Here is a 110,941-nt window from a genome sequence, read left to right as displayed (position 1 = left end):
GGCCGAAAAGATCACGCTCGAGCGCATTCCCGAACTCGATGGCGATCGCCTGCTGCGTTTCAGCTACGAAACCGGCGATGGCGGCGCGACCAAGGAAGCCGAAACCTGGATGGCCTCGCCGCTCTGGGAGAATCTGAGCGTCGCCAAGGCGGGCCATGTCTATCCCGTATTCGACACCGTCTGGGCGACGGCCGGTGGCGTAATGGCCGCGCATCTGGCGCTCGACGATATCGAAAAAATCTACGGGCTTGCCTCGTCGCGCTGAGCCGCGACTATCCGATCATCTGCAAGAGGTGCCCGCCCAATTGGCGGGCACTGCCCACGACGATATCGCCCTGCAAGACGAGGCTGACGGCAAGGCCCCAAAGACCCAAGGCGATGAGGATGGTCAAGAGCCATCCCTTGGCACGATTCGACATGAGCTCATGATAGGCGGTCAGCGGAACCGGTATAGGGATTGCACGCAAGTGTGAGCCAAAACGGCTGCGCGGTAACCACACCCAGCAAAGTGTAATGCGGGCAGCGCGGCCTTTGCGTAAGCTTGGAAAAACGGCCAATGAAGACCATGCTTACCAAGCTCAAGACTGCAATTTTCGTGGTGTTGATGTCAGCGCTTTTGCTGGTCTGGAGCGTCATGCTGCCGACCACTGGTCTTTTATATCTCTTGGGGTATCTGCACTAGCTTTGGTGACGCGCCCGGGTCAGGCGAGAATGGCCATAGCTAAAAACTGCAAACCTGCCCCAAGGACGAGAACCAACATCCAGGCCTCGACGGCTAGCCCAGTGATGACGGTTAACCTTCCGAAATCCACCGCTTTATCCTCCCCCTCGCAGGTTTTTCTGCTTTTGGGAAAAATGAGAATACACGCGATTCGTTTCCGATGCTCTAAGACTTTTTAGTGACAGACGCTGGGGATACGCCGCCAGAGAAGCCATATTCTGGCGTTTGATAAAAAGATCTGAGCAAATAGAATTGCTTACCGATCTGATAATGAAAATGGCCATGACTGAAAAAGTTCTGCTGCGCGACACCCAAATTCTCTCGGAAGACTGGGGAACGCTCTCGCGCGTGACGCTCGACTACCAGCGCGACGACGGCACGGTGCAGCGCCTGAGCCGCGAAGTCTATGACCATGGGAATGCCGCAGCCATTCTGCTCTATAATCCAGAGAGCCGATCGGTGCTGCTGGTGCGCCAGTTTCGCTATCCCGTCATGGCCAATGGCGACCCGGCCTTTTTGCTCGAAGTCTGCGCCGGCCTATTGGATGGCGATGACCCGAAAAACTGCGCCGAGCGCGAGGCGCTCGAGGAGACCGGTCATGCGCCGAGCGACGTGGTCCATGTCTGCGACGCCTATATGTCGCCGGGCTCGGTGACGGAAAAGGTGAGCCTGTTTCTCGGACACTATGGGGCCGAGACCTATCGCTCTGCCGGCGGCGGGCTCGTCGATGAAGGCGAGGAGATTGAAGTCGTCGAACTTGCCTTTGCAGCGGCGTTCAAAATGATCGGCACCGGCGAGATAACCGATGCCAAGACCATCGTGCTGCTCCAGCATCTGGCGCTGAAATTGGCGTCTCAGTAGTCGACCAGTTTCTTATCGGGATCATAGGGCTGGTCGGCGACGACCTTGGTCACGGCCTGGCCGCACCGCATTTTTTTGCTGACGGCGTCAAACCCATAGGTGGGACTGCCATGCAGTTCCCAGCCTTCGATCAGGGCCTTGGTGACCTTGTGGCAAAAAGCTGAATCGTCTTCGCCGGATAAAAAGCGATAGATGCGCATGCATGGCCCCCTTGCATTGGCGCCTATGCGCCGAGATTGATTCTAACGGCTCTTAGCGCTAATCCAATGCTCATGCACAGCTTTCCAAAAGAACTGCTCAGCGGCCACGCCAATTTTCTGGCCGGACGTTATCTGCGCGAGAAGGAACGCCTTCGCGATCTCGCCTCGGTGGGGCAAAGCCCCACCACCATGATCATTGCCTGCTGCGATAGCCGCGCGGCGCCCGAGATGATCTTCGATTCCGGCCCGGGCGAAATGTTCGTCCTGCGCAATGTCGCCAATCTCGTGCCGACCTATCAGCCCGATGGCGGCCAGCACGGCACCTCGGCGGCCATCGAATTTGCGGTCAAGGCGCTCAACATTGCCGATATCGTCGTCATGGGCCATGGCCGCTGCGGCGGCATCAAGGCGGCGCTCGATCCCGATTTCAAATCGCTCGACGATGGCGACTTCATCGGCAAGTGGATGAGCATGCTGGGCGAACTGCCCAACCAGCTCGGACAGAACAGCCTGCTCACCTCGGCCGAACGCCAGACGGCAATGGAGCGGATTTCGATCCGCAACTCGATCCGCAATCTGCGGACGTTTCCCTACGTGGCCGAGCTTGAAGCCGAGGGGAAACTGGCGGTCCACGGCGCCTGGTTCGACATTTCGACGGCCGAACTCTGGATCATGGATCACGACGGCGACTTCATTCGCCCCACCCTTTGATCTAACTGACAGTGTTGAAAAATTCTGGGGCGCCACGGGGCGCCCTTTGTTTTTGGCGCAATCAAGTTGCCGCGCTCCCGCCATCAAGACGCACTTGCGCCATCCCAATCGTGATCAGTTGTCTCGCGCCCCCTGGCTCAAACGACTTGGGATTTGCTTGGTGGAAGAGGTTGGAGAACCGCTAGCGGCCTTTATGAGCTTGATTTTTATCCGCCCGAAAATGGCCCAGAGATTTCTGCGCTCACGCCTTTGTGTGGTCGGCCACGGGACACATTGCCCGCCCATCTTTTGGGAACGGGGCCGCCGGAGAGCGACCCGTCGACGGGGCCACTCGTCGCCTTTCCCAAGACATGGAGCAACCCCATGAAAAAGATCGTCCTTTCGTCCCTTCTCGTTCTCGGTATGACCGGCGCAGTCTTTGCGCAGGGCACGACCGATTTCGCGACCCTCGACGCCGATATGAGCGGCGGGCTGACGCTGAGCGAGGCACAGGTCGGCTGGCCTGATCTGACCGATGAAGATTTTGCCGCTGCCGATACCGACGGCAATGGCGAACTGAGCCCGGAAGAATATGGCGTGCTGACCGGCGCGGCGGCTCCGGCCAACTAAGCTCCGGTTGGGCGATTTCGATCGGGACACTGACCCCCAGGCCCGTTGAAAGCGCTCAGCGTCATTTTCTTCCGCCCGTCGCCTCGCCCTCCCTCGGGGCGGCGGACCCCAGTGGCCGCGGCTACTGACACAACCAAGGATTTCCCCCATGCGTAAACTTGCACTTGGCCTCCTGGCCGCCGGTCTTCTTGCCACGCCCGTTCTGGCTCAGAGCGCGCTGACCTTTGCCGATGTGGATACCGACGGCGATGGTCGCTTGAGCTACGAAGAACTGGTGGTTGTCTGGCCAGACCTGACGCAGGACGATTTTGCGCGGGCCGATATTGAAGGCGCGGGCAGCGTGACACCCGAGCAGCTTGGCGCACTGCAGCCCGCGGCCGTGCCTGCAGCGCCGGCGCCTGATGCTGCTGTGCCTGCGCCAGAGGCCGTACCCGCACCGGCGCCCATGGATGCAGCCCCCTCGCCAGCGCCGATGGATGCCGTGCCGGCCCTGCCCGGTGAAGGCACCCTGGCGCCAGAATGAGCGCATAGCGCTTTCGATAGGAAGTTTGGCGGTCGCTCCCTGGAGCGGCCGTTTTGCTTTAGTCGAGCCGTATAGCGGGTTCGAGGGGCTTTGATTTTCGCAAGGTGACGATCAGACCGATGATCACCAGCACGCCGCCGGCGATCTCGATTCCGGTGATGGTTTCGCCGAGGATGAGATAGCCCGACAGAAGCCCGGTAATCGGCACGAGGAGCGTGAACGGCGCGACGGTCGAAGCGGGGTGACGGCCGAGCAGCCAACTCCAGATGCCGCCGCCGAGAAGCGTTGCGGGATAGGCGAGGAAGGTGATGAGCGCGGCATCGGACCAGGAAAAGCCGCTCAGTGCTTCCCAGATAGCGGGGCCACCCTCGACGGCATAGGAGAGGGCAAAGAGCGGCAGCGGCGCGGCGAGCGAGCCCCAGACGGTAAAAGCGATGGCATTGATCCGGCCGGCCTTCTTGGTGAGCACATTGGCAAGACCCCAGGCCATGGCGGCTAGTAGCACCATGACCAGCGGCACGAGGCCCGCGCCTTCGATGCGTTCGGCGCCGATGACAGCGATCCCCAAAAACGCAACGCCCGCCCCGATGATCTGGAAGCGGCTTGGGCGTTCGCCGAGCAGCACGAAGGCCATGGCCATGGTGAAGAAGGCCTGGGTCTGGAGGACGAGGGAAGAGAGCCCCGCCGGCATGCCCCAGGCTATCGAGAGATTGAGGAAGGCATAGAGCGCAAAGCCGAAGCTGAGACCGAAGCCGACAACGAGCCACCACGGCGCCTTGGGCGGTCGCACAAAGAGCAGCGCCGGGAACGCGGCTGCACAGAACCGGAGCGCGGCGGCAAGGATCGGCGGCAGCGCCTCGACGCTCAATTTAATGACGACGAAATTAAAGCCCCAGATGGCAACCACGAGAAGGGCGAGAAGGATATGGCGGATGGGCATCAGACGCTCACCCGGCGGCGCATGAGGCGCGGGCCGAAGACGTTGATGACGAGGCCGGCGAACACCAGCGCACTGCCAATGATCTCGAGCTCGGTGATGACCTCGCCGGCGAGCAGCACGGCAAAGCCGATGCCGAAGACGGGAACGAGCAGCGAGAAGGGCGCGATCAGCGCGGCCGGATAGCGTTTTAGGAGATAACTCCAGAGCCCGAAGCCGACGAGGGTGGCCGCGTAGCCATTGAACAGCACGATGCCTGCGATGCTGAGGCTGAAGTTTTGCAGCGCGGCGGTGATCGCGCTGGGGCCTTCGATAAGGATCGAAAGGGCGAGCAGCGGGACAATGGGGACGAGACTGCCCCAGACGACGAAGGAGAGCATGTCGATCTGCCCTGCCCGCTTGGACGCGATATTCCCGACGCCCCAAAAGAACGCCGCGGCGATGACCATGAGTAGGGGAACAAGGCTCGTGACTTCGAACCGTTCGACGGCAATGACACCGATGCCGATGATGGCGACCGTGGCGCCGATAACCTGCCAGCGGCCGAGCTTCTCGCCCAGGAACAGCATGGCGAGGCCGAAGGTGAAAAACCCCTGGGTCTGGATGATGAGCGAGGCCAATCCGGCTGGGAGCCCGAGCTTGATGGCCGAGAACAAGAGACCGAACTGGGCAAAGCCGATGGCGAGGCCATAGGTGAGGAGCGTTCCCAAGCGGACCTGCGGCCGCTTGACGAAGAAGACCATGGGCAGCGCGGCGCAAAGATAGCGCATGGCAGTGAGGAGGAGCGGCGGCACCACTTCGACACCCCACTTGATCATGACGAAGTTCAGCCCCCAGGCGAGAACGACGAGGAGAGCGAGACAGAGGTCGCGGAGCGAAAGCATAGGAAATCCAGGGGCGGGACGGCGCAGATCGGCGCCTTTCCGCAAAACGTGGATTTGGGGCGCGGTTGGGGCTTACACCCTGACGCGCGCCACTAAAAGTCACTTCGGAAAATGTCTGCCCTGCGCCATGCCGGAACCGGACGGCGCAGGGGAATGGTCAGGCTGCGATGGCGCGGGCCTTGAAACCCTTTTCGATGAGGGTTTCGGCGATCTGGATGGCATTGAGCGCCGCGCCCTTGCGGAGGTTGTCGGAGACGACCCACATGGCGAGACCATTTTCGACCGTGACGTCCTCGCGGATGCGGCTGACATAGGTCTCGTAATCGCCTACGGTTTCGACCGGCGTGGCGTAGCCGCCGGGTTCGCGCTTGTCGAGAACGGCAATGCCGGGCGCTTCGCGCAGGAGATCGCGCGCTTCGTCAGCCGAGATGGGCTTGTCGAATTCGAGATTGACAGATTCAGAGTGACCGACAAAGACCGGCACGCGTACGGCGGTGCAGGTGACCTTGATCTTGGGATCGAGGATCTTCTTGGTCTCGGCCAGAACCTTCCATTCTTCCTTGGTGTAGCCGTCTTCCATGAACACATCGATATGGGGGATGACGTTGAAGGCGATTTGCTTGGAGAACTTTTGCGGGGTCGGCGAGTCGTTGACGAAAATGCCCTTGGTCTGGTTCCAGAGCTCGTCGACACCTTCCTTGCCGGCGCCGGAAACCGACTGGTAGGTCGAGACGACGACGCGCTTGATGGTCGCTGCATCGTGGAGTGGCTTCAGCGCCACGACGAGTTGAGCCGTCGAGCAATTGGGATTGGCGATGATGCCGTTGCGCTTTTCGTCCTTGAGCCAGCGATCGAGCACATGGCCGTTCACTTCCGGCACGATCAGCGGCACGTCGGAGTGGTAGCGCCAGTAAGAGGAATTATCGATGACGACGGCACCGGCCGCCGCGATCTTGGGCGCCCAATCCTTGGAGATGGAGCCGCCAGCCGACATGATGGCAAAATCGACGGTCGAGAAATCAAAGTGCTGCAGGTCGCGCGCCTTGAGCACCTTGTCGCCATAGGAAATTTCCCGGCCAATCGAGCGGGAGGACGCGAGGGCAAAGACCTCGTCAGCCGGGAACTTGCGCTCGGCCAGGATATTGAGAACTTCGCGGCCCACATTGCCCGTGGCCCCGACGACAGCGACGCGATAACCCATTTTTGGAACTCCGGTCCCTTAACCTTTTCCGCCCCCGCGCGATGATCTCGATCACCGCGGTCAGTGCTGTGAGCCTCTCCCCGGCGGGAGGGAACCCGGGGAAAAGCGTCAGGCGGTTTTGGTGGTTTTCATCATGGCAGTCAGGCCACCGGCTATGAGCCTTGTGGTCGTCAAAACGGCGATGTGGCCGAAGCTGCGCATGAAAATCAGTGCTCTGATAGGAAAAGCAGGACTTCTCATACTCTGAAATAGGAAAGAGTCAATGAAGATTGGTTGGGAAGGGTCTGCGGGTGGGTCACCACCTCCTCCCATCCTCCTCCCCCTCAAATCGCTCCGCTGGAGCGATTTGCCCTTCGGGACGGCTCGGAGCCCATCAAAGGGGGTGTGTCATGGCAGGCGTGGCAGCATCCCCCTAAAACAGCAGATCGGCACCTCCCCCCTTGTGGGGGAGGCCGGGAGGGGGGTACGGGAGGGAGGAACGCGCGCCAAGGACCAAAAACATGACCGATTTCGACATCATCATTCTTGGTGCAGGCGCGGCGGGGCTTATGGCGGGGATCGAGGCCGGGCGGCGCGGACGGCGAGTGCTCGTGGTAGATCATGCGCGTGATCCGGGCGAAAAGATCCGCATTTCGGGCGGCGGGCGCTGCAATTTTACCAATGTCAACGCGACTCATGTCCTGGGGCGCGAGCGCTTCCTGAGCCAGAACCCGCGCTTCGCCTTGTCGGCGCTGTCGCGCTACACGCCCGAAATGTTCATCGAAAAGGTGAAAAAGCGCGGCATCTCTTTTCATGAGAAGACGCTGGGCCAACTGTTTTGCGATGGACCGGCAACGCAGATTGTCGCCATGCTGATCGACGAACTGCGCCAGGCTGGCGCGGCGATCTGGACCGGACGCACCGTGGGTTCGGTCGAAAAGACCGATGCGGGTTTCAAGGTTCTCCTCGGCGATGGCTATGTCACCTCTGAAAGCCTGATCGTCGCGACGGGCGGCAAGTCGATCCCCAAGATGGGGGCGACCGGTTTTGCCTATACGCTGGCCAAGCAATTCGGGCTCAACGTGACCGATACGCGCCCGGCGCTCGTGCCGCTGACCTTTGAGGAAGGTAAGCTCGAAGAATTGCGCGAATTGGCTGGTGTCTCGACCGATGCGATAGTCGGGACGGGCAAAACGAAATTCCGCGAAGCGCTGCTCTTTACCCATCGCGGGCTGTCAGGTCCGGCGATCCTGCAGATCTCTTCCTATTGGCGCGAGGGCGACAGCATCTCCGTCGATCTTCTGCCTGAGCAGGATGCGCTGGCCATGCTGCAGGCGGCGCGCAAGGAACAGCCGCGCAACCACGTCCAGACCGTGCTGGCCGGTCATCTGCCAAAGCGTCTGGCACAACTCATGGGCGAGATGATCAACCAGCCGGGCATGATCGGCGATTTTTCGGACAAGAAGCTGCAGCCGGTGGCCGATCAGGTTTCGCGCTGGACGTTGAAGCCGGTTGGGTCGGAAGGCTATCGCACGGCTGAAGTCACGCTCGGTGGCGTCGATACGACAGGGCTCGATGCCAAGACCATGATGGCGCGGACCGTGCCAGGCCTATACTTCGTGGGCGAAGCAGTCGACGTTACCGGCTGGCTTGGGGGCTATAATTTCCAGTGGGCCTGGGCTTCGGGCTTTGCCGCGGGACAAGCGGCCTAAAGCATGTCTCCCGAAAGTGGGCACCGGTTTCGGGATAAAGACATGCGTTGAACCAAACAGCTAAAGCGCTAAGAGCGACCCTTAAAGGTCGCGACGCGCTTTAGAACTTATAGCCGAGGCGCACGCCGAAATTGGAGAGCCCGTCGTTCTGCGAGCAATAGCCGTTGTTCGACGTGTGCTCATAGGTGACGGTCGCCGTGGCATTCTCACCGAGGCGGGCGCCGACGCCAAAACGCTCATAGAAATTGAGGAAGCAGCCAAAATTCTTGCGGCCGGGCGCGGCGTTTTCCAGCGCGCCGTTGTGTACGGCGCCACCAAAAGTGCCTTCGAGATAGAATGGCGTATCGAAGACCGGCAACTGCCAGGTGAGGCCGGCATGGAGGAGGCTATCCTGGCCATCGAGATTGATGGTGGTGCCGACTTCGGGACGCGGCGAGCCGATCCAGCGGAAGGCATCGATATCGGGCGAGGTGAAGAGCACATCGAAGCTGATGTCTTCGACCTGATTGAGGCGCCATTCGTTCACGAGAAACGGCAGGGCGGCATGGTGCACGTCATGCGCATGGATACCGAAACGCAATTCATCGACCACGCCGGCGAGCGGATGGGGATCATAAAGGTTCTGGGATAGGGCCGGGCTGGCAGAAAGAGCCAGCATACCGATCGCACCGAAAAAGATCTTACGCAGCATCACACCGATCTCACTGTTCCCCAAGAAGCACCTCACTAGCCTCAAAAGTCAATTCTGCTCCAGCCCCCAAGTGCGATTGCGGCGCGTGCAGCGGCAAAAGTGACCGGAAAGCCGCGATCGAGGGTTGAATTCGGGCGCCATCATCGTGATCTAACGATGATTGGTTTCAAACCGGATAATGTCATGTCTGCTTCTTTTGCCCTTTCGCTCCAGGATCTCGCCCCCATCGCCCAAGGCAGTTCGACCACCGACGCCATGGCCGAGACGGTGAAGCTGGCGCAGGCGGCAGACGATTATGGCTATCATCGGCTTTGGTATGCCGAACATCATGGCATGCCCTCGATTGCCTCCTCCGTGCCTGAAATCCTGATCGGCAGTGCGGCTGCGGCGACCAAGGGGCTGCGCGTCGGCTCGGGCGGCGTGATGCTGCTCAATCACGCGCCGCTGCGCATTGCCGAAGCTTATCGGACCCTGGAAGCGCTCCACCCCGGCCGCATCGATCTCGGGCTCGGCCGCGCACCGGGTGGCGACGGCTATGCCATGCGGGCGCTGCGCTCAGGCGGCGGCGAGGAATTTTCGCAGTACCTCGCTGAACTCATGACGTTCGACGAGGACAATTTCCCGCCCGATCATCCCTATTCGCGCGTACCGGTTTCGCCAGGCGGTATTCGCCTGCCGCCAAAGTGGCTGCTGGGTTCGTCCGGTGCCAGCGCGCAAGCGGCTGGCCAGATTGGCTTTGGCTATGCCTTTGCCGCGCATTTTTCGCACACGCCCGCGGCGCCGGCCTTTGCCGCCTATCGCGAGGCCTTCGTGCCGTCTGAAGACTTTGCCGAGCCCAAGACGATTTTGTGCCTTTCGGTGATTGCAGCGCCGACAGAGGAAGAAGCCGCGTTTCTTGGCACCTCGCAGGCGGTCAATTGGGCGCTCTTCGTCACCGGCGAGCAGCGCAACCTGATGCCGCCGGAAGCGGCAACGCAGCGGATGAAATCGCTGACCCCACAACAACAGCAGGTGATTTCCCACCAGGGCAGTCTCTGGATGGTTGGCAGCGCTGAGCGCATGGCCGAAGAAATCACGGCCAAGGCCGAAGAAGCCGGGGCCGACGAGGTGATGATCACGACAACGATCCACTCCTACGAGTTGCGCCGGCGATCTTTTGAGCTTTTGGGCAAGGCGCTTGGCGTGACGCCGCGGAGCTAAGCGCCCCTTAGGCTGCATAGCCAGCTTTACGATGTCTTACGGAAGCTCTGTCAGGCTGAGCCGGTTCAAATTTCCGGAAGCAGTCCTTGAGCGCGGCGAGCATCGTTCTGGCAATCAATCTTTGCGTCGGGGCCATCTTCGTCTCGGCGTTCGGCTTCATTGCCGTTTATCGCCGCTCGGCTGTGGGCGCGCGCTGGCAGGCTCTGGCCTATTCGATGACTTTCGTCATCGGGCTGCTCGAATATTCCATGCCCTACCAGACCAATGCGCAGGCCGCCGCCTACGGTAGTTTTGCCGCGTTTCTGACGGCCATGCTGTTGTCCAATATTGGTCTCGCGCGGCACTATGAGGTCAGGGTGCCGTGGCTCTCGCTCGGCCTCTTGTTTGCGCTGGCGCTGGGGATCAATCTTTTCACACTCGGCATGCCGCGGGATTCGCTGGCGCGCGGGCTGATCTATCAGGCGCCCTATGCGCTGATGCATGTGATCGGTATCCAGATCATTCTGGCCAACAGATCGCGGCGCATGCTGGACCTGACGCTGGTATCGCTCTTTGCGCTAAGCGCGCTGACGTTTTTGGGCAAGCCGTTCCTCGCGCTGGCCATCGGCTCGGGTGGCTCAGTTCAGGGCTATCTCTCGAGCAATTATGCCGCCATTTCGCAGGCGAGTGGCGGCGTCTTGATCATCGCCAATGGTCTGCTCATTCTCTTGATCATGACGCGCGACGTCATTGCGGACATGACGACGCTCTCGGAAACCGATCCGCTTTCAGGCCTTCTCAACCGGCGCGGCTTTGACGAACAGGCCGAGCGGGCGCGGCTGATGGCGCAACGGGCGGGAATGCCTGCCGTCGCGATCACGGCCGATATCGACCATTTCAAGCAGATCAACGACACCTATGGTCACGACCGTGGCGATCAGGTGATCGCAATGTTTGGCGAGCTTTTGAAAGAGAGCTTTGATCAACGCGCCGTCGTGGCGCGGATGGGGGGCGAAGAGTTTGCCGTGCTCCTGCCGGGGGCCGGGCTAACGGTCGCGCGGGGTGCGGCTGAAGCTGCGCGATTGCGTCTGCGGGATCTGCCCAAGGAGATTCGCGGCACCGACAAGCGGATTACCTGCTCATTCGGCATTGCCGTGCTCGACGAGGGCGAAAGCCTCTCGAACTTGCTGCGGCGGGCCGATATGGCGCTTTATGATGCCAAGGCAAAGGGTAGGGACAGGGTGTCTATCGCCCCTGCCCCAAGCTTGGATTCGAATACGCCACAGGGCGCTGCGAGCGCAGAAAAACTCAGTTCAGCGCCGCACGCGGAACCAGTTCGCACTCGCCTGTCGGGGTGATCTTGAGCGCGAGTTGCTGGCGGTCCAGTTCGGCGAACCAGGCTGTCCAGGAACAAGGGCTCATGCCGTCATCGACGCCGAGGCCCTGGCTGCGCACAAAGCGAAGCAAAAGCTTGGATTTCTCTTCCCCGAAACGGTTTCTGATACGGGCGATTGCTGGAATGCCCTTGCGATCGCTAACCCAGCTTTGAATGTCGCTGTGGCGCGTCAAAGTGTGTGTGTTCGACATGTTTGGCCTCCTCCACGAGGTTGGGCACATTGGCCCTTAGCTGCGAAACGGCTCCGATCCTCCATCGGTTCCGTGCATTGCTTCAATTCTGCTCGAACTGTGTGACGAGCTTTAACGCCTCCATTTCCTCCGTTGAAAAATAGTAGAGCCGGTCTGGCGGCGTATCGAGCGCGTGCAGCCACATGGCGGGGTCGACCCCGCTCTTGATCAGGTGCCGCGTGATTTGCGCCGTCGTTGCCTGCGCATCGGCCATAGCGACGCCTGCGACCGCAACGGCATCGGCCGCGCCTTCGCCAAGGCTTGCCGCATAGATTTGGTGGACGCCGATGGCAGCATCGGGACTGGCGATGCGCTCGGCGCCAGAGGCGAAAATGATGGGGCAGGACGAGGCACAGAGATTACCGGCGACAACCTTGGTCGCGAGGGCCTTTTCCTGGATGAGGGCGCCGATCTCCAGCGCGTCCATCACCGAACCTCCGGGCGAATCGAGAACCACAGTCTCAACGTATTCGCCGCGCGCCGCAATCTCGTCGGCAAATCTTTGCGCGGAGCCCGGATCGATGCTGCCGGTCAACTTGAGCTCCCTACCGGCCGAAAGGGTGATGGCAAGCGGCGCTTCAAGGAGATCGGGCGCCGTCGTGATGGACGGCATCGGCCGGCCGGCTGGATCACCTTCAGTGGGCTGGGCCGGCGGCAGAATGGGCTCGAGCGTCGGCAGTACGGCCGGCGGTTCGCTCAGCGCAAGCTCGCGAAAATCGACATAAAGCACGCTTGCCGTGCCGACCAGCAGGGCAAAGAAGGCGACGCGGATGATCGCGCCATCGTCGATGGCAGCGAGCCGGGCGATGATGCCCGGGCTTGCTGATTGGGCGCGGGCATTGGCGTCGGTTTTCATGCCGGGCGGGGCCCATCGGTGCGCTTTCGCTGCGCGGTTTCGATGGGGGTGACGGTGGCATCTTCCACGGGCGCCTCCGCCACGGGAGGCGTCGGCTCCGCTGGAGCCGGCTCGACCTCGGGCTCGCGCTTGGGCTGACCTGTCGTCACATCGATCCCGGCCGCCTCCATGCGGCGATAGAGCGCCATGGCCCGCAGCATTTCGGCAGCGGTGATGTTTTCGGCTTCTTCGAGCGACGAAGACTCTCGGCGCATGGCATCATTGACGATCATGAGGACGAGCACCAGCACGACCGGCAAGAGATCGATGGAAATGGCGCCGGCCCAGGAGGGGATAAAATCCTGCCAATAGCGGAGCACGGCCTCGGCACTCGAGAGGGGCGTATAACGCCGCTGTTCGACTGGGGGCGTTGCAAGAATTTCATCGGCCGCGGCGCTGAGCGCGGCGGATTGTGCGGCGACGGAAGCGCGCACCGTTTCCATCACCTGGCCCTGGCGGTTCATCAGATCGGCCGATTGTCCATCGGCGACCGGCGCGATGAAGCCCGCCGAGAGATCATCGGATGCGCGACGGACGGATGCCGCAACGCCGGTTTGTTGGAGGGACGCGATGATGGCCGAGAGTTGCACGGCCTCGCTTTGAAAACTATCGGTGCGCGGCTCGATGGCGCCGGGCGTTGAAACCAATTCGCGCATGGTGGCGAGCCGAGCCGAGCCCTGCTCGAAGAGCGTTGCCACTTCGTCGCGGCTGCCGGTGATGGTGGCCGCAAGCTGGTTCATCTGCGTACCCATCTGGGTGAGCAATTGCACGACGCTGCCCGAACCGGTGGTACCGGTCAAAGCACCGGATTCGCGTTCATCCGCCGCGAGACCCGAAAACCGTTCGGCCGCGCGCTGCACGTCGGGAAGAAGGCTTTGCGCGGCGAGCGCATTGGCATGGGCGAGATCGAGGTCTTCGGCATAGCCCTGGAGCGTCACCGCCATATGCTGTTCGGTGGCGGCGGAGCCGGCGAGCGCGGCCGCATTGAGCCAGGAGCTCATGGCCATGATCATGAGGCACCCTATCCCCATGGTGAGAAAGAGGCCGACGCGCTGGACGCCTGAGGTCACGAGCGGAATGAACCGCATCATGAAGGTCCAGAAGGCGTAGATGGCGACCGAGACGGCTGCCGAATAGATGATGGCGGCAAAGAAGACGAAGGTAGCAGAGCCATCGAGCAGGCCGCGCACGCCGAGATAGGTATAGACACCGGACGCCAGCGCCAGCACGGCGAGGGAAAAGCGCGTCATGGTTTCGACGCCGCGCACCGTCTCGCTGAGCCGGAAGGCATTGGGCTTGAGCTGCATGAATGTCCCCGCTGCTCGGGCCCCACGGGCCCTGTTAGCGCGACGTTAACATGAGCATCCCGGCAAGATGGAGGCACAAAAGCGTGTGCTGGCAACCCGGCGTCTGGAAGGTGGGCCTTGCCCTCGGACCCGCCGCAAGGCTAGGCCTTAGACAGAAGCGAGGAGATGCGACGTGACCAAGAAAGTGCGCTGGGGGATTTTGTCGACCGCCAATATCGGCATGGCCAAGGTGACGCCGGCCATTCAGAAGGCGGACAATTGCGAAGTGGTCGCCATTGCCTCGCGTGATCTCAGCAAGGCGCGGAAAGCCGCCGATACGCTCGGAATTGCCAAAGCCTATGGTTCCTATGAGGAACTGTTTGCCGATCCCGAGATCGACGCGATCTATAATCCACTCCCCAACCATCTCCATGTGCCCATGACCCTTGCCGCGACACGCGCCGGCAAGCATGTGCTTTGCGAAAAGCCGATCGCCATAACCGCCAAGGAAGCCGAAGAGCTGCGCCAAGTGCCCGAGGGGCGTCTCGTCATGGAAGCCTTCATGATCCGCTTTCACCCCCAATGGCAGCGGGCGCGCGAAATCATCCGCTCGGGCGAATTGGGCGAAGTCCGCGCCATCACTGCGGTCTTTTCCTATTTCAACAACGATGCAGGCAATGTGCGCAACCAGGCCGATATCGGCGGCGGCGGTATTTTGGATATTGGGTGCTATCCGGTGACATCAGGCCGGTTCCTGTTCGAAGCTGAGCCGCAGCGGGTGGTTTCGCTTGTCGAGCGCGATCCCGGATTCGGCACGGATCGGTTGGCCAGCGCCATTCTCGATTTCGGCAAGGGCAAGCGGCTGACCTTTACCTGCTCCACACAGCTCGTGCCGCATCAGCGGGTTTTGGTGCAGGGGACCAAGGGCAAGCTTGAAATTCTCATTCCCTATAATGCGCCGGCCGATGAGCGTACGGCCATCACTGTGGATACCGGTTCGCCGCTCGATGGTTCGCTGGCGCGGCGCGAAATCCTTCCCGCCTGCGATCAATATACTGAGCAGGCGCGCGCCTTTGCCGCAGCGGTGCTCGGCGAAACACCCCTGCCCTATGGCATCGAGGATGCGATTGCCTCGATGAAGGTGCTCGATGCCATCTTCCGGAGCGAAAAATCCGAACGGTGGGAAACGGTCTGAGCCATCGTCGCGTTCGTAAAAACTCAACTGGGAAAACCGCGCCATGACCGATCTCGTTCTCCTCACCGGCATTTCCGGCTTTCTCGGCGGCCACGTCGCGTTGGCTTTGCTCAAGGCCGGCTATGCTGTACGCGGCAGCGTCCGCACGCTCGATAAGGCCGATAAGGTGCGGGCAACGCTTGCCAAGGCGGGGGCCGATGTCAGCCGGCTTGATTTCGTCGCGCTCGATCTCCTCGACGATAAGGGCTGGGATGCGGCGATGGCGGGCGTGCGCTTTCTCCAGCACACGGCTTCGCCCTTCGTGCTCGAAATTCCCAAAGACCCAAACGAGCTGATCCGTCCGGCCGTGGACGGCACGCGCCGGGCGATCGAGGCGGCTTTGCGCGCTCAGGTCGAGCGCGTGGTGCTGACCTCGTCCATCGCTGCTATCCAATATGGCCATGAGGACTATGCGCGCGTCTTGACCGAGGCGGACTGGACCAATGTCGAGAGCCTCAAAACGGGCGCCTATGCCAAGTCCAAGACCCTGGCAGAAAAAGCCGCGTGGGAGCTGATGGACAAGGCTGGGCGGCACGATGATCTGGCGGTGATCAATCCGGCCGCCATTCTCGGGCCACTGCTCGACGAAGATCCGGGCACATCCGCGGCGCTGGTTTCGCGCCTCCTCGACGGCAAATTGCCGGCCGTACCGAAACTGGGCATGTCGATCGTCGACGTGCGCGATGTCGCCGCGCTCCATGTCGATGCCATGACCAATCCCGCCGCCGCAGGTCAGCGCTGCATCGCCTCGGAAGGCACCTATCGCATGGCCGACTTGGCCAGGGCGATGAAGCCGGCCTTTCCGGACCGCCGCATCCCGACAGCCGAATTGCCCAATGTCGTCGTGAGGGTCGCCGCGCTGTTCGATCGAGACATCGCGGGAAATATCCACGAACTCGGCGCTCTCAAACGCCTCGACGGCCACCGCGGCAGCGAACGGCTTGGACGTCCACTGATCACAGCCGCAGATTCTGCCATAGCCACTGGCAAGAGCCTGATCGAACACCGTCTCGTCTGACGTCGACCCCTCTTGATCCACGGTCCGAACATGGCAATATTGAAAGCTGTGTGGGGCTGTAGCTCAGTTGGGAGAGCGCGTCGTTCGCAATGACGAGGCCAGCGGTTCGATCCCGCTCAGCTCCACCAAACCTCCCTGAATCCGCTTCCATCGCCTTTGAATTAAACGCGGCAGGATCGCGGGCGGGGTCTGGGCTATTATAGGGGGATGGAACAGAAAGAGCGCAGGCTTCGGCCACGGGATAAGGTTCGGCTCGATGCCACGATCGTGCTGGGCGACGGGCTTTTGCGCGTGCCGGCCCTGTTGCGCAATGCATCGCCATTTGGGGCCAAGGTCGAACTGCTGGAGCCGTGGCCGACGCCCGAGCGTTTTTATGTGCTCTTTGGACATCGGCTCGAACTCTGCCGGCTGATCTGGCGCGAGGATAATCTGCTGGGCCTCGCCTACGAAGACTAGGCGCGCAGATCCGCCCAATCCGGGTGGCGATCGAACTGGACAACCACATAGGGGCAGACCGGGGTGATCTTAAACCCCTCGCTGCGCGCGTCGGCGATCGAGGCTTTGACCAGTTGTAGAGCGATGCCGCGACCTTCATATTCGCGCGGCACGCCGGTATGGTCGACGATGATACGGCCATCGGCCTTGCGATAGGTCATTTCGGCCTCGGCGCCGGGCGCGAGGTCGATGACATAGCGCCCATGCGTTGCGTCTTCTTCACGCCGGATTTTGTATTCGGTCATAGTCGCAAAACCCTTTCTCAGGCGGCAAGGCTCTCGGCTGCTGCAACGCCTAGCATCAGGTTAAGATTTTGGACCGCAGCGCCCGATGCGCCCTTGCCGAGATTGTCGTAGACCGCGACCACCGCGGCCTGGGCCCGCGCGTCATTGGCAAAGACATGGAGAGTCAGCGTATTGGTGCCGTTGTGCACCTGCGGATCGAGCGCAGCGGTCTTGCCGAGGGCGGGATCATAGGGTGCGACCTTGACGAAACTGTCGGGGACGGCAGCGAAGTGATCGGCAATGGCCGCATGGATTTCGGCGCCGGTCGGGACCTTGGCGAGCGTACCCAGATGAAGCGGGAGGGACGTCGTCATCCCTTGCGCGAAATTGCCGACGACGGGCTCGAACAGCGGTTCGCGCTGGAGGCCGGTATAGAGCGTCATCTCCGGCACGTGCTTATGCATGAAGGTGAGGCCATAGGGCATATATTGGCTCGCCGATGCACCTTCGGCCACATAGTCCTCGACCATCTGGCGGCCGCCTCCGGTATAACCGGAAATGCCGTGATAGATGATCGGATGATCGGCGGGAATAAAGCCAGCCGCGATGAGGGGACGGAGACCGGCGATCAGGCCCTGCGGCCAGCAGCCGGGATTAGAGACAAAGCGTGCATTGGCGATTTTCTCGGCCTGATCCTTGTCCATCTCGGCAAAGCCATAGGCCCAGTCGGGATTCACCCGAAAGGCGGTCGAGGCATCGATGACGCGGGTCGTGCCGTTTTCGATGAGCCGCACGCTCTCCTTGGCCGCCTCATCGGGGAGGCAGAGAATGGCGACATCGGCTGCATTGAGGAGGCGCTTGCGCTCCTCCTGATCCTTGCGCTTTTCGGGCGCGATGGAGAGCACTTCGAGATCGCGGCGGCCGGCGAGGCGATCGCGGATCTGCAGCCCCGTGGTTCCGGCTTCCCCATCGATAAAGATCTTGGCGACCATGATCATGCTCCAAAAGTTTCGCGCTTTAGATGGGCCGCAGGACCACGCGCGTCAAGCACCTAGCGCATCGAGGGAATATCGCGCCTCTCGATGACATCCTCGATACCGCCGAGCATGGCCATCCAGCCGCGTTCGGTCTGGGCCAGCCAATCCTCGAATTGCGCATCGAGCGTGTTGTAGAGCGTGACGACGCTGCCGGGGCCATTGGCTTCGGGCTCGATGATCATTTCGACGATGGCCGGATCCTCGGCCTCGCTTTCATGCACCATCCAGGAAAAGGCGATCTTGCTCGGCCGCTCAAGCGCGAGGAATTCGCCGAAATGTCGCGCCCGCGTTCCGGTCTGCCCGTCGGCCAGCATCAGGCGGCCACCGACGCGTGGCTCGAGCTGAACCTCGGTCAGATTGCCGCTTTCCCCGCTGCGCCGCAGCCATGCCGCCTGCCAGCGGCGCGCCAGATCGGGATCGACGAATGCGTCGTAGACCCGCTCGGGGCTCGCGCGAAAACGATGCGTCACCTTGGCTTCTATCTTGTCGGACATCCCAGCCTCCTTCTGTCCCTTGAAGAGGAGCAATGCCGGGACTGGCGAGCGCGTTCCGCACTGGGATTGTCAACTCTTGGCGCTGGTGTCATTGCTCGGTACCGGCACGAGACGAGGAGAAAACCTTGACCCCGCATAATCATGCAAAACCAGGCGACTATGCCGAGGCCGTGCTGCTGCCCGGTGATCCCCTGCGCGCCAAGTGGATCGCCGAGACGTTTTTCGAGGCGCCAAAGCTCGTCAATTCCGTGCGCAATTGCCTCGGCTATACCGGCACCTGGAAGGGCAAACCGGTTTCTGTGCAGGCGAGCGGCATGGGCCAACCATCGCTCGCCATCTATGTGAACGAGTTGATCAACGTTTATGGGGTCAAATCGCTGATCCGCGTCGGCACCTGCGGCGGGCTCAATGCCAAGGTGAAGGTGCGCGACATCATTCTGGCGCAGGCGGCCTCGACCGATAGCTCCATCGTCAAGGGCCGGTTCGGCGCCTTCAATTTTGCGCCCATGGCCGATTTCGGGCTGTTGCGCGACGCCGCAGACAGGGCCGATGCCCGGGGCCTGCGCTATCATGCGGGCAATATGCTCTCGTCGGACATTTTCTATCATGCCGATGGCATGGCCGGTTACGACAAGCTGCCCGAGCATGGCGTGATCGGCGTCGAGATGGAGGCGGCCGTGCTCTATACGCTCGCCGCCAGGTTCGATGTCCGCGCCCTGACCATCTGCACCATGACCGATTGCCTGATCACGCATGAGGAAATCGACGCCGAAGCGCGCCAGACCTCGCTGCGCGACATGGTTGAACTTGCTCTCGATGTTGCTGTGGAGGCCTGAAATGACGGTTGTGGCTTTTGTTCTCGTTGCAGCCGTTGCGCTGCTGCATGTTTATATCATGCTCTTGGAAATGCTCTGGTGGGACACGCCGCGCGGCCAGAAGGCGTTTAATCTGGCGCCCGATTTTGCGCGCAGCACAAAGGTGCTGGCCATCAATCAAGGCCTTTATAATGGCTTTCTCGCCGCCGGCCTCATCTGGGGTCTCGTGCATCCCGATCCGGCGCTGGCCTGGCAGATCAAGATCTTCTTCCTGACCTGCGTTGCCGTTGCCGGCATTGTGGGCGGCGCTACATCGAGCCGGAAGATCGTGTTCGTCCAGACCGTGCCCGCAGTGCTGGCGATCCTCGCCGTTGTATTTGCTTGAAACCAAAGCGATGTCATCCCCGCCGGGGCGGGGATGACGTGATGACTTTACGCGGCAAGCGCGGCCAGCACGTGGACCCAGGAGCGGATGCCGCGGTGGAAGCTGTCGAGATCGTATTTCTCGTTGGGGCTGTGGATCTGATCATCCACATGGGCAAAGCCGATGAGGAGCGTATCGAGCCCGAGGATCGACTTGAAATCGCCCGCGACCGGGATCGAACCGCCCGAGCCGGTGATTACGGCCTGCTTGCCCCATTCGGCTGAGAGACCATTGAGCGCCTTGCGGAGGAATTCGCCATCGGCCGGGACGGTGATGGCCGGCGAGCCGCCATGCGGAATGAACTCGACCGAGCAATCGGCTGGGATCATCTTTTCGACATGGGCCCGGAAAGCGGCACGGATCTTCTTGGGGTCCATGCCGGAGACCAAGCGGAACGAGATTTTCGCCGAAGCCTTGGACGGAATGACGGTTTTGAAGCCGTCGCCGGTATAGCCGCCAATCATGCCATTGATTTCGCAGGTCGGGCGGGCCCAAAGCATTTCGAGGACCGAGCGGCTCTGTTCGCCGGCCGGCAGCGATAGACCCGCTTCACCGAGGAAGGCCTTTTCGTCAAAGCCAAGGCCCTGCCACTGGGCCTTCAGCTCGGGCGAGATTTCAGCGACATCGTCATAAAAGCCGTCGAGCGTCACCGAGCCATCGGGGGCGCGGAGGCTGGCGATGATTTCGGCCAGGACCTGATTGGGATTACGGGCCGCATTGCCGAACATGCCGGAATGGAGGTCCTTGTCAGCCGCAGTGATGACGATCTCATCGGCGACAAGGCCGCGCAGCATGGTGGTGATCGACGGGGTTTGCCGATCCCACATGTCGGTATCGCAGACGAGCGCGATATCGGCTTTCAACTCCTCGGCATTTTCGCGCATGAAGGGCGGCAGGTTCTTGCCGCCGGATTCTTCCTCGCCTTCTAGCATCAGCGAGACGCGAACAGGCAGGCTCCCTGTGACGGCCTTATAGGCGCGGCAGGCCTCGATGAAGGTCAGCATCTGGCCCTTGTCGTCGGACGCGCCGCGGGCAACGATGATCTTGCGGCCGGCAGCGTCTTCCTTGATCTGCGGATCGAAGGGATCGGAATGCCACAGATTGAGCGGATCGACCGGCTGCACGTCATAGTGAGCATAAAACAGCACATGCGGGCCGGCCTGTTCCGGGCCATGGGCGACGACCACGGGATGGCCGGGGGTCGGGCGGGCGCTGGCATCAAAACCAAGGCCATTGAGCTCGCCGGCGATCCAGTCGGCGGCCTTCTGGCATTCGGCGGCATAAGCGGGATCGGTCGAGATCGACTTGATTCGCAAAAGATCAAAAAGCCGCGCCAGACTTTGCTCAAGCCCCTGATCGACATGGGCGAGCACGGCATCGAGTTGAGTTTTTTCGGTCATGACAGGGTCCTGCGGCAAATTCGGAATCGTATTGCGCCGCACCATGGCGAGCGGGCCCCGGCCTGTCCAGTGCACAGAGGAGCGCTTATATTGTCATACTTATTCGACTGTGATTAGGTCGCCCAACCATTGCCCAAGGAGAGCCAGCATGGATCGATCCGGCGGCCGTGCGCGCCACTCAGGCGACCTCATCGCCATTCTCTCGGGCCGCAACCGCGCGCGGAACCTCCATTCGGACGTGCTTTGGGATCTCGGCTTTGCCATCGTTTCCGGCCAATATCCCGAAGGCTCGATCCTGCCGCCCGATACGGAACTGCTTGAGCGGTTTCGCGTGTCGCGCACGGTGCTACGCGAAGCGCTGAAGACCTTGGCGGCAAAGGGTCTGATCGAAGCGCGGGCGCGGATCGGCACGCGTGTCTTGCCCCGTAATCGCTGGAATCTTTTTGATTCCGATGTCCTTGCCTGGCATTTCGAACTCGGACCAGAAGTGAGCTTCCTGCAAAGTCTTGCGGAAGTGCGCATCGGTATCGAAATCGAAGCCGCGGCGCTGGCGGCCGAGCGGCGGACCGATGATCAGGCCGCGGGCCTCCTCGCAACGGTTGAGCTGATGGCGAAGGCAGGGACGCCCGAAGACTTTGCCCGCCACGATCTCGATTTCCACAAGACCGTTGCCGATGCGTCGGGCAATCCCTTCATGGCCTCGATCAGTGCGCTTGTCGAAATGGCGCTGACCGCGGCCTTCACGATATCTTCGCCGGTCAATGAGCCCGAGGCTTTGACCCAGACCGTTGCTGTGCATCGGGCCATTGCAGATGCGATTTCGGCGCGGGATGCCATCGCCGCCCGGGAGGCTATGCGCGTGGCCATCGCCGAGGGCTTTGCCCGCGCGGCCGGGCGCATGGAAGAGCGTAAGAACTAGAGCGAAATTGCGAGTTTTCCCGTCAGCGTGCGATGAAAGATCAACCCACCCTCGGTGAGGGCGCGGGTCAGCCGTTCGGCCGTGCGCCGGCGCGCCACCTCGATCACTGGCGCCGTCGCTTCCTCGATGCGCATGATGGTCGAGGCTGAAACGCCCGATTGTTCCGCGAGAACCGGGATGGTCCAGCCAAGAAGATTGCGCGCGCCCCGCAGCAGCGGCCCATTGAGCAGCTCTTCGCTCGCCACATCTTCGGCGATGACACCGCCATGCCCGGGACGCCTGATCGAAGTGAGCCCGAGCCATTCGACCGGCTGGCCATTTTCGTCCGCAACGGGGTAGCGGACATTGCGCATGGGCACATACTCGCCTGGCGCGATTTCGACCCGGACCTCGCCCGTATAAATGTCCTGCCGCTCGATGCTGTCGAGCACGATCTGCCGGTCGTCCGGATGGATCGACTTGAACCAGCTTTCGAGCGTGAAGATCGGCGTTTTGGGCAGCCCCAAGTCTTCGGACATGCGGATCAGTTCGAGAAACTTGCCATCGAGCGAGCTGAACCAGGCGATATCGACATCAAGACGCTCAAAAACCGCATGAAGGCGGCGGCGCATCATGCTCATGGCTTTGCGGAGGCTCTCCTCCTGCGTGCGATCTAGCGCGCAGATGATCCAGCCTATGGGACGCTTGGCGTCATCCATTAGGCGCTCGAACCGCAATTCGAGCTGCCGGACCGTGCCATCCTCGCGCATGAGCCGCAAATCGCGGCGCATCGGCAGGAGATCGCGCATGAGCATGTGAAAACTCTCGACGAGCGCGGCCCGATCATCGGGATGGGTCCGCGCCTCGATGAATTCGAGCGAGATCTGCTGGCCGATATGATCGGTTGTGCCGGCAAGCACATGCAGACCTTCCGACGCCTGCACCCTGCCATCGGCAAAGGAAAGCGTGCAGAAGCCTGTGCCTGCCATGGCTTCGAGGGCTCGCAAAAGCTGGCCAGACGTTGGATGAGAGGCGCCGCTCTGGCCGAGCGAGACCATCTTAGGCACTTGTCCTTGCATTGCTAACCCCCCGGTAAGCAAGATGACGCGCGCGTAAATTCTTGAGGCGTACCAGTAGACAAAGGGTCTATGGCTGGTCAAGCGCCGAACGCTTTAGCCACCTGACGACTTGACCCCGATCCCGCTTTGGCTCAAAGACCCAAGATAAAGCGAGGTTTCGTGATGGAAAAATTCACCACATTGACGGGTGTCGCAGCGCCCCTGCCGATCATTAATATCGATACCGATATGATCATTCCCAAGCAGTACCTCAAGACGATCAAGCGCACCGGCCTTGGCGTCGCCCTGTTTTCAGAGATGCGCTACAATGAAGACGGCTCGGAAAACCCCGATTTCGTGCTCAACAAGCCAGCCTATCGCCAGGCCAAGATCGTCATCGCCGGCGACAACTTTGGCTGCGGCTCCAGCCGCGAGCACGCGCCTTGGGCCCTCGCCGATTTCGGCATCCGCTGCGTGATTTCGACGAGCTTTGCCGACATTTTTTATAACAACTGCTTCAAGAACGGCATTTTGCCCCTCGTCGTCTCGCCCGAGCAGCTAAAACTCCTCCTCGACGATGCTGAGCGCGGTGCTAATGCGACGCTCAGCATCGACCTTGAAGCCCAGACCATCAAGGGTCCGGACGGCGGCACGCTGCATTTCGATATCGACCCATCGCGCAAGCAGATCCTGCTCGAGGGCCTCGACGATATCGCCGGCACGCTGAAATCCGATCCTGCCATTTTGTCCTTCGAGGGCAAAATGGCGAACGAGCGTCCCTGGCTCTAAACCGTGGCGGAAATCGTCTTCGAGGCCGAGCCGCATCCCAATACGCGGGCGGCCATTCTCGATGGCCTCATCGCCTATAATGCTGCGCAGACGGAGAACCGCTTTGGTGCTCCACGCACCATCGCTCTCGCGCTCAAAGACCCGGAAACCGGCGCTTCCGTCGGCGGGCTGACGGCGCGGGTCAGCTATAGCCGGATGTTTGTCGAGTTGCTCTTCATTCCCGAGCATTTGCGCGGCAAGGGCTTTGGCGAAAAGCTGATGGCGGAAGCCGAAAAAGTTGCGAAAGACCTTGGGTGTAGCGGCATCTGGCTCGATACGTTTTCATTTCAGGCGCCGGGCTTTTACAAGAAGCTCGGCTATGCCGAATTCGGCGCCCTGACTGATTATCCACCCGGTTTTACCCGGCATTTCCTCCACAAAACCTTGAGTTGATCCCATGGTCCAGCGCGTTTCTACCGGCTCTCCCTTTGAAGCGACTTTTGGCTATTCGCGCGCCGTGCGGCACGAGGATACGGTCTATGTCTCGGGCACGACGGGCTATGACTATGCTACGATGAAGATGCCCGAAAGCGTTGGCGAACAAGCGAAAAATGCGCTGGCGACCATCGACAAGGCGCTCAAGGAAGCCGGCTCTTCGATCGAGGATACGGTGCGGGTCGTCTACTATCTCGGCGATCGGTCTTATGTGGACGAGGTCGTCGCGGCGGTTGGTCCGGTGTTCGGAAACATCCGCCCGGCCGCGTCCATGCTCATAGTTGCGATGATCGAGGAAGGCATGAAGATCGAGATCGAAGTGACGGCTCGGATCGGGGCCGCAACGAGCCACGCTTAAGTCGCGGTTTCGATAGCATTCCGTTAACACTGACAGCGCTTTCGCCCGAAAGCGCTGTTTTGCTTTGTGCCCTTGCACAAAAAGCCAAAATGCGGATATGTCGGCGCCAAGGTGTACCCACCAGTACGGCGAGGAGTTTTCCAAAAATGGCCACCCATTCCCTGTTTCTTCTGCCGGGCGACGGCATCGGCACCGAGATCATGGTCGAGGTCGAAAAAATCATCGCCTGGTCCAATGCCGAAGGTCTCACCGACTTCGCCATCGATACCGGTCTTGCCGGTGGCTGTGCCTATGACGCGCATGGCGAAGCCATCTCCGAAGACGACATGGCCAAGGCGCTCAAGGCAGATGCCGTTATCTTCGGCGCCGTGGGCGGCCCCAAGTGGGACAATGTGCCCTATGACAAGCGCCCGGAAGCTGCGCTCCTCCGTCTCCGCAAGGATCTTGGGCTCTTTGCGAACCTCCGCCCTGCGATCTGCTACCCCGCGCTCGCCGATGCGTCCGCGCTCAAGCGCGAACTCGTCGAAGGCCTCGATATCCTGATCGTGCGCGAGCTGACCGGCGGTGTCTATTTCGGCGAGCCCAAGGAAATCACCGACCTTGGCAATGGCCAGAAGCGTGGTGTCGATACCCAGGTTTACGAAACCTATGAAATCGACCGCATCGCCCGCGTCGCCTTCGATCTCGCCCGCACCCGCGGCAACAAGATCCACTCGGCCGACAAGAAGAACGTCATGAAATCGGGCGTGCTGTGGGACGAAGTGGTCCGCACTGTCGCCAAGGATTATGCCGACGTCGCTTTCAACCATATTCTGGCTGACAACTGCGCCATGCAGCTTGTGCGCAATCCAAAGCAGTTCGACGTGATCGTCACCGACAACCTCTTTGGCGATATCCTCTCGGACGTCGCTGCCATGCTGACCGGATCGCTCGGCATGCTGCCCTCGGCCGCGCTCGGCGCACCGGATGCCGTCACCGGCAAGCGCAAGGCCATGTATGAGCCCGTCCACGGCTCGGCCCCCGACATTGCCGGCAAGGGCATTGCCAACCCGATCGCCATGATCGCCTCGCACGCCATGGCGCTGCGCTATTCGTTCGGCATGATTGAACTGGCCGACAAGGTCGAAGGCGCCATCGCCGCAGTCCTCGCCGATGGCCTCCGCTGCGCCGACATCGCCCAGGACAATCGCAAGACGGTTGGCACGGAAGAAATGGGCGCAGCAATCTTGGCTAAGTTGAAGGCGTAAGATTTAAACTCGGTGTCACGCCAACAGCCCCGGTGTTCGCGCCGGGGCTTTTCTATTTGGTGCTGTCGACCTTTTCAGCGAGCCAGATTTTGATCAGCGATTGATAAGGCACATCGCGCTTATTTGCGGCCACTTTGATCTGATCGAGTAGGCCCGTCGGCAGGCGCAGTGAGATGGATGCTGACGACGGCTTGAGATTGGGCATGACGACCTGTTTCGCCTTGCCCCAATCGATATAGTCAGTGGTGTCTTGGCTCTCCCAGAACGCACGTTCTTCCGCTTCCGTCTTAAATGTCGGTATCGGCTTAAGAGACTTGCTCATAAACGATCCTTTCCTTGCGATTCATATCGCGCGCAGAGATGACCCGAATACGCGTCTCGTCCTGGCGCAAGGTGAAGGTCACATGCAGCAGCCTTCTGTCGTTGGAATGCCCTAGTGCGTGAAGACGAGGTTCCACATCGCTATGCTTGGCGTCGGCGAGCGTGAGAAGCGGCTGATTGAAGAACATCTGTTCTGCCTCGGCCTGAGACACGCCACGTTTGTCGACGCTCTTGCGTGCGTTTCCGGCGTCCCAATCGAACCCTTGAACTCGGCTCCAGTCGATCATGAATGTATATTACCATAATATACATCGCTTTCAATACCGCACAAAAAAGCCCCGGTGTCTCCAGCGGGGCTTTTCCATTCGCAGGTCCAAAGACCCAAAAATTATTCAGCAGCGCCTTCGGCGGATGCTGCGGCCTTGGCGGCCTTTTCTTCAGCGCGTTCCTTGGCCTTTTCGCCGGGAACACCCTTGTTCGGGTTGTTACGGGCTTCGCGCTTCACGAGGCCAGCAGCGTCGAGGAAACGCAGGACACGGTCGGTCGGCTGTGCGCCGTGCGAGAGCCAGTGCTTGGCGCGTTCGGTGTCGAGGACGACGCGGTTTTCAGCTGATTTGTCGAGCAGCGGGTTGAAGGTGCCCAGCTTTTCGATGAAGCGGCCATCACGGGGCGAACGGGCGTCGGCAACAACGATCTGGTAGAAAGGACGCTTCTTGGTGCCACCACGGGCCAGACGGATCTTGAGAGACATTGCTTTATTCCTAAGGCTGTCGGTTGATAGTTTGGGTTATTTCTTCTTGCCCAGGCCCGGAAGGCCAGGGAAACGCGGAGCGCCGCCGAGACCGGGAAGGCCCGGGCCACCGGCGGATTTGAAAAGCTTGTTGACGTCTGTGGGCAGCTTGTCGGCCATCGGCAGATCGGCCGAGGGCAAGCCCTTGAGCTGATCGGGATTGATGCCGGCCTGACGCGCCATCTGTTCGAGCTGCTTTGGGTCCATCTTGGAGAGATCGGGCATGCCACCGAGCATGCCGCCCATCTTGCCGCCGAACATGCCACCAAGAGCGCCCATGCCGCCCTTGGACACCTTCTTCATCATATCCGCCATCTGGCGGTGCTGCTTGGAAAGCTTGTTGATTTCCGAAACCTCGACGCCGGCACCGGCAGCGATACGCTTGCGGCGCGAGGCATTGAGCAGGTCCGGATTGGCCCGCTCTTTCTTGGTCATGGAATTGATGATGGCGATCTGACGATCGAAAACCTTTTCATCGACATTGGCGCCGGCCATGGCTTTCTTGAGCTGGCCCGCACCGGGGAGCATGCCCATGAGGCCGCCCATGCCGCCCATCTTCTTCATCTGCAAAAGCTGGGCGCGCAGGTCGTCGAGGTCGAACGAGCCCTTCTTGAGCTTGGCCGCCATCTTCTGGGCGTCTTCGGCCGTGACGTGCTCGGCGGCCTTTTCGACGAGCGAAACGATGTCGCCCATGCCCAGAATTCGGTCGGCGATACGCGCGGGATGGAAATCCTCGAGCGCATCCATCTTTTCGCCGACACCGATCAGCTTGATCGGCTTGCCGGTGGCTGCGCGCATCGAGAGCGCCGCACCACCGCGACCATCGCCATCGACGCGGGTCATGACGATACCGGTCACGTCCAGACGGGTATCGAAAGAGCGGGCGACGTTGATCGCATCTTGGCCCGTCAAGGCGTCGACGACGAGCAGAATTTCGTGGGGTTTCGCGATCTCCTTGATGGAGACCGTTTCGACCATCAGCTCTTCGTCGATGTGCGTGCGGCCGGCGGTATCGAGAATGAGGACATCATAACCGCCAAGACGGCCTTCGCGCTCGGCGCGGCGGGCAATCTCGACCGGCGTTTCAGTGGCGACGATTGGCAGCGTATCGACGCCGACCTGTTCGCCGAGCACGCGCAGCTGCTCCATGGCAGCCGGGCGGCGGGTATCGAGCGAGGCCAGAAGAACGCGCTTCTTTTGGCGGTCCTTGAGACGTTTTGCAATTTTGGCCGTCGTGGTGGTCTTACCCGAACCCTGCAAACCGACCATAAGGAGGGTAACGGGCGATGGCGCGTTGAGATCGATGGTGACCGCATCGGAGCCGAGAACGGCAACCAGCTCGTCATTGACGATTTTGACGACCTGCTGGCCGGGCGTCACCGAGCGGGTGACTTCGGCGCCGACGGCGCGTTCGCGGACCTGTTCGACAAAGGCACGGACGACTTCGAGGCTGACGTCGGCTTCGATCAGCGCCCGGCGGATTTCGCGCATTGCCGCATCGACATCGGCAGCGTTGAGCGCGCCGCGTCCGCGAAGTCCGTCAAAAATCTTGCCAAGCCGGTCGCTTAAGCTCTCAAACATCGCTTTTCCTTTTCGCTCACGGGCCGCACCGCTCAGCCACCGACGCGCTAAAACCGCGCTGGTGGCTTCGCTGGCCCTCCGCGGGGCGCCAAAACGTTGGCGGGGTCCTCGCTTTGCTCGTCCAGTGAGCCATATGGTATTCATGCAAGCAAACGCAAAACCCACCCGCGGGCGCAACGCGCTGGCGGATGTTGGCCTCCGGGATCGTGGTACCCGCCTTTGGGTCCCAGTCGGCTGGTCAGGAGCAAAAGCCTGATGAACGGGCCGCGTTTAGGGGAGAAATGCGCGTGAGTCAAGAAACGAAGGGTTTTATCGCGACCGATGCCCTGATCGACAGGCTAAGGGCGCGGCAGGATATCAGGTTGATCGGCATCGATGGATTGCCGGTTTCGGGCAAATCGACGCTCGCGGATCGGCTGATCAAGAGCTTTGATGCCGACGTGATCTATCTCGATGATTTCGTGCTACCGCAGAATGCATGGCCGGAGCCGATCAAACCTCGATTTCCCTTTCCCTATATGCGGCACGCAGCGTTTTTCGAGGCGGTCGAGACCTTGGCCCAATCCGGTGCCTGCCGCTATCAGCTTTATGATTGGGAGGCTGGGGCGCTAGGGCCCTGGAAAGAGATTCGGCTCGGCGAGAAGCTGATCGTCGTGGAAGGCGTCTCGGCGCTGGCCGAACGCTTGGCGCCGCTTTACGATCTAAAAGTCTGGATCGAAAGCGACGCAGCAACGACGCTACAAGCCTCGCTCGACCGAGGCGTTGGCGCCTGGGAGCGGCAATGGCGCGACCTCTTCATGCCCAGTGTCGAGCGCTATATGGAAACGCGTCCCCTTGAGCGTGCCGATATAGTCGTTCCCGGACGCGGGGCTTAGCCGGGCGGCACTGGCAATTGCCTGCCACTTCCGCCATATAGTGCCCGAGACCAAAAGACAGGCACCGCTCGTGAGCAACGCACCCTTTCTCAAGATGAACGGGCTGGGCAACCAGATCATCGTCGCCGACATGCGCGGCCGGACGGATCGCGTGACGCCTGAGGCGGCAATTGCGATCAATGCGCGGGCCGAAACCAAGTTCGACCAGATCATGGCCATCCATGACTCTCGCATGCCTGGCACGGTCAATTATATCGAGATCATCAATTCCGACGGCTCGCGGGCACAAGCCTGCGGCAATGGCATGCGCTGCGTGGTGCAGCTTCTGAGCGCCGAACAGGGCCGGCGGCGGTTTACCTTCGAGACGGTGGCCGGAATTTTGTTCGGCGAAGAGGCCGAAAGCGGGCTGATCACCGTCGACATGGGCACGCCCAAGTTCGCCTGGTTCGACATTCCGCTGGCTGAGGAATTTGCTGACACGCGAAAAATCGAATTGCAGATCGGGCCGATCGATGCGCCGGTGCTGCATTCGCCATCGGTGATGGCGATCGGCAATCCGCATGCGACGTTTTGGGTCAAGGACGATGTCTGGTCCTATGCGCTCGACCGGTTTGGGCCCATGCTCGAAAACCACCCGATCTTTCCCGAGCGCGCCAATATCGGCATTGCCCAGGTGATCGAGCCGGACAAGATCGTTTTGCGCGTCTGGGAGCGCGGGGCGGGTTTGACCGAAGCCTGTGGTACCGCGGCCTGCGCAGCGGTCGTCAATGGCGCCCGGACCCGCCGGACGGATCGCAAGGCGACCGTGACGCTGCCGGGCGGCGACCTCGTCGTCGAATGGCAGGCAGATGACCATGTGACCCTGACCGGCCCCGCCGAACTGGAGTGGCGCGGTGCCTTCGACCCGGCTACGGGCGCCTGGACGCGCGCCGAGGCGGCCTGATGGCAGTCGAAACGCTGACATTCGGCTGCCGCCTCAACGCCTATGAGGGCGAGGTGATGAAGGCCGAGGCCGAAAAGGCCGGGCTCGACAATGCCATCATCATCAATACCTGCGCAGTGACAGAAGAGGCCGTCAAACAGGCCAAGCAAGCGGTGCGCAAGGCGCGGCGCGATAACCCGGCAGCGCGGATCATCGTCACCGGTTGCGCGGCGCAGACCGAGGCGCGGACATTTGGCGACATGGACGAGGTAGACCTCGTCATCGGCAATGACGATAAGCTCAGGGCCAAGAGCTATAAGCCACTGGTGTTCGGCCTGGCGCTGAACGACAAGGTCCAGGTCAACGACATTATGAGCGTGCGGGAAACCGCAGGGCATCTGATTGCCGGGATGGATCGGCGGACGCGGGCCTTCGTCCAGGTGCAAAATGGCTGCGATCATCGCTGCACCTTCTGCATCATTCCCTTTGGCCGCGGGCCATCGCGCTCGGTGCCGATGGGGCTCGTGGTCGATCAGATCAAGCAGCTCGTCGGCAATGGCTATCGCGAAGTCGTGCTGACCGGGGTCGATATCACCTCCTATGGGCCGGACTTGCCGGGCGCGCCGACCCTCGGCACGCTGGTGCAATCGATCCTGCGGCATGTGCCGGACCTGCCAAGGCTTAGGATTTCCTCGATCGATTCCATCGAGGCGGATGCCGCGCTCTATGAGGCTGTGACGGATAAGCGGTTGATGCCGCATCTTCATCTCTCGCTGCAATCGGGCGACGATCTGATCTTAAAGCGGATGAAGCGGCGGCATTCGCGCAGCGAGGCACTCGAGGTGGTCGAGAAACTGCGGGGGCTGCGGCCCGACATGGTGTTCGGTGCCGATATCATTGCCGGGTTTCCAACGGAAACCGAGGCGATGTTCGAAAACTCGCTGCGCTTTATCGGCGAGGCGGGGCTGAGCTATATTCACGCTTTCCCATACTCGCCGCGGCCAAGCACGCCGGCGGCGCGCATGCCGCAGGTGGGCAAAGGATTGGCGCGGCAGCGCGCCGGCCTTTTGCGGGCCGAAGGCGAAAAGCAGGTGGCGGCGCTTTATGCGAGCCGACTTGGCCACACCGAAAATGTGCTGATGGAGCGTTCCGGCGTCGGGCGCACCGAACAATATATCCCCGTTCGCGTTGCCGGTATGGAAGCCGGTGATCTGGATGCGGTTGTCATCACCGGGCGCGGCGCCGATTGCCTGGTGGGCGAAAAGCTGCGCGCGGCCGCCTGAGGCGAGGAAAGAACAAAAGCATGAGCGATAAGGTATCCGGTTTCTTCAAGCGCTTGTTCGGCACCGAGCCCGTGCCGTCGCCGGCTCCACCCGAGACGCGCCCGGATGCCCCGATCCAGCCCATTCCGCCCGTGCCGGAAACGGTGCCGCCTGCGCCGGAACCCGAGCCGGTCCCGGAACCCGTGGAAACGCCCGACCTGCCGCCGCCTGGGTCTCCCGAAACGACCCCCGACTATGTCGAGGAAATTGAGGAGCGCGCTTTAGAAATCCAGAACAGCGTGCCGATCATTCCGGCGCCCGCCACCGCCGAGGTGCCGCGGCAAAGCTGGTTTTCGCGGCTGACGACGGGGCTAAAACGCTCCTCGGATAATCTGACGACATCGATCACCTCGGTCTTTACCAAGCGCAAGCTGGATGGGGCGACGCTCGATGAACTGGAGGATGTGCTGATCCAGGCCGATCTCGGGCTCGAGACGGCCATGGCCATCACCGAAACCCTACGCCGCGACCGGTTTGATCGCGAAGTATCCGACAGCGATGTCCGTTCCGTGCTCGCGGCGGAAGTCGAAAAGGTCTTGGGACCTGTAGCGCGGCCGCTGACGGTCGACACGACCAAGACGCCGTTCATCATCCTGATGATCGGGGTCAATGGCTCGGGCAAGACGACGACGATCGGCAAACTGGCGCAAAAGTTCGCAGGCGAAGGAAAATCCGTGATGCTGGCGGCGGGCGATACGTTCCGCGCTGCGGCAATCGAGCAATTGCAGGTCTGGGGTCAGCGGACGGGCGCGCCGGTCGTTTCGCGACCCGCCGGCGCCGATGCGTCGGGGCTGGCTTTCGACGCGGTCACCCAGGCCAAGGCCGAGGGGCGCGATGTGCTGATCATCGATACGGCCGGGCGCTTGCAGAACCGCGACGAATTGATGGACGAGCTTGAAAAGGTCATTCGCGTCATCAAGAAGGTCGAGCCATCGGCGCCGCATGCGACGCTGCTGACGCTTGATGCGACGACGGGCCAGAATGCGCTCAAGCAGGTCGAGATTTTTGGCAAGCGGGCCGGGGTAACGGGCCTTGTCATGACCAAGCTCGATGGCACGGCGCGGGGCGGCATTCTCGTCGCGATTGCCCGGAAGTTCGGCCTGCCGGTGCATTTCATCGGTGTCGGCGAAGGGGTGGACGACCTCGAACCCTTCGAAGCGCGCGATTTTGCCAAGGCGATCGCCGGGCAGGACTGATCGCCTCGGACAAAATCTGACCATGCTTGGAGCCTATTGCGCTTGCAACGCCTGGCCCATGCCATCACATTGGCGCAAGACGCCATGGAACGAACAATGACCGAAAAAGCCGCCCAAACAGACGTGAGCTGGGACGACCTCAAGCCACAGATGACCAAGCTCTCGCTCGAGCTCGGTCCGCTGGTCATCTTCTTTCTCGTCAATTTCTTCGGCGACCGGATCCTGGCAGCCTTCCCAAGCCTGACCCCGATTTTTCCCGAAGGCTTTTTCCTCGCGACCGCGGTCTTCATGATCGCCATGGTCGTGTCGCTGGTCATTTCCAAAATCGTGCTCGGCAAAATCCCGATCATGCCGCTGGTGACCGGTGTCGTCGTGCTGATCTTCGGCGGCTTGACGCTGTGGCTGCAGGACGAAACGTTCATCAAGCTCAAGCCGACCATCACCAATATGCTGTTCGCCTCGGTGCTGCTGGGAGGGCTCGTCTTCCGTCAGTCGCTGCTCAAATATGTTTTTGGCGATGTCTACCGGCTGCGCCCCGAAGGCTGGTGGAAGCTGACGCTGAACTGGGGCCTGTTTTTCGTGCTGCTGGCCGTGATCAACGAAATCGTCTGGCGCAACTTCGATACCGCGTTCTGGGTCAATTTCAAGGTCTGGGGCATCATGCCGCTGACGATGATTTTCTCGATGACCCAGCTTCCGCTGCTGAGCAAATATGCGCCGGAGAACGAACCCGCCTCGCCGCCGCAAGTCGTGGTCGAGAGCTGAATAAAAAATCCCCGCTTTGGCGGGGATTTTGTTTTGGGCCTATTCTTCCGCGTCGGCGCGGGCTTCGATCTCTTCCATGTCGTCGTCGGAAAAGCCGAAGTGGTGGCCGAGCTCGTGAATGAGCACATGGGTAACGACTTCCCCGAGGGTGTTGTCGTCGTTTTCGGCCCAGTAATCGAGAATGGCGCGGCGATAGAGGAAGACCGTATTGGGCAATTGCCCGGTCTGGGGCATGGCGCCGTCTTCGGTGAGGCCAATGCCGGTGAAGAGACCCATCAGCTCGAAAGGGCTCTCCATTTCGAAATGGGCGAGAATGTCGTCTTCGGCGAACTCGGCCACCGAACAGGTGACGTCGGCCGCGAGCGATTTGAACGGCTCGGGCAGTTCAGCCAGGGCCTTGCTTGCCAAAGCCTCGAAGTCATCGAGGGTCGGGGCATAAAGCCCCGACCAATCGGTGTGTTTTACTTCCACTCGCGGATATCGACGAAGTGGCCGGCAATGGCAGCGGCAGCAGCCATGGCGGGGGAGACGAGGTGGGTGCGGCCCTTAAAGCCCTGACGGCCTTCGAAGTTGCGGTTCGAGGTCGAAGCGCAACGTTCTTCGGGCTTGAGCTTATCGGGGTTCATGGCGAGGCACATGGAGCAGCCGGGCTCGCGCCATTCAAAGCCGGCATTCTTGAAGACGACGTCGAGGCCCTCGGCTTCGGCCTGTTCCTTGACGAGGCCCGAACCGGGCACGATCATCGCCGAGACGTGGCTTGCAACCTTGCCATCGCCGATCACGGCAGCGGCAGCGCGCAAATCTTCGATGCGGCCATTGGTGCACGAGCCGACAAAGACGCGGTCGATCTTGATATCGGTGATCGGGGTGCCCGGCTTGAGGCCCATATAATCGAGGGCACGCCATTTTGAGGCGCGCTTGGTCTCGTCCTGGATCTCATCGGGATTGGGGACCACGCCCTGCACCGAGATGACGTCTTCGGGCGATGAACCCCAGGAGACGATCGGCGGCAGTTTGGCGGCGTCGAGAATGACGACTTTGTCGTAATGGGCGCCTTCATCGGTATAAAGCGTCTTCCAATAGTCGACGGCCATGGTGAAGGCCTCGCCCTTGGGCGCGCGGGGACGATCCTTGACATAGGCAAAGGTCGTTTCGTCCGGCGCGATGAGGCCGGCGCGGGCGCCGCCTTCGATGGTCATGTTGCAGACCGTCATGCGGCCTTCCATCGAGAGCGACCGAATGGCTTCGCCGGCGAATTCGATGACGTGGCCATTGCCACCTGCCGTGCCGATTTCGCCGATGATGGCGAGAATGATGTCCTTGGCAGTGACGCCGGGGGGCAATTGGCCATCGACACGCACCAGCATGTTCTTGGCCTTTTGCTGGATGAGCGTCTGGGTCGCTAGAACGTGCTCAACCTCGGACGTTCCGATGCCGTGGGCCAGAGCGCCGAACGCACCGTGGGTGGACGTGTGCGAGTCGCCGCAGACGATGGTCATGCCCGGGAGGGTAAAGCCCTGTTCGGGGCCGACGATATGGACGACGCCTTGGCGCTTGTCGAAGGGGTCATAATATTCGATGCCGAAATCGCGGGTATTTTCAGCCAGCGTCTCGATCTGGATGGCGCTTTCCGGATCGGGATTTGGCAGGGAACGATCGGTGGTCGGCACGTTGTGGTCGACGACGGCGAGGGTCCGCTCGGGGTGACGGACCTTGCGGCCGTTGAGGCGGAGACCTTCGAACGCCTGCGGGCTCGTCACTTCATGGACGAGGTGGCGATCGATATAAAGAAGGCTCGTGCCGTCCGGATTGTTCTGAACCAGATGGTCGTCCCAGATCTTGTCGTAGAGCGTGCGGGCCTTGGTCATTCGTCGTGTTCCGAGGGGCAGGATTGAAGTTTGGATTGGTTCTAAGCCGAGAGGGCTTTTGGGTCAAGAACAACCGTACTCTTGGGTACGCCCAGGCCGGACTCAGGTCGCTTGGGCGTCCTGCAGGCGGCCGACGGCCAGGGCGCCGAGAAGACTTGTATCGAGCCCAATGCGATAGCGGCACCAAAGGGCAATGGCGATCTGGGCGATAATGCGCGCGCCCATATTGACCGCCGCGCCGCCGACAATGCCCCAGATCGGGATCACGATGATCTGAACGAGGAAGCCGAGGCCCATAATGGTGCCGAAGACGGCGACATAGGCCCGCTCGTGGCCGGTCATCATCATGACGATCTTCGAGGGGCCGGTGACGGCGTCGAAGAGAAGGCCGAAGGCGAGAAGCAGGAGAACAAGGACGCCTTCAGAATAAGACGGGCCGAAGAGCGACAGAATGGGCTCGCCGAAGACCAGAAACAGCGCGAAAATAACGAGCGAAAACAGAAAGCCCGCCCAGGCGCAGAGGGCGGTGATGGCCTGAGCCTTGCGCATGGCGCCCGAATGATAGTGCTCGGCGACCATGGGGGCGATGACGAGTTCGATGGCGAAGGTGAAGAGCGTCATCAGGCCCGCCGTGCGGAAGGCGTTGAAGTAGAGCCCAGAGCTTTCGAGGTCGAGCATGAGGCCGACAAGGATGACGTCGGCATTGAGCGTGAAGGTTTCGATTACCGCGCCAAGGAGCAGCCAGGTGCTGAGCTTGCCCCAGCGCTGCCAATGGGGACGCATCGGGGCAGTCCGCGGCAGGATGGCATAATGGCGGCGCTGGGCAATGCCGGTCTGCATGATGAGCGCGCCAATGAGCAGCGCGGCGGACAGGGTCAGCGCATCGGGGCCGCTGAGGACCGCACCGAGGGCAAAAAGCGCGATCACAGCGGCGGGCAGCGCGAGGCGCCAGAAGATGTCGCGGGGGAGGAGCGCGGTCCAGAGCGAACCCTGTGCGCGCAGCACCGAGGAATTGTATTCGGCCAGTGCCATGGGGAGGATGAGGAAGGCCGCAGCAATGAAATGATTGATGGTTTCGCGCGGCGGCAAAAAGGGAATGGCGGCAAAAGCGAGAACGCAGAGGAGCGCGGCGAGAACGAGGCTGGCGCCGATGGTGATGGCGGAACCCGCGGCGACGACTGCGTCGGCCTCGGCATTTGCGCCCTGGGCCCGCAATTGCGGCCAGAGGCGGAGGACTGCCGTCGATTGTCCCACGCCGGCGATAATGGCGAGAACGGTGGCGAGCGCGAGGCCGAAGGCGAAATGGCCATATTCGCTCTCGGTCTGGGTGCGCGAGAGGACGACATAGGTGACGTAAGTGAGGCCGGCGGTCGCGACCTTGATGCCGAGCGAGCCCACCGAGCGCAAAAGCCCGGACGAGAGCAAGGCAGAAAGATCGGATGGGACGGCCAACCGCATAAAAATTCCTCAGGCCGGGTCGATCACCGGCGGGCAGGAGTCTGCCAGAGGGCCGTCAAGAAGGGGTTACTATTCTCCTTGTATCGGGGCTCCCTTCACCCCCTCCTAGCCTCCCCCATCAAGGGGGAGGTACGGGCCGGTGGATGGGGCGAGATCATGCCAAGGGAGTGGAGCGGCACCTCCCCCTTTATGGGGGAGGTTGGGAGGGGGTGGCTTCAGTGCCTGAAATGCCGCATCCCGGTCATCACCATCGCGATTCCCGCCGCATCGGCTGCGGCGATGACTTCGTCGTCGCGCATGGAGCCGCCGGGCTGGATAACGGCGGTGGCGCCGGCGGCGACGAGGGCTTCAAGGCCGTCGGCGAAGGGGAAGAAGGCGTCGGAGGCAACGACCGAGCCTTGGGTCAAGGCGCCCTCGAGGCCGGCTGCTTCAGCCGCGTCGATCGACTTGCGATGGGCGACGCGGGCGGAATCGACGCGGCTCATCTGGCCGGCGCCGATGCCGGCGGTAGCGCCGTCTTTCACATAGACGATGGCATTGGATTTGACGTGCTTTGCCACTTTCGCGGCTAGCTTGAGGTCAGCGAGTTCCGCTTCAGTCGGCGCGCGCTTGGTGACGACTTTCAATTCGCAATCATCGACATTCTGATTATCGCGGCTCTGGACGAGAAGGCCACCGGCGACGGATTTGACCACCAGACCCTCGGCCTTGGAATCGGCGAGACCGCCGGTGAGGAGGAGGCGAAGGTTCTTCTTGGCGGCGATGATGGCCTGGGCCTCTGGCATGGCGGAAGGGGCGACGATCACTTCGGTGAAAACCTTGACGATTTCGGTCGCGGTTTCGGCGTCGATTTCGCGGTTCGTCGCGACAATGCCGCCAAAGGCCGAGACGGGGTCGGTGCGAAGGGCCTTTTTATAGGCTTCGACGAGGTTAGCGCCGGTGGCGACGCCGCAGGGATTGGCATGCTTGATGATGGCGACGGCAGCGGTCTCGGCGGGGTCGAATTCGGAGACCAGCTCGAAGGCGGCGTCGGTGTCGTTGATATTGTTATAAGAAAGCGTCTTGCCCTGAACCTGGCTGGCGGTTGCGACGCCGGGGCGGCTTTCGCCCGTAGCGTAGAAAGCGGCCCACTGGTGGGGGTTTTCGCCATAGCGCATGACTTCGCGGAGAGTGCCGGCAAAGCTGCGATAGTTTACGTCAGCGAAGTCGATTTCCCGAGCGAACCAGGCGGAGATGGCGCTGTCATAGGCGGCGGTGCGGGCATAGGCTTTGGCGGCAAGCTTCTGGCGCAATTCATAGGGGATGCCGCCATTGCGGATGGCGTCGAGGATTGCCGGATAGTCGTTGGGATCGACGACGACGGTCACATAGGCGTGGTTCTTGGCCGCCGAGCGGACCATGGCGGGACCGCCGATATCGATATTTTCGATGATCTCGTCATAGGACGCGCCGGAGGCGACGGTCTTTTCGAAGGGGTAGAGATTAACGGCTACGAGGTCGATAGGGCCGATCTCGTGTTCGTCCATCGCGGCCTTGTGCTCGGGATTGTCACGCACCGAGAGAAGGCCGCCATGCACCTTGGGGTGGAGCGTCTTGACGCGGCCATCCATCATTTCTGGAAAGCCGGTGAGGTCGGAAATTTCGCGCACCGGGAGGCCGGTTTCGCTGATGAGCTTATGGGTGCCGCCGGTCGAGACCAGCTCCACCCCGGCTTCGGAAAGCCCGCGGGCGAAATCCGCCATGCCCGATTTGTCGAATACCGAAAGCAGTGCCCGCCCGACCGTGACCGTCTTGCCCATGAGTTCTTGCCCGTTGTGATGGAGATTTCGCGGCTCCGCTAGCACGAACGGGGCCAAGAGTCCAAGCTCAACCGTGTTCGCGGGTGAGGATCCAGCCGACTTCGACGCCGGGTGCGAGATCGGCTTCGAGCACGAGCTGGATGGTGCGGTGGAAGCCGAGATAAGAGGATTGGCGAACGCTATCATCCTGGCGAAGGCTCGCGCCTTCCCAGAGGAAGCTCCAGACCTCGCCATTGGGCAGGGTCAGCCGGCGCATGCCCTCGCCGACAGGGGCATGAACGGATATGCCGGGGGCGAGATGGAAGCGGATGGACAGCTGGCCTTGCGGCGTGCCGGTGGCGATGACGCGATCCTGGCCGACAAGGGTGGTCCCCTCCCCCAAAAGCGTCAGGCGGCGCTCGATCTCGGCCCCGAACCGGTCGGCATAGCCAATGCTGGGGAGGATCAGCATATGCTCGGAGGGCACGAGTTCAAGATCGGGCACCGGCGCGGCGCCGCGTTTGCGTTTGGTGGGCGCCCAGGAATCCTCGTCATTGATGGTCGGCGAGGAATGGGCAATGGCCTGTCGGAAGAGATCGCGGGTTTCGGCCATATCGGTGGGCGCGGGGCCGCAGGAGCCGAGGATCAGTTCGCTGCCATAGGAAAATTCGAAAGCCAGCGCCCCGGCATGGGCTTCGGCATCGAAACCGGGCGGTGGGCGAAGCCCTGAATCGGCGATGGCGACGGCGCGGCCGCTGCGGAGGATGCCGTAGCCGCCAAGGATGCGCGAGCGACGGGTGGGTGTCGGGCCGGTCGATTGCACGGCGACGAGGACATCGTGGGGGACCTGGCCACAGCCATTGAAATAGACGGGCTCGCCGCTGGAAAGAGTGACGGCGTCGAGCGCCTCGTGCATGCGGTCGATGCGGTTGGAAAGCGCGGCAAGGGTCGGGCTGCCATGGCGGTTGGCGGCCTGGCGGAGACTTGCGAGTTCGGTGAGAAGGCTCAACTGAATGCGTGGATTGCGACTCTTGTGGAGGCCCTCGCCATCGAGTTGCTCTTCGAGCACGGCATCGAGCAGCTTTAGGCGCATCTCGACATTGGCGGTGTCTTCGGGCTCGCAGAGTTCGGCGCCGAGCGTGCCCATGGCGGCAAAGAGGCGTTCCACCGGGTCTGTCGCGAGGCGGCCGCGGACTTTGAGGCTCTGGACCTGAATGCCGAGATTGCGCTGGATGGTCTTGGCCTGATCGGCGGTCGCGCCTCCGAGCAGCAGCGGCAGATGGCGGAGCCAATTGAGCACGCGCTGCCCAGTCAGCGGCAAGGACCAGCTTTCGCTATCGAACTTTCCTTCGCGCCCTATCCAATCAAGAACCAGCGTGCGGGCAAAGAGTTTTTCGCCGGGATCGCGGACCTCGCGGAAATGCCGGAGCCAGGAAAAGCTCTGGAGATTATTCCACCAATCGGGGAAATCGACATCGACGGAAAAGGGCGAGGTGCCGCCCGTTTCGATGAGTTTTGAGGCGAGCAGATAGCGACCCGACATCATCTCGCGCACGGCATCGCTGTCGGCGGGACGGAAATCGGGCAGTTGGCCTTTGTAGCGTTGCTCGGCGAGGGCCTGCCAGGTCCAGCGGGTGACGGGCATGGTCACGAGGGAATCGGCAAGACGCATGCCAAAGCGGCGGGGGCGAGAAAAGCTGCCGCCGCTCATCGCTTGTCCCCGCTCAATTGCGCAGGGCAACCAACCGGTCTTTTGCCCTCAGGACCCAACGCACTCTACTCCAGGGATGCGGCGCCGCGCCGCAGGCTCAATGATCTAGAGCCATAACGCTGATTTGCCCAGCAGGGGAAGAAATTCGGCTTGGAAAACTCGCTGAGGTACCTCAGTTCTTGCGCTGAAACCGGGCAATGAAGAAGCCGTCCATGCCGCCTGAGACGCCTGCGGGGGCCATCGAGGGCAAGGTGCGGACATAGCCTTCGGGCGTGATTGCGGCTTCAAGGCCAGGCAGCTCGGTCGCTGCAATCGGCTTTAATTCGAGCTCGGCGAAGGTCTTTTGCGCCCAGGCAGCAATCTCTTCGCCTTCTTCGGGCTCAAGCGAGCAGACGCAGTAAATCAGGCTTCCGCCGGATTCGAGCCATTTGCGGGCCTTGGCAAAGATCGCCTGCTGCAGTTTTACACGACCGGCAATGTCCGAAGCGCTGCGATGCCAAAGCACTTCGGGGTGGCGGCGGAAGGTACCGGTAGCCGAACAGGGTGCATCGAGCAGGATGCCATCGAAGAGAGCTTCGGGCGCATATTGAGTGGCGTCGGCTTCGACGACGGCAGGCGCATAGCCGACGCGGGTCATATTGGCTTTGAGGCGTTCGAGCCGCCCACCATCACTATCGAGCGCGGTGACGTCATAGCCGGCTTTGAGCAATTGCGCCGTCTTGCCACCCGGGGCAGCGCAGAGGTCGAGAACGCGGCCGCCGGGTTTGGCCGCAAGGAGGCGCGCCGGGAGGGCTGAGGCGGCATCCTGCACCCACCACTGGCCGTCGTCATACCCGGGCAGCGCATCGACGGGGCGATCGCGGCTTTCGATGCGGACGGTATCGGCAAGAACGCGCTCGGCGCCGAGGGCGGAGATGAGGTCGGCATCGTTGGATTTGAGCGTCAGATCGAGCGGAGCGCCTTCGAGGAGCGCTTCGGGGAAAGCTGCTACGGCCTCAGTGCCATGGGCCGCTGTCCACTTGTCCTGGAAGTTTTGCGGCAGCAGCAGCTCGTCTTCGAGAAGACCATAGCGCGCGGAATTGGATTGGGCGCGGCGCAGCATAGCGTTCATCAGGCCGGCGAGATGGCGCGCTTTGCTATCGCGCTTGATCGCTTCGACGGCGAGGAACAGAGCGCTATGGGCGCCGAGATCGGGCAGGAAAACCAACTGGGCGAGCGAGAGGCGCAGCACGGCTTCGAACGTGCCAGATTTCGCCGGCATGCCCTTGTCGAGCAATTCGTCGATCATCAGGTCGATCTGGCCATGGCGACGGAGAGCCGTCGTGATCAGCCGATTGGCGAGGGCGCGATCCCGGCCATCGGCGAGTTCGCCGGCATTGAGGGGCGCAAAATGTTCGCCGCCCAGAACGGCGCGAAGCCTCTGGGCGGCAATGAGACGGAGGCCGAGACCGGCCGGATCGGACTTCTTATTCAATCATCACCTTCCGGTGCGTCTCATCCCCAGGGACCGCGCACGCCGCTATCGTCTTCGCCGCGACCGGCACTTGGCACTCGCCAGCCACCGCCGGTATCGCGACCGGCCGAAACCGTCTGCGGACGCGGGGCGGGTCCACGGCCCTTATCGTCCACGCGCATCTCGCCTGCAAGCTTTTGCAGCGCCGCGATGCGATTGCCAGTGTCAGGGTGGGTGGAAAAGAGATTGTCCATCCGGGCGCCCGAAAGCGGGTTGATGATATACATATGGGCCATGGCCGGATTGCGCTCGGCTGCGACATTGACCTGACGCCCGGCAAGGACCGCGATCTTGTTGAGCGCGGAAGCGAGGGCCAACGGGTCCCCCGAGATCTCGGCGCCATCCTTGTCCGCCTCATATTCGCGCGTCCGGCTGACGGCCATTTGTACCATCATTGCGGCGAGCGGAGCGAGAAACACCATCAGCAGCGAACCGATGCCGCCGAGCGGATTATTGCGATTATTGCCGCCACCAAAGAAGAGGCCGAACTGGGCGAGCGCTGAAATGGCACCGGCAAGGGTCGCCGTGATCGTCATGGTCAGCGTATCGCGCGAGCGGATATGGGCGAGTTCGTGGGCGACGACCCCCGCAACTTCGCGCGGCTCGAGCTGGCGCAGAAGGCCGGAGGAGACGGCAACCGCCGCATTCTGCGGGTCGCGGCCCGTCGCAAAGGCATTGGGCTGGTCGGACTGGATGACATAGACGGCGGGCGTCGGGATGCCGGCTCGCTTCGAGAGCGTATCGACCATGTCATAGAGTTCGGGCGCCTGGCTTTGCGCCACGGGCACGGCGTTCTGCATGCGGAGGACAAGCTTGTCCGAATTCCAATAGGCAAAGATGTTGGTCGCCGCCGCAAAGGCAAAGGCGATCATCATGCCGGACGTGCCGCCGATGAAATAGCCGACCACCATGAACAAGGCGGTCATGGCCGCAACGAGAACAAAAGTGCGGAAGGCGTTGAACATCGAAACCCCTTGGGTTGGTGTCTTCAGGCAATTATGTTGTGTGCCAAAGCGTTCCCTGCAAGCGCATGACCACTTTGTAATGTGGACCCCAAAATGACCGAAGACACCGAAACCGAGAACCCGATCCCCGAGGCCCCGAAGGTGCTGACGCCCGAGGCGCAACGCGCGCTCGAGGAAGCCAAGGCTCGCCGCGCCGAGATCGACGCGGCAACGGCGATGGCACCCAAGGAAAAGGGCGGCCGCGGCGGGTTGGAGCCCGGTCGCTATGGCGACTGGGAGATCAAGGGTTTGACGAGCGACTTTTAGCCTTGTCGCGCCGGTCCCGCGTCATGCGGGTCGGGGCATGAAAGGTCGGTGGCTTGGTCCGGACCCACGCGATGAAAGCTGAAATCTCGGGGTCCGATTTGAGGCTCTCGATATCGGCGAGGCGCTTGGCCAGCTCGGTTTCGGAAAACCGGGCATGAATGGCGCTATGGCAAATCTGGTGGAGACGCACCGTGCCCATATGCGTGCCACCCTTGAGGCGCGGCGTCAGGTGATGCCGGCTCGACTTGGCTTCAGCCGGAATGGGCCGATCGCAGAGCGGGCAAATGGAAGGCCGCCGCGCGGCAGCCAGCGCTTCGACCGCGGCAATGGCCGCCTCGACCCGCCGGGCCGAAGGTTTCATCAGACGCCGGCGAGGGCGTCCCGGTCTTTCTTGGAAAGCCGTTCGCTCTCGCTCTTCAATTGGCCGCAAGCCGCAAAGATATCGCGGCCGCGCGGAGTGCGGACCGGCGAGGCATAGCCGGCGCGATTGACGATATCGGCAAAGCGCTCGATGCGACTCGAGGGTGAAGTGCCATAATTCGAGCCCGGCCAGGGATTGAAGGGGATCAGGTTGATCTTGGCAGGAATGCCGGCAAGGAGGCGCACCAGTTCCTTGGCTTCGGCATCGCTATCGTTGATGCCATCGAGCATCACATATTCAAAGGTGATGCGGCGGGCATTGGAAAGGCCGGGATAATTGCGGCAGGCCTCGAGAAGGTCCTTGAGCGGCCACTTCTTGTTGATCGGCACCAGGACGTCGCGGAGATCGTCGCGCACGGCGTGGAGCGAGATCGCGAGCATGACGTCGATTTCGCTGCCGGTGCGCTCGATATAGGGCACGACGCCCGAGGTCGAGAGCGTGATGCGGCGCTTGGAGATCGACATGCCGTCGCCGGCCGATGCGATGAGCAAGGCCTGCTTGACGTTGTCGAAATTATAGAGCGGCTCGCCCATGCCCATCATCACGATATTGGTGATGGCGCGGCTTTCCCCGCCTGGGACGAGGCCGCCGTCATCCGGGCGCGAACCGCCGGGAAAATCGCCAAGGCGCTCGCGGGCCATGAGGATCTGACCGAGGACTTCGCCTGCGGTCAGGTTACGGACGAGCTTTTGCGTACCCGTATGGCAGAAGGAACAGGTGAGCGTGCAGCCAACCTGCGAGGAGACGCAGAGCGTGCCGCGATCGGATTCAGGGATATAAACGGTTTCGACTTCGACAGCCGGGAAGTTCGGGTTCTGCGGATCGCGGAAGCGGAACAACCACTTTCGTGTGCCGTCTACCGAGACCTGTTCCGAGACGATCTCAGGGCGATCTAGAATGAAAGTCTCGGCAAGCTTCTGGCGGACCGGCTTTGCCACATTGGTCATGCGGTCGAAATCGGTGACGCCGTTGACATAGAGCCAGTTCCAGAGCTGGCTGGCGCGCATGCGGCCTTCGCGCTCGCCAACCACGTCATTGGCAACGAGGGTTTCGGCGAGCTGCGCCTTGGAGAGGCCGATCAGCGACGGCCGCGCCGCCGCCTGGGGGCGGATGGCAGTCGAATGGTCAAGGTTCAGCGCAATGCTCATGGCGGCTCAAAACGGTCGGGAGTGCGGGAAGTGCCCGCCAATAGCATATGGGAACGCAAAACACAAAGTCACGCCCGCGGGATGCGGATGTGCAAGCCATGCAGCTTTGCCACAAAGGCTAGATCAGCACTCGGCGCCGATAGCCTGCTGCGCGGCAGTGGCGCCAGAGAGCGAATAATTCTGCACGACGCGGGCGCCGCTGGCATTGGTGCCTTCAACCGTCATGGACGAACCGGCGCGAATGGCGGCGGCAAGGGCAGCCGATTGGCCGGCATCGTCGAGCCAGGCCGCATCGCCCTGCGTGAAGAGCGGAAAGCTCTGGCCGCCGACACTGACCGTTGCAACGGAACCGGTCTGGAATGTGTAGCCGGCAACGACGTTGAATTCGCTGACGACATCTTCGCCGGGACGATTGGTGATGTAGAGATAGGCCTCGCCACCGGCGGCAGGCTCGGTGCTCTTGGGCTTGCTCATGGCAAAGCAGAGCGTGCCCGACCCATCATCGGCCGCATAGCTCGACCAATCCCGGAAATCGCCGAGCACCCGGGCCGACTGGGCCATGGCGGGCGCCGCTGCGGCCAGCGCCAGGGCGATTGCAAGGGCGGATCGTGTCTTGAGGGTCATGCTCGACAAGCTCGCAGTATTTTGGGGCAGCGGACAGAAAAGCCCGGCGCCCCTTTATGGTCTAACGATGGACTGGGGCAAAGCCCCAATTATTTGCAGGCCGCGTCGATGGCATTGACGGCAGCGGTCGCACCGGAGAGCGAATAGGTATCGACCGTATTGGTTCCACGCTGGCTCGTGCCGCGCACCGTCATGGTGCTGCCAGCCTTGAAGGCGGACACAAAACCTGCCTCGTCGCCGGTCGAAGCGAGCCAGGCGGCCGAACCTTCGGTGACCATCGGATAGGATTTGGAATCGACCGCGACGCTGGCATTGGCGCTGGTCGGATTGAATGGGTAGCCGATCAAGGTCTGCACTTCGTTCTTCGTGCCGAGGCCCTTGCGGTGAATGATCATGAAGTGGATCGGGTCGCGATTGGCGCCCGCAGGTTCCGATTTGCTCGGGGTCGCCGAAACATAGCAGATCTGGCCGCTTGCATCGGTTGCCTGCCAGGCGGTCCATGAATTGAACGTACCCAGCTCCGTGGCCTGCTGCGCCTGGGCGGCGGCTGCAAATGTCACGAATGCACCTACCGCGAGCCCAAATGCGAGGCCACCGGTCTTTGTCTTCATTGCCAATTCTTCCTCTTTTCGCTGCCAGTTTGCGGGGGATGCGTCCGCCCAGCATGCCGCAAACATGGTTACCAAGCCGTCAAGCGGGGCGCTTGTGTGCGGCTTTTGCCTCAAATGATCGGTAATCGCGGCGGCAATTTGGCATGGATGGGGCATGCGCCCCCGCTTTGAACCGAGAGGGTTAAAAGAGGGCTAACGCTTGCGTGAGGAGAGCGGATTTATGCTGCGAGGGGATAGGTTTGCTCAACCACATAGGGCCCGCCGCCCACCGAATCCCGGCTCGAAAAGAGAACGAAGCGCGGCACCGCAAATGTCAGCGGCTCGAACCGTCCCGCCTCTGCGATATAGCGCGCGACCTCTTCGGCACTCGTGCCGCGCAAGCGGGCGAGCGTCACATGAGGCACGAATTTGCGCCCTTCGGCCGGCAGCCCCGCACGCTGGAGCATGCGTTCCTGGGCAGATTGGAGACGGCTCAAGGCTTCGCTCGGCTCGACGCCAGCATAGAGCGCGCGGGGCTTATCGCCGCCAAACGTGCCCAAATGCGTGAGGCGAATGGGAAAGCGCAGGCTTTCGCTCAGGTAATCGAGATTGTCGGCCGCATCATTGGCGGTCTGATTATCGACATCGCCGATAAAGCGCAGCGTAATGTGATAATTATCGGGATCGATCCAGCGGGCGCCGGTGAGGCCACCACGCTTGAGCGAGAGCGCAAAGCCGATATCGGGCGGGATCTCGAGGCCGGTAAAAAGCCGGGGCATGGCAAGTCTCCCTGGCGGGCAACTACATCAATGATAGGCTCGCCGAAACACTACATGCAGGGTCCGGCAAGCGACTTGAGCCTAGCACAATCAGGTCATCGAACCAGTCCCGATGTCGCAGGCGGGCATTTTGCCTTGTAAATCAAAAGGGCCGACGCCATATTTGCAATCAAGTGGCAAGTGCCAATTGCCCCCGGCGGTTTGGAGACCGCGATTTTCCAAGTGAAAGGGAATGAGAATGGCTGAATATGACCGTCAGACCCTCGGTGCGCGGGCCGGCTCGGCCGCGGCCATCGACGAGGGCCTACGCAGCTACATGCTGCGCGTTTACAATTACATGGGCCTCGGCCTCGTCGTCACCGGCGTTGCTGCCTACTTTGCGGCTGCTGCCGCCATCACCACCGATCCCAACGCCGCCGTTGGCGAACTCGCCAATGGGCAGCTCGTCACCCAGTGGGGTGCGCTGCTCTATGCCAGCCCGCTGCAGTGGGTCGTGATGCTTGCGCCTCTGGCCTTCGTGCTGGTGCTGAGCTTTGGTATCAACAAGCTGAGCGTGACAGCGGCACAGGGCGTCTTCTGGGCCTTCGCGGCCGTTATGGGGCTCTCGCTGTCGTCGATCTTCCTCGTTTATACCGATGCGTCGATCGCCAAGGTGTTCTTCATCACTGCCGCTACCTTCGGCGCGATGAGCCTTTATGGCTACACCACCAAGCGTGACCTCACCGGCATGGGCAACTTCCTGATGATGGGCCTGATCGGTATCATCATCGCCTCGATCGTCAATATCTTCATGCAGTCCTCGATGATGGAATTCATCATCTCGGTTGTTGGCGTGCTGATCTTCACGGGCCTGACCGCCTATGACACGCAGAAGATCAAGGAAAGCTACTCGTCCGCCTACGGCGCCGAGGCGATGGCCAAGAATGCCATCATGGGTGCCCTGTCGCTTTACCTCGACTTCATCAACCTCTTCATGATGCTCCTCCGCCTCTTCGGCAATCGCGAGTAATCAGCAGGTTCCTTGATCGAACAATCAAGGAAAATGGTTGGACGAAAATTCGGACCGCAGCTTACAAAGGCTGCGGTCCTTTTCTTTGTGCACGCTCATGTCCGATTTCACTCTTCGCCCCTTCGCCTGGTCCGACGTTCCCGCCATCACCCGTATTTACCGGCACTATGTCGACCACACCGCCATCACCTTCGATACCGAAGCGCCGGGCGAGGAGGCGATCGCAGAAAAATATGCGGGGCTTTTGAAATTGGGGCATCCGGTGATCATTGCCGAGGGCGCGAGCAAGGTGCTCGGCTATGCCTATGCGAGCTTTTATCGCCCGCGCGCCGCCTACCGGTTTACCTGCGAAGATTCGCTCTATCTCGACCCTGCGGAAACCGGCAAGGGCCTCGGCAAGGCCATGCTGACCGAACTGCTGGCGCAATCGAAAGCGCATGGTTTCAAGCAGATGTTAGCGGTGATCACGGCTGACACGGCCAATTCGATCGCTATCCACGAAAAGTTCGGCTTTGAGCGCGTGGGCTACTACAAATCCGTCGGTCTCAAATTCGACCGCTGGCACGATATCGTGCATTTGCAGAAGGCGCTCTGACGCGATTATCACCCCGTCTGAAGACGGGATGACAGCGGCTGATTTGTCTGGATTGGGGCTGGTCCTACCCGACGGATGAATTAGCGTCCGCCGTCGCCTATCCGGCTCGTCCGGGTGGTCCATGGGGAGGCGGGATGGATTGCCCGGACAAGCCGGGCAATGACGGTGGAGCCGGGATTAAAGAGTGCTTGTTTCAGGCGCTGCTTAAGGGGTAAGGGGCTAGCCAGACGCAGTTAAAAGCTTCCGCATTGGATAGCCGTTGACGGTGCGGCTCGTGGCTCGGGGGCCGTTTTCGAGCCAGCCGGCGCTGCGATAGAAGCGCCGTGCAGTTTCCGTGGCTTCGAGATTGCCTTCGGCAAAGCCGAGGGCCAGAAGTTCCTGCTCCAACCGATGCAGCAGTGCCTTGCTGACGCCGCGGAAGCGCGCAGTGGGGGCGACGTAGTTGAGACCGATCTTGCCGCTGGTATCCACGGCGCCGACGGCGGCAATCTCGCCGTCAAGTTCAGCGACGAAGACGCGTAGGTCCGGGTTGGCCACGGTTTTCGCAACACCCGCTTCGGACTTGTTGGCCGTCCAGGCGGCGAGCGCCTTTTCGTCGTCCCGGTGATCGGTAACGCAGAGTTCGGTGATCGAGTCGATAAGGACGCGGCTCATCGCCGGCACGTCAGCCAGTATGGCGCGGCGGATGTTTATGCTCATCCAACCACGGCGAGATCGGGATCGAGCACGCGCAAGACCTGGCTCAGGTCATGGCCACGCTTGAGGATCCGGCCCTGCTGGTTGGTGATCAAATATTGGCCCTGCTTGGCGCGGAGTTTTGGATTTTTCTCGACCACATAAAGCGGGCGTTCGGAGACGCGGGCGTAGATGGAGAAAAGCGCGCGATCTTTCAAAAAGTCCATGGCGTAGTCGCGCCACTCCCCTGCCCCGACCTTGCGGCCATAGACGGCCAGGATCTGCATCAGTTCGCGGCGGTCAAAGGCAACGATGGGTTGAACGGGACGAGCGGGCTGGTTGGCGGGCTCACCGACATGCACCAGCGACAAGCCGGCTTCATTTGGCTGACGACCCTGCACGGGACCTCCGGGGGTTATGTCATCGCTCATGCGCGCCGCGACCTCAAGAAGTCGCTCAGTGCGCATTCGCTTTCTCTTTAGCGCCTGTCTGCCCCCTGAAACCGGTACCCACTTTCAGGAGACAGGCTGTAGTCATGTTGTCACAATCTCAGGCCATGGCAAGGGGCTTCAAAAACCCAATTTCAGCCATGATTCGTCCTTTGTGGCGCCCCATTGGCCCGGCATGTTTCAACCATTGCCTCCAGCGGCTGGCAATCGGACCGACCGAGCCCCCAAACTAAGACGTTCGGTTGCCAGCCTCCTTAACTGACCTGTCAGTCACGCCTGCTCCATGCCCCCGGAGCAGGCGTTTCTTTTTGTGCCGGTGTCTTCTGGGATCAGGGCTCGTAAGCGGCGGCAGCGAGGATGGAGCCCGGCATACCGCCACGCTCCTGCTGCACGACGATGGCGATGCCGGTATTGGCGTCACCTAAAACTTCGCCAAGCGGGATTTTAAGTTCCGCGCCGCTTTCGCTTTCCCACATGCCCAGAACCTGGCGGCCGGTAACGACCTGCGTATAGACCATGGACTTGCCGGCATTGTCCCCGGTCTCGATCTTGACGTCGGCGCGGTTCTTGAAGGTCACGAGCCAGACGACGGCATCGGAGAGATCGGCCTTGGGCGGCACGACGACCTTGAGCATATCGCCGCTGAGGGTCAGATCCACGGCCAGCGGCAGCGAGGCGCGCTCGACGGCCTGCTGCACATCATGCCGACGCGAGCCAACGACGGCCTTGGCGCCATTGACGACCATTTGCGGCGTATAGATGCGCGAGGAGCCCCAGCTTTTGGCATAGGCCCGCTGGCGATCGGAAAACGCTTCCTGCGCAAACGTGTCCTTCCAGCCGACATAATCCCAATAATCGACGTGATAGGCGAGCGCGACGACATCGTCGCGATCGGCCAGCGCCGTCAGCATGGCATCAGCAGGTGGGCAGGAGGAACAGCCTTGGCTGGTGAAAAGCTCGACAACCGCCTTGGGCGTAATATGCAGCGTTTCCGCCATGGCGGAGCTGGAAAAAACGACATGGGCGACGAGGGCCAGGAGAAGGCCTGAAAGGGGACGAGCGATCATGGGCAAGGTTGTAGGCTGAGGCGATCAAGCCTGCCTAGTCAAAACCGGGTGAGACGGCAGAGATTCTTGGCCCAAAAGTAAATGGCGGCCTTGCGGGCCGCCATTTGAAACCGTGTCGTACCCGTGCTTTACGCGGCGACGAGGCTGCGCAGCACGTAATGCAGGATGCCGCCATTCTTGAAATAATCGAGCTCGTTGGCGGTATCGATACGGCAACGGGTTTCGACATTGAGCACCGAACCATCGGCACGGGTGATCTTGACGGTGACCGTGGCGCGCGGCTCGATAGTTTCGACGCCGGCGATATCGACGGTTTCGGTGCCATCAAGGCCGAGGGTCTGCCAGCTTTCGCCATCCTTGAACTGCAGCGGGATGACGCCCATGCCGACGAGGTTCGAGCGGTGGATACGCTCGAAGCTCTGCGCAATGACAGCCTTGACGCCGAGAAGGTTGGTGCCCTTGGCGGCCCAGTCACGCGAGGAGCCGGTGCCGTATTCCTTGCCGGCAAAGATCACGAGCGGGGTGTTCTTCGCCTGATAGGCCATGGCGGCGTCGTAGATGGCCATCTGCGAGCCATCCGGACCCTTGGTGTAACCGCCTTCGACGCCATCGAGCATCATGTTCTTGATGCGGATATTGGCAAAGGTGCCGCGCATCATGACTTCATGATTGCCGCGACGGGCGCCATAGGAGTTGAAGTCCTTGGGCGCAACCTGGCGTTCGATCAGATACTTGCCCGCTGGAGTGCCCGACTTGAACGAACCGGCCGGAGAGATGTGGTCGGTGGTGATCGAGTCAAGGAAGAGCGCGAGCACGCGGGCCGAGACCACGTCGGTGACGGGCTTGGGCTCCATGGTCAGTTCTTCGAAATATGGCGGGTTCTGCACATAGGTCGAGGAGCCGTTCCAGCCATAGGTCTCGCTGCCTTCGACAGCAATGCCCTGCCAATGCTCGTCGCCCTTGAACACGTCCGAATAGCGCTTGCGGAACATGTCGGCATTGACGTGCTGGCGGACGATCTCGGCGATCTCGTGGTTGGAGGGCCAGATATCCTTGAGATAGACCGGCTGGCCGTTCGAGCCGGTGCCGAGCGGTTCGGTGGTGATATCGACATTGAGCGTGCCGAGGAGCGCATAGGCAACGACCAGCGGCGGGGACGCGAGGTAATTGGCGCGCACGTCGGGGTTCACACGGCCTTCGAAATTGCGGTTGCCCGAGAGGACCGAAGCGGCAACGAGCTTGTTTTCGTTGATCGTGTCGGAAATCGGCTGGGGAAGGGGACCGGAATTGCCGATGCAGGTGGTGCAGCCATAACCGACGAGATTGAAGCCGATGGCATCAAGATCAGCCTGGAGGCCAGCGGCGGTCAGGTAATCGGTGACGACCTGCGAGCCGGGGGCGAGCGAAGTCTTGACCCATGGCTTGGAATTGAGGCCAAGGGCGCGTGCCTTGCGGGCAACGAGACCGGCAGCGACGAGAACCGATGGGTTGGACGTATTGGTGCACGAGGTGATGGCGGCGATGACGACCGAGCCGTCGCCGACTTCGAAATCTTCACCCTTGACCGGGAACTGCGCGCCCGGAGCGACATCACCACGACCGGCAGCCAGATCCGGCAGGGCCTTGGCGAAGGAGGGGGTCACGTCCTTGAGGGCGACACGATCCTGCGGACGCTTCGGACCGGAAAGGGATGGCACGACCGTCGAGAGGTCGAGTTCGAGGGTCGAGGTGAAGGTCGGGTCCTCGGTTTCCGTCGTGCGGAACATGCCCTGAGCCTTGGAATAGGCTTCGACGAGCGCGACGCGATCGGCATCGCGGCCGGTCGTCGAGAGGAATTTGAGCGTATCGGCATCGACCGGGAAATAGCCGCAGGTCGCGCCATATTCGGGGGCCATATTGGCGATGGTCGCCTGGTCTTCGAGGCTGAGGTAATCAAGGCCTGGGCCATAGAATTCGACGAACTTGCCGACGACGCCCTTCTTGCGCAGCATTTCGGTGACCGTCAGCACGAGGTCGGTCGCGGTGATGCCTTCGTTGATCTTGCCGGTCAGCTTGAAGCCGACGACTTCGGGGATCAGCATGGTGATCGGCTGGCCGAGCATGGCCGCTTCAGCTTCGATGCCGCCGACGCCCCAGCCGAGAACGGCCATGCCGTTGACCATGGTCGTGTGCGAGTCGGTGCCGACGAGCGTATCGGGATAGGCGACGGTTTCGCCGTCTTCGTCCTTGGTCCAGACGGTCTGGGCCAGATATTCGAGGTTCACCTGGTGGCAGATGCCGGTGCCGGGAGGAACGACACGGAAATTGTCGAAGGCCGACTGGCCCCAACGCAGGAACTCGTAGCGTTCGCCATTGCGCTCATATTCGAGCTCGACATTCTGCTCGAAGGCGAGCGGGGTGCCGAAATTGTCGACCATGACCGAGTGGTCGATGACGAGATCGACGGGCACAAGCGGATTGATCTTCTGCGGATTGGCGCCGAGCTTGGCGGTCGCGTCGCGCATGGCGGCGAGATCGACGACGGCGGGAACGCCGGTAAAGTCCTGCATGAGGACGCGGGCCGGGCGATACTGGATTTCGTATTCGGACGTGCGGCTGACGAGCCATTCGGCGATAGCGAGGATGTCTTCCTTCTTCACCGTCCGGTTGTCTTCAAAGCGGAGGAGGTTTTCGAGCACCACCTTCATCGAGCCGGGGAGCTTGGAAACGCCCTTCAAACCGTTCTTTTCGGCTTCGGCAATGGAATAATAGGTGTAGGTCTTGCCACCGACCGTGAGGGTCGACTTCGACTTGAAGCTGTCTAGTGAGGCCACGTGCTCCGCCCTTTGCTGCTGAAACGTGCTGTCCGGCTGCAATGGGGGCCGCCGGTCCTAGCCGCTCTTTGCTGGAATGACTCTAATCTCGTCGGCTTATAATCAATCAGAAAACTGCTTGCCAGTCTTACCTTCGCTTCAATACCAGATGGGGCCATGACGCAACGGCAAGTCCAGCCCTCACTCTGCCTTAAGACTTTCGCGCTGAGCGTGGGTCGCGGCGAGACTATTTTGGCGCAGGATCTTTCCCTGTCCGTGCCGGCAGGAACGGGGCTTTTGCTGCGCGGGCCCAATGGCGCGGGAAAATCGACGCTGCTTTTTACGCTCGCGGGGCTACTTCCAGCGCTAAGCGGGACGGTGACGCTCGAAGGCTATGACGAGGATTTTGGGCCGGCCTTTCACCATTGCGGGCACAAGAATGCTATTCGGCCAAGGCTCACCGTCATCGAGAGCTTGCAATTTTGGCAGGCTATCAACGGCAGTGCGGCGCTGACGCCGGTTGAGGCGCTGGAGCGCGTGGGGCTGGGACGGCAGGCGAAATCCGATGCGGGCTATCTTTCAGCGGGGCAGCAAAGGCGTCTGGCACTGGCGCGGTTGCTGGTTTCGGCGCGGCCGGTCTGGCTGCTTGATGAGCCGACTTCGGCGCTCGATGCAGATGGGCAGAAGCTTTTGGCTGGGCTGATTACCGAGCACCTCGCGAGCGGCGGCCTGGCCGTCATCGCCAGCCATGATGCCATTGCCGTTGAAAACCTCGCCGTCCTCGATCTTGGAGGCAGGGTATGAGTGGCTTTGTTTCAGTCCTGCGGCGCGAGTTGAGCCTGAGCCTTCGTGGTGGCGGCGAGATGCTGACGCTGGTGCTGTTTTTCGTCATCGTGGGCGCCATCGTGCCCTTTGCCGTCGGGCCGGACAAGGTGCTACTGGCAGGGATTGCGCCGGGGATCGTCTGGATCGCGGCGTTCCTCGCTATGTTGATGGGGCTCGAAAAGCTTTTTGGGCCGGATCGGGCGGACGGCACGCTGGGGCTTTATCGCCTGGCCGATATGCCGCTTGCCGCCGTCGTTGCCGCAAAAGTGATTGCCCATTGGCTGACCGCCGCTTTGCCTCTCATTCTGGCCTCGCCCATTCTGGCGCTGCTGCTGTCGATGGATCTTCCCACCTTCTGGCGCACGCTGCTGTCGCTGCTGATCGGCACTCCAGCCTTGGCCGGTTTCGGCGCCCTTGGCGCCGCGCTGACCGTGGCGACGCGGCATGGCGGGCTGATCGCGCCCATCCTCATCGCCCCGCTCTCCGTGCCGGTGCTGATCTTCGGGGTCGGCGCCATTTCCGCGAGCGGCGGGCCGGGCCAGACCGGGGTGGCGACCCTCCTCCTTGCGGCACTCAGTCTCATGATCGTGGCCCTCTCTCCCTTTGCCGCCGCCCTTGCGATAGATTGGGGCGAAGACTAGACAGGCTGGGTTACCAGAGAGCCCCGGTAAAGCATGAGCATCGATACGACTCCCAAGATGGCGTGGTGGAACCGGTTGGCCCATCCCGGCCAATTCGTCATCCTGACCAAGCCACTCATCCTGCCGCTTGCGGCACTGACGGCGCTGCTTTTCGTTGCCGGGCTCTGGTTCGCCTTCTTCAATTCTCCGGCCGACTATCAAATGGGCGACACGGTGCGCATCATGTATGTGCATGTGCCGACCGCCTGGCTCAGCCAGTTCGTCTATGCCACCATGGCCGTCTCGGCGATCGGGTCGCTGGTCTGGCGCCATCCCATGGCCGATGTGTCGATGAAAACCGCGGCGCCACTTGGGGCCGCCTTTACCGCCATGGCGCTTTTTACCGGCTCGCTCTGGGGCCGCCCCACCTGGGGCACGTTCTGGGAATGGGACGGGCGCATGACGTCTACCCTCGTGCTGCTCTTCATCTATCTCGGCATCGTGGCGCTCTGGCGCGCCTTCGACGATCAGCTGCGCGCCGCCCGCGTGGTTGCCGTTTTCACCCTGGTGGGCGCGGTCAATATTCCGATCATCAAATTCTCGGTCGATTGGTGGAGCACCCTGCACCAGCCGGCGAGCGTCTTCCGGCCCGATGGCCCGACCATGCCGGGTTCGATCCTGACCCCGCTCTTTATTATGTTCTTTGCCTTCACCTTCCTCTTCATCACCCTGCAATTGACCGCCATGCATACCGAGGTGCGCCGTCGCCGCATCGCGACGCTCGAACGCCGCGCTGCTCGGGGAGAAGCACGATGATCGGTCTTGGCGAACATGCCGAATTCATCATCTCGGCCTATATCGGGGTGTTCTTGGGCGTCTCTGCGCTGATCGGGTGGACGGTTTTTTTCGCCCGCGCCACCAAGCGCCGGCTTGCCGAGCTCGGCGACACCAGGGCGGACGCTTAAGACATGAGAAAATTTCTCTTCGCCGTGCCTCTCCTGCTGCTCGTCGGGCTGATCGGCGTTTTCGCCATGTCGATGGATCGCGATCCGAACCTCGTGCGCTCGGTGCTGATCGATAAGCCAGCGCCCGATTTCGCTTTGGCACCCGTTGAGGGCATGACCGTGCCCGGCTTCGACACGGCTGCGCTCAAGGGCGAGCCGACCGTGGTCAATGTTTTCGCGTCCTGGTGCATTCCCTGCCGCGACGAGCATCCGCTGCTCGAAGCGCTCAAGGCCGAAACCGGCGTGCGGCTCTTCGGCATCAATCATTCCGATGCGCCCGAGAATGCCCGGGCGTTTCTGGCTGAGCTGGGCAATCCCTATGACGCCATAGGAGCGGATCGCGACCGGCGCGTATCGATCGATTGGGGTGTCTATGGCGTGCCGGAGACATTCATCGTCGACAGGAACGGCACCATCGTTTTCAAGCATGTCGGACCGCTGAGCGCGGAATCGATTGAGCGCGAAGTGATGCCGGCGCTCGAAAAGGCGCGGCTCTAAACGCTCTTATGGCGCCATAGTGTCCTTTATTCGCCAGTGATCCAATCCACTTTCCAGCTTGCACGCTGCTCGTCGCTGAGCACTTCGGCCAAGAGCGGCATGAGCACCCGCATTTCCTCTTCGAGCACGAAGGGTGGGTTGACGATGATCATGCCTGTGCCGTGAAGACGCGGCGGCAGGGAGGCGGCGCGGATTTTCAACTCGAGCCGCAGGATTTTCGGAATGCCTGATTCCGCGAGCATATCGACGAAATCGGCGACATCCTCTGGGTCCTTGATCGGGTACCAGAGCGCGTAAAGCCCGCCGGGCCAGCGCTTGTGCGCCTTGATCAGGCTTTCGACCATGCGGGCGAACTCGCCGCGCTCTTCGAAGGGAGGATCGATGAGAACGAGGCCGCGCTTTTCCTTGGGCGGCAGATGCGTACCGAGTGCCTGCCAGCCATCGACATGGGTGACGCGGACCTGAAAATCGCCCGCAAAATTTTCGCGCAGGATATCGACATCCTGTGGATGCAGTTCGAGCGCCATCAGCCGGTCTTGCGGACGGAGCAGTGTGCGCGTGATCAGCGGGGAGCCGGGATAGAACCGCAGATTGCCATCGGCATTCTGGGCGCGGATCGCGTCGAGATAGGGCGCGAGAAGCGCGCTGGCGTCATCGGGCAGTTTGCGGCCCATCAGTCGGCCAATGCCATCGACCCATTCGCCGGTCTTGGCCGCAGCCGGACCTCTGAGGTCATAGAGCCCGACCCCGGCATGGGTGTCGATGACGCGAAACGGCGCATCCTTGCGCATCAAATAGGTCAGGATGCGGGTAAGGATGATGTGCTTGACCACATCGGCAAAATTGCCGGCGTGAAAGACGTGGCGGTAATTCACTTGCGGCCCTCGGCGAGGAGTATGGTGGCGGCGAAGGCTAGGAACACGGTGGCAAAGCTCCAGTTGAGCGCCCGCGACACCCAGATATTGTCGCGCAGCGTCCGCGTCAGCCATTCGGCAAAGAGCACTGTGGCGATGACCACCGGCAGCGAGACAACGATGAATTCAACGCCGAGGAAGAGGAGCTTACTCGCCGCCGCTGGATCATCTGCCGAGATGAACTGCGGCAGGAAGGTTACGAAAAACAGCGCCACCTTGGGATTGGTGAGATTGATGGCAAGGCCGGTAAAATAGCTCTGGATCAGGCTCGGAGTTTTGCCGCCAGCCTTGGGGACGAGGAGGCCACCGCCCGAGCGAATGGCCTGTATAGCGAGCCAGACGAGATAGAGCGCGCCGACGATTTTCAGCGCCCAGAAGGCGGCAGGCGCAGCGACGATCAGCACCGAAATGCCGAAGGCGACGAGGGCGGTGTGGACCGCAATGCCCGTGCTGGTGCCAAGGACGGCGGCAAAGCCGTGGGCGCGGCCAAAGTTCATCGTCCGTGACACGAAAAGCGCCATATCTGGTCCCGGCGTTACCGCAAGAACGAAACCCGCAAGGGCGAAGGTCAAAATCACGGAGAGATCGGGGACGAAGCTGGGCATGGCGCGCTCGGTTTTTCCTGCTTTCCCTATCGCACTAACGCGAGTGGCTGAACAGCCTCGGCCGAACGGCATCGGATATCAGGCTGCACGCTGGAGCAATATCGGCTAGAACCATGCCATGAGCGATCGCATCCCAAAAATCGTCATTCTCAACGGCGCGCCGCGCTCGGGGAAGTCCTCGCTGGTCCGGGCGATCCAGAAAGATGTGCCGGGCACCTGGCTTAATCTGGGCGTCGATAGCCAGATGGCGAGCCTGCCGCCCCATCTCTTGCCCGGCATTGGCCTCAGGCCAGGGGGCGAACGGCCCGACCTCGAGCCCACTGTCGTGCGGCTCTATCAACTCCTCTTCGACAGCATTGGCACCTCGGCAGACGCTGGGTTCGACATCGTAGCCGATCTCGGCATGCACGAGGATTATTCGACCCCGCTCGGCATCTTGCCTCGGGCGGCCCGAAGACTTGGGGCCCTGCACCCGCTTTTCATCGGCATCGACTGTCCAATCGAAGAAATCATGCGCCGGCGCAATGCTGCGCCCAATTCGATCGGCGGGACCTATCTAGGTGGAGAAACCCCAACGCCACCCGTGCTTCGCTGGCAGAGGGCCGTGCATGAAGGCCGGGACTATGACCTGCGGCTCGACATGGGCGCATTGACGCCCGAGGACGGCGCGGCGCGCATTGCCGCACTCCTTAAAGACCCGCCAGCAGTTCCGGCCTTGACGCGGCTTAGAACAGTCTGAACATATGAGGGCCCAAAAAGTCTTCGTGTCATCGATTTAAGTCCGCGTTAAGCGGCGATGATTAGCTTCACCAAAACGTCATGTTTGGGCCGTGAGTGGGGGACTCGATGGTGGGTGTGGACATCAATGCAGCGGCCGTTGCCGACGCCTTGCTGCTCGATGCTGCGCTTGAAAACATCCCCTATGGCTTTTGCGTCTGGTCGCCGCAATTCCGCCTTGTCATGTGGAACAAGCACTATCGCGAATTCTACGGCTTTTCGGCAAATGCCATCCAGAAAGGCATGACGCTCGAAGAGGTGGTTCACCTCTCCCATAAGCTGGGCAACCATCCCGGCCAGAGCCCCGACGCCTTTTACGAGAGCTATTCGAGCGAGCTTCTGGCCAATCGCAGCGGCGCGCGCAGCAAGAACCATGAAGAAGTGCATGGCGGGCGGATCGTCGAAACCGCCCATGTCTATACCGAGAATCTCGGTTGGGTAGTGACCCACGAAGACATCACTGACGAACTCCTCCAGTCCGAAACGGTGCAGAAGCGCAAGCTCGAACTCGAGCGCCAGAATATCCGGCTCGATGCGGCCGTGAATAACATTCCCATCGGGCTGTGCATGATGGACGCCAAAGGGCGCCTGGTGATCTGCAACGAGCCCTATGCCCGCATCTACAATCTGCCGATCAGTTACCTGCGCCCCGGCACGCAGCTCGAAGTCATTCTTGGGCACCTGTTCGACGAAGGCATGAGCGCGGGCGGCAGCGGTAGCCGCGAGGATTACATCACCTGGCGCCGCGAAGTGATTGCCAAGAACGAATATGGCAAGAACATCCACGAACTGAACAACCGCATCATCCTGATGCAGCACCATCCAATGAAGGATGGCGGCTGGGTTTCGACCCATGAAGACATTACCGAGCAGCGGCAGAACGAAGCGCGCATCCACCATCTGGCGCGGCACGATGCCCTGACCGACCTGCCCAACCGCATCGAATTTTTGGAGCAGATGGCGCGCACCGAAGCGGGCCTGCAGCGCGGCGAAATGGCGGCCGTGCTCTATATCGATCTCGACCACTTCAAAGCCGTCAACGACACGCTCGGCCATGCCGTGGGCGACGAGGTGATCAAGCAGGCAGCCGTGCGGCTCTGGGGAACGACGCGAGAGAGCGATCTGCTCGCCCGGCTCGGCGGGGATGAATTTGCGCTGCTGCTGCAGCCGATCGACAGCGCCGATGCGGCGGCCCGGGTGGCCGATCGCATCATCAAGGCCATGGGCGCGCCCATGAACATCAAGGGCCAGCAGATCGAAATCGGTGCCAGTGTCGGCATTGCCGTGGGCCCGGGCGACGGTCTCGATACCGATACGCTGGTCAAGAATGCCGACCTCGCGCTCTATAAAGCCAAGAGCGAAGGCCGCTCGACCTATCATTTCTTCGAAGCCGGCATGGATGCCGAACTGCAGCAGCGCCGCCTGATCGAGGCTGGCCTGCGCATGGCGCTTGGACGCGACGAATTCCGTCTCGTCTACCAGCCGCTCCTGGGCCTGCGCGAAAACCAGATCACCTGCGTCGAGGCGCTGCTGCGCTGGGATTTTGAGGGGCGCACCGTTTCGCCGACCGAATTCATTCCCGTGGCCGAGGAAACGGGGCTGATCGCCGCCATCGGCCAATGGGTGCTCAACGAAGCCTGCGCCGCCGCTGCGACCTGGCCGGGCCATGTGCGCGTCGCCGTCAATCTCTCGCCGGTACAATTCCGCCAGCGTGATCTCGTGGCCCAGGTGCGCCGCGCGCTGACGGGGGCCAAGCTCGATCCCGCCCGGCTCGAACTCGAGATCACTGAAAGCCTGCTCCTCGGCGATAGCGAATCGACGCTCAAGGCGCTCCACGAATTGCGCGCCATGGGCGTCCGCATCTGCATGGACGACTTTGGCACCGGCTATTCATCGCTCTCGTATCTGCGCAGTTTTCCCTTCGACAAGATCAAGATCGACCGCTCCTTCATGCGCGATCTCGCGAGCCGCGCCGATAGCCAGGCCATCATCCGCGCCGTCATTGGCCTCGGCCAATCGCTCGGGATGTCGACCACCGCCGAGGGCGTCGAAACCGAAGAGCAACTCAGTCTCGTCCGCGCCCACGGCGTCTCCGAAGTGCAGGGCTATCTGTTCTCGCCTCCGGTTTCCGGCGAAGACCTGCTGGATTTGCTGCACACTGCGGTGGAGATCGCCAAAGCCTCTTAGTTTTTGGGGCTTCTTGGAACATTGGACTGCGAAAACTCCCAGATTTGCCCCAACCACCAGCTCGACACCTCCCCCTAGATGGGGGAGGCCGGGAGGGGGTGAGTGAGCCACGGACTTCGCGCGTGCCGTCACCCCTCCCCATCAAGGGGAGGGTGTAAACGGAGCGCGTGACTAACTCAGCGCCCAACAGCCTAATAGTCAACGCCCCTGCCCTGCCCGCGTCGCCGCGGCAGGTTTATGCATTTGGAACGGGCCCCGAGGCGCCTGCGCCCCTGAGTGATTGAAAAAAATGAGACGAAACCGCCTCGGGGCGCTGACTTTTTGGACAGGATTCACAGCGCCACTTTGATCGCTCGTCGCGTGGCGGCCAATCCCAGAACCCACGCGGTTACGGTCCCGCGCGATCAGCATCCCCGCAGCCGTCCGTCTCGACTCCGTCCCATGCGGGGAATGGCTTGGATTTTAGAACGGGATGGAGGGGGCGGGGATAAGTAGCTGAGCCTTGGGCCCAGCCACAATGATTAGGCGCAGGTTGGCAGAGCTAATAGATTGTTTGGCTCCAATCCATCAGCAGTTGTTTTCAGATATTTTTTGCCGTGACGCACGGCCACCACAATCCAGACAGACTCGCCGTCAGCTACAGTCCAGAACCGGTGGGTACCACTCTTGATGTGCTGAATTGCGTCGTCCAGTTTCAGTTTCCATCCGCCACCGGCAGTTCCACCGATACTATCGATTCGACGATCAACATCCTGACCATCGGGAATTATGCACGTCACTTGGTAGTCAGACATAATAGCTCCAATCTGGGAGCCAGAACGGTTGACGGCTGAACGCAAAAGGGAGACGTTCAGGTGTACTCGAACTCCCGTTCTGGCGGGTTTCGTACTAGGGCGATGGACGGCAATCCGTCGCCCTTTTCATTCGTCCTCTGATTCTCATTACAGCACAAGAACGGACGAAGTTTAGCGGGGATATCCGCTGTGAACTTTGTGAATAGTGGGAATAATAAGGACACTAGCGCGGTCGAATTGACTTGCTAGAATCAGCAACAGTCAGACGTCGATCCTGCGCCTTTTACACTTCTGCTTCATTGGCGCATTCCTACGCTGATTGTCACCCCGGACTTGATCCGGGGCCCATCCTCAAATCTCAAGATGGGTCCCGGCTTTCGCCGGGATGACATCTCGGGAGCGGATGAGTTGCAGTGCATAAGCCGACAGAGAAAAAGGCCCGGGATTGCTCCCGAGCCTTCTTCAATTCAGTCGAGACTACGTCTGGTCAGCCCATATGCGCCAGCACGGCCAACAGCAGCAGTGCCACGATATTCGTGATCTTGATCATCGGATTGACGGCCGGGCCGGCTGTGTCCTTGTAGGGATCCCCAACAGTGTCGCCGGTCACGGAGGCTTTGTGGGCGTCTGAGCCTTTGAAGTGCTTGACACCGTGGGAATCCGTAAAACCGTCCTCAAAACTCTTCTTGGCATTGTCCCAGGCGCCGCCGCCGGCGGTCATTGAGATGGCAACGAAGAGGCCGGTTACGATCACACCCATGAGCATGGCGCCGAGGGCTGAGAAGCCAGCGGCGGGGCCGGCTATCCAGTTGATGATGACGAAGACGAGGATCGGCGAGAGCACCGGCAGGAGCGAGGGGACGATCATTTCCCGTATCGCGGCTTTGGTGAGCATATCGACGGCGCGGCCATAATCGGGCTTGTCGGTGCCGGCCATGATGCCCGGCTTTTCCTTGAACTGGCGGCGCACTTCGACGACGACCGATTGGGCAGCGCGGCCCACCGCGGTCATCGACATGCCCCCGAAAAGGAATGGCAGGAGACCACCGAAGAGGAGGCCGACGACGACATAGGGATCGGCCAGCGAGAAGGTGAGCGTGCCCATGCCGGCAAAGATGGCCGGTGCATCGGGTAGGGACGAGAAATAGATCAGGTCCTGGGTATAGGCAGCAAAGAGCACGAGGGCGCCGAGGCCTGCCGAACCGATGGCATAGCCCTTGGTGACGGCCTTGGTGGTGTTGCCGACCGCATCGAGCGCGTCGGTATTGTGGCGCACTTCCTTGTCGAGACCGGCCATTTCGGCGATGCCGCCGGCATTGTCCGTGACCGGGCCGAAGGCATCGAGCGCAACGATGATGCCGGCGAGAGCCAGCATGGTGGCGACGGCCACCGCGATGCCGAAGAGCCCGGCCAGCGAGAAGGTGACGATAATGCCGGCGATGATGACGAGGGCCGGAAGGGCCGTCGATTCCAGCGACACGGCAAGGCCTTGGATGACATTGGTGCCATGGCCGGTGACCGAGGCTTCGGCGATGGAATTGACCGGGCGCCGATTGGTGCCGGTGTAATATTCGGTGATGACGATGATCAGCCCGGTGATGACGAGGCCGGTGACCCCGCACCAGAAGAGGCTCCAGGGCGTAAAGGTTTTTGCCGCCGTTTCGATAGAGAGGTTCATATCGCCGAAGAGGAGCCAGAGCACCGGCAACAGCACGACGAGCGACAAGACACCGGTGGCGATGACGCCCTTATAGAGCGCGCCCATGATGTTGTTGTCGGCGCCCAATTTGACGAAATAGGTGCCGATGATCGAGGTGATGACGCAGGCGCCACTGATGGCGAGGGGCAGCACCATGCCGGTAAGCTTGAGGGCCTCGGGCAGGATGATCGCGGCGAGAACCATGGTGGCGACGATGGTCACCACATAGGTTTCGAAGAGATCGGCGGCCATGCCGGCGCAATCGCCGACATTGTCACCCACATTGTCGGCGATGGTGGCCGGGTTGCGCGGATCGTCCTCGGGAATGCCGGCTTCGACCTTGCCCACCATATCGCCGCCGACGTCTGCACCCTTGGTGAAGATGCCACCGCCAAGACGGGCGAAGATGGAAATCAGCGAAGCCCCGAAGGAGAGAGCGACGAGGGAATCGATGACCACGCGGCTCGTGGGCGCATTGCCCATGGCTGTGAGGATGATGAAGTAGAGCGTGACGCCGAGAAGGCCGAGACCGGCAACGAGCAGGCCGGTAACCGCGCCGGACTTGAAGGCGAGATCGAGCCCCTTGCCGAGCGAGGAAATGGCGGCCTGGGCGACGCGCACATTGGCGCGGACCGAGACATTCATGCCGATAAAGCCGGCGGCGCCAGAAAGCACGGCACCGATCAGAAAGCCGATGGCAGCATGGACGCCGAGCAGGAGCCAGGCGGCAATCAGGATGACCACGCCGACAATGGCGATGGTGGTATATTGGCGTTTGAGATAGGCCGAAGCGCCTTCGCGCACGGCGGCGGAGATTTCCTGCATACGCGCCGAGCCCGCATCAGCCTTGAGAAGGCTTTGGGTGGTGACGACGCCATAAACGATAGACAGACCGCCGCAGGCGACGATCAGCCAAAGTGCCAGATCCATGAAACACGTTCCTCGAATGATAAGATTCGAGACCCGCCGCGGCCTTGGCCAGCTCTTTTGGGGATTTTGCTTTGCCCCGTGTCCGGTCCGCAACCGCCCTCCGGCGGACCTCCTCCCAAGGGTCAGCTTAGCGCGATTGGGGAGTTAAGCAATTGGAAAGTGTGACGGTTTGTCGCGGGCGCTTCTGGGCCCTATCCGAGAGTGCTGAGGCGCGAGACCAGAATGTCGATGTCCCCGACCACATGCACGGTCTTGAAGCGCGAAAGTTCGCCGCTGACCAGGGTGAGGCTGGATTTGGGAATGCTGAGGGATTTGGCGAGGAGCGCCAGGACGGCGGCGTTGGCCTTGCCTTTGTCGGGCACGGCCGACACGCGGAGGCGGAGGACGGCGGTGCCATCATCGCGCTGTTCTATGCCGTCTATGGCGTCGCGCCCGGCATTGGGCGTGACGCGGAGAGATAGCAAAAATCCCTCCGGCGTCGGGCGAAAGGGGCTAGATGCCGGCACGAACCACGGCGGGATAGATATAGTAACCGATGATCGACTGGATGAAGAAGATCAGGAGGAAGGCGACCAGCGGGGAGAGGTCGAGGCCCGAGAAATTGGGCAGCATGCGGCGGATTGGCCGGAGCACCGGGTCCGTCATCTGATTGAGCACGCGCCAGACCGCTTCGACGAACTGGTTGCGGGTATTGATGACGTTGAACGAAATCAGCCAGCTCATGATGATCATGATGAGCAGGACCCACCAATAGAGCTGGAGGAGGATCAGGATGATATCGAGAACGGCGCGCATTGGCGTCTCCGCGAGAAAAGGTCCGATTTATCTAGTGGGTTAGCCATCGACTCACAAGGGCACCGGAGCGCTTCGAGGAAAAGTGGGTACCGGTTTTCCGTCTCGGAAGCGCGACCACCAGGGATCAAAAAGTCAGAGCCCCGCACCGGGCAAGCGATGCAGGGCCCAAATGACTGACTATCCGGTAAGCAGTACGAGGATCCGGATGCCCACTCTATTGCACGAAGCGTGCCAGATGGCGGGGCCAGCAAAACCGGGGTCAGATATTAAGGTCTTATGAATATTGGCTTTTTGCGAGGAGGCGCGCCTCGCAAATTGCGAAGCGGCTTTGCAAAATGCGAATTCAGACGCGCGCGCGGCTTGGCTTCCAGGTCGCGACCTTGACGAGGTAGAGCACGACGACGAGGCCGAGGACGATATAGCTCAGGGGATCGAGCACGACTTCGATGGCGTCGTAATGTTCGTGGAGGATATAGCCCGAGAGGGTGAGAAAGGTATTCCAGATCAAGGCGCCGGTAGTGGATGCAAGGAGAAAGACCGGCAGGCTCATGCGCGAAAGGCCGGCAGGAATGGAAATCAGCGTACGGATCAAGGGGATCAGGCGGCCGAAAAGCACAATGATGGGCCCAAAGCGGGTGAACCATTTGACGGCGACATCGATCTCATCAGCATTGAAGGCCATGACGCGGCCAAAGCGATCGGCGAGGGTTCGGACCCGCTCGAGCCCGAAAATGCGCCCGGCATAATACCAGGGGAGCATGCCGACGACGGCGCCGAGGGTGGCGGTGAACAGCACGCCGAAAAGGTTGAGATCGCCATTGGCGGCGGCAAAGCCGGCAAAGGGAATGATCAGCTCCGACGGAATCGGCGGAAAGATCGATTCAGCCAGCATGACGAGGAATATCCCCAAATATCCGAGTTCGGAAATGGTCTGGATAATCCAATCGGTCATGCGGCAATCTCCTTGGGTTTCAGGCCAGTTAGAGGATGTGAGGGGCAAAAAAAGGGCCCCGGCGTTTCCGCGGGGCCCTTGAACAATCAGGCCGACTTCGAGGCGCGGCTCATGCGCTTGCGATCGTTCGGATCGAGCCAGATCTTGCGCAGGCGGATCGATTTGGGCGTCACTTCGACATATTCGTCTTCGGCGATATAGCCGAGCGACTGTTCGAGGGTCAGCTTCTTCGGGGTCGTCAGGCGCACCGCTTCGTCCTTGGAGGTTGTGCGGATATTGGTGAGCTGCTTGCCCTTGAGCGCGTTGACCTCGAGGTCGTTCTCACGAGAATGCTCGCCGACGATCATGCCTTCATAGATGTCGACGCCAGCGTCGATCATGATCGGGCCGCGATCTTCGAGGTTCCAAAGCGCGAAGGCAACGGACTGGCCGGTGCCGTTCGAGATCAGCACGCCGGTGCGACGGCCGGGCAGTTCGCCCTTGAACGGGACGAAAGAGTGGAACAGGCGGTTGAAGATCGCCGTGCCACGGGTGTCCGACAGAAGTTCGGGCTGGTAGCCGATCAGCGAACGGGTCGGGACCAGCAGCTGGATGCGGGTACGGCCAACGCCAGACGGACGCATATCGGTCAGTTCGCCCTTGCGCTCGGTGAGCTTCTGGACGACGGCACCGGTGAACTCGTCATCGACGTCGATGATGACTTCTTCGATCGGCTCGTGACGGACGCCATCGATATCCTGCATCAGGACTTTTGGGCGACCGATGGTCAGCTCAAAGCCTTCGCGACGCATGTTTTCGATGAGAACTGCGAGCTGAAGTTCGCCGCGGCCGGCAACGTCATAGCTGTCGTTGTCGTCGCCCGGGGTCACCTTGATGGCGACATTGCCTTCGGCTTCGCGCATCAGGCGTTCACGGATAACGCGGGACTGCACCTTGTCGCCTTCGCGGCCGGCCAGCGGGCCGTCATTGATGCGGAAGGTGACCGAGAGGGTCGGGGGATCGATCGGCTTGGCAGCGATGGGCTTCGTCACCGAGGTGGCGCAAAGCGTATCGGCCACGGTCGAGGTGACAAGACCGGCAATAGCGACGATGTCGCCGGCTTCGCCGATATCGACCGGAGTGCGTTCGAGGCCACGGAAGGCGAGAACCTTGGAAACGCGGCCCTTTTCGACTTCCTTGCCTTCACGGTTGAGCGTGTGGATCGGGTCGTTGGCCTTGACGGTGCCCGAGGTGATGCGACCGGTCAGAATGCGGCCGAGGAACGGGTTGCGCTCGATGGTCGTGACCAGCATGCGGAACGCGCCTTCTTCGACGCTGGGCTCTGGCACGTGTTCGATAACCTTGTCGAGGAGCGGCCCAAGATTTTCCTTCGGACCTTCTGGCTCCATAGCCATCCAGCCCTGCTTGGCCGAACCATAAAGCACCGGGAAATCGAGCTGTTCTGGCGACGCATCGAGAGCGATGAAGAGATCGAAGATTTCTTCGAGCACTTCGAGGTGGCGCTCGTCGGACTTGTCGATCTTGTTGATGGCAACGATCGGGCGCAGGCCCTGGGCCAGCGCCTTGCCGAGCACGAACTTGGTCTGCGGCATCGGGCCTTCGGCGGCGTCGACGAGGATGACCACGCCATCGACCATGGAGAGGATGCGCTCGACTTCACCACCGAAGTCGGCGTGGCCGGGCGTATCGACGATATTGATGCGGGTGTCTTTCCAAAGGAGCGAGGTCACCTTGGCAAGAATGGTGATACCGCGCTCGCGCTCGATATCGTTGCTGTCCATGGCGCGTTCTTCAACGCGCTCGTTTTCGCGGAAAGAACCGGACTGCTTGAGAAGAACGTCGATCAGGGTCGTCTTACCGTGGTCAACGTGAGCGATGATGGCAATATTGCGCAGGGACATGGGCACCGGGGCGTTGGGCATGGTCCAGCGGCAGCGAGGCGAACGGCCAAATCATGCGGGAAACAGGAAGCGCCAGTTGCATAAAGGGCAAACTGGCGCATTTCGCTGCGGTCCATATAGAAAAAGCGCGCCTTTCACAAGCGCTCCCGGTGCAGGGCCGGAATGCGCGCGCAGGGAATGGGCGGGTTGAGGCTCATCAGCGGCGTCGCACTCCTGCGGTGATGACGCGAAAATTCCCCCGCCATTCTTCGTAAAAAGCCCGAGGAATCAGCCTTTCTGCCGGATGTTTGCCGCCAGAGCCATCATTGGCGGGCACGTGGAAGAGCGCTTTTGAACCATGCTCCCTGAACCGGTTTGGCCTCTAGCGGTATGCTTTTGGTGCCTTCTTGCCGTTGGGATGGCGATCCCTAAGTAGCGGCGTGCGGTTGCCTGCAGATGCCTTGCCTCCGAGGCCTGTTCGGCGCCGCGCGTTCTAGGAATTTGATAAATGTTGCTTGAAAAACTGAACTGGCGCTATGCCACCAAGAAGATGGATGCGTCCAAGACCGTCGCTGCCGACAAGGTCGACCGCATCGTCGAAGCGGCGCGCCTTGCCCCTACCTCGAGCGGCCTGCAGCCGTTCCAGGTCATCGTCGTGACCAATCCCGAAGTGCGCGCCAAACTGCGCGCTGCCGCCTATGACCAGGCGCAGTTGACCGACGGCTCCGCCGTTCTGGTGTTCGCCGCCTGGGATAATTACACCGCCGAGCGCATCGACCAGATGCTGGCGCTGACCGTCGCCGAGCGCGGCGCGAGCAGCGACACCCTCAGCGCCTATTATGAGCGCCTCAAGGCGACATATGTGCCGCGCGATGCCCAGACCAATTTCGAGCACGCAGCGCGCCAGGCCTATATCGGCTTTGGCATGTCGATCGCGCAGGCCGCTTTCGAAGGCGTGGATGCGACGCCGATGGAAGGCTTTGACCCCGCCCAATTCGACGAAATCCTCGGCCTTTCCGCACAGGGCCTGCGCTCGGTCTGCATCCTGCCGCTCGGCTATCGCGCCGAAGAAGGTGACTGGCTTCTCGGCCTCAAAAAGATCCGCCGCCCGACCGAAAATTTCGTAACCGAACTCGCCTGATCCCGACGCATCACCCTCGTGCGCTGCACGAGGGTGATCGTTTTTGGAATTTTGCGGTAGCATTTTGCGCTGAACAAAATGCAGATTTGCGCCCCTACCCCGCCCGGCCCGTCTGGACTTCCAGCACGGCGACCACGCGGCCCAGCAGTTCTAGAAATTGGCCGCGCTCGGCGGTGGTGAATTGTTCGAGCAGGAGCTCGTTGAGGGCGCCGAGGGCCCGGTCCATGTCGGCGATGAGGTCATAGCCCTTTTGGGTCAGGGTGATGAGGGCGCTACGGCCATCGTCGGGATTGGCTTTTCGGGTGACGAGATCATCGCGCTCCATGCGCTGGATGGTGGCTGTCATGGTGGGCTGTTCGACTTCGGCGGCCTGGGACAGCGCCTTTGGCGTATGCGCGCCGCCTGACGAAAGCGCGAGGAGCACCGGCACATAGGCCGGATTGAGCCCGATCGGCGCGAGCATGATTTCGCGTTCGCGCGTCAAAAGACGGGCGGCCCAGCTAAGTTGATCGACGACACTGCGTTGCGACATACTGAGCCTACTCAGGATTTTTGCCATTTAGGCGCGAGAGGCTGATTTGGGCAAGCGGCTTGCGGGGGCAGATAGTGCGACAGTGGCTGTCATCCCGGCCTTGAGCCGGGATCCATCTTGAGATCTCGGGATGGGCCCCGGCTCAAGGCCGGGGTGACATCCGAGTGGTGTGACCCGGCCTATAAAACAAAAAGGGCGGGACCAAAGCCCCGCCCAAATCGCAAAAATTACTTGGAGTTTTTGGCCATCTCGATGGAGTCGAGGATCACCTTGCGCGCATCGGCGAGGTTGCCGATCCGGTCGATCTTGGCCCATTTGCCAGGCTCGAGATCCTTGTAGTGGGTGAAAAAGTGCTTCACGCGCTCAAGCTGGATTTCGGGGAAATCCTCGATATCCTTGATGTTGTCATACATGCGCGTGAGCTTGCTGACCGGGACGGCGATGATCTTTTCGTCCTGGCCGCCATCGTCTTCCATGAACAAGACGCCGACCGGGCGCGAGCGCACCACGGCGCCGGGCACGAGGGGGCGCGAATTCATCACGATGACGTCGAGCGGATCGCCATCGCCACAGAGCGTATGGGGCACGAAGCCGTAATTGCCGGGGTAACGCATCGGCGTATAGAGGAAGCGATCGACAAACAATGCGCCGCTATCCTTGTCGATTTCATACTTGATCGGCTCGCCGCCCAAGGGGACTTCGATGATGACATTGAGGTCGTCGGGCACGTTCTTGCCGGTCGGAATGGCGTCGATGTTCATTTGGCTGAATGTCCGGTTCGTCGGGGGAAAGCTGAACGACAGGGGTTCTGCCCGACAAAGGCGGGCAAAGGCAAGCCGGAAAACGGCCGAGGCGAAGGCTTCCGCCGCTTGGGGTAAACGGCAATGGTGCTCAGGCCGGGTTCATCTTGTTTTGCGCACAATGGTTGGGTCAATGTAGCGGCCAAGGCCAAACGAGGACGCTTGATCCATGCGGTATCCCCTTCTGCTCGCCCTGACGCTCTGCGCCAGCCCCGCTTTCGCCCAATCGGGCATGACCAGCGCCTATACCGATCTCGATATCGACCAATGCCTCGTGCTCGAAGCCGACGACTTTGGCGCGAGCTGGGCCTGTCCGGGCTATAAGGGGTTTCCCATAAAAGTGCAGGAAGGGGACCTGCGCTTTTCGATCGGCTATGGGTTCAATCCCGACGAAAGCTCGAACGGCGCGCAAACCCTGCCGCCCTTCAACAATCTCGGCAACAAGCTCGAATGGCGCCTTTCCAATGCCAAGGGTTACTTTTTCCCCATCGCCACCATCGTACGCTACAGCACGGCCGATACGGTGACCGGAGAAGACAAGGGTCAGGTCCTGGCCGTGACCCAGATCGCCGAAGGCAATTCCTGTCACATCGCCTATGTCGATGCGCTGGCCAATCCCAATGCCAATGAACTGGCGCGGGCCGCAGCCGACAAGGCCGGCGACTTCAACTGCGCCACCGACGAGCCCGAAGTGATCGGCAAGTTTACCGCCTATTGAGCGGATTCATCCTCGGTCTCGGCCTTTTTCTGTCCGCGGACCTGGTTGCGCAGCACGGTGCGGTCGCGGCTCGACACGCCGATCAATTCGGCGATGCGCCAGACCATATTGTCTTCAAGCTCGTGATTCTCTTTGTCGGCAAAGACCACGGTCCACATCATGCGGATGATCTCGATCCGGTCTTCCATCGATAAGCGGGTAATGCCCGAGGTGAAGTGATAAAAATCCACCGCCTCGGCATCGCGCAAGGCGGCCTGTTTGATCAGCCGATCGACGTTTGGCTCGTCGAGATCATAGTGATCCATCAAGGCGCCACGAATGACCTGGCGCTCCTCATCCTTCATCGAGCCATCGACCGCCGCCAGATGCACGAGAAGCGCGGCGACTGAGAGCTTTGGATCATTGGGGTCCGACGATTGCTCGGTCTTGCCAAACAGACGGGTCAGGGCCTCGAACATGGCAGCACGCCTCTTGCCGGGGAAAAAGAATCAGGACGATGTGGCGGGAGCCAGCGAGGAAAGACTGAGGCAGAACCTTGGTTCCCTCAATGATGAGATTTGGGCCCGAGGTGCTCTTGACCCGGCCTGATGCAGCTTGGCCACACTGATTCCTTTAGACGGAACCGAAAAGGGACTCGACTCTTGTTCTGGCTTGAGTCACCATGTTCCTGTTTTGTTCACATAAGCGGTCACATCATGCCAGCCCCCGATCACCAACAGCGCCTCGCCGCGCTGCGGGACACCATTGCCGATATCGAGAGAAAACCGGCGCTGGCGGAGACGCCGGACCGGTCGCTCGATACTAACGATGGCAGCTTTCCACGTCTCTCGGGTGGGCTAATGCAGGAGATTTTTACCGATGCCTTGCGCAATGGTGGCGCCAGTCTCGGCTTTGCGCTGGGACAGGCGAAAACACTGCTGACCGCCAAGCGCATGGCCGTGCTGTACCTGCAGCTGGAAAAGGACGGACAAACCTTTGGCCTGCCCTATGGACCGGGATTAAAATCTTTCGGCTTTGATCCCGACCAGCTGATCCTCGTGCGGGCCAATGACATGCGCGACCTTTTGTGGGTCGCCGAGGAGGCGCTCGCCTGTCGCGCCGTTGCCGGCATCGTTGCCGATATCGGGGCGCATCCTGAACCCCTCGACTTTACGGCGAGCCGCCGGCTCAGCCTGCGAACGGCCGAAAGCGGCACGTCTCTCTTTCTCTTGCGCTACGGCACCGAGCGGCAGGCCAGCGCCGCGCATGTGCGATGGCGCTTAAGTCCACACCGATCCGGCCGAAGGCCGTTCGATGAAAGAGCCCCCGGGGCTGCTCGATGGCGGCTCGAACTGGAAAAGGGCATCGCCATCCGGCGCAATATGGATTGGGTCCTCGAGTGGACGGAAAATGGCTTCAACTCTCTCCCCGATTGGAAAGACGGTCTATCCCGGCCTGCTGCGCGACCGCCGGTTTCTCGTCCTCACCCTGCCTTTTTGGCCAACGGACTATCTCAAGCGGCGCGATCCCGCTCTCAAGCCACCGCTGGCGCTTTATGAAAAGATCCGCGGCGGCTTGAGGCTTGCCGCGCTCGACCCTCAAGGCATCCGCGAAGGTCTTCGCCTTGGCCAGAGCCTTGCCGATGCCAGAGCCTTGCTGCCGCATCTGACGGTTCTGCCCTATGAGGCTGAGTTTTTTACCCAAGCCTTTGCCGATTTTGCCGATTGGCACTCCAATGCCAGCCCACTGGTTGGCGTGATGAAAGACAGCAAGCCCTATGGCGATCTCGTTCTCGATATCACCGGGGTCGATCATCTGTTCGGTGGCGAGCGCAAAATGCTGCATCAGCTGGTGGCCCGGCTTCGCGCCCTCGGCTACGCCGTCAATGGCGCTGTTGCCTCGACCATTGGCGGCGCCTGGGGCTTGAGCCACTTCGCGCCCAATCGGGTGATCGAACCCCATGATCTCGACCAGAGCCTTGATCTCCTGCCGATTGCCGCATTGCGGCTCCAGGAAAACCAGCTTTCGCTTCTGAACCAGATGGGGCTCAAAACCATAGGCGAATTACGCCATCGGCCTCGAAAGCCGATGCTTGCGCGGTTTGGAGCCTCCCTTATCATTCGCCTCGACCAGGCCTATGGCCTTATCGAAGAGCGCATGGTGCCGCGCCTACCGGTGAGCGAGCATTTTGTCGAGCGCAAATTTCCCGAGCCGATTTCCCAACTCGACGATGTTTTACTGACCGCCCGGGATCTGGCCCAGGACCTCGCACGCCATCTCGAAGAGGACGGTGTAGGCGCTCAGGCTTTTCATCTTTTCCTTTATCGCGTCGACCATAAGGTCATGACGCTCTCGCTCAATGCCGGGCGGGTAACGCGCGATCCCCTCCACATCGCCAATATGTTCAAGCATCGGGCCGAGAGGCTGAGCGAGGAGAATTATGATCCCGGTTTTGGCATCGACGTGGTGCGTCTCGCTGCCAGTTCACTCGATAGGCTCGATGCCACCCAGCTTGGCGCTTTCTCGATTGGGTCCGGCGCCGATATGCTCGATCAATTGACCGATCGGCTCGCGAGCCGGCTGGGCGCGATCGCCGTACTGAAAACCGAACTGATCAAAAGCCATGTGCCGGAGCGGGCCGCTCGCCTCGTGCCGGTTCTGGGCCGATATCAGAAGATGGCCAACGAAGAGCCCGATCTTGAACGGCCTCTGCGCCTTTTGCCCATGCCTGAACTTGTCGCCATCAATGCCGAAGTGCCCGATGGCCTCCCCGCCTCCATGATCTGGCGTCGCCAGCAATATCGCCTGGTCAAGGCAGCGGGACCCGAGCGGCTGAGCGCCGAATGGTGGCGGCGCCGAGAAAAGCTCAAGCTCGCGCCTGACCCCAAGCCTGAAAAGCCAGAGCCGGGGGAAATCCCAAAACCCCTGCCCTATCAGCCGGATCTGCCGCTTTTCGATCCGGTGACCGGCATGCGCGACTATTACGTGGTCGAAGATCGGGACGGTCACCGTTTCTGGGTGTTTCGCCTGGGGCTTTATGGCGGTCCGGTCCATCCCAGCTGGTATCTGCATGGATTTTTCGCATGAGCGAGGTCATCACCCTCAAGCGGAGAAAGCCGGGCCAGACACCGACCCGAAATTCTCCGCCCGCTTTTGCAGAGCTTATTACCACCAGTAATTTTTCCTTCCTGCGCGCCGGCTCACATCCCGAAGAGCTGGTGGCTGGCGCCATGCATCTGGGACTCAACGCGCTCGGACTGTGCGACCGCAACAGCTTTGCCGGGGTGGTGCGCGGCTACGTAACAGCCCGCGACAGGGGCGATATCAACCCTGCTTTCCGTTATCTTGTTGGGGTCCGGCTCTGCTTTTCAGACGGCACGCCCGATATCGTCGCCTATCCAACCGACCGGGTGGCCTATGGACGGCTCTGCAAGCTCCTGACGGTAGCCAACAAGCGCGGTGAAAAAGGCAATCCCGACCTGAGGTTTGGCGATCTCTTCGGGTTCAGCGATCCTGCCTCCACCCAAGAACAAGGCCCGCTCGAAAACTATGCCCAAGGGCAGCTTTTCATCCTCGTGCCCGATGAAGAAAATTGGGGACTGACCGAACGCACCTTGGAGCGCCTCGTCGCCGAAACACCCAATCGAGTCTGGGTCGCGGGTGCCACAAGGCTCGATGGCAAGGACCGGGCACGGCTTAACCGGATCGATTTTCTCGCCAAAAGACATGGCGCACGCATGATCGCCAGCAATGACGTGGCCTATCACGAGCCGGACCGGCATATGGTGCTCGATGTCGTCACCTGCATTCGCGAGCACGTGCCCCTTGAGGATGCCGGATTTTTGCTGACACGCAATGCCGAACGCCATCTCAAGCCGCCTGAGGAAATGGCGCGGCTCTTCCTTGAACATCCCGAGGCCCTTGGGGAAACACAACGCTTTATCGCGCGCATCGGCTTTTCGCTCGATCAGCTCAAATACAATTATCCCGAAGAGACGGTGGGCAATGGGGAGACGGCGCAACAAACGCTGGAACGCCTAACCTGGGAAGGCGCCGCCAAGCGATTCCCCAAAGGCCTGCCCGACAGCATCAAGCGGTCGATCTGGTCCGAGCTTTGCCTGATTGGCTACAAAAACTACGCAGCCTATTTCCTGACCGTGCACGACATCGTCCGCTTCGCCCGCGAGGAGCGCAAAATACTGTGTCAGGGCCGCGGCTCGGCGGCCAATTCCAGCGTCTGCTTTTGTCTTCATATCACCGAGGTCAATCCGGAAACCGGCAATCTCGTCTTTGGCCGTTTCATTTCGACCGAGCGCGACGAGCCACCCGATATCGACGTCGATTTCGAGCACGAGCGGCGCGAAGAGGTGATGCAATATGTCTACCAGAAATATGGCGGACGGCGCACCGGCCTGACGGCCAATGTCATCACATACCGATCCAAAAGCGCCATACGCGAGACCGCCAAGGTTTTCGGTGTCTCTGAAGATACGATCAGCGCCTTCAACCAGCTGCATTGGGGCTGGGGGTCAGGCGTCGACCTCAAGAGCGTTGGCAATATCGGGCTTAACCCGGACGATCCCGTGCTGGCCCAGATGTTCGAGGTGGTCAAAGTCCTGCGCGGCTTTCCACGTCATCTGAGCCAGCATGTCGGCGGCTTCGTCATCACCCGCGATAGCCTTGAAAGCCTCGTGCCCATTGGCAAGACCGCGATGGACAGCCGCGTCATCATCGAATGGAACAAGGACGATATCGACGCTTTGGCCATTCTCAAGGTCGATATCCTGGCGCTCGGCATGCTCTCCTGCCTCAGGCGTGCTTTCGAGCTCATGCATGTCCACTATAAGAAGGACCTGCAACTGGTTGATCTTCTCTCCGAGGAGACGGGCCAGGGCCCGATGGACAAGGCGCGTGTCTATGCCATGATCCAGCGGGCCGACACGCTGGGGGTCTTTCAGATCGAAAGCCGGGCGCAGATGTCGATGCTACCCCGGCTCAAGCCCGAAAAATTCTACGACCTAGTCATCGAGGTCGCCATCGTTCGCCCCGGACCCATTCAGGGTGACATGGTGCATCCCTATTTGCGGCGGCGGCAAAAGCTCGAAGAGCCGGTCTATTATAACGACAAGCTCAAAGGGGTGCTGGAACGCACACTGGGAGTTCCATTGTTTCAGGAACAGGCGATGCAGATCGCGATCGTCGGGGCTGGCTTTTCGCCCGGCAAGGCCGACCAATTGCGCCGCGCCATGGCTGCCTGGCGGCGCACCGGCAAGATCGCCCAATTCGGCGACGAATTCTTGGCAGGTATGGAGGCAAACGGCTATCCGCCAGAATTTGCCAAGAACTGCTTCGCCCAAATCCAGGGCTTTGCCGAGTATGGCTTTCCCGAAAGCCATGCGGCGAGCTTTGCCCTACTTGTCTATGCCTCCTGCTGGCTTAAGTGCCACTATCCCGATGTCTTTGCCTGCGCACTGCTCAATTCCCAGCCCATGGGTTTTTACTCGCCCAGCCAGATCGTGCGCGACGCGCGCGAGCATGGGGTCGAGATCCTCGACGTCGACATCAATTTTTCCCATCTCGAATCCATTCTTGAGCCAGGCACCCGCGACACAGGCGATGGCGTCTGGATGCGCCATGCCGAAATGCGCGGAGATATCCTGTCCAATAAGTCCATCCGCTTGGGTCTGACTTTTGTCGAAGGCCTTGCCGAAAATGACATCAACCGCATTTTGGCGCGGCGGGGCGGGGGCTATAGCTCAATACGAGACCTGTGGCTGAGGACCGGCGTGCCCATTGCCAGCCTCGAAAAACTCGCAAGGGCCGATGCTTTTGCATCTTTGGGCCTCAATCGCCGCGAAGCGTTGTGGGCGGTGAAGGGATTGGTGGGAACTCACGGGGCGGACACGCTGCCGCTGTTTGCTGCTTCTGGTCCGGCCAAAAGCGAAAGGGAAGAGCCAGCGGGCCTGCCATTGATGGCGCCGGGTGAGGAGGTGGTGCATGACTATGCGACGCTGTCGCTATCCCTCAAGGGGCACCCAGTAGAATTCATGCGGCCGATGTTGCAGGAACGCGGGGTGACGCGGGCGCAGAATTTGATGGGGGTGACGCCGGGACATCGGATCGAGGTGGCGGGGCTTGTCCTGGTGCGGCAGCGACCAGGGACGGCAAGCGGGGTGATCTTCGTGACGCTCGAGGACGAGACCGGGGTCGCCAATATCGTCGTCTGGCCCAAAATGTTCGAAAATGACCGGATGCGCAAAATTCTGCTGTCGAGCCGGATGCTGGCCGTAAAAGGCCAAGTGCAGCGCGAGGGGATCGTTGTCCATATCATCGCCGACGATTTGGAGGACATGACCCCGCAATTGCTCGACCTGTCTCACGGCAAGGACTTTGGCGATAAGGTCGTGGCGCGGGCCGACGAAGGAAAATCAGGCCCGCCGGGCAGCCATAGCCGGGATCGCAACGCCATTCGCGAGATCGAACTGGCGCGTCGCCGCGCCTATGCCGCCATGCCCAAGGGCCGCAATTTCCATTGAGAGGGGCCGATCAGGCGATGGCGCCGATCTTTTCAGCCAGATCGACGTCCTTTTGCGTGAGGCCGCCGGCGTCATGGGTCGAGAGAGTGATCTCGACCTTGTTGTAGCTGTTGGACCAATCGGGATGGTGCTCGGCCTTTTCAGCGAACAGCGCCACTTGGGCCATGAACCCAAAAGCCTCGGTAAATGTCTTGAACGTGAAACTGCGGCTAAGCGTCTTGCCTTCGGCGTCGACCGTCCAGCCCTCGAGCTTGGATTTCGCCGTCTCGACCTCTGCTGCTGACAAACGCTGGCTCATTTCGTCCTCGTTCTCTGCCGATCTTTAAGACATGGTTCACCTTCGCAACGGGAAAGTCGGACAAGAGTTCAAGCCGTGCGTCACATTCAAGGCGATCTTAACCAGATCCGCGTTGTCTCACACGTCACGAGAGGTCGGTCGTTTCAAGGATGAAATGGCCAAAAGCCACTGCCCTGTGGCGTCCGCCCATGCCTTTTGACCGGAGTCGAAGGTACGGGCCCTCAACAGTTGAGCCCTAGGCGGATCGCAATGTTCCAAGCCGCCCACAAATTGCTGCCGCCGATCGACTATGTGTCGTTGATCCGCTCGCTCTATGCCGACAGGCTATCCATGCTGCTCGGCGCCTATGGCTCGGCACTCGCCGCCGGGGTCGCCGCGCTCGAATCGCGTTCGGCCTATCTTGCCAGCATCGCGGTGCTTTTCATCATCGTCGGAGCGGTTCGCCACCTCGATATGCGGGCTTTTGCCGATGCGGAGCTTGGCGACGAAGACGTCGAGACCGCCATCTATTGGGAAGGCCGCGCCACGATCGGGGCTGCCGCTATAGCCACGGTCTATGGCGTCTGGTGTCTCCTCAGTTTCTGGGTCGTCGATGATGCCTTTGCCGAACTGACGGCCGCGAGCGTTTCGGTTTCGGTGCTGGTTGGCGTCGCCCAGCGCAATTTCGCCATCGACCGGCTGATGACCATCCAAGTCCTCCTCATCGCCGTGCCGATGTCGCTCGGGCTTTTGCTGACGGGCGATATTTTCTATGCGCTGCTGACGCTCTTGCTGCTGCCGTTCTTCGTATCCTTGCGCAAGATTGCGGGCAATTCGCGCGATGTCTTGCTCCGGGCGGTGCATGGCCGCACGACGGCCTCGGCCTTGGCGGTGCAGCTTGATACCGCGCTTGATACGCTGGCCCATGGCCTTTTGATGCTGGACCAGAACCGCCTGATCGAGGTGGCCAATGACAGCGCGCTCGAAGCGTTTGGCATCGATGAGCCGGCAGATTGGCTCGGCTGCCCGCTTTACGAACTTTTTGATCACGCGCTTGAAACCGGTGCGCTGACCTCCGCTGCAGCGCGGCGCATGCTGGTGCTGATCGAGACGGGCGCAAGCGGCAAGGTATTGATCGGCAATCGCGCCGGACAATATTTCGAAGCCTCGATTTCCTCGCGCGACGCCAAGGTCGTCCTGCTGTTCGAAGATATTTCGGACCGTATCGCGGCCGAAGAACGGATCAGCCATATGGCCCGGTTCGATGCGCTCACCGGCCTGCCCAATCGGGCGCATTTTGCCGAACTGGTGGAGGGCGCACTCGAAGCGCGGCTCGACGAGATCGAGCCCGGGATTGCAGCGCTGCTGATCCTCGATATCGATGATTTCAAGCATATCAACGATACGCTCGGCCATCTGGCAGGCGATCAATTGCTCGAGGAAGTCGGCTTGCGCCTGCCGGCCGTCCTGCCGCGCGATGCCATCGTCGGGCGGCTCGGGGGCGACGAGTTCATCGTCTTCTTCATTTCGCACGGCAATGAGGATGTCATCGAAGCCGATGCGCGTCGCGTCGTCGCGGCATTGCAAGTGCCCTACCGCTTGCCAAGCCGCGAACTGACCATCAATGTCAGCCTCGGTTCGGTGTCGTCGACCGACCGTGGCGATGATTTCGATCAGTTGATGATCAAGGCCGACCTCGCGCTGAACGCCGCGAAATCGGGCGGCAAAAACCGGATCGTCCAATTCCATGCACGCATGGACACCGAATATCAGCTCCGCCAGCAGCTCAAGATCGACCTCAAGGCCGCCATTGCCGATGGTGAAATCCAGTTGGCGTACCAGCCGATCGTCGATCCCCGCGAAAACCGCGTCGTCGGCTGCGAAGCACTGGCGCGCTGGAAGCATGCAACACTTGGCGCCATTTCGCCGGCCGTGTTCATTCCGATCGCCGAAGACACTGGGATGATCACCGATCTCACCCGCTTCGTTTTGGCAAAAGCCACCCAGGATTGCCGCACCTGGCCCGATGACATGCGCGTCGCCGTCAATATTTCGGCGCGCGATTTCCGCTCCTGCGATGTCAGCGAGCTCGTGACCGACGCGCTCGATAAGGCCGGACTTTCGCCAGAGAGACTCGAAATCGAAGTCACCGAAACCACCGTCATCCAGCAGCGCGACGCGGCCGCGAGCGCCCTGCTCGAGCTTTCAAAGCGTGGCGTCGGCATCGCGCTCGACGATTTCGGCACGGGCTACTCGTCCCTGAGCTATCTCAGCGCCCTGCCCTTTACCAAACTCAAGATTGACCGCTCGTTCCTCGATGATATCGAAAGCGACGACAAGGCGCTCAAGCTCCTCGCCAATGTGGTCAAACTGGGCAAGGACCTCGACCTCGTCGCGACGATCGAGGGCGTCGAGACCGAGCGTCAGCTCGAACTGGTCACCAAACACACCGAGGTCGACCTGATTCAGGGCTTCCTTTATGGCGCACCGCTGAGCTACGACGCCATTTCACGGCTGCTGGAACGACAGCATTCCCGTCAAACCGTGGTACCGCTGCGGCTTGTTTCCACAAATACCTAAGGCAAAGCTCGTATATTAACTATACCGGCATTGTCGCCTTTGGATACGCGTTAACACATTGTTAACCTCGTATTTATTCGTATTCAGGGGCGGGCAGCATGGCGATCGACAAAGACAGCGCGGCTGCAGCCCGCGCGGGTATACCCTCGCGTTTTTCCGGCGCCTTGATCGATATTCTCGATGACGTGAGCTATGCCCGGGTCGATGCCGGCGTCATTGACGACCCGATCTATAAGCTGCGCTACCGCGCCTATCGGCGCGAGGGGTTTATGGACCACAATGCCGAAGAGATCTGCATCGACGATCTCGACGAAACCGCCAATGCCATGAGCTTTGGCGTCTATATCAAGGGCGAACTGGTCAGTTCGATCAGGCTGCATCACCTGACAGCAGACCACCGCCGGTCGCCGAGCATGAAGGTCTTTCCAGACATCCTGGAGCCGCTGATCGACGAGGGCATGAGCTTTATCGATCCGAGCCGGTTTACGGCGGACTATGAGGCTTCGCTCGCCTATCCAGCCCTGCCCTTCCTGACGCTCCGCGTCGCCGCCATGGCTTCGGTGCATTTTCATGCCGACCAGACGCTGGCCATCGTGCGGCCAGAGCACGGCGCTTTTTATAAGCGCGTCTTCGGTTCGGTACCGATGAGCGAAGTGCGTGCCTATCCCGGTCTTCATTTCCCGGTGACGCTTCTCGGCGCTACGGTCGAATCGATCCGCACCCGCGTCGCCGAGCGCTTTCCGTTCTTCCTCTCGACGGCAGAGGAGCGCAGCCAGCTCTTTTCGCAGACGATCAAGCAAGGCGCGCAGCTGCGCATCAAGGCTTCGGCCCGACACGCCTATGAAAGCGCACGCGCAGAACTGGCCGAAATCTGAGGATTTTTAGGAAGTGGTGCCGCTTAGGTGACTCGAACACCTGACCCCATCATTACGAATGATGTGCTCTACCAACTGAGCTAAAGCGGCGCCAACCGGGCTCGAGGCCGCGGCGGATGGTGGGTCTTTTACTGTTGGTTTTCAGCTGATGCAAGAGGCAAGGCAGGCGTCTTGGGCGACAATTCTGCCGGCTCGACAGGAAGCGCCGGTGGCAGGCTCGCCGGACGAGCATTGCTCGTGACGGGCACCTTCCATTCGAATGCGTCGAGCTTGCCAGTAACCGGCGAGATCGGCTCCCATTCGTCGCTAACAAGACCATCGGCCGTCCAGGCGGGATCGCGCGCGGCGCGGAGGCCCCGGGCGAGCCATTCGCGCGCCTTGCCCTGATCCCCGCTCTCGCCCGCTTCGATCTCGGCCATCAGGCTCGCGACACCCTGAGTCAGATCAGGCCCGACATAGGGCATCAACACGTCGCGCGCGAGCGGCCAGTCATAGGCATCCACGGCGGCACGGGCCATGGCCATGGCGGCTGCGCGATGCTCTGGTGGCATATCGATGATTTCTCGGACCCGCTTTAAACGATCGACAGCCGAGGCGCCGGGCTGGGCATGAGTATAAAGAGCGGCGACATCGGGATGGCCCGTGGCCCGCCAGATGCGGCGCAGGAGGCTCATCGCCTTGCGGCTTTCGCCCTGGCTGATCTGGATGCGTGCGGCGATCAGGGCAGCCGGTACAAAATCGGGAAGGAGTTTGAGGGCTGTAAGCGCGTGTTCGAGCGCCATGAGGGGCTGGCTGGCTTCGCTCTGGCGAGCGCGCGCGGTTTCGATCACGGCCTGGCGGCGGCGCTTCTTCGCCCGGCCTTCGCGGCCCGAGGGCGCCTCGCCATTGACCATGGCGACGGCTTCGGCCCATTGGCCACGCTGCACCAGATCGTCAAACACCGCTTCCGCAGCCCAACCGCTTTCGGGCGATAGGCTCATTGCCTTGCGCGCAAAGGTCAGGGCGGCTTCGGGCCGCTGCTGCGCACGGGCCTGATCGTAAAGTCCGGTCAAGGCGGCAAGGGCCGTCTTGTCGCTGGCGATGAGCGCCCGGTAATGTTCACGCGCAGCCGGCATATCACCGACGGCAAGATCGGCGCGCGCTTCGAGGAGCTTTGCGGCGCTATTATCAGGCAGGCGCGCTTGCGCTTCGCGCGCAAGGAGCCGGGCGCGGGCTGGGTCGCCCGATTGGAGCGCAATGACGGCATCCGAAAGGGCTTCGACGCCCTGCTCGCGCCGGCGGATCGCCCGCCGCCGCGCCATGGCGCGAGGGGCGCCGATAATCCGCCGCACCAGAGCCCAGACCAGAATGACGAGCGCTGCGGCAAGGAGCAGCAAGACGACCGCTGTGCCGAGCCGGGGCTGCATGCGATAGCCGGCAAGTTCAAGCGTCAGCGTGCCCGGCAAGGCCATGAGCCATGCGGCAATGGCGGCGATGACGAGACTGCCGATGATCCAGAGCGCGAGACGGATCATGCCCCGTTCCCTCCGGTGAGAGCAGCCTGGCGGAGATCTGCGATGAAGCCCTGCGCCGCGGCCTGATTGGCAATATCATCGCCGACACTACCGGCGGCAGCGCGCATGGTTTCGGGCAAGGCGTCGAATTCGGTCTTGGCGGCAATGAAATCGCCGCGGTTGATGGCGCCTTCGAGCCGGGCGACGGTCGCTTCTGGCCCTTCGCCATCCACAGCCTCGGTTGGGCGCAGGGCGATGATGCCGCGGAACCAATCACCGGCAGATTCCTGCCATCCGGCATTGGCGGGCGTCGGCCGGCCGGCAAGGATATCGGGCAGGACGGCATCGAAATCGCGTTTGACGAGATCGGGCCGCTTGAGCCCGGTCATGGCATTGGCAAGGATGGTCTGCGGTACATCGAAATTGGGCAATGCCTGACGGAGCGCTGCAACTTCGGCATCAAAGGCACTGCCCGTTGCAAAGGCCGAATCAAAGCCCGAGACGATCAGCGGCAGGCGGGCCTGCCCCGCTTCGGCCGCGGTGCCAGCGCTAACATCGCTTTCAAGAGTGCTGATTTTTCCCGAAACCGTATCGAGCTCACTGCGCGTCTGCGCGGCGTTTTGGCGAAGGGTCGCGAGATCGGCTTGGAGGCTGGCGATGGCAGCGGCATTTTCAGCCGCTTCCTGCGGTTGAGCCTGCGGCGTAGAGGACAGACTTTCGACCCGCGCGGTCAGCGCGGCGAGGTCGGTTGCCAACTGGTCCGTTCCCGGTCCCGTTGATTCGGCCGCTTGAGTGCCAGCGCCTGCTTCGACACTCGACACACGCTCATTGAGCCGGGCCAACTCGTCCTGAAGAGTGGACGTAACGGTCTGCAATTCAGGCAGGGCCGACGACACCTGGGCGATCCGCGGATCTTGCTGCGGCGTAGCGGGCGCCGGCCAATAGCCAGCAACCGCGAGACCATAGGCGGCGCCAAGACCGATCACGCCACCGACGAGGCCGGCGAGCCATACAGAACCACCGCTGCTGGTGTTTTGCGGCTTAGGCGCGACTGGCGGCGGGGTGGGCTTTGGATCGGATTTCGGCAGGTCGGATTTGGCCGCGCCTGTTGCTGCTCCAGAGGTGAGCGGATCGAGCTTTTTTTCCGGGCCAAACGGCTTGGCTGATTCGGGCTTGCCCGGCTCGACCGTGGCAGGTTCTGGCTTCAAGGCTTCGGGCTTTGCCGCATCGACCTTGTCCGGCCCAGGCTTCACCACGGGGGTCGCAGGCGTCGCGCCAGCCGGGCGCGCCTTGCCTTCAAGCACCGGCGGCTTCACCGCAGCCGACTTGTTGCCGGCGGGCTTGGTTTCGGGGGGAGCGCTTGCCTTGTCCTTGGGATCAGCCATGTGCTTTCCTTTTGCCTTTCCCGATCATGACCCAGTTTGCTCGCGGGCAAAAGCCAATGCCAGCGACATCATTGCTTCTTCGTCGGGCCTATCCGCCAGATGAACGCGAGTGAAATGGCTTTCGATCAATGGCTGAGCGACATTTTCTGAGAGACAAAAGAGCGCAAGGTCGCGCTTTTGTGCCGCATCAAGCCGCTCGTTGAGAACCGACGCGAAAATCTCCGCCGTGCGCCGCGAATAGATGAGTGCGGCGGCAAATTCTCCGGCTTTGATTCGCGCCAAAACATCTTCAGGAAAATCTGCCTCAGCGACCATGTCATAGACTGTTGCGGTGACGACCATGATGCCATGGGCCGCGAGGGCGTGTGCGAGGTCGCCGCTCAGATGCTTGCCGGCCGGATACAGCACCGGGCCGTCGAGCCGGGCCAGCGCCAGCATGGTCGAAAGACGCTCAAAGGTGCCGCCGGCGCTGACGACATCCGTAAATCCAAGGCTGCGCGCTTCGTGGGCAGTCCGATCGCCCACAGCGTAGACCGGCAGATGGCTGAGAGCCGCGAGCAATCCTTTTTCTTCAAGGGCGCGGAGAGCATTGGTGCTGGTTATGGCGAGCGCGGCAAAGCCGGACAGCGCCGGCAGATTGAAGTCGAGCACATGCCGGGTGAGAAGCGGCGCTACTTCTGAGGCGATGCCTAGAGCGGCGAGACGATCCTGCGTGGCCTGTGCATCGGGCTCAGGACGGGTAACGAGCATCTTCATCTAGGCCATCCACTGGCGGACCCAATCGGGACCGGCCTGTTCGAGGAGGGATTTGCCGACCTTTTCGCCCAGCGCCTCTGGCGTCGCGCCACTGGCTTCGGCCTGAAAACTCGTCTGCCCATCGAGGCTCAGAATTTCGCCCGTGAGGGTGAGACCAGCACCAGTACCGGACGTGAACGCGCCGACGGGCGTGCGGCAAGAGCCATCGAGCACGGCAAGCATGGTGCGCTCAGCCAGAATAGCGGCGTGCGTCGCAGCATGATCGAGCGCCGCAACAACGGAGCGGAAACGCTCATCATCGCTTCTCACGGCGAGCCCGATTGCGCCCTGCGCCGGGGCAGGCATGAAATTTTGGGTATCGAGAATGGCCGTCGCCCGATGGGCCTCTTCGAGCCGATTGAGGCCGGCCATGGCCAAGAGGGTCGCGTCGGCGACGCCCTCAAGCAGTTTGTTGAGCCGCGTATGCACATTGCCGCGGAACGGCACGATTTCGAGGTCGGGCCGCAGACGCAGCGCCTGCGCGGCGCGGCGAATGGAGGATGTGCCGAAGCGGGCCCGCTCGGGCAGATGGTCGATCGACTGCACTTTGACCGAGAGAAAAGCGTCGCGCACGTCTTCGCGCTCGAGAAAAGCGGCTAAAGCCATGCCCTCTGGCATGCCCGTCGCAACATCCTTGCTCGAATGAACGCCGATATCGATGCGGCCAGCGAGCAGCGCGTCGTCGATTTCCTTGGTGAAGACGCCCTTGCCGCCAATGGTTGCGAGCTCGACATTGGCCGCCTGGCTACGGTCACCGCCGGTCGAAAAGACTTCTATTGCAATCTCATCTTCGCCGACGCCATGGGCCTCGCACAACAGGCGGCGCACGAGTTTTGCCTGGGCCAGAGCCAATGGACTGCCGCGTGTTCCGATCCGGGCGAAGGGGGCTGGCGATTGCATTCTGGCTCCGTCCTAGTATAGGCCAATGGACAGTTGGTGCGCGGACCGCGAAGGCATCGCGCCGCTTCTTTCTTCGGAGTAGACCAGTTCGTCGTGACCGGGCAAGCGCAAGCCATAATTCTTGGAATTGAGACAAGCTGCGATGAAACCGCGGCTGCCATCGTCGTGCGGGATCAATCCGGTCACGGTACCATTCGTTCCAACGTCGTCCGCAGCCAGCTCGATGAGCACGCGGCCTTTGGCGGCGTCGTGCCCGAGCTTGCCGCGCGGGCCCATGTCGAGTGGCTCGACCATATTATCGCTCAGGCCGCCGACGAAGCGGAGATTGGCCTCGCGGATGTTGATGCTGTTGCGGCCACCGCTGGCCCGGGCCTGATAGGCGGCGTGCTTGTGGGGCTGACGACGGCCAAGGCACTGGCGGCGTCGCTCGGCAAACCGCTGATCGGCGTAAACCACCTCGAAGGCCATGCGCTGACGGCGCGGCTAACCAATGGCGTTGAATTTCCCTATTTGATGCTGCTGGTTTCGGGCGGACATAGCCAGTTCGTGCTGGTGCGCGGCGTGGGCGACTACCAGCGCTGGGGCGGCACGATCGACGATGCGCTAGGCGAAGCGTTTGATAAGGTAGCTAAGCTTTTGTCGCTCGGCCATCCTGGCGGCCCCGCGGTCGAGCGGACCGCCAAAACTGGCGATCGCCACAGGTTCAAGTTCCCAAAACCGCTGTTGCGCGAAGAACGGCTCGATTTTTCATTCTCCGGCCTAAAGACCGCCGTACGCCTGCAGGCCGAAGCCTTGGCGCCGCTCAGCGATGTTGACGTCGCTGACATCGCGGCAAGTTTTCAAAGCACGGTGGCGTTCATCATCGAGACCCGATCCCGCCAGGCGCTTGAAAAGTTTTCCAGCCTCTTTCCGGGTCAACCTATGCGCCTCGTCGTAGCCGGTGGTGTCGCGGCTAACCGCGAAATCGCCTCGGTGCTGGACTTACTATGCAACCGCGTCGGCGCGGAACTCATCGTGCCACCGATCGCGCTTTGCACCGATAATGGCGCGATGATCGCCTGGGCCGGCGCCGAACGGTTTGCGCTGGGCGACACCGACAAGCTGACCATTGCTGCGCGGCCGCGTTGGCCGCTGCAGGACGATGATATGCGGGTGAAGTCCGATGCGGCTTGAAAGCGTCGCAGTCATCGGTGGTGGCGCCTGGGGCACCGCGTTGGCGCAGGCCGCGGCCATGGCCGGACGACCGGTGACACTTGTTCTGCGCAGCGCCGAACAGGTCGAGGCGATCAATCGCTTACATCGCAATGAAGCCGCCCTGCCCGGCCAGGAGCTGCTCGACACGGTCACCGCTAGTACTACGCCGGTCGAGGCCGACATCTTTATTCTTGCCGTGCCCGCACAAGCGACGCGAACACTGCTTACATCGCTGAATGCAGATTTGCTGGCTGGTAAGCCGGTCATTCTCTCGGCGAAGGGCCTTGAGACTGGCACCCTCGCGCGGCAGAGCGAGATTCTCGCCGATATGGCGCCCGCGGCGCTCGGCTTCGTGCTCTCCGGCCCCAGCTTTGCCGGCGATGTCGCGGCCGGACGGCCTACCGCGGTCACCCTCGCGGGCGACGACGCTAACCTGACATCAGATCTTGCTGCCGCGCTCGCTGGCCCGACGTTTCGCCCCTATGCCGCCGATGATCGTATCGGGGTCGAAATCGCCGGGGCTCTTAAAAACGTCTACGCCCTGGCCTGTGGCGCAGTCGAAGGCGCAAACCTTGGCGCTTCGGCACGCTCGGCGCTGATCGCCCGCGCCTATGCCGAACTGGCCCGCATGGTCCATGCCCTAGGCGGCTCCGCGCACACGTTGACCGGTCTTGCGGGGCTCGGCGATCTCACGCTCACGTGCACCTCGGTTCAGTCGCGAAACTATCAATTCGGCATGGCGCTCGGCGCTGGGCGGCTGACGGACGAAATTCTTGCAAGCGGCGCCAAGCTCGCCGAGGGCGTCGCCACCGCGCCGGTTGCAGCAGCGCTTGCCAAAAGCCTCGATGTCGATGCGCCACTGATCGATGCCGTCGACGCCTTTGTTGCCGGCCGCGCCGACATTGCCACTATCGTTGCGGGCCTGATGTCCCGCCCGCTCAAGAGGGAACACTGAAATGCTCTACGCCATGATCGCCAAGGACGCGCCCGGCGCGCTGCAGAAGCGCCTCGATACTCGTCCGGTTCACCTCGAACACCTCAACTCGTTGGGCAAGAAGTTGGTTTTTGCGGGCGCGTTGCTCAACGCTGAAGAGCAGCCGGAAGGCTCGATCGTCGTGTTCGAAGCCGAAACGCTTGCCGAAGCCGAGGCGCTGGCCGCAGCCGACCCCTTCGTGCCCGCCGGGGTTTTCGAGAGCTACGAAGTCAAGCGCTGGCGCATTGCCATCAACACCACCGGCGTGGAGTTCTAAACCTCATGGCCTATTGGCTGATGAAGTCCGAGCCGCACGTTTTTTCCTTCGATGATCTCGTCGCCAAGACGGCGAAGGGGGAAGTCGAAGAATGGCATGGCGTGCGCAATTATGCGGCACGCAACAATATGAAGGCCATGGCTGTCGGCGACGAGGCCTTTTTCTACCATTCCAATATCGGCAAGGAGATCGTCGGCATCATGACGATCGTGGCGCCGGCCCATCCTGATTCGACGGGAGAGCTCAACGCCAAGGGCGAAGTCGTCTGGGAATGCGTCGATGTTCAGTCGGTCAAACCCTTTCCGAAGCCGGTGACCCTCGCCGAGATCAAGGCGACTGAAGCGCTATCAGAACTGGAACTCGTAAAGCTGTCGCGGCTGTCCGTGTCGAAGGTCAGCGCTGAGGAGTGGATGCTGCTGTGTAAGATGGGTGGCTTGTGAGAACTTGCGGCCAACGATTCACGTGAAACGTTGGCCGAAAAGTAGCGTCAGTCGCGTGGCACAAAAATGAATTCAGCTTCATTGCCGCCGGCAGGGTCATCAGAGACTTCGATGGCCAATTTATTCTCTTCAAGGGCTGCAAACCAATCATCCCAGCTCACAAGCTCAAAGCCGTCCACACGATCGGGGCCCTCATTGCCTTCGGCATTGAGCGCGTCCTGACCAAAGGTGAGCTGCAGGATGGTCCGGCTGCTGGTGCCATCGGGCGTTTCCATCAGGACGGGATTGCCGCCACGCGCTTCGGCCCATTCGCGAATGGCTTGGCGATCGGTCAGTTTTTGCGACATTGTCTTCTCCTAGCGGTGCGTTGCTGGAAAAAGCCGTTATCGCGAGCAAGGTTCCGCAGAATGCGCGCCACAGCTTGCGCGGCACAACAAGCCTGCTAAGGAGCAGCAAAGACAGGTGGAGACAGCCATGGCCGGCAGCGAAAAAACCATTCTGATGGGCAAGATCGGCGCGGCCCATGGCATCAAGGGCGAAGTGCGCATCGCGACCTTCACTGGCGATCCCGAAGCCATTGCGAGCTATGGCCCCCTCGACACCGACCGGCCAGGCCTTACAGTTACCATCGAAACAGCGCGCCTCAGCAAGACCGTGCTGATCGCCCGGCTGAAAGGCGTTAGGGATCGCACTGAAGCCGAAAAGCTCAATGGCGTGTCGCTGTTCATCGACCGCGATCGCCTGCCCGAGCCGGATGACGAGGATGATTTCTACCATGCCGACCTCATCGATCTCGATGCGCGCCTCGAGAGTGGCGTCAGCATCGGCGCGGTTTCGGCGCTCCTCAATTATGGTGCGGGCGACCTGATCGAAGTGACCGATCCGCGATCGGGCGATACGTTTCTCTATCCCTTCACTAAGGCGGTCGTGCCCACGATCAACATTGCGGCCGGCTTTCTCATCATTTCGCCACCGCTCGACGCCGAGCCGGGCGAGGAACAACCGGACTGATGTTTTCAGCCGATATCATCACGCTCTTTCCCGATCTCTTTCCGGGCCCGCTCGGCGCCTCGGTGCTGGGTCGTGGGATGGGCGACGGGCTCTGGACGCTGCGCGCGACCAATCTGCGCGACTTTGCGACCGACCGGCATCGCACCGTCGACGACACGCCATCGGGCGGCGGCGCCGGCATGGTGCTCAAGCCCGATATTTTGGCCAAGGCGATCGACACGATTGCCCCGGAAAGCGATCCGCGGCCCCGCATCCTCATGTCGCCGCGCGGCAAACCGCTGACCCAGGCGCTGGCGCATGAATTGGCCACCGGCCCCGGTGCCGTCATCGTTTGCGGCCGTTTCGAAGGCATCGATCAGCGGATCATCGACTCGCGAAACCTGCAGGAAATTTCCATAGGCGACTATGTTCTTGCCGGTGGCGAAGTCGCGGCCATGGTTTTGCTCGAAGCCATCGTGCGTCTCATCCCCGGTGTTCTCGGCGCGCTCGACAGCCGGGACGAGGAAAGCTTTGAAAACGGCTTGCTCGAATATCCGCATTATACCCGGCCTCAGACGTTTGAAGGCGTGGATATCCCGGCAGTTCTCACCTCAGGCGACCATGGCAAAATTGCCAAGTGGCGGCATGAGCAATCCCTCGCTCTGACCCGGTCGAGACGCCCGGATCTATTGGATAAAGGCTAGACTCTCTCGCCATTTTCCCCTATGAGCCGCCCATTCGCGCGCATGGGTATCGGACCCGGCGTGCGCCAAGACCAAAAAGACTAACCTCCGTCACAACAAAGACCGGGTGACCCAGTCACCCCTAGAAAAGATCGAACGGATCAAAAATGAGCAGCATTATCGAACAGCTCAACGCCGAGCAGGTAGCCCTGCAGGCGTCCAAGCGCGAACTCCCGGAATTCACCCATGGCGATACCGTCAAGGTGTGGGTCAAGATTCGCGAAGGCGACAAGGAACGTCTCCAAGCCTATGAAGGCGTCGTGATCGCCCGCTCCGGCGGCGGCATCACCGAGAGCTTCACCGTGCGCAAGATTTCGTACGGCGAAGGTGTGGAACGCGTCTTCCCGCTTTACTCGCCCAACATTGCTTCGGTCGAAGTGATCAAGCGCGGTAAGGTTCGTCGCGCCAAGCTTTACTACCTGCGCGATCGTCGCGGTAAGTCGGCTCGTATTTTCGAATCGACCAACGCCCGTACCCGCAAGATCGAAGCTGGCGAACGCACTGCAGCTCAGGCCGCTCGCGAAGCCCGCGAAGCCGAAAAGGTCGCAGCCGCTGAAGCCTTTGCCGCCGAACAGGCTGCCAAGGATGCAGAAGCCGCAGCAGCCGCCAAGGCCGCTGAACAGGCTGCCGCCGCTGAAGGCGAAGCCAAGAGCGAATAAGCGCTTTTTAGCGTCAAGCTTTGAAGCCCGGCCGCAAGGTCGGGCTTTTTTGTTTTGGGTGCTGACATATCTCGTCAGGAGACGACCCTGCCCGGCCATTTCCGGCTTTACCCCCGCCCCGGCTCCGCCCTAAAAGAGCCTCGGCTCCAAGTCGCAAAAAAGTCCGGAACGCCCATGACCCTTTCTATCGTCACCTGGAACATCAACTCCGTGCGGCTACGCATCGAGATGGTGCTCGATTTTCTCCGCCAGTATCAGCCGGATGTGCTGATGTTGCAGGAGATCAAGTGCACGAATGACCAGTTTCCGCGCAACGCCTTCATCGAGAATGGCTACCCGCACATGGCTGTGCATGGGCAAAAGGGCTATCACGGCGTGGCCATTGTCTCGAAATTTCCGCTGACCGATATTTCGAGCCGGGTTTTCTTCGAAATTCCGGAATCGCGCCATGTCTCGGCGCTGGTCGATATCGGCCATGGCCCGTTCACGCTGCACAATTTTTATATTCCTGCTGGCGGCGACGAGCCCGATCCCGAGATCAATCCGAAATTTAAGCACAAGCTTGGGTTCCTCGCCGAACTGAAGACTTGGTTCGGCGAGCCGATGTTCCAGCGCGGGCAGTTGATCGCCGGCGATTTCAACATTGCGCCGCATGAGAACGACGTCTGGAGCCACAAGCAGCTCCTCAAGATTGTCAGCCACACGCCGATAGAGACCGAAGCGCTCAATGGCCTCCTCACGGGGGGGCATGGCTGGGTGGACGTGGTGCGCAAGCACATTCCCTATGACCAGAAACTCTATAGCTGGTGGAGCTATCGCAGCGCCGATTGGAATGCGGCCGACAAGGGCCGTCGCCTCGACCATATCTGGACCACCGCCGATGTCGCGGAACAGTCGATTGGTGCGGAAATCATCCGTCCTGCCCGCGGCTGGACCGACAAGCCATCGGACCACGTGCCGGTGATCGCTCGCTTCGCGCGTCCTATTTAGCCTTCATCTTACGCTTGAGCGGATCGAGCGCAGTCAGATAGCCGGTCAATTCCCGCTCGATGCGCTGCACGGCTTTCTGAGCCAGCTCAGGATATTGCCGCACGAGCTTCAAAAAGGCTGAGCGCGGCACGAAAAGCAGTTCGCAATCGGTGACGGCTGTGATGGTCACGGGGCGAGGCTTTTCGAGAATAAGCGCCATGGGGGAAATGATGCTGCCCGGCTCGGACAGCGCATAGGGCTTTCCCGCCTCGACGCCGACATTGCGCGCCTTGACGGTGCCTTCGATCAGAACGAAAGCGCCCTCGGGCACATCGCCCGCCGTATAGATGACACTGTCGGCATCCATCATCCGGCGATCGCTGGCGAAGCCCAGCATGCGCCGTTGCTCATCGTCGCACATATTGAAGAAGTCGGCCCGCGCGAGTATGGCGGCCGCATCGTCCATTCTCATCAGCCATCGACCCAAATGCGCCCTACCCGCCGAACGACATCCGGCGGGTCAACGCATTGTCTATAGGGTAGTTCGCTCCGAGAATGAACACCCTTGTCCAAGCCACGCCTGCCGAAAGTGAAATTCTGCCTTCGGCGGGCGCGGTTTAGCCTCAAGGGACCAGGCGATACCCACCATCTTCGGTGACCAGCAGGCGCGCATTGGAGGGGTCGCGCTCGATCTTCTGGCGCAGGCGATAGATATGCGTCTCGAGCGTATGCGTCGTGACGCGGTTATTATACCCCCATACTTCCTTGAGAAGGATGTCGCGGGTGATGGTTTTTGGGCCCTGCCGATAGAGATATTTGAGGATCGAGGTTTCCTTGTCGGTCAGGCGAACCTTGATCCCGTCATTGGTTTCCAAGACCTTGGCCGCGGGCTGAAAGCTATATTGGCCGATCGTGAAAACGGCATCCTCGCTCTGGTCATGCTGGCGCAGCGCCGCATTGATGCGAGCCAGCAGCACCGGGAAGCGGAAGGGTTTTGTCAGGTAATCATTGGCGCCGGAATCAAGGCCCTTGATCTCATCGGCTTCTGTGTCATGACCGGTGAGCATCAAGACAGGGCTCTTGATCCCTTCCTGGCGCATGAGCTTGACCGCATCGCGGCCATCCATATCGGGCAGGCCGACATCGAGAATGGTCAGCTCGACATTGCTCTCGCGCAGCACCTTTAGCGCATCGTTCGCCGACCCGGCTTCGACGATGTCGAATTCAGGTTCGCCCTTGAGCTGATCGACCAGCGTTTCGCGCAGATCCGCGTCGTCGTCCACTACAAGGATGCGTCGCTTGTTCATTGGATTCTCCGGTCTTTTCGCTGTGGCCGACGCCAACACATCAATGCGACCCGTTCTGGGCTCGCCAATCACATGAGCGTTATTTAGTTCCCAGTAACGAAAAATGGCGGGGAAAAGTTGCAGCCGTTTACGCCAAGTGATCGGCGGTTGCGGCCTTGGGTCTATGGCCAAAAAGCGCTGATCCAACACGGACATGGGTCGCGCCCATGGCGATGGCGATCTCAAAATCCCCACTCATGCCCATGGAGAGATTGGTCACCTCGCACTGCCGCGCCAACATCGCGAGATGCGCGAAATAGGGGCCAGCGGGCTGACCGTCGGGCGGGATGCACATGAGGCCGACGATCTCGAGCCCATGGACTTCCCGGCAGCGTTTCACGAAATCGATCGTCTCCGCGATCGAGATCCCGGCCTTTTGGTCTTCGCCACCAATATTGACCTGAACGAAGCACGGTAGGCGCTTGCCGGCGCGCTGCATTTCCTGCGCCAAAACCCCAGCAAGCTTGTCGCGATCAACGGTTTCGATGACATCGAATAGCTCGACCGCTTCACGCGCCTTATTGGTTTGTAGAGGGCCAATAAGGTGGAGGGTTACCCCGGAGAATTCCGAGCGCAGCAAGGGCCACTTTTCCTTGGCCTCTTGGACGCGATTCTCGCCGAAAACCCGTTGCCCCTCTTGCAAAAACGGCCGCACTTCATCGGCATCAAAGGTCTTCGAAACTGCGACCAGCTCGACCTTTTCCGGCGGCGCGCCAAAACGGTCCCGCGCCTTTCCGATCCGTGTGACGATAGTGTTGAGCGCAGATTTGGCGCTGATGGCGCTGTCGGCCATGGTAAGGCCCCGTTTCTGTTGACCTTGGAGGGGATTTCTGGTGATGGTCCGGTAGCCAAAAACCCCGAAAAGCGCAAGCTGGCGAGCTCTTTGAGCCGCCAGGGCAAAGCATCTTCAAGGACGAGCACAGTGAGCGGCGAACGCTACAATCCGCGCGAAAGCGAACCGAAATGGCAAAAGATCTGGGACGACGCCAAAAGCTTCGTCACCGCCAATGACGATCCGCGCGAGTGCTATTACGTCCTTGAAATGTTCCCCTATCCATCGGGGCGCATTCATATGGGCCATGTGCGCAACTATTCCATGGGCGATGTCGTCGCGCGCTATCATCGCGCCCGCGGCAAGAACGTCTTGCACCCCATGGGCTGGGATGCCTTCGGCCTGCCGGCTGAAAATGCCGCCATCGAGCGCAAGACCCATCCGGGTTCCTGGACTTACCAGAATATCGAGGCGATGAAGGCGCAGCTCAAATCGATGGGTCTCTCCATCGACTGGACGCGCGAAATTGCCACCTGCTCGCCCGACTATTATCAGCATCAGCAATCGATGTTCATCGATATGCTCGAGGCCGGGCTCGTCACGCGAAAGTCCTCCAAGGTCAATTGGGACCCGGTGGACATGACCGTGCTCGCCAACGAACAGGTGATCGACGGCAAGGGCTGGCGCTCTGGCGCCCCTGTGGAACAGCGCGAGCTGACCCAGTGGTTCTTCAAAATCTCGGACTTTGCCGAAGACCTGCTCGAGGCGCTCGATACGCTGAACGATTGGCCTGAAAAAGTGCGTACCATGCAGCGCAACTGGATCGGCAAGTCACAGGGCCTGAGCTTCAATTTCACGGTGAAGGATGCGCCGCAGGGTTTTGAAACCCTGCCGGTTTTCACGACCCGCGCCGATACGATGCGCGGCCCGACCTTTGCCGCCATTGCGGCGGATCATCCGCTCTCCAAGCACCTAGCGGAAAGCAATCCGGCGATCGTCGACTTCATCGAAGCCTGCCATCGCATCGGCACGGCCCAAGAAGCCATCGATACCGCCGAAAAGCTCGGCTTCGATACCGGTCTCAAGGTCTTGCACCCGGCTGATCCGAGCTGGGAGCTGCCGCTCTACATCGCCAATTTCGTCTTGATGGACTACGGCACCGGCGCCATCATTGGCTGCCCGGCGCATGACCAGCGCGACCTCGATTTCGCGCGCAAATATGACCTGCCCGTGCTCGACGTCTTCATGCCGCTCGATAGCGACACACCGGTCGGCACCGAGGCTTTCGTGCCGCAAAAGACCGAGAAGGTGAAATACGTCCGCTGGTTTGGTGAAGACGGCGCTATCCTGACCAACGAAGAGGCCATGGCTAAAACCTTGGCGCTGTTCGAAGAAAACGGCTGGGGCACGGCCCAGACGCAATATCGTCTGCGCGATTGGGGCATTTCGCGCCAACGTTATTGGGGCTGCCCGATCCCGGTGATCCACTGCGAAGTCTGCGGCACGATTCCTGTGCCCAAGAAAGACTTGCCGGTTAAACTCCCCGAAGATGTGACGTTCGACAAGCCGGGCAACGCCCTCGACCATCACCCGACCTGGAAGCATGTCCACTGCCATCAGTGTGGCGGTCCAGCGTGGCGTGAAACCGACACCATGGACACCTTTGTCGATTCGTCCTGGTATTTTGCCCGCTTCACGGCCCCGCATGCCGATACGCCGACGGTTCCCGCCGTCGCCAATCGCTGGTTGCCGGTCGATCAATATATCGGCGGCGTCGAGCACGCGATTTTGCACCTGCTCTATTCGCGCTTCTTCACCCGCGCGATGAAGGCGACGGGCCATGTCGACCTGAGCGAACCATTCAAGGGCCTCTTTACCCAAGGCATGGTGACCCACGAGACCTATAAGTCGCAAACCGGCGAATGGGTGAACCCGACCGAAATTCTGATCGAAGCCACGGGCGATACACGTACCGCCAGGGATCTGAAAACCGGCGCACCGGTCACCATCGGCTCTGTCGAAAAGATGAGCAAATCCAAGAAGAACGTGGTCGATCCCGACGAAATCGTCGCGACCTATGGCGCTGATACCGCCCGCTGGTTCATGCTTTCGGACTCCCCGCCAGAGCGCGACGTGCAATGGACAGAGGCCGGCGTCGAAGGCGCCAGCCGCTTCCAGCAGCGCGTCTGGCGCTTGGTCAACGAGGCCATCGAACTCGATCAACGTGCAGCTGAATCCACAGCCACTGACGCCAAGGATGCGTTGGCGCTCCGCCGTGTGATCCATCGCAGCGTCGATGGCATTGGCAAGGATATCGAAGGCCTGCGCTTCAACCGCGCTGTCGCCCAGATCTATGAACTGACCAATGCTTTGACCAAGACCTTGCAAGGTCAGATCGGTCCAGAAACCCGCGCAGCCATCATGGAAGGCGCAGAAAAGCTGACCGTGCTGCTCTCGCCGATGATGCCGCATCTGGCCGAAACTTGCTGGGAAGCGCTCGGCAAGTATGGTCTCGTTGCCGACGCCAACTGGCCAGAGGTCGACGAGGCTATGCTGGTCGACGACACGGTCACCATGCCGATCCAGGTCAATGGCAAGCGCCGCGCCGAAATCACCGTCGCCAAGGGCACGCCCGCAGCTGAAGTCGAACGTCTGGTCTTGTCGATGGACGAAATTGTCCGCATTCTCGAAGACAAGGCACCGAAGAAAATCGTCGTGGTGCCGGACAGGATCGTCAATGTCGTTGTCTAAGCTGAAGCGCCTCGCCCTCATCATGCCCCTGGCCCTTGTTTCCGCGGGCCTGGGCGCCTGTTCGTTCCAGCCGGTCTATTCGGGCCGGCTGGCCGAGAACCCCCAGCTCCAGCTCGCCTATGCCAAGCCAGCGACGCGGCTCGAACAGGTGGTCTATCAGGAACTGTCGCTTCGCCTCGGCGAAACCACGACGCCGACCGCGCCCCTCGTGACGCTCTCGGTTTCGGGTTCGGTGTCGGCGCCCTATCTCAGCGCGACCACCAATCCCAACACGCCCTATGAAGCCACGGTGACCGCCACGGCAACGATTACTGCCCGGGACGGCGGCAGCGACAAACCGATCAGCATTACCCGTACGGCCAAGGCGCAGCTGACCCATAGTGGCCAGGTGCTTGCCGATACGCAGGCCGATCAGGAGGCGCAGGAACGCGCCGCCCGCGCCGCCGCCGAATCGCTGCGCCTTGCCATTTTGGCAGCGCTTGCGGGCTGATGACGGCGCTTAAGGCACATGAGGTTCAGCGTTTTCTTGCGCGGCCAGACCTGACGGAGGGCATTTTTCTCGCCTATGGCCCCGATGGCGGCCTTGTGCGGGAAACAGCCCAGCGTCTGATCCGCTATCTTGCTGGTAACGACATCGCTTCGGCCGATGTCATTACCTTTGATGGGCCAGAACTGGACGCCGAACCCGGCCGGCTGATTACCGAAGCGCGCAGCGGCTCGCTTTTTGGCGGAAAACGCATCCTTCGCGTGCGCAGCGCCAGCAAAAGCCTTGTCATGCCCCTGACCGAGCTGCGAGACGATCCCGGTGGGACGGCGATCGTTCTCGAAGGTGGTAATCTTGCCCCGCGCGATGCGCTCCGAGCGCTAGTCGAGGCCGCCAAGATGGGCCGCGCCCTGCCCTGCTATCCCGACACCGATGAAACGCTCACCAATCTCATGCGTGAGAATTTCAACCAAGCCGGTATCCGGATCGATTCCGACGTCATTCCCACCCTGCGCGAAATCCTTGGCAATGATCGCGAAATTACGCGCCGCGAACTTGAAAAGCTGACCTTTTTCGCTGCGACAACCAAAACGCTGACCCGCGAAGATGTGCTGACTCTGTGCGCCGACAATGGCGCCTTGGCGATCGATGCCATTTTGGACGCAACAGGCGGCGGCCACGCCGAAAAGCTGGAATTGGCGCTCAACCGGGCGCTGACAAGCGCAGTCAATCCGCAGCAGCTTCTCGCCATGCTGACCAACCACTTTGCCAATCTGCGCCGTTGGCGCGTCGACGTCGATGCAGGTAAACCGCCGCGGGCCGTGCTCGAAGCTGTGAAACCCAAGCCCCACTTTTCGCGGATCGGCCAGCTCGAACAGCAATTGCGGCTCTGGACAGACCCTGCTCTGGCCCTTGCATCCGAACGGCTGCTGCAGGCGACGAGCGACAGTCGTAGGAAGCCTGCTCTGGCCACTGCCATCCTTCACCGGACGACCCTAGCCCTCTGCATGATGGCAGCGCAGCACTGAACAACAAAAAGGCCTCTGCATAGCAGAGGCCACTCAGCTCAAAATCCGCTTAGCGAACTAATTATGTTGCCCGGTTAGCTTATGGCAAAGGGCATCGAGCTGTTCCAAGGTCTTGTAGCGAATCTCGACCCGCCCACCGCGCTCGGAGTGATTGAGCGAAACGGAAAGCCCCAAGACATCGGCAAGCCGACGTTCAAGCGCCACAGTATCAGCATCGCGCGTCGGCTCAGCGATCGGCGCCTTGCGAACAGGCGCCTCGCGCTGCTGGCTCAGGGCTTCAGCTTCGCGCACCGAAAGGCCCTTATCGACGATCTGACGCGCCAAGCCTGAGGGATCCTCGACGGTGATGAGCGTACGCGCATGACCGGCGGTCAGCGTACCGCTGGATACCATGCCACGGACATCCTCAGGCAGCTTGAGGAGGCGCAGGGTATTGGCCACATGCGATCGGCTTTTGCCGATCACCTGCGCCAGATCCTGCTGCGTATAGTCGAACTGCTCGATCAACTGGCCATAACCCATGGCCTCTTCGAGAGGATTGAGATCGGCGCGCTGGACATTTTCGATAATGGCGAGTTCGAGCGCTTCCTTGTCATCCACTTCGCGGACGATTACCGGCACATCGTGCAGCCCGGCCTTCTGCGCTGCGCGCCAGCGACGCTCGCCGGCGATCAGCTCGAAAATATTCTGATCATCCGTCGGGCGAACCAGCAAAGGCGACATCACGCCTTTTTCACGAATTGAATTAGTCAGCTCTTCGAGCTGGCCCGGATCGAAGGTGCGTCGCGGATTTGCCCGATTGGCAATAATGAAGTCAACCGGCAAACGCTTGCCGCTCGACCCGCTTTCGGTGACCCGCGCAGGTTCCATGGAATGCATATCGCCGATAAGCGCTGCGAGCCCACGGCCAAGACGAGTGGGTTTGTCTGTCATCATGGGCTCCTAGGCGGCTGCCAGCCGGCGTTCCCGGCGAATTACTTCGGTGGCTAAGCGCAAATAGGCTTGGCTGCCCGCGCATTTGAGATCGTAAAGCAGCGCCGGCTTTCCGTAAGACGGGGCCTCGCTCAGCCGCACATTGCGCGGGATGACCGTGTCATAGACCAGTTCGCCCATTTCGCTACGCACGTCGGCGAGAACCTGTTCGGAGAGATTATTGCGCTTGTCGAACATCGTCATCACGACGCCTTGGATCGACAGGCGTGGATTGAGGGTAGAGCGGATCTGCTCGATCGTCTGCAGAAGCTGGCTCAAACCCTCGAGTGCAAAAAATTCGCACTGCAGCGGCACAAGCACAGCATCTGCGGCGACCAAGGAATTGATCGTAAGAAGATTGAGCGACGGCGGGCAGTCGATCAGAATATAGCTCACCGCCTGATCGTTGATCCGGAGATCGCCGAGCTGTTTGAAAGCATCGCGGAGCTTAAAGGCGCGGTCGCCCTGCCCCGCAATGGTCAACTCGACGCCCAAAAGGTCCATCGTCGACGGAACAATGGCGACATTGGGCACGCTCGTCATGATCGCCGCCTGCGTCACCGTGGCTTCGCCTACCAGGATGTCATAAGCGGAGATTTCACGATCCGTGCGCGAAATGCCAAGACCCGTGGAGGCATTGCCTTGGGGATCGAGATCGACAATCAGCACACGTTCGCCAATAGCAGCAAGCGCGGTCGCAAGATTGATAGCAGTCGTCGTTTTGCCGACGCCACCTTTTTGATTGGCCAGAGTCAGGATTCGGGGTGCCAAGAAAGGCCTCCACTTTTGCCGCTAAGACGCTGATTTTCTTCGAAGATTCGTGATCGTCAGGATCACGCCGCCGGGATCAGTGTCACTCTTGTTTACTACCACGTCATGGTGCCAATGCGCACCCGAATCCTTGACTTCTTCAACATGTTCCCGCCCCTTGTGGAGCAACCCCCTTGTTTTTGCAGCGAAAAATGGCTCCATCCACTCGCACAATTGCGGCATTGCAGCGAGGGCGCGCGACGTGATGACATCGGGAGCGGGTGTTTCACGTGAATCAATCTGATCGCTGCGCTGCCCAATGACTGTCACGGCCAGTCCCAACTCACGCGCGACAGTGCGCAAGAAGCTAACCTTTCGAGCAGTCGGTTCAATCAGGACGAAAGAGCGATCCGTTCCCTTTGAGGCAATCGCGAGAGGTAGAGCGGGGAAGCCACCACCACTACCGAGGTCCAAGAAGTGCTTATCTTCGTCCTTAAGCAGCGCAGTAATTTGCAGACTATCCGCAAAATGGCGCTCCCAAATCGAGCTCAACGTTTCACGTGAAACAAGATTCTGAACGGCCTGCCATTTCTTGAGCAGCGCAGCATAGGTTTCCAAGTCGTTGCCAACTGCGTCGAGTGGTCTTGAGAAATGGCCAGAATAGGGGGCTATGGCAGTATAGTCAGCCATCAGCCAGCTTTCCGGAGGTCACCGCGACGCAAAACGGCCAGAAGGAGCGTTACCGCAGCGGGTGTCATACCGTCCATGGTCTGGGCCTGAGCGATCGTTTGCGGACGGAATTGGGACAGCTTCTGTCGTAGTTCCATCGACAGTCCAGGAATGGCATTATAATCCATGTCATCTGGAATGTGACGCGTCTCATCGCGCCGCATGCTTTCAATATCCGCCTGCTGCCGGTCGAGATATACAGCATATTGTGCATCAATTCCAAGCTGCTCTCGCACGGCCTCCGGAACATCTGAAAGTTCCGGCCAGAGTCTCACGATATCGTCCCAGCCCAGATCGGGATAAGACAAAATCTCGAACGCCGAACGCCGCTTGCCGTCTTCGTTGATGGGAATGCCAGCCTTGCGCGCCTGGCTCGGCGAGGCAACTGACTCGTGCAATTTCTTTCGGCCTGCCGTCAGCGCAGCTAGCTTTGTCTCAAAGAGGTCTTCGCGAACCTCTGTGACCAAGCCCTTTTCCATGCCCTGGGGAGTCAACCGCTGATCGGCGTTATCAGCGCGCAGATGTAGCCTGAACTCTGCGCGCGAGGTGAACATCCGGTAGGGTTCGGTAACACCACGTGTTACCAGATCATCGATCATCACGCCGAGATAGCTATCGGTACGCGAGAGGACCAAGACTTCCTGACCGGATGCAGCCAAAGCCGCGTTGGCGCCAGCGAGAAGGCCCTGCGCGCCGGCTTCTTCATATCCCGTCGTGCCGTTGATCTGACCCGCAAGATAAAGCCCAGGCTGGCGCTTGACCTCAAGGGTAGGCCGCAACTCGCGCGGATCAACGTAGTCATATTCGATCGCATAGCCGGGCCGAACAATCCTAACGTTTTCAAGGCCAGGCATCGAGCGAAGGAAAGCGTCTTGGACATCCGCGGGTAGCGAGGTGCTGAGCCCGTTCGGATAGACCGTATTCTCTTCGAGGCCCTCGGGCTCGAGGAAAATCTGATGGCTATCGCGATCGGCAAAGCGCACAATTTTGTCTTCGATCGATGGGCAATAACGCGGGCCGCGCGATTGGATCCGGCCGGAGTACATCGCTGAACGATGCAGATTGTCCGAGATGATCCGATGCGTTTCGCTCGTCGTCCTCGTGATGTGGCACGACACCTGCGGTGTAGTGATCGCAGTGGTCAGCGCCGAGAATGCCTCTGGTGGATTATCGCCAGGCTGTTCTTCCAAGACACTGTAATCGATCGATGTTTTGTCAAGGCGCGCCGGTGTGCCCGTCTTTAAGCGACCAAGTTGCAGACCAAGATTTTCGAGTCGCGTCGAAAGCCCGAGCACGGGCTTTTCCCCAATTCGGCCAGCGGGCACCGCTTCTTCGCCGCGATGGATAAGGCCACGCAGGAAAGTGCCGGTCGTTAGCACGACTGCCTTCGCGGAAAACCGACGACCATCTAGCAGTACGGCGCCAGATATGAGCCCATCGGTGACTTCGAGATCATCAACCTCACCCTCGATGACATCAAGGTTTGGCTGGGCTGTTATCGCGGCCTGCATGGCGTTGCGATAGAGCTTGCGATCGGCTTGGGCCCTTGGTCCTCGAACGGCCGGTCCTTTCCGGCGGTTCAGCACACGAAACTGAATGCCTGCCTCATCAGCGACGCGGCCCATAAGACCATCAAGCGCATCGATCTCCCGGACCAGGTGGCCTTTACCAAGCCCGCCAATAGCTGGGTTGCAGCTCATTTCGCCAATAGTGGCAAAGCTATGAGTGATAAGCGCCGTGGGAACACCAAGTCGTGCTGATGCGGCGGCAGCTTCGCACCCGGCATGACCTCCGCCTACGATGATGACAGCATAGTCCGTCATGGCTTGTCCTTAATGTCCACAACGCCCGCTAAGGCGTTTACGCTGGCGATGTCTGGTGATTGGGGCTGTCTTATCGACTTTTGGTGCTCTTGAGAACAGAAAGTGTTGTTTCACGTGAATCACTAAATGGTGGCACCCGCCGCAAATGTTTCACGTGAATCATTTTCCGATACAGAAGCTGGAAAACAAGCGATCTAGGACCTGCTCAGCATCGACCCGGCCAATAAGCCGCTCCAAGGCCTGTGACGCGTGTCGGAGAGATTCCGCAGCCAGCTCCCAGTCCGCCAGTCCAGCCCGGGTTTGAGCAAGAGCATCGATCGCGTTTTGTAGGCCAACGCGGTCTCGTTCATGGCTCACGAGCGCTGGTTCGCTACCTGCCAGCGTTCCGCCAATCTCGCTCAGACGCGTAATGAGCGCGTCCAAACCTAGGCTCGTCTCGGTCGAAACGGTCAGATCAAATCCTGTTCTATCATCAAGATCTGCCTTCGTGCCGATGGTAATGACTCGGGCCGATGTCGCTGGTTTTGTGGTATCGTCAACGTCCGGTGCCACAAGCCACAGCAGGATGTCGGCATCGGCAATTGCCCTCTCCGCCCGACGAATACCTTCAGCTTCTGCCTTGCTTGCGGTATCCCGCAAACCGGCTAGATCGAGCAGGATAAACAACTGTCCACCGATATCGAGTGGGACTTCGCGCACATCGCGCGTCGTGCCAGCCTCATCTGAGACAATGGCGACATCGGACTTTGAAAGAGCGTTGATGAGGCTGGATTTCCCAGCATTTGGCGCCCCAGCAAGCGCCACTCGAATGCCTTCGCGCACGATGCGTCCGCTGATGACGCTCGCCAGAGTAGCTTCAATCGAGTGTTTCAGCGCGGAAAGTTCAGACTGAAAACTTTCCGGTAGATCTTCGTCAACATCGCCTTCATCAGAGAAATCGAGGCGGGCTTCAATTTCAGCGCGAAGATTGAGCAAAGTCTCACGCCAGGCATCGACCGTCGCAGTTAGTCGGCCGTCATACCGCGCGAGGGCTTGTTGTCTCTGCTTTTCGGTTTCCGCACTAAGCAGATCGCCAAGACCTTCTATGGCCAATAGATCAAGCTTCCCGTTTTCAAATGCGCGGCGCGTGAATTCGCCCGGCTCGGCGAGTCGAAGACCGAAGTCATCAAGGGTGCGCAATATGGCCTTTACGCCGGCAGGAGATCCGTGGACCTGAAACTCCACACAGTCCTCGCCGGTAAAACTATTTGGCCCCGGAAACCAGGCAACGAGACCATGATCAAGCTGCCGATCAGCACCAATCTTGCGCAAGGCCAGCGTTCTTGGCTTGGGTAGATCGCCGGTCATAAAAAGCAGCGCCTCCCGAGCTTTTGGGCCCGAGAGGCGGATGACGGCAACGCCGGATGGCAGGGCGCCCGAAGACAGCGCCATGATCGTATCGCCGGCCAGCATTTTGAGATCAGGTATTCATCGAATCGAAGAAATCCGAATTGGTCTTGGTCTGGCGGACCTTGTCCATGAGGAATTCCATGGCGTCGATCGTGCCCATCGGATTGAGAATACGGCGGAGCACGTACATCTTCTTGAGAATGTCCGTCTCGACCAGCAGTTCTTCCTTACGCGTGCCCGACTTGGTGATGTCGAGCGCAGGGAAGATTCGCTTGTCCGCGACCTTGCGGTCGAGAATGATTTCCGAGTTACCGGTACCCTTGAATTCTTCGAAGATCACTTCGTCCATGCGCGAACCGGTATCGATCAGCGCCGTCGAGATGATTGTGAGGGAACCGCCGTCTTCAATATTCCGCGCCGCGCCAAAGAAGCGCTTCGGGCGCTGGAGGGCATTGGCGTCGACACCACCGGTGAGGACCTTGCCGGAGCTTGGCACCACTGTGTTGTAAGCCCGGCCGAGACGCGTGATCGAATCGAGCAGGATGACGACGTCACGTTTGTGTTCGACGAGACGCTTGGCCTTTTCGATCACCATTTCGGCGACCTGAACGTGACGAGATGCTGGCTCGTCAAAGGTCGAGGAAATGACTTCGCCGCGCACCGAGCGCTGCATATCGGTGACTTCTTCCGGACGCTCGTCAATCAAGAGCACGATGAGATAGCATTCGGGATGGTTGGTGGCAATCGATTGTGCAATATTTTGCAACAATACCGTCTTACCAGTACGCGGCGGCGCAACAATCAAAGCACGCTGGCCCTTACCGAGCGGTGCTACCAAATCCAGCAAGCGCGCAGAACGATCCTTCAACGTCGGATCGGGCATCTCCATGCGGAGGCGTTCTTCGGGATAGAGCGGGGTGAGATTGTCGAAGTTGACCTTGTGGCGAATGGCCTCTGGATCTTCGAAATTGATGGTGCTGACTTTAAGCAGCGCAAAGTAGCGCTCGCCTTCCTTGGGAGAGCGGATTTCGCCCTCGACCGTGTCGCCCGTTCGCAGACCAAAGCGACGAATTTGGCTCGGGCTGACATAGATGTCATCAGGGCCGGGAAGATAATTGGCATCGGGAGAGCGCAGGAAGCCAAAGCCGTCAGGCAAGACCTCGACCACACCTTCGCCGACAATGTCGATGTCCTGGGATGCCAATTCCTTGAGAATGGCGAACATCAACTCTTGCTTGCGCATGGTCGAAGCATTCTCGACTTCGAGTTCTTCGGCGAACGCCAGCAATTCGGCCGGGGATTTGGCCTTGAGCTCGCTGAGCTTGATATTCTGCATGGATGCGATGGACCCTTGGGGTAAATCGTAGAGGAGAGTTTTTATTTTGGGGGAGAGCACCGCGCGTTACCGGAATCGGCCGCGCCTTAGGAGGGATGCGTTGCGATCCATGTAGCGCGATCCAAAGCGGGTTTCAAGGTGGAACCCAAGCCGCAGCGAGAATTTTGCGGCATGGTGGATTCACGTGAAACGCCGCGCCGTCAACTATCGGAATGAGCCCGTGGCAAACGGTACGGCTTAAAAGCATCAGAACGGTTTGACGATGACCATGATGACAATGCCGATCATCAGCACGGTCGGCACTTCGTTGATGATCCTAAAATACTTCTGGGGCTTGACGTTTTCGTCGCGCGCAAAGCGTTTGACGTGGCCGGCGAGAATGCCATGGACACCGCTAAGGCCGATGACGAAAGCGGCCTTGAACCAAGGCCAGAGCGAACCCCAATCGACGCCGCCGAGATGGATCATGGTCAGGCCAAAGACCCAGGTGGCGATCATGGCGGGGTTAATGATCCCCTTGAGCAGCCGGCGCTCCATGACTTTGAACGTCTCGGATTGCGGCGTGCCCTTCTCCGTCACCGAATGATAGACGAACAGCCGCGGCAGGTAGAGCATGCCGGCCATCCAGGCGATGACCGAAATCACATGCAGCGCCTTTACCCATTCATACATGTCTGCACCTAGCCCTGCTTGACCAGTTCGACGAGCCGCGCCACATGGTCGATCGGCGTTTCCGGCACGATACCATGCCCGAGATTGAAGATATGCGGACGATCGGCATAGGCCTCTTTGATCTCGATCACGCGGCGCTCCATGGCGTCACCGCCGATGACGAGGCGCAGCGGGTCGAGATTGCCCTGAACCGGCAAATCCGCTGGCAGATGCTCGCGGGCAAAGTTGAGCGGCGTCGCATAGTCGAGCCCCAGCGCATTGACGCCAGTGGCATTGGCATAGCGCCGCAAATTACCGGCAGCGCCACGCGGAAAACCGATGATCGGTGCATTGGGCACGCGGGCCCGCACGCCTTCGACAATCCGTCGATTGGGCTCGATCACCTGGGTCGTAAACGCTGCATCGTCGAGGTTGAGCGCCCAGCTTTCGAAAAGCTGCACCACATCGGCGCCGGCCTTGAGCTGGGCAACGAGATAATCGACGCTTGTTTCAACCAGCACCTCCATGAGCTTGGCAAAGCTTTCCGGATGCTCGAGCGCAAACCGCCGCGCCACCCATTGATCGGGCGAGCCCCGGCCATTGAGCATATAGGTCGCCACGGTCCAGGGAGAGCCACAGAAGCCGATCAGGGTCTTTTCAGGAGCAAGGGCCGCCCGGAGGCGCTTCACCGTCTCCAGCACAGGCGCCAGATGCTCTAAAGCCCCACCGCGCTCCAGCCGATCGACACCGCTTGTGGTGAGCGGCTCAAGCATGGGGCCTTCACCCTGTTCAAAGCGAACCTTTTGCCCCAGCGCATCTGGAATGACGAGAATATCGGAAAAGAGGATCGCAGCATCGAGGTCGAAGCGGCGCAGCGGCTGCAGCGTCACCTCGGTGGCCAGTTCAGGATTGTAGCAGAGATCCAAAAAGCTGCCGGCCTTGGTGCGCGTCTCGCGATATTCCGGCAGATAGCGTCCTGCCTGTCGCATGATCCAGATCGGGGGTGTGTCCTGGCGTTCTCCGAGAACCGTTGCCAGCAATTTCTTCTTGGTCACCGCGCTTGCCCTTTCGTCCCTTTCAAAACCCAAAAGAGACTCTTTGTCTTCGTATCTTCTTCTTTATGGCGGTGTTTATCTGCAATTCATGGCGCTCCACAATCGCCGCATGTGGCGGCACTTGCGCGCAGCACGTCGTTAAGGGTCTGTTAATACCTGTGACGCTTCCCGCTCGCCGCACCCGTTAACGAAGTTTAAGAAGGCCTTAATCAGGCGACTCCCGAGTCAATGATTCGGATTCGCCTGTGGATGAGGGAGTCGATAATCCTCTCCGCGCAAATCCAGTTGTCCCCAATGATTCCCCCAGCCCCTCTCCGCCGACCTCGGAAAGGAATTGTTAACTTTTTAACGAACAGGTCGAACAAGTCTGCGGTCTGCGCAAAGTTACGAGTCATTCCCACAAATGCGGCTTGAGCTGGGGATGACAGTGTGGAAAACTTCTCCCATGTTGATCCTTGCTTCCTCCAGTCCGACGCGTAAGGCCTTGATGGAAAAGGCAGGTCTGCAGTTTTCCATTTCGCCTGCCACCATCGACGAACGTGCGCTCGAAGCGTCGGCTTTGGGCGATGGGGCCGATGCCCGCGACCTCGCTTCGCTGCTTGCGCGATCCAAGGCAGAGGCCGTCTCGGCACTCTATCCTGAAGCCTTTGTGATCGGCGCCGATCAAACTTTGGCGCTTGGGACCGAGCTCCTCCACAAGCCCATCGACATGGTTGACGCTGCGCGCCAGCTCGATCATCTCGCGGGCAAGACCCATCGCCTCCATGCAGCGGTTGCGCTCGTTCGTGGCGGCAATCTGATCTGGTCCGATATCGAAACCGCTGAATTGACCATGCGCGATTTCGACGCCGGCGAGCGCGACAGGATTTTGGGCGCGGAAGGCGAAGCGGCTTTGTCTTCGGTCGGTGGCTATCGGCTCGAGGGCCCGTCTATCCAACTGTTTGAAAAAGTGGTCGGCGACTATTTTACGATCCTTGGCCTGCCGCTCTTGCCGCTTCTCGGCGCATTGCGGGATTTCGCGCCTGAGCTTTTCTCCAAATCACCGGACCAGTTGTGACCCGCAAAGCCTTCGTCATCGGGCACCCCATCGCCCATTCGCGCTCGCCGCTTATCCATGGCACCTGGCTCGCGCAACACGGCATCGATGGCAGCTATGAAGCCATCGACATCGCGCCAGACGCCCTGCCCGCCTTTTTCGATCGGCTTCGGGGCGGTGAATTTGCCGGCGGCAATGTCACTATCCCCCATAAGGAAGCGGTGTTCGCGCTCTGCGACAGCGTCGATGATCTCGCCAAAACCATCGGTGCGGCAAACACGCTCGTCGTGCGCGATGGCAAATTGCACGGATATAATACCGACTATCTGGGATTCTTGGGCAATCTCGATGATAAGGCACCTGGCTGGGCTCAAGGCACAGGCGATGCCATCGTCATCGGCGCCGGGGGTGCTGCCCGCGCCATTCTCGTCGCCTTGCGCCAACGCGGGTCTGGCAAGGTGCACATTCTCAACCGCACCCTCGCCAATGCCGAGGCCCTGGTGGCTGATATCGACGGCCCATTCGAGGCTCAGGGTTTCGACGCTTTTCCTGAACTCGCCCCCTCGATCGGCCTTGTGGTCAATACCAGTTCCATAGGCCTTCACGGCACACGGTTCGATTGGCTTGATTTCGGCCTTCTGCCCAAATCCGCCTTGGTCACTGACATCGTCTACTCACCACTGGTCACGCCGCTCCTCGCCGACGCGCAGGCTGCCGGGCTGAAAACTGTCGATGGTCTTGGCATGCTGCTGCACCAAGCCGTGCCAGGCTTTGCCGATTGGTTCGGGATCCGCCCAACGGTGACGCCGGAACTTCGCGCCCGTATCGAAGCAACGCTGGACCATTAGATGTGGCGCCTCGGAATTACCGGCTCCATCGCCACCGGCAAATCGACGCTGCTCGATACCTTTGCCAAGGCCGGCGTGCCGGTCTTCTCAGCCGATCAGGCGGTGGCCGAGCTCTATGAAGGTGAAGCCGTCGGACCGGTCGATGCGCTTTTCCCAGGGGTCGCCAAGGACGGTCGGATTGATCGCCAAGAACTTGCCCGCCGCCTTGCCGTTGATCCCACGGGTTTCAAAAAACTCGAAGCCTTGGTGCATCCGTTGGTGCGCGAAAAGATCGCTGCTTTCCTCGATAAGGCGGAGCGCGCTGGAGAGCCGATAGCAGCGGTTGAAGTGCCCCTGCTTTTTGAAAGCGGCCACGATTATGGCTTCGACGCCATTGCCGTGACGGTTGTCGACCCAGACATTCAGAACGAGCGCATCATGGCCCGACCGGGTATGACCGTGGAAAAGCGCGATGCTATCCTTGCCCGCCAGCTCCCGCAGGATGAAAAGAAGAAGCGCGCCACCTATCTCTTCGATACGGCGCGCTCGCGCAAAATAATCGACGCGGAAGTCGCCGCATTGGTTGAAGCATTGAAGACAAGGGACCCAAAACAATGATCCGGGAAATCGTTCTCGATACCGAAACGACGGGTCTGTCCCATGCCGAAGGCGATCGTCTGGTCGAAATCGGCTGCGTCGAACTGATCAACCACATTCCTTCGGGAAAGACGTTTCACGTCTATATCAATCCTGAACGCGACATGCCCGAAGAGGCGTTTCGCGTGCATGGTTTGAGCCGCGAGTTCCTCTCCGACAAACCATTGTTCAAAACCGTCGCGGATGAGTTTCGTACTTTCGTCGATAGCGCGCGCCTCATCATTCACAACGCACCCTTCGATATGGGCTTTCTGAATGCCGAACTCGGCTGGGCCGGGCTCAGCAAGCTCGACAACGAAGTCATCGACACCGTTATTCTCGCGCGCAAAAAGCACCCGGGCGCCCGCGTCAGCCTCGACTCCCTCTGCAAGCACTATGGCATCGACAATTCGCGCCGCACGCTGCACGGCGCGCTGCTCGACAGTGAAATTCTTGCCGAAGTCTATCTCGAGCTGATCGGCGGCAAGCAGGTCAGCCTCGCGCTCATTGCCGAGGCCGAAAGCGACGGTAGCGAGAGCCTTCTTACCCGTGTTGCGGCCCGTCCGCGCCCTATGCCCCTCCCCTCGCGTATTTCCTTCGCCGAAGCCGAGGCCCACGACGCCTTCATCGCCAAGATGGGCGAAACGGCGATCTGGGCCCAATACGCCGAGGTCGAAGCGGCGGAATAGTTTTTGGTCCTTTCTCACCCAGTCTGGGTGAGACGCCAGCTACAAAACTAAAAAACCCCAGCTCGCGCCGGGGTCCTTCACATTCAAAATCAAAAATCCAAAAATCAGTTGGGCAGGTCGCTGGCTGGAGCGGCGGCGGCGCCGCCTTCGGCCTGCTGCTTGGCTGCGAGCTGGGCAAGGTTCTGGCGATAGATGGCCATGAAGTCGACCGGCTCCATCATCAGCGGCGGGAAGCCGCCCTGCTGGGTAACGTTGGCGAGCACCTGGCGGGCAAACGGGAAGATCAGACGGGGGCATTCAACCATCAGCAGCGTCGAGATCTGCGCTTCCGGAATATTGCGCAGGCGGAAAACGCCGCCATAGACCAGCTCGACGTTGAAGAGGAGCGTCTCTTCGCGGTTGGCCTTGGCCTTGAGGTTGAGCTCGACCGC

119 protein-coding genes and 2 tRNA genes (2 of these 121 cut by a window edge) are annotated in these 110,941 nt (G+C 60.8%); 57 read left to right on the top strand and 64 right to left on the bottom strand.

From position 1 onward, the window contains the following. A protein-coding gene (locus ASE94_RS12300; protein ID WP_062630712.1) for an iron-siderophore ABC transporter substrate-binding protein crosses the window boundary here: on the top strand, positions 1-265 show its 3' portion. The gene continues 653 nt to the left of window position 1, outside the view; only the last 265 of its 918 coding nucleotides appear in the window; its start codon lies beyond the left edge, outside the window; the stop codon is at positions 263-265. A 7-nt stretch (positions 266-272) separates the two neighbouring features. Here the strand turns inward: ASE94_RS12300 and ASE94_RS21345 are convergent, their stop codons facing one another. After that, entirely contained in the window at positions 273-419 is a 147-nt protein-coding gene (locus tag ASE94_RS21345; protein ID WP_156352127.1) for a hypothetical protein, read from the bottom strand. 137 nt (positions 420-556) lie between these two features. Between ASE94_RS21345 and ASE94_RS21585 the strand changes: the two genes are divergently transcribed. Together ASE94_RS21585 and ASE94_RS12295 are read left to right on the top strand one after the other, a co-directional pair. After that, a complete protein-coding gene (locus tag ASE94_RS21585; RefSeq protein WP_274532523.1) occupies positions 557-682 on the top strand; it encodes a hypothetical protein in 126 nt (41 codons plus the stop codon). A 321-nt stretch (positions 683-1,003) separates the two neighbouring features. Further along, positions 1,004-1,582, top strand: coding sequence for an NUDIX domain-containing protein (locus ASE94_RS12295; RefSeq protein ID WP_082461194.1), 579 nt, complete (start codon positions 1,004-1,006; stop codon positions 1,580-1,582). Here the strand turns inward: ASE94_RS12295 and ASE94_RS12290 are convergent. Then, positions 1,576-1,782 carry a DUF1737 domain-containing protein gene (locus ASE94_RS12290; RefSeq protein WP_061908382.1) on the bottom strand — a complete coding sequence of 69 codons (207 nt, stop codon included), beginning with the start codon at positions 1,780-1,782 and terminating at the stop codon, positions 1,576-1,578. The genes ASE94_RS12295 and ASE94_RS12290 overlap by 7 nt on opposite strands. A 66-nt stretch (positions 1,783-1,848) precedes the next feature. Here ASE94_RS12290 and ASE94_RS12285 point away from each other — a divergent pair, with 66 nt between their 5' ends. From ASE94_RS12285 to ASE94_RS12275, 3 genes are all read left to right on the top strand, one after another. Beyond that, positions 1,849-2,493, top strand: a complete 645-nt coding sequence (locus tag ASE94_RS12285) for a carbonic anhydrase (RefSeq protein ID WP_200913637.1) — start codon at positions 1,849-1,851, stop codon at positions 2,491-2,493. Positions 2,494-2,856: 363 nt separating this feature from the next. Continuing rightward, on the top strand, positions 2,857-3,102 hold the full coding sequence (locus ASE94_RS12280) for a hypothetical protein (RefSeq protein ID WP_062630632.1): 246 nt from the start codon (positions 2,857-2,859) through the stop codon (positions 3,100-3,102). 148 nt (positions 3,103-3,250) lie between these two features. Then, on the top strand, positions 3,251-3,625 hold the full coding sequence (locus ASE94_RS12275; RefSeq protein ID WP_062630631.1) for a hypothetical protein: 375 nt from the start codon (positions 3,251-3,253) through the stop codon (positions 3,623-3,625). A 58-nt stretch (positions 3,626-3,683) separates the two neighbouring features. On the opposite strand, the gene ASE94_RS12270 is transcribed toward ASE94_RS12275, so the two are convergent. From ASE94_RS12270 to ASE94_RS12260, 3 genes are all read right to left on the bottom strand, one after another. Beyond that, positions 3,684-4,565, bottom strand: coding sequence for an EamA family transporter (locus ASE94_RS12270; RefSeq protein WP_062630630.1), 882 nt, complete (start codon positions 4,563-4,565; stop codon positions 3,684-3,686). Beyond that, positions 4,565-5,446: an EamA family transporter gene (locus ASE94_RS12265; protein WP_062630629.1), complete on the bottom strand. Its 882-nt coding sequence runs from the start codon at positions 5,444-5,446 to the stop codon at positions 4,565-4,567. The genes ASE94_RS12270 and ASE94_RS12265 overlap by 1 nt, the downstream gene beginning before the upstream one ends. Before the next feature lie 157 nt (positions 5,447-5,603). After that, a complete protein-coding gene (locus tag ASE94_RS12260; protein ID WP_061908387.1) occupies positions 5,604-6,647 on the bottom strand; it encodes an aspartate-semialdehyde dehydrogenase in 1,044 nt (347 codons plus the stop codon). 500 nt (positions 6,648-7,147) lie between these two features. On the opposite strand from ASE94_RS12260, the gene ASE94_RS12255 reads away from it, so the two are divergent. Continuing rightward, the gene (locus ASE94_RS12255) at positions 7,148-8,338 is read left to right on the top strand and encodes an NAD(P)/FAD-dependent oxidoreductase (protein WP_062630628.1); all 1,191 of its coding nucleotides are present in this window, start codon (positions 7,148-7,150) and stop codon (positions 8,336-8,338) included. A gap of 100 nt (positions 8,339-8,438) precedes the next feature. On the opposite strand, the gene ASE94_RS12250 is transcribed toward ASE94_RS12255, so the two are convergent. Next, positions 8,439-9,029: an acyloxyacyl hydrolase gene (locus tag ASE94_RS12250; RefSeq protein ID WP_061908389.1), complete on the bottom strand. Its 591-nt coding sequence runs from the start codon at positions 9,027-9,029 to the stop codon at positions 8,439-8,441. Positions 9,030-9,212: 183 nt separating this feature from the next. Between ASE94_RS12250 and ASE94_RS12245 the strand changes: the two genes are divergently transcribed. Together ASE94_RS12245 and ASE94_RS12240 are read left to right on the top strand one after the other, a co-directional pair. Further along, a complete protein-coding gene (locus ASE94_RS12245) occupies positions 9,213-10,229 on the top strand; it encodes an LLM class flavin-dependent oxidoreductase (RefSeq protein WP_062630709.1) in 1,017 nt (338 codons plus the stop codon). Between the two features lie 86 nt (positions 10,230-10,315). After that, entirely contained in the window at positions 10,316-11,566 is a 1,251-nt protein-coding gene (locus ASE94_RS12240; RefSeq protein WP_062630627.1) for a GGDEF domain-containing protein, read from the top strand. On the opposite strand, the gene ASE94_RS20680 is transcribed toward ASE94_RS12240, so the two are convergent. From ASE94_RS20680 to ASE94_RS12230, 3 genes are all read right to left on the bottom strand, one after another. After that, positions 11,517-11,795: a hypothetical protein gene (locus tag ASE94_RS20680; RefSeq protein ID WP_082461189.1), complete on the bottom strand. Its 279-nt coding sequence runs from the start codon at positions 11,793-11,795 to the stop codon at positions 11,517-11,519. The two genes, ASE94_RS12240 and ASE94_RS20680, sit on opposite strands and share 50 nt — an antisense overlap. Positions 11,796-11,877: 82 nt before the next feature. Further along, positions 11,878-12,690 carry an ATP-dependent Clp protease proteolytic subunit gene (locus tag ASE94_RS12235; RefSeq protein ID WP_162236088.1) on the bottom strand — a complete coding sequence of 271 codons (813 nt, stop codon included), beginning with the start codon at positions 12,688-12,690 and terminating at the stop codon, positions 11,878-11,880. Beyond that, complete coding sequence (locus ASE94_RS12230; RefSeq protein ID WP_062630626.1) at positions 12,687-14,036, bottom strand: hypothetical protein; 1,350 nt, start codon at positions 14,034-14,036, stop codon at positions 12,687-12,689. Before ASE94_RS12230 ends, ASE94_RS12235 begins: the two co-directional genes overlap by 4 nt. Before the next feature lie 172 nt (positions 14,037-14,208). On the opposite strand from ASE94_RS12230, the gene ASE94_RS12225 reads away from it, so the two are divergent. From ASE94_RS12225 to ASE94_RS12210, 4 genes are all read left to right on the top strand, one after another. After that, positions 14,209-15,210, top strand: coding sequence for a Gfo/Idh/MocA family oxidoreductase (locus ASE94_RS12225; protein ID WP_200913636.1), 1,002 nt, complete (start codon positions 14,209-14,211; stop codon positions 15,208-15,210). 43 nt (positions 15,211-15,253) lie between these two features. Further along, on the top strand, positions 15,254-16,267 hold the full coding sequence (locus ASE94_RS12220) for an aldehyde reductase (RefSeq protein ID WP_062630625.1): 1,014 nt from the start codon (positions 15,254-15,256) through the stop codon (positions 16,265-16,267). 52 nt (positions 16,268-16,319) lie between these two features. Continuing rightward, positions 16,320-16,395, top strand: a tRNA-Ala gene (locus ASE94_RS12215). Between the two features lie 79 nt (positions 16,396-16,474). Beyond that, positions 16,475-16,723 carry a hypothetical protein gene (locus ASE94_RS12210; protein ID WP_062630624.1) on the top strand — a complete coding sequence of 83 codons (249 nt, stop codon included), beginning with the start codon at positions 16,475-16,477 and terminating at the stop codon, positions 16,721-16,723. Here ASE94_RS12210 and ASE94_RS12205 read toward each other — a convergent pair. From ASE94_RS12205 to ASE94_RS12195, 3 genes are read right to left on the bottom strand one after another with little or no spacing between them, the layout of a single operon-like run. Beyond that, on the bottom strand, positions 16,720-17,007 hold the full coding sequence (locus ASE94_RS12205; RefSeq protein ID WP_062630623.1) for a GNAT family N-acetyltransferase: 288 nt from the start codon (positions 17,005-17,007) through the stop codon (positions 16,720-16,722). The genes ASE94_RS12210 and ASE94_RS12205 overlap by 4 nt on opposite strands. A gap of 17 nt (positions 17,008-17,024) precedes the next feature. After that, complete coding sequence (gene argC / locus ASE94_RS12200) at positions 17,025-17,978, bottom strand: N-acetyl-gamma-glutamyl-phosphate reductase (protein ID WP_062630706.1); 954 nt, start codon at positions 17,976-17,978, stop codon at positions 17,025-17,027. A gap of 59 nt (positions 17,979-18,037) precedes the next feature. After that, positions 18,038-18,517 carry an SRPBCC domain-containing protein gene (locus tag ASE94_RS12195; protein WP_061908396.1) on the bottom strand — a complete coding sequence of 160 codons (480 nt, stop codon included), beginning with the start codon at positions 18,515-18,517 and terminating at the stop codon, positions 18,038-18,040. Positions 18,518-18,642: 125 nt separating this feature from the next. Between ASE94_RS12195 and deoD the strand changes: the two genes are divergently transcribed. Together deoD and ASE94_RS12185 are read left to right on the top strand one after the other, a co-directional pair. Next, positions 18,643-19,353, top strand: coding sequence for a purine-nucleoside phosphorylase (deoD, locus tag ASE94_RS12190; RefSeq protein WP_062630622.1), 711 nt, complete (start codon positions 18,643-18,645; stop codon positions 19,351-19,353). Between the two features lies 1 nt (position 19,354). Next, positions 19,355-19,717: a DUF1304 domain-containing protein gene (locus ASE94_RS12185; protein ID WP_061908398.1), complete on the top strand. Its 363-nt coding sequence runs from the start codon at positions 19,355-19,357 to the stop codon at positions 19,715-19,717. 47 nt (positions 19,718-19,764) lie between these two features. On the opposite strand, the gene ASE94_RS12180 is transcribed toward ASE94_RS12185, so the two are convergent. Next, positions 19,765-21,156 carry a M20/M25/M40 family metallo-hydrolase gene (locus ASE94_RS12180; RefSeq protein WP_062630705.1) on the bottom strand — a complete coding sequence of 464 codons (1,392 nt, stop codon included), beginning with the start codon at positions 21,154-21,156 and terminating at the stop codon, positions 19,765-19,767. A gap of 148 nt (positions 21,157-21,304) precedes the next feature. On the opposite strand from ASE94_RS12180, the gene ASE94_RS12175 reads away from it, so the two are divergent. Continuing rightward, positions 21,305-22,075, top strand: a complete 771-nt coding sequence (locus tag ASE94_RS12175) for a FadR/GntR family transcriptional regulator (RefSeq protein WP_062630621.1) — start codon at positions 21,305-21,307, stop codon at positions 22,073-22,075. Here ASE94_RS12175 and ASE94_RS12170 read toward each other — a convergent pair. Next, a complete protein-coding gene (locus ASE94_RS12170) occupies positions 22,072-23,112 on the bottom strand; it encodes a PAS domain-containing protein (RefSeq protein WP_062630620.1) in 1,041 nt (346 codons plus the stop codon). The two genes, ASE94_RS12175 and ASE94_RS12170, sit on opposite strands and share 4 nt — an antisense overlap. A gap of 183 nt (positions 23,113-23,295) precedes the next feature. Here ASE94_RS12170 and leuD point away from each other — a divergent pair, with 183 nt between their 5' ends. The 4 genes from leuD to leuB all read left to right on the top strand — a co-directional run bounded on the left by leuD (position 23,296) and on the right by leuB (position 25,980). Continuing rightward, positions 23,296-23,901, top strand: coding sequence for a 3-isopropylmalate dehydratase small subunit (leuD, locus tag ASE94_RS12165; protein ID WP_062630619.1), 606 nt, complete (start codon positions 23,296-23,298; stop codon positions 23,899-23,901). Positions 23,902-23,904: 3 nt separating this feature from the next. Next, the gene (locus tag ASE94_RS12160) at positions 23,905-24,333 is read left to right on the top strand and encodes a GNAT family N-acetyltransferase (RefSeq protein WP_062630618.1); all 429 of its coding nucleotides are present in this window, start codon (positions 23,905-23,907) and stop codon (positions 24,331-24,333) included. 4 nt (positions 24,334-24,337) lie between these two features. Beyond that, positions 24,338-24,733 (top strand): RidA family protein, encoded by a 396-nt coding sequence (locus tag ASE94_RS12155; protein WP_062630617.1) that lies wholly within the window; start codon positions 24,338-24,340, stop codon positions 24,731-24,733. A 146-nt stretch (positions 24,734-24,879) separates the two neighbouring features. Beyond that, on the top strand, positions 24,880-25,980 hold the full coding sequence (gene leuB / locus ASE94_RS12150; protein WP_062630616.1) for a 3-isopropylmalate dehydrogenase: 1,101 nt from the start codon (positions 24,880-24,882) through the stop codon (positions 25,978-25,980). A gap of 52 nt (positions 25,981-26,032) precedes the next feature. Here the strand turns inward: leuB and ASE94_RS12145 are convergent, their stop codons facing one another. The 4 genes from ASE94_RS12145 to ffh form a co-directional block, all read right to left on the bottom strand. Next, positions 26,033-26,302 carry a BrnA antitoxin family protein gene (locus ASE94_RS12145; RefSeq protein ID WP_062630615.1) on the bottom strand — a complete coding sequence of 90 codons (270 nt, stop codon included), beginning with the start codon at positions 26,300-26,302 and terminating at the stop codon, positions 26,033-26,035. After that, complete coding sequence (locus ASE94_RS12140) at positions 26,286-26,588, bottom strand: BrnT family toxin (protein WP_062630614.1); 303 nt, start codon at positions 26,586-26,588, stop codon at positions 26,286-26,288. Before ASE94_RS12140 ends, ASE94_RS12145 begins: the two co-directional genes overlap by 17 nt. Positions 26,589-26,689: 101 nt before the next feature. Beyond that, positions 26,690-27,052 carry a 30S ribosomal protein S16 gene (gene rpsP, locus ASE94_RS12135; protein ID WP_061908407.1) on the bottom strand — a complete coding sequence of 121 codons (363 nt, stop codon included), beginning with the start codon at positions 27,050-27,052 and terminating at the stop codon, positions 26,690-26,692. Positions 27,053-27,088: 36 nt separating this feature from the next. Continuing rightward, positions 27,089-28,672, bottom strand: a complete 1,584-nt coding sequence (gene ffh, locus ASE94_RS12130) for a signal recognition particle protein (RefSeq protein ID WP_062630613.1) — start codon at positions 28,670-28,672, stop codon at positions 27,089-27,091. Between the two features lie 287 nt (positions 28,673-28,959). On the opposite strand from ffh, the gene ASE94_RS12125 reads away from it, so the two are divergent. The 5 genes from ASE94_RS12125 (at position 28,960) to ASE94_RS12105 (ending at position 33,752) form a co-directional block, all read left to right on the top strand. Further along, positions 28,960-29,547, top strand: a complete 588-nt coding sequence (locus ASE94_RS12125; protein ID WP_162236086.1) for a hypothetical protein — start codon at positions 28,960-28,962, stop codon at positions 29,545-29,547. A gap of 94 nt (positions 29,548-29,641) precedes the next feature. Continuing rightward, the gene (gene dapF, locus ASE94_RS12120; protein ID WP_062630704.1) at positions 29,642-30,490 is read left to right on the top strand and encodes a diaminopimelate epimerase; all 849 of its coding nucleotides are present in this window, start codon (positions 29,642-29,644) and stop codon (positions 30,488-30,490) included. Further along, a complete protein-coding gene (gene mtaB / locus ASE94_RS12115; protein WP_062630611.1) occupies positions 30,490-31,752 on the top strand; it encodes a tRNA (N(6)-L-threonylcarbamoyladenosine(37)-C(2))-methylthiotransferase MtaB in 1,263 nt (420 codons plus the stop codon). The genes dapF and mtaB overlap by 1 nt, the downstream gene beginning before the upstream one ends. Before the next feature lie 20 nt (positions 31,753-31,772). Further along, positions 31,773-32,987 (top strand): signal recognition particle-docking protein FtsY, encoded by a 1,215-nt coding sequence (ftsY, locus tag ASE94_RS12110; RefSeq protein WP_062630610.1) that lies wholly within the window; start codon positions 31,773-31,775, stop codon positions 32,985-32,987. A 96-nt stretch (positions 32,988-33,083) separates the two neighbouring features. Further along, positions 33,084-33,752, top strand: coding sequence for a septation protein A (locus ASE94_RS12105; protein ID WP_062630609.1), 669 nt, complete (start codon positions 33,084-33,086; stop codon positions 33,750-33,752). A gap of 39 nt (positions 33,753-33,791) precedes the next feature. On the opposite strand, the gene ASE94_RS12100 is transcribed toward ASE94_RS12105, so the two are convergent. The 7 genes from ASE94_RS12100 to htpX form a co-directional block, all read right to left on the bottom strand. Then, the gene (locus tag ASE94_RS12100; protein ID WP_062630608.1) at positions 33,792-34,223 is read right to left on the bottom strand and encodes a metallopeptidase family protein; all 432 of its coding nucleotides are present in this window, start codon (positions 34,221-34,223) and stop codon (positions 33,792-33,794) included. Then, entirely contained in the window at positions 34,214-35,620 is a 1,407-nt protein-coding gene (leuC, locus tag ASE94_RS12095) for a 3-isopropylmalate dehydratase large subunit (protein ID WP_062630607.1), read from the bottom strand. The genes ASE94_RS12100 and leuC overlap by 10 nt, the downstream gene beginning before the upstream one ends. 102 nt (positions 35,621-35,722) lie before the next feature. Then, on the bottom strand, positions 35,723-37,078 hold the full coding sequence (locus tag ASE94_RS12090; protein WP_062630606.1) for an oligosaccharide flippase family protein: 1,356 nt from the start codon (positions 37,076-37,078) through the stop codon (positions 35,723-35,725). Positions 37,079-37,293: 215 nt separating this feature from the next. Beyond that, complete coding sequence (gene purH, locus ASE94_RS12085) at positions 37,294-38,877, bottom strand: bifunctional phosphoribosylaminoimidazolecarboxamide formyltransferase/IMP cyclohydrolase (protein ID WP_062630605.1); 1,584 nt, start codon at positions 38,875-38,877, stop codon at positions 37,294-37,296. 67 nt (positions 38,878-38,944) lie between these two features. Beyond that, on the bottom strand, positions 38,945-40,567 hold the full coding sequence (locus tag ASE94_RS12080; RefSeq protein WP_062630604.1) for a heparinase II/III family protein: 1,623 nt from the start codon (positions 40,565-40,567) through the stop codon (positions 38,945-38,947). Between the two features lie 172 nt (positions 40,568-40,739). Continuing rightward, positions 40,740-42,041 carry an RsmB/NOP family class I SAM-dependent RNA methyltransferase gene (locus ASE94_RS12075; protein WP_062630603.1) on the bottom strand — a complete coding sequence of 434 codons (1,302 nt, stop codon included), beginning with the start codon at positions 42,039-42,041 and terminating at the stop codon, positions 40,740-40,742. 20 nt (positions 42,042-42,061) lie between these two features. Continuing rightward, entirely contained in the window at positions 42,062-43,045 is a 984-nt protein-coding gene (gene htpX / locus ASE94_RS12070) for a zinc metalloprotease HtpX (RefSeq protein ID WP_062630602.1), read from the bottom strand. 93 nt (positions 43,046-43,138) lie between these two features. Here htpX and ASE94_RS12065 point away from each other — a divergent pair, with 93 nt between their 5' ends. Continuing rightward, positions 43,139-43,351, top strand: coding sequence for a DUF1674 domain-containing protein (locus ASE94_RS12065; RefSeq protein WP_062630601.1), 213 nt, complete (start codon positions 43,139-43,141; stop codon positions 43,349-43,351). Here ASE94_RS12065 and ASE94_RS12060 read toward each other — a convergent pair. The 5 genes from ASE94_RS12060 to thpR form a co-directional block, all read right to left on the bottom strand. Continuing rightward, positions 43,326-43,712, bottom strand: a complete 387-nt coding sequence (locus ASE94_RS12060; RefSeq protein ID WP_244484031.1) for an HNH endonuclease — start codon at positions 43,710-43,712, stop codon at positions 43,326-43,328. The genes ASE94_RS12065 and ASE94_RS12060 overlap by 26 nt on opposite strands. Next, positions 43,712-44,920, bottom strand: a complete 1,209-nt coding sequence (rlmN, locus tag ASE94_RS12055; RefSeq protein WP_156352126.1) for a 23S rRNA (adenine(2503)-C(2))-methyltransferase RlmN — start codon at positions 44,918-44,920, stop codon at positions 43,712-43,714. The genes ASE94_RS12060 and rlmN overlap by 1 nt, the downstream gene beginning before the upstream one ends. Positions 44,921-45,043: 123 nt before the next feature. Further along, on the bottom strand, positions 45,044-45,544 hold the full coding sequence (locus ASE94_RS12050; RefSeq protein WP_156352125.1) for an invasion associated locus B family protein: 501 nt from the start codon (positions 45,542-45,544) through the stop codon (positions 45,044-45,046). An 89-nt stretch (positions 45,545-45,633) separates the two neighbouring features. After that, positions 45,634-46,155: an invasion associated locus B family protein gene (locus tag ASE94_RS12045; RefSeq protein ID WP_062630599.1), complete on the bottom strand. Its 522-nt coding sequence runs from the start codon at positions 46,153-46,155 to the stop codon at positions 45,634-45,636. A 218-nt stretch (positions 46,156-46,373) separates the two neighbouring features. Beyond that, the gene (gene thpR, locus ASE94_RS12040) at positions 46,374-46,913 is read right to left on the bottom strand and encodes an RNA 2',3'-cyclic phosphodiesterase (protein ID WP_061908423.1); all 540 of its coding nucleotides are present in this window, start codon (positions 46,911-46,913) and stop codon (positions 46,374-46,376) included. A 238-nt stretch (positions 46,914-47,151) separates the two neighbouring features. Here thpR and ASE94_RS12035 point away from each other — a divergent pair, with 238 nt between their 5' ends. Beyond that, entirely contained in the window at positions 47,152-47,922 is a 771-nt protein-coding gene (locus ASE94_RS12035) for a Bax inhibitor-1/YccA family protein (RefSeq protein WP_062630598.1), read from the top strand. Positions 47,923-48,019: 97 nt separating this feature from the next. Then, positions 48,020-48,517, top strand: a complete 498-nt coding sequence (locus tag ASE94_RS12030) for a GNAT family N-acetyltransferase (protein WP_062630597.1) — start codon at positions 48,020-48,022, stop codon at positions 48,515-48,517. 219 nt (positions 48,518-48,736) lie between these two features. Here ASE94_RS12030 and ASE94_RS12025 read toward each other — a convergent pair whose 3' ends face one another. The 4 genes from ASE94_RS12025 to acnA all read right to left on the bottom strand — a co-directional run bounded on the left by ASE94_RS12025 (position 48,737) and on the right by acnA (position 53,521). Beyond that, entirely contained in the window at positions 48,737-49,216 is a 480-nt protein-coding gene (locus tag ASE94_RS12025) for a GNAT family N-acetyltransferase (protein ID WP_062630596.1), read from the bottom strand. Further along, on the bottom strand, positions 49,213-49,659 hold the full coding sequence (locus ASE94_RS12020) for a DUF2794 domain-containing protein (RefSeq protein WP_244484030.1): 447 nt from the start codon (positions 49,657-49,659) through the stop codon (positions 49,213-49,215). Before ASE94_RS12020 ends, ASE94_RS12025 begins: the two co-directional genes overlap by 4 nt. Before the next feature lie 311 nt (positions 49,660-49,970). After that, positions 49,971-50,708 (bottom strand): DUF1223 domain-containing protein, encoded by a 738-nt coding sequence (locus ASE94_RS12015; protein ID WP_062630595.1) that lies wholly within the window; start codon positions 50,706-50,708, stop codon positions 49,971-49,973. A 128-nt stretch (positions 50,709-50,836) separates the two neighbouring features. Next, positions 50,837-53,521 carry an aconitate hydratase AcnA gene (gene acnA / locus ASE94_RS12010; protein ID WP_062630594.1) on the bottom strand — a complete coding sequence of 895 codons (2,685 nt, stop codon included), beginning with the start codon at positions 53,519-53,521 and terminating at the stop codon, positions 50,837-50,839. A gap of 156 nt (positions 53,522-53,677) precedes the next feature. Here acnA and ccmA point away from each other — a divergent pair, with 156 nt between their 5' ends. From ccmA to ASE94_RS11990, 5 genes are read left to right on the top strand one after another with little or no spacing between them, the layout of a single operon-like run. Next, entirely contained in the window at positions 53,678-54,304 is a 627-nt protein-coding gene (ccmA, locus tag ASE94_RS12005; protein ID WP_061908429.1) for a heme ABC exporter ATP-binding protein CcmA, read from the top strand. Next, positions 54,301-54,966, top strand: a complete 666-nt coding sequence (gene ccmB / locus ASE94_RS12000; RefSeq protein ID WP_062630593.1) for a heme exporter protein CcmB — start codon at positions 54,301-54,303, stop codon at positions 54,964-54,966. The genes ccmA and ccmB overlap by 4 nt, the downstream gene beginning before the upstream one ends. Before the next feature lie 33 nt (positions 54,967-54,999). Next, positions 55,000-55,761 (top strand): heme ABC transporter permease, encoded by a 762-nt coding sequence (locus ASE94_RS11995; RefSeq protein WP_062630592.1) that lies wholly within the window; start codon positions 55,000-55,002, stop codon positions 55,759-55,761. Next, positions 55,758-55,910, top strand: coding sequence for a heme exporter protein CcmD (ccmD, locus tag ASE94_RS20675; RefSeq protein ID WP_082461186.1), 153 nt, complete (start codon positions 55,758-55,760; stop codon positions 55,908-55,910). Before ASE94_RS11995 ends, ccmD begins: the two co-directional genes overlap by 4 nt. 3 nt (positions 55,911-55,913) lie before the next feature. Continuing rightward, the gene (locus ASE94_RS11990) at positions 55,914-56,447 is read left to right on the top strand and encodes a DsbE family thiol:disulfide interchange protein (RefSeq protein ID WP_062630591.1); all 534 of its coding nucleotides are present in this window, start codon (positions 55,914-55,916) and stop codon (positions 56,445-56,447) included. 26 nt (positions 56,448-56,473) lie between these two features. Here the strand turns inward: ASE94_RS11990 and ASE94_RS11985 are convergent, their stop codons facing one another. Together ASE94_RS11985 and ASE94_RS11980 are read right to left on the bottom strand one after the other, a co-directional pair. Then, on the bottom strand, positions 56,474-57,322 hold the full coding sequence (locus tag ASE94_RS11985; RefSeq protein ID WP_062630590.1) for a 23S rRNA (adenine(2030)-N(6))-methyltransferase RlmJ: 849 nt from the start codon (positions 57,320-57,322) through the stop codon (positions 56,474-56,476). Continuing rightward, complete coding sequence (locus ASE94_RS11980) at positions 57,319-57,966, bottom strand: LysE family translocator (protein ID WP_061908433.1); 648 nt, start codon at positions 57,964-57,966, stop codon at positions 57,319-57,321. The genes ASE94_RS11985 and ASE94_RS11980 overlap by 4 nt, the downstream gene beginning before the upstream one ends. Before the next feature lie 118 nt (positions 57,967-58,084). On the opposite strand from ASE94_RS11980, the gene ASE94_RS11975 reads away from it, so the two are divergent. Next, complete coding sequence (locus ASE94_RS11975) at positions 58,085-58,705, top strand: chloramphenicol phosphotransferase (protein ID WP_156352124.1); 621 nt, start codon at positions 58,085-58,087, stop codon at positions 58,703-58,705. 107 nt (positions 58,706-58,812) lie between these two features. Beyond that, positions 58,813-60,930 carry an EAL domain-containing protein gene (locus ASE94_RS11970; protein WP_062630589.1) on the top strand — a complete coding sequence of 706 codons (2,118 nt, stop codon included), beginning with the start codon at positions 58,813-58,815 and terminating at the stop codon, positions 60,928-60,930. Between the two features lie 521 nt (positions 60,931-61,451). On the opposite strand, the gene ASE94_RS20670 is transcribed toward ASE94_RS11970, so the two are convergent. From ASE94_RS20670 to typA, 6 genes are all read right to left on the bottom strand, one after another. Further along, entirely contained in the window at positions 61,452-61,724 is a 273-nt protein-coding gene (locus tag ASE94_RS20670; RefSeq protein ID WP_082461185.1) for a DUF3892 domain-containing protein, read from the bottom strand. Between the two features lie 487 nt (positions 61,725-62,211). Beyond that, positions 62,212-64,353: a sodium-translocating pyrophosphatase gene (locus tag ASE94_RS11965; RefSeq protein ID WP_062630588.1), complete on the bottom strand. Its 2,142-nt coding sequence runs from the start codon at positions 64,351-64,353 to the stop codon at positions 62,212-62,214. Between the two features lie 191 nt (positions 64,354-64,544). Then, the gene (locus ASE94_RS11960; RefSeq protein WP_062630587.1) at positions 64,545-64,817 is read right to left on the bottom strand and encodes a DUF167 family protein; all 273 of its coding nucleotides are present in this window, start codon (positions 64,815-64,817) and stop codon (positions 64,545-64,547) included. 28 nt (positions 64,818-64,845) lie between these two features. Next, entirely contained in the window at positions 64,846-65,148 is a 303-nt protein-coding gene (locus ASE94_RS11955; protein ID WP_061908439.1) for a YggT family protein, read from the bottom strand. Between the two features lie 343 nt (positions 65,149-65,491). Next, positions 65,492-66,100 carry a DedA family protein gene (locus ASE94_RS11950; RefSeq protein ID WP_061908440.1) on the bottom strand — a complete coding sequence of 203 codons (609 nt, stop codon included), beginning with the start codon at positions 66,098-66,100 and terminating at the stop codon, positions 65,492-65,494. Between the two features lie 86 nt (positions 66,101-66,186). Then, positions 66,187-68,001 carry a translational GTPase TypA gene (typA, locus tag ASE94_RS11945; protein WP_062630700.1) on the bottom strand — a complete coding sequence of 605 codons (1,815 nt, stop codon included), beginning with the start codon at positions 67,999-68,001 and terminating at the stop codon, positions 66,187-66,189. 487 nt (positions 68,002-68,488) lie between these two features. Between typA and ASE94_RS11940 the strand changes: the two genes are divergently transcribed. Continuing rightward, complete coding sequence (locus tag ASE94_RS11940; RefSeq protein WP_061908442.1) at positions 68,489-69,121, top strand: NAD(P)H-dependent oxidoreductase; 633 nt, start codon at positions 68,489-68,491, stop codon at positions 69,119-69,121. Between the two features lie 94 nt (positions 69,122-69,215). Here the strand turns inward: ASE94_RS11940 and ASE94_RS11935 are convergent, their stop codons facing one another. Further along, entirely contained in the window at positions 69,216-69,653 is a 438-nt protein-coding gene (locus ASE94_RS11935) for a MarR family transcriptional regulator (protein WP_062630586.1), read from the bottom strand. Positions 69,654-69,880: 227 nt separating this feature from the next. Next, complete coding sequence (gene ppa, locus ASE94_RS11930) at positions 69,881-70,414, bottom strand: inorganic diphosphatase (protein ID WP_061908444.1); 534 nt, start codon at positions 70,412-70,414, stop codon at positions 69,881-69,883. A gap of 208 nt (positions 70,415-70,622) precedes the next feature. Between ppa and ASE94_RS11925 the strand changes: the two genes are divergently transcribed. After that, positions 70,623-71,171, top strand: coding sequence for a hypothetical protein (locus ASE94_RS11925; protein ID WP_062630585.1), 549 nt, complete (start codon positions 70,623-70,625; stop codon positions 71,169-71,171). Here ASE94_RS11925 and ASE94_RS11920 read toward each other — a convergent pair. Beyond that, on the bottom strand, positions 71,165-71,629 hold the full coding sequence (locus ASE94_RS11920; protein WP_062630584.1) for a TerB family tellurite resistance protein: 465 nt from the start codon (positions 71,627-71,629) through the stop codon (positions 71,165-71,167). The genes ASE94_RS11925 and ASE94_RS11920 overlap by 7 nt on opposite strands. 237 nt (positions 71,630-71,866) lie before the next feature. On the opposite strand from ASE94_RS11920, the gene ASE94_RS21495 reads away from it, so the two are divergent. The 3 genes from ASE94_RS21495 (at position 71,867) to ASE94_RS11905 (ending at position 77,686) form a co-directional block, all read left to right on the top strand. Further along, entirely contained in the window at positions 71,867-72,709 is an 843-nt protein-coding gene (locus ASE94_RS21495) for a hypothetical protein (RefSeq protein ID WP_244484029.1), read from the top strand. Between the two features lie 199 nt (positions 72,710-72,908). Continuing rightward, a complete protein-coding gene (locus tag ASE94_RS21490; protein WP_348270976.1) occupies positions 72,909-74,237 on the top strand; it encodes a DNA polymerase Y family protein in 1,329 nt (442 codons plus the stop codon). Then, positions 74,234-77,686 carry an error-prone DNA polymerase gene (locus ASE94_RS11905; protein ID WP_082461183.1) on the top strand — a complete coding sequence of 1,151 codons (3,453 nt, stop codon included), beginning with the start codon at positions 74,234-74,236 and terminating at the stop codon, positions 77,684-77,686. Before ASE94_RS21490 ends, ASE94_RS11905 begins: the two co-directional genes overlap by 4 nt. 10 nt (positions 77,687-77,696) lie before the next feature. Here ASE94_RS11905 and ASE94_RS11900 read toward each other — a convergent pair whose 3' ends face one another. Next, complete coding sequence (locus tag ASE94_RS11900; RefSeq protein WP_062630581.1) at positions 77,697-77,984, bottom strand: 4a-hydroxytetrahydrobiopterin dehydratase; 288 nt, start codon at positions 77,982-77,984, stop codon at positions 77,697-77,699. Between the two features lie 249 nt (positions 77,985-78,233). Here ASE94_RS11900 and ASE94_RS11895 point away from each other — a divergent pair, with 249 nt between their 5' ends. Beyond that, positions 78,234-80,543: an EAL domain-containing protein gene (locus ASE94_RS11895; RefSeq protein WP_062630580.1), complete on the top strand. Its 2,310-nt coding sequence runs from the start codon at positions 78,234-78,236 to the stop codon at positions 80,541-80,543. A gap of 98 nt (positions 80,544-80,641) precedes the next feature. Next, complete coding sequence (locus ASE94_RS11890) at positions 80,642-81,418, top strand: hypothetical protein (protein ID WP_062630579.1); 777 nt, start codon at positions 80,642-80,644, stop codon at positions 81,416-81,418. A 14-nt stretch (positions 81,419-81,432) separates the two neighbouring features. Here the strand turns inward: ASE94_RS11890 and ASE94_RS11885 are convergent. The 5 genes from ASE94_RS11885 to hemC form a co-directional block, all read right to left on the bottom strand. Beyond that, a tRNA-Thr gene (locus tag ASE94_RS11885) sits at positions 81,433-81,508 on the bottom strand. A gap of 38 nt (positions 81,509-81,546) precedes the next feature. Continuing rightward, positions 81,547-82,932, bottom strand: coding sequence for a heme biosynthesis HemY N-terminal domain-containing protein (locus tag ASE94_RS11880; protein ID WP_062630578.1), 1,386 nt, complete (start codon positions 82,930-82,932; stop codon positions 81,547-81,549). Continuing rightward, a complete protein-coding gene (locus ASE94_RS11875) occupies positions 82,929-84,296 on the bottom strand; it encodes a hypothetical protein (protein ID WP_062630577.1) in 1,368 nt (455 codons plus the stop codon). The genes ASE94_RS11880 and ASE94_RS11875 overlap by 4 nt, the downstream gene beginning before the upstream one ends. Before the next feature lie 24 nt (positions 84,297-84,320). Next, positions 84,321-85,052 carry a uroporphyrinogen-III synthase gene (locus tag ASE94_RS11870; protein ID WP_062630576.1) on the bottom strand — a complete coding sequence of 244 codons (732 nt, stop codon included), beginning with the start codon at positions 85,050-85,052 and terminating at the stop codon, positions 84,321-84,323. Then, positions 85,053-85,991 carry a hydroxymethylbilane synthase gene (hemC, locus tag ASE94_RS11865; RefSeq protein ID WP_062630575.1) on the bottom strand — a complete coding sequence of 313 codons (939 nt, stop codon included), beginning with the start codon at positions 85,989-85,991 and terminating at the stop codon, positions 85,053-85,055. It lies immediately after the preceding gene. Positions 85,992-86,084: 93 nt separating this feature from the next. Between hemC and tsaD the strand changes: the two genes are divergently transcribed. The 4 genes from tsaD to ASE94_RS11845 are packed head-to-tail and all read left to right on the top strand — an operon-like array spanning position 86,085 to position 88,875. Then, entirely contained in the window at positions 86,085-87,164 is a 1,080-nt protein-coding gene (gene tsaD / locus ASE94_RS11860; RefSeq protein ID WP_082461182.1) for a tRNA (adenosine(37)-N6)-threonylcarbamoyltransferase complex transferase subunit TsaD, read from the top strand. Continuing rightward, positions 87,154-88,140: an NAD(P)H-dependent glycerol-3-phosphate dehydrogenase gene (locus tag ASE94_RS11855; protein WP_062630574.1), complete on the top strand. Its 987-nt coding sequence runs from the start codon at positions 87,154-87,156 to the stop codon at positions 88,138-88,140. Before tsaD ends, ASE94_RS11855 begins: the two co-directional genes overlap by 11 nt. Before the next feature lies 1 nt (position 88,141). Beyond that, complete coding sequence (locus ASE94_RS11850) at positions 88,142-88,435, top strand: YciI family protein (protein WP_062630573.1); 294 nt, start codon at positions 88,142-88,144, stop codon at positions 88,433-88,435. Positions 88,436-88,440: 5 nt separating this feature from the next. Beyond that, the gene (locus ASE94_RS11845; RefSeq protein ID WP_061908458.1) at positions 88,441-88,875 is read left to right on the top strand and encodes an EVE domain-containing protein; all 435 of its coding nucleotides are present in this window, start codon (positions 88,441-88,443) and stop codon (positions 88,873-88,875) included. A 47-nt stretch (positions 88,876-88,922) separates the two neighbouring features. Here ASE94_RS11845 and ASE94_RS11840 read toward each other — a convergent pair whose 3' ends face one another. Next, entirely contained in the window at positions 88,923-89,222 is a 300-nt protein-coding gene (locus ASE94_RS11840) for a hypothetical protein (protein ID WP_062630572.1), read from the bottom strand. Between the two features lie 127 nt (positions 89,223-89,349). Between ASE94_RS11840 and rimM the strand changes: the two genes are divergently transcribed. The 4 genes from rimM (at position 89,350) to ASE94_RS11820 (ending at position 92,257) form a co-directional block, all read left to right on the top strand. Continuing rightward, positions 89,350-89,886, top strand: coding sequence for a ribosome maturation factor RimM (gene rimM / locus ASE94_RS11835; RefSeq protein ID WP_061908460.1), 537 nt, complete (start codon positions 89,350-89,352; stop codon positions 89,884-89,886). Beyond that, entirely contained in the window at positions 89,883-90,569 is a 687-nt protein-coding gene (gene trmD, locus ASE94_RS11830; protein WP_062630571.1) for a tRNA (guanosine(37)-N1)-methyltransferase TrmD, read from the top strand. Before rimM ends, trmD begins: the two co-directional genes overlap by 4 nt. A gap of 146 nt (positions 90,570-90,715) precedes the next feature. Beyond that, positions 90,716-91,267 carry a 50S ribosomal protein L19 gene (gene rplS / locus ASE94_RS11825; RefSeq protein WP_061908462.1) on the top strand — a complete coding sequence of 184 codons (552 nt, stop codon included), beginning with the start codon at positions 90,716-90,718 and terminating at the stop codon, positions 91,265-91,267. Positions 91,268-91,441: 174 nt separating this feature from the next. Next, positions 91,442-92,257, top strand: a complete 816-nt coding sequence (locus tag ASE94_RS11820; RefSeq protein ID WP_061908463.1) for an exodeoxyribonuclease III — start codon at positions 91,442-91,444, stop codon at positions 92,255-92,257. On the opposite strand, the gene ASE94_RS11815 is transcribed toward ASE94_RS11820, so the two are convergent. The 3 genes from ASE94_RS11815 to ASE94_RS11805 form a co-directional block, all read right to left on the bottom strand. Then, complete coding sequence (locus ASE94_RS11815) at positions 92,250-92,702, bottom strand: cyclic nucleotide-binding domain-containing protein (protein WP_062630570.1); 453 nt, start codon at positions 92,700-92,702, stop codon at positions 92,250-92,252. The two genes, ASE94_RS11820 and ASE94_RS11815, sit on opposite strands and share 8 nt — an antisense overlap. A 157-nt stretch (positions 92,703-92,859) precedes the next feature. After that, the gene (locus tag ASE94_RS11810; RefSeq protein WP_061908465.1) at positions 92,860-93,543 is read right to left on the bottom strand and encodes a response regulator transcription factor; all 684 of its coding nucleotides are present in this window, start codon (positions 93,541-93,543) and stop codon (positions 92,860-92,862) included. A 127-nt stretch (positions 93,544-93,670) separates the two neighbouring features. Then, positions 93,671-94,375 (bottom strand): YggS family pyridoxal phosphate-dependent enzyme, encoded by a 705-nt coding sequence (locus tag ASE94_RS11805; RefSeq protein ID WP_062630569.1) that lies wholly within the window; start codon positions 94,373-94,375, stop codon positions 93,671-93,673. A gap of 129 nt (positions 94,376-94,504) precedes the next feature. Here ASE94_RS11805 and leuS point away from each other — a divergent pair, with 129 nt between their 5' ends. The 3 genes from leuS to holA are packed head-to-tail and all read left to right on the top strand — an operon-like array spanning position 94,505 to position 98,617. Beyond that, positions 94,505-97,105, top strand: a complete 2,601-nt coding sequence (gene leuS / locus ASE94_RS11800) for a leucine--tRNA ligase (protein WP_062630568.1) — start codon at positions 94,505-94,507, stop codon at positions 97,103-97,105. Then, entirely contained in the window at positions 97,092-97,595 is a 504-nt protein-coding gene (lptE, locus tag ASE94_RS11795) for an LPS assembly lipoprotein LptE (protein ID WP_062630567.1), read from the top strand. Before leuS ends, lptE begins: the two co-directional genes overlap by 14 nt. Next, complete coding sequence (holA, locus tag ASE94_RS11790) at positions 97,595-98,617, top strand: DNA polymerase III subunit delta (protein ID WP_062630566.1); 1,023 nt, start codon at positions 97,595-97,597, stop codon at positions 98,615-98,617. Before lptE ends, holA begins: the two co-directional genes overlap by 1 nt. A gap of 57 nt (positions 98,618-98,674) precedes the next feature. Here the strand turns inward: holA and ASE94_RS11785 are convergent, their stop codons facing one another. The 8 genes from ASE94_RS11785 to hemE all read right to left on the bottom strand — a co-directional run bounded on the left by ASE94_RS11785 (position 98,675) and on the right by hemE (position 107,322). After that, positions 98,675-99,550 carry a ParB/RepB/Spo0J family partition protein gene (locus ASE94_RS11785; protein WP_062630697.1) on the bottom strand — a complete coding sequence of 292 codons (876 nt, stop codon included), beginning with the start codon at positions 99,548-99,550 and terminating at the stop codon, positions 98,675-98,677. A gap of 9 nt (positions 99,551-99,559) precedes the next feature. Then, positions 99,560-100,360, bottom strand: a complete 801-nt coding sequence (locus tag ASE94_RS11780; RefSeq protein WP_062630565.1) for a ParA family protein — start codon at positions 100,358-100,360, stop codon at positions 99,560-99,562. Positions 100,361-100,381: 21 nt separating this feature from the next. Continuing rightward, on the bottom strand, positions 100,382-101,029 hold the full coding sequence (gene rsmG, locus ASE94_RS11775) for a 16S rRNA (guanine(527)-N(7))-methyltransferase RsmG (protein WP_062630564.1): 648 nt from the start codon (positions 101,027-101,029) through the stop codon (positions 100,382-100,384). Then, positions 101,029-102,891 (bottom strand): tRNA uridine-5-carboxymethylaminomethyl(34) synthesis enzyme MnmG, encoded by a 1,863-nt coding sequence (gene mnmG / locus ASE94_RS11770; protein ID WP_062630563.1) that lies wholly within the window; start codon positions 102,889-102,891, stop codon positions 101,029-101,031. Before mnmG ends, rsmG begins: the two co-directional genes overlap by 1 nt. A 159-nt stretch (positions 102,892-103,050) precedes the next feature. Further along, complete coding sequence (gene mnmE, locus ASE94_RS11765) at positions 103,051-104,343, bottom strand: tRNA uridine-5-carboxymethylaminomethyl(34) synthesis GTPase MnmE (RefSeq protein WP_062630562.1); 1,293 nt, start codon at positions 104,341-104,343, stop codon at positions 103,051-103,053. A gap of 7 nt (positions 104,344-104,350) precedes the next feature. After that, entirely contained in the window at positions 104,351-105,616 is a 1,266-nt protein-coding gene (gene rho, locus ASE94_RS11760) for a transcription termination factor Rho (RefSeq protein WP_061908474.1), read from the bottom strand. Positions 105,617-105,862: 246 nt separating this feature from the next. Further along, positions 105,863-106,288 (bottom strand): protoporphyrinogen oxidase HemJ, encoded by a 426-nt coding sequence (hemJ, locus tag ASE94_RS11755; RefSeq protein ID WP_062630561.1) that lies wholly within the window; start codon positions 106,286-106,288, stop codon positions 105,863-105,865. An 8-nt stretch (positions 106,289-106,296) separates the two neighbouring features. Then, the gene (hemE, locus tag ASE94_RS11750; RefSeq protein ID WP_062630560.1) at positions 106,297-107,322 is read right to left on the bottom strand and encodes a uroporphyrinogen decarboxylase; all 1,026 of its coding nucleotides are present in this window, start codon (positions 107,320-107,322) and stop codon (positions 106,297-106,299) included. A 445-nt stretch (positions 107,323-107,767) separates the two neighbouring features. Between hemE and ASE94_RS11740 the strand changes: the two genes are divergently transcribed. The 4 genes from ASE94_RS11740 to dnaQ are packed head-to-tail and all read left to right on the top strand — an operon-like array spanning position 107,768 to position 110,510. Further along, on the top strand, positions 107,768-108,379 hold the full coding sequence (locus ASE94_RS11740) for a Maf family protein (protein WP_156352121.1): 612 nt from the start codon (positions 107,768-107,770) through the stop codon (positions 108,377-108,379). Continuing rightward, the gene (locus tag ASE94_RS11735) at positions 108,376-109,206 is read left to right on the top strand and encodes a shikimate dehydrogenase (RefSeq protein ID WP_062630558.1); all 831 of its coding nucleotides are present in this window, start codon (positions 108,376-108,378) and stop codon (positions 109,204-109,206) included. Before ASE94_RS11740 ends, ASE94_RS11735 begins: the two co-directional genes overlap by 4 nt. Beyond that, positions 109,207-109,803, top strand: coding sequence for a dephospho-CoA kinase (gene coaE / locus ASE94_RS11730; RefSeq protein ID WP_062630557.1), 597 nt, complete (start codon positions 109,207-109,209; stop codon positions 109,801-109,803). It begins immediately after the preceding gene. Further along, the gene (gene dnaQ, locus ASE94_RS11725; protein ID WP_062630695.1) at positions 109,803-110,510 is read left to right on the top strand and encodes a DNA polymerase III subunit epsilon; all 708 of its coding nucleotides are present in this window, start codon (positions 109,803-109,805) and stop codon (positions 110,508-110,510) included. Before coaE ends, dnaQ begins: the two co-directional genes overlap by 1 nt. A gap of 104 nt (positions 110,511-110,614) precedes the next feature. Here dnaQ and secB read toward each other — a convergent pair whose 3' ends face one another. Beyond that, a protein-coding gene (gene secB / locus ASE94_RS11720) for a protein-export chaperone SecB (protein WP_061908480.1) crosses the window boundary here: on the bottom strand, positions 110,615-110,941 show its 3' portion. 195 nt of this gene lie beyond the right edge of the window; only the last 327 of its 522 coding nucleotides appear in the window; its start codon lies off the right edge, out of view — the gene reads right to left on this strand; it ends in the stop codon at positions 110,615-110,617.

The sequence above is a fragment of the Devosia sp. Leaf64 genome (assembly GCF_001421945.1).
Lineage (GTDB): Bacteria > Pseudomonadota > Alphaproteobacteria > Rhizobiales > Devosiaceae > Devosia.
Note: the sequence above shows the minus strand (reverse complement) of the source record. Positions and strands in the feature narration are given on the sequence as shown.

Coding starts and splice junctions, on each gene's coding strand:
- ASE94_RS12275 (WP_062630631.1), top strand. CDS start 3,251: ATGCGTAAACTTGCACTTGGCCTCCTGGCCGCCGGTCTTCTTGCCACG.
- ASE94_RS11845 (WP_061908458.1), top strand. CDS start 88,441: ATGGCCTATTGGCTGATGAAGTCCGAGCCGCACGTTTTTTCCTTCGAT.
- ASE94_RS21490 (WP_348270976.1), top strand. CDS start 72,909: ATGAAAGACAGCAAGCCCTATGGCGATCTCGTTCTCGATATCACCGGG.
- ASE94_RS11920 (WP_062630584.1), bottom strand. CDS start 71,629: ATGTTCGAGGCCCTGACCCGTCTGTTTGGCAAGACCGAGCAATCGTCG.
- ASE94_RS12050 (WP_156352125.1), bottom strand. CDS start 45,544: ATGACCCTCAAGACACGATCCGCCCTTGCAATCGCCCTGGCGCTGGCC.
- ASE94_RS11940 (WP_061908442.1), top strand. CDS start 68,489: ATGTTGCTTGAAAAACTGAACTGGCGCTATGCCACCAAGAAGATGGAT.
- ASE94_RS12210 (WP_062630624.1), top strand. CDS start 16,475: ATGGAACAGAAAGAGCGCAGGCTTCGGCCACGGGATAAGGTTCGGCTC.
- mtaB (WP_062630611.1), top strand. CDS start 30,490: ATGGCAGTCGAAACGCTGACATTCGGCTGCCGCCTCAACGCCTATGAG.
- ccmD (WP_082461186.1), top strand. CDS start 55,758: ATGATCGGTCTTGGCGAACATGCCGAATTCATCATCTCGGCCTATATC.
- ASE94_RS11955 (WP_061908439.1), bottom strand. CDS start 65,148: ATGCGCGCCGTTCTCGATATCATCCTGATCCTCCTCCAGCTCTATTGG.
- ASE94_RS12295 (WP_082461194.1), top strand. CDS start 1,004: ATGACTGAAAAAGTTCTGCTGCGCGACACCCAAATTCTCTCGGAAGAC.
- coaE (WP_062630557.1), top strand. CDS start 109,207: ATGTGGCGCCTCGGAATTACCGGCTCCATCGCCACCGGCAAATCGACG.
- ASE94_RS12105 (WP_062630609.1), top strand. CDS start 33,084: ATGACCGAAAAAGCCGCCCAAACAGACGTGAGCTGGGACGACCTCAAG.
- ASE94_RS12155 (WP_062630617.1), top strand. CDS start 24,338: ATGGTCCAGCGCGTTTCTACCGGCTCTCCCTTTGAAGCGACTTTTGGC.
- rimM (WP_061908460.1), top strand. CDS start 89,350: ATGGCCGGCAGCGAAAAAACCATTCTGATGGGCAAGATCGGCGCGGCC.
- ASE94_RS11900 (WP_062630581.1), bottom strand. CDS start 77,984: ATGAGCCAGCGTTTGTCAGCAGCAGAGGTCGAGACGGCGAAATCCAAG.
- ASE94_RS12265 (WP_062630629.1), bottom strand. CDS start 5,446: ATGCTTTCGCTCCGCGACCTCTGTCTCGCTCTCCTCGTCGTTCTCGCC.
- ASE94_RS21345 (WP_156352127.1), bottom strand. CDS start 419: ATGTCGAATCGTGCCAAGGGATGGCTCTTGACCATCCTCATCGCCTTG.
- ASE94_RS12175 (WP_062630621.1), top strand. CDS start 21,305: ATGGATCGATCCGGCGGCCGTGCGCGCCACTCAGGCGACCTCATCGCC.
- ASE94_RS21495 (WP_244484029.1), top strand. CDS start 71,867: ATGCCAGCCCCCGATCACCAACAGCGCCTCGCCGCGCTGCGGGACACC.
- ASE94_RS12185 (WP_061908398.1), top strand. CDS start 19,355: ATGACGGTTGTGGCTTTTGTTCTCGTTGCAGCCGTTGCGCTGCTGCAT.
- ASE94_RS12180 (WP_062630705.1), bottom strand. CDS start 21,156: ATGACCGAAAAAACTCAACTCGATGCCGTGCTCGCCCATGTCGATCAG.
- ASE94_RS12235 (WP_162236088.1), bottom strand. CDS start 12,690: ATGAAAACCGACGCCAATGCCCGCGCCCAATCAGCAAGCCCGGGCATC.
- ASE94_RS12015 (WP_062630595.1), bottom strand. CDS start 50,708: ATGATCGCTCGTCCCCTTTCAGGCCTTCTCCTGGCCCTCGTCGCCCAT.
- ASE94_RS12065 (WP_062630601.1), top strand. CDS start 43,139: ATGACCGAAGACACCGAAACCGAGAACCCGATCCCCGAGGCCCCGAAG.
- rsmG (WP_062630564.1), bottom strand. CDS start 101,029: ATGGCTGACTATACTGCCATAGCCCCCTATTCTGGCCATTTCTCAAGA.
- hemJ (WP_062630561.1), bottom strand. CDS start 106,288: ATGTATGAATGGGTAAAGGCGCTGCATGTGATTTCGGTCATCGCCTGG.
- ASE94_RS11815 (WP_062630570.1), bottom strand. CDS start 92,702: ATGGACGATGCGGCCGCCATACTCGCGCGGGCCGACTTCTTCAATATG.
- lptE (WP_062630567.1), top strand. CDS start 97,092: ATGTCGTTGTCTAAGCTGAAGCGCCTCGCCCTCATCATGCCCCTGGCC.
- ccmB (WP_062630593.1), top strand. CDS start 54,301: ATGAGTGGCTTTGTTTCAGTCCTGCGGCGCGAGTTGAGCCTGAGCCTT.
- rplS (WP_061908462.1), top strand. CDS start 90,716: ATGAGCAGCATTATCGAACAGCTCAACGCCGAGCAGGTAGCCCTGCAG.
- ASE94_RS11850 (WP_062630573.1), top strand. CDS start 88,142: ATGCTCTACGCCATGATCGCCAAGGACGCGCCCGGCGCGCTGCAGAAG.
- rho (WP_061908474.1), bottom strand. CDS start 105,616: ATGCAGAATATCAAGCTCAGCGAGCTCAAGGCCAAATCCCCGGCCGAA.
- ASE94_RS11870 (WP_062630576.1), bottom strand. CDS start 85,052: ATGAAGATGCTCGTTACCCGTCCTGAGCCCGATGCACAGGCCACGCAG.
- ASE94_RS11895 (WP_062630580.1), top strand. CDS start 78,234: ATGTTCCAAGCCGCCCACAAATTGCTGCCGCCGATCGACTATGTGTCG.
- ASE94_RS11925 (WP_062630585.1), top strand. CDS start 70,623: ATGCGGTATCCCCTTCTGCTCGCCCTGACGCTCTGCGCCAGCCCCGCT.
- ASE94_RS11880 (WP_062630578.1), bottom strand. CDS start 82,932: ATGATCCGTCTCGCGCTCTGGATCATCGGCAGTCTCGTCATCGCCGCC.
- ffh (WP_062630613.1), bottom strand. CDS start 28,672: ATGTTTGAGAGCTTAAGCGACCGGCTTGGCAAGATTTTTGACGGACTT.
- ASE94_RS11805 (WP_062630569.1), bottom strand. CDS start 94,375: ATGGCCGACAGCGCCATCAGCGCCAAATCTGCGCTCAACACTATCGTC.
- ASE94_RS11970 (WP_062630589.1), top strand. CDS start 58,813: ATGGTGGGTGTGGACATCAATGCAGCGGCCGTTGCCGACGCCTTGCTG.
- ftsY (WP_062630610.1), top strand. CDS start 31,773: ATGAGCGATAAGGTATCCGGTTTCTTCAAGCGCTTGTTCGGCACCGAG.
- ASE94_RS12080 (WP_062630604.1), bottom strand. CDS start 40,567: ATGAGCGGCGGCAGCTTTTCTCGCCCCCGCCGCTTTGGCATGCGTCTT.
- leuD (WP_062630619.1), top strand. CDS start 23,296: ATGGAAAAATTCACCACATTGACGGGTGTCGCAGCGCCCCTGCCGATC.
- ASE94_RS12255 (WP_062630628.1), top strand. CDS start 7,148: ATGACCGATTTCGACATCATCATTCTTGGTGCAGGCGCGGCGGGGCTT.
- ASE94_RS11890 (WP_062630579.1), top strand. CDS start 80,642: ATGGCGATCGACAAAGACAGCGCGGCTGCAGCCCGCGCGGGTATACCC.
- ASE94_RS11905 (WP_082461183.1), top strand. CDS start 74,234: ATGAGCGAGGTCATCACCCTCAAGCGGAGAAAGCCGGGCCAGACACCG.
- ASE94_RS11855 (WP_062630574.1), top strand. CDS start 87,154: ATGCGGCTTGAAAGCGTCGCAGTCATCGGTGGTGGCGCCTGGGGCACC.
- ASE94_RS12025 (WP_062630596.1), bottom strand. CDS start 49,216: ATGAGCATAAACATCCGCCGCGCCATACTGGCTGACGTGCCGGCGATG.
- ASE94_RS12260 (WP_061908387.1), bottom strand. CDS start 6,647: ATGGGTTATCGCGTCGCTGTCGTCGGGGCCACGGGCAATGTGGGCCGC.
- ASE94_RS11875 (WP_062630577.1), bottom strand. CDS start 84,296: ATGGCTGATCCCAAGGACAAGGCAAGCGCTCCCCCCGAAACCAAGCCC.
- argC (WP_062630706.1), bottom strand. CDS start 17,978: ATGGTCGCCAAGATCTTTATCGATGGGGAAGCCGGAACCACGGGGCTG.
- ASE94_RS20670 (WP_082461185.1), bottom strand. CDS start 61,724: ATGTCTGACTACCAAGTGACGTGCATAATTCCCGATGGTCAGGATGTT.
- ASE94_RS12195 (WP_061908396.1), bottom strand. CDS start 18,517: ATGTCCGACAAGATAGAAGCCAAGGTGACGCATCGTTTTCGCGCGAGC.
- ASE94_RS20680 (WP_082461189.1), bottom strand. CDS start 11,795: ATGTCGAACACACACACTTTGACGCGCCACAGCGACATTCAAAGCTGG.
- ASE94_RS12205 (WP_062630623.1), bottom strand. CDS start 17,007: ATGACCGAATACAAAATCCGGCGTGAAGAAGACGCAACGCATGGGCGC.
- ASE94_RS11740 (WP_156352121.1), top strand. CDS start 107,768: ATGTTGATCCTTGCTTCCTCCAGTCCGACGCGTAAGGCCTTGATGGAA.
- ASE94_RS11950 (WP_061908440.1), bottom strand. CDS start 66,100: ATGACCGATTGGATTATCCAGACCATTTCCGAACTCGGATATTTGGGG.
- ASE94_RS11975 (WP_156352124.1), top strand. CDS start 58,085: ATGAGCGATCGCATCCCAAAAATCGTCATTCTCAACGGCGCGCCGCGC.
- ASE94_RS12230 (WP_062630626.1), bottom strand. CDS start 14,036: ATGCAGCTCAAGCCCAATGCCTTCCGGCTCAGCGAGACGGTGCGCGGC.
- ASE94_RS12170 (WP_062630620.1), bottom strand. CDS start 23,112: ATGGTCTCGCTCGGCCAGAGCGGCGCCTCTCATCCAACGTCTGGCCAG.
- ASE94_RS12035 (WP_062630598.1), top strand. CDS start 47,152: ATGGCTGAATATGACCGTCAGACCCTCGGTGCGCGGGCCGGCTCGGCC.
- ASE94_RS12030 (WP_062630597.1), top strand. CDS start 48,020: ATGTCCGATTTCACTCTTCGCCCCTTCGCCTGGTCCGACGTTCCCGCC.
- mnmE (WP_062630562.1), bottom strand. CDS start 104,343: ATGCTGGCCGGCGATACGATCATGGCGCTGTCTTCGGGCGCCCTGCCA.
- leuB (WP_062630616.1), top strand. CDS start 24,880: ATGGCCACCCATTCCCTGTTTCTTCTGCCGGGCGACGGCATCGGCACC.
- ASE94_RS12250 (WP_061908389.1), bottom strand. CDS start 9,029: ATGCTGCGTAAGATCTTTTTCGGTGCGATCGGTATGCTGGCTCTTTCT.
- thpR (WP_061908423.1), bottom strand. CDS start 46,913: ATGCCCCGGCTTTTTACCGGCCTCGAGATCCCGCCCGATATCGGCTTT.
- hemC (WP_062630575.1), bottom strand. CDS start 85,991: ATGCAATCGCCAGCCCCCTTCGCCCGGATCGGAACACGCGGCAGTCCA.
- ASE94_RS11990 (WP_062630591.1), top strand. CDS start 55,914: ATGAGAAAATTTCTCTTCGCCGTGCCTCTCCTGCTGCTCGTCGGGCTG.
- ASE94_RS11980 (WP_061908433.1), bottom strand. CDS start 57,966: ATGCCCAGCTTCGTCCCCGATCTCTCCGTGATTTTGACCTTCGCCCTT.
- ppa (WP_061908444.1), bottom strand. CDS start 70,414: ATGAACATCGACGCCATTCCGACCGGCAAGAACGTGCCCGACGACCTC.
- ASE94_RS12045 (WP_062630599.1), bottom strand. CDS start 46,155: ATGAAGACAAAGACCGGTGGCCTCGCATTTGGGCTCGCGGTAGGTGCA.
- ASE94_RS21585 (WP_274532523.1), top strand. CDS start 557: ATGAAGACCATGCTTACCAAGCTCAAGACTGCAATTTTCGTGGTGTTG.
- ASE94_RS12145 (WP_062630615.1), bottom strand. CDS start 26,302: ATGAGCAAGTCTCTTAAGCCGATACCGACATTTAAGACGGAAGCGGAA.
- ASE94_RS11840 (WP_062630572.1), bottom strand. CDS start 89,222: ATGTCGCAAAAACTGACCGATCGCCAAGCCATTCGCGAATGGGCCGAA.
- ASE94_RS12020 (WP_244484030.1), bottom strand. CDS start 49,659: ATGCGCACTGAGCGACTTCTTGAGGTCGCGGCGCGCATGAGCGATGAC.
- htpX (WP_062630602.1), bottom strand. CDS start 43,045: ATGTTCAACGCCTTCCGCACTTTTGTTCTCGTTGCGGCCATGACCGCC.
- ASE94_RS11810 (WP_061908465.1), bottom strand. CDS start 93,543: ATGAACAAGCGACGCATCCTTGTAGTGGACGACGACGCGGATCTGCGC.
- mnmG (WP_062630563.1), bottom strand. CDS start 102,891: ATGACGGACTATGCTGTCATCATCGTAGGCGGAGGTCATGCCGGGTGC.
- ASE94_RS12290 (WP_061908382.1), bottom strand. CDS start 1,782: ATGCGCATCTATCGCTTTTTATCCGGCGAAGACGATTCAGCTTTTTGC.
- holA (WP_062630566.1), top strand. CDS start 97,595: ATGACGGCGCTTAAGGCACATGAGGTTCAGCGTTTTCTTGCGCGGCCA.
- typA (WP_062630700.1), bottom strand. CDS start 68,001: ATGTCCCTGCGCAATATTGCCATCATCGCTCACGTTGACCACGGTAAG.
- ASE94_RS11965 (WP_062630588.1), bottom strand. CDS start 64,353: ATGGATCTGGCACTTTGGCTGATCGTCGCCTGCGGCGGTCTGTCTATC.
- ASE94_RS12280 (WP_062630632.1), top strand. CDS start 2,857: ATGAAAAAGATCGTCCTTTCGTCCCTTCTCGTTCTCGGTATGACCGGC.
- ASE94_RS12060 (WP_244484031.1), bottom strand. CDS start 43,712: ATGAAACCTTCGGCCCGGCGGGTCGAGGCGGCCATTGCCGCGGTCGAA.
- ASE94_RS12285 (WP_200913637.1), top strand. CDS start 1,849: ATGCTCATGCACAGCTTTCCAAAAGAACTGCTCAGCGGCCACGCCAAT.
- ASE94_RS12140 (WP_062630614.1), bottom strand. CDS start 26,588: ATGATCGACTGGAGCCGAGTTCAAGGGTTCGATTGGGACGCCGGAAAC.
- dapF (WP_062630704.1), top strand. CDS start 29,642: ATGAACGGGCTGGGCAACCAGATCATCGTCGCCGACATGCGCGGCCGG.
- ccmA (WP_061908429.1), top strand. CDS start 53,678: ATGACGCAACGGCAAGTCCAGCCCTCACTCTGCCTTAAGACTTTCGCG.
- purH (WP_062630605.1), bottom strand. CDS start 38,877: ATGGGCAAGACGGTCACGGTCGGGCGGGCACTGCTTTCGGTATTCGAC.
- ASE94_RS12220 (WP_062630625.1), top strand. CDS start 15,254: ATGACCGATCTCGTTCTCCTCACCGGCATTTCCGGCTTTCTCGGCGGC.
- leuC (WP_062630607.1), bottom strand. CDS start 35,620: ATGACCAAGGCCCGCACGCTCTACGACAAGATCTGGGACGACCATCTG.
- ASE94_RS11995 (WP_062630592.1), top strand. CDS start 55,000: ATGAGCATCGATACGACTCCCAAGATGGCGTGGTGGAACCGGTTGGCC.
- ASE94_RS11820 (WP_061908463.1), top strand. CDS start 91,442: ATGACCCTTTCTATCGTCACCTGGAACATCAACTCCGTGCGGCTACGC.
- ASE94_RS12090 (WP_062630606.1), bottom strand. CDS start 37,078: ATGCGGTTGGCCGTCCCATCCGATCTTTCTGCCTTGCTCTCGTCCGGG.
- rpsP (WP_061908407.1), bottom strand. CDS start 27,052: ATGTCTCTCAAGATCCGTCTGGCCCGTGGTGGCACCAAGAAGCGTCCT.
- ASE94_RS11785 (WP_062630697.1), bottom strand. CDS start 99,550: ATGACAGACAAACCCACTCGTCTTGGCCGTGGGCTCGCAGCGCTTATC.
- ASE94_RS11935 (WP_062630586.1), bottom strand. CDS start 69,653: ATGTCGCAACGCAGTGTCGTCGATCAACTTAGCTGGGCCGCCCGTCTT.
- ASE94_RS12245 (WP_062630709.1), top strand. CDS start 9,213: ATGTCTGCTTCTTTTGCCCTTTCGCTCCAGGATCTCGCCCCCATCGCC.
- ASE94_RS12270 (WP_062630630.1), bottom strand. CDS start 4,565: ATGCCCATCCGCCATATCCTTCTCGCCCTTCTCGTGGTTGCCATCTGG.
- rlmN (WP_156352126.1), bottom strand. CDS start 44,920: ATGAGCATTGCGCTGAACCTTGACCATTCGACTGCCATCCGCCCCCAG.